101 protein-coding genes, 2 tRNA genes, 3 pseudogenes and 1 other annotated feature (1 of these 107 running past the window's edge) are annotated in these 115343 nt (G+C 68.9%); of the genes and pseudogenes, 61 read left to right on the forward strand and 45 right to left on the reverse strand.

What is annotated here, in order from left to right; all coding sequences use genetic code 11:
- Positions 1–109: 109 nt before the first annotated feature.
- Positions 110–867, reverse strand: a protein-coding gene (locus HNR00_RS11265) for an IS5 family transposase (RefSeq protein WP_183569522.1) whose coding sequence is annotated in 2 segments (ribosomal slippage) — positions 110–537 and positions 537–867 — 759 coding nt in all. Because the reading frame shifts where the segments join, the coding sequence is not laid out codon by codon here.
- 127 nt (positions 868–994) lie between these two features.
- A complete protein-coding gene (locus tag HNR00_RS11270; protein ID WP_183569266.1) occupies positions 995–1933 on the reverse strand; it encodes a helix-turn-helix domain-containing protein in 939 nt (312 codons plus the stop codon).
- 532 nt (positions 1934–2465) lie between these two features.
- Here HNR00_RS11270 and HNR00_RS25930 point away from each other — a divergent pair.
- The 4 genes and pseudogenes from HNR00_RS25930 to HNR00_RS11290 all read left to right on the forward strand — a co-directional run.
- Positions 2466–3035, forward strand: a complete 570-nt coding sequence (locus HNR00_RS25930; RefSeq protein ID WP_183569268.1) for a helix-turn-helix transcriptional regulator — start codon at positions 2466–2468, stop codon at positions 3033–3035.
- Between the two features lie 329 nt (positions 3036–3364).
- Positions 3365–11563: an FG-GAP-like repeat-containing protein gene (locus HNR00_RS11280; protein ID WP_183569271.1), complete on the forward strand. Its 8199-nt coding sequence runs from the start codon at positions 3365–3367 to the stop codon at positions 11561–11563.
- 307 nt (positions 11564–11870) lie between these two features.
- Positions 11871–13157 carry an MFS transporter gene (locus HNR00_RS11285; RefSeq protein ID WP_183569273.1) on the forward strand — a complete coding sequence of 429 codons (1287 nt, stop codon included), beginning with the start codon at positions 11871–11873 and terminating at the stop codon, positions 13155–13157.
- Positions 13158–13207: 50 nt separating this feature from the next.
- A pseudogene (locus HNR00_RS11290) lies at positions 13208–13595 on the forward strand (transposase); the annotation flags it as partial.
- Positions 13512–13603, forward strand: a sequence feature (AL1L pseudoknot). (Overlaps the previous pseudogene by 84 nt.)
- A 38-nt stretch (positions 13604–13641) precedes the next feature.
- On the opposite strand, the gene HNR00_RS11295 reads toward HNR00_RS11290, so the two are convergent.
- The 6 genes from HNR00_RS11295 to HNR00_RS11320 form a co-directional block, all read right to left on the reverse strand.
- Positions 13642–14631, reverse strand: coding sequence for a DUF808 domain-containing protein (locus HNR00_RS11295; protein ID WP_183569275.1), 990 nt, complete (start codon positions 14629–14631; stop codon positions 13642–13644).
- A 276-nt stretch (positions 14632–14907) separates the two neighbouring features.
- A complete protein-coding gene (locus HNR00_RS11300; RefSeq protein WP_183569277.1) occupies positions 14908–16674 on the reverse strand; it encodes a monovalent cation:proton antiporter-2 (CPA2) family protein in 1767 nt (588 codons plus the stop codon).
- A gap of 98 nt (positions 16675–16772) precedes the next feature.
- Positions 16773–17711: a pirin family protein gene (locus HNR00_RS11305; protein ID WP_183569279.1), complete on the reverse strand. Its 939-nt coding sequence runs from the start codon at positions 17709–17711 to the stop codon at positions 16773–16775.
- A gap of 35 nt (positions 17712–17746) precedes the next feature.
- A complete protein-coding gene (locus HNR00_RS11310; RefSeq protein WP_183569281.1) occupies positions 17747–18577 on the reverse strand; it encodes an alpha/beta fold hydrolase in 831 nt (276 codons plus the stop codon).
- Between the two features lie 124 nt (positions 18578–18701).
- Positions 18702–19244: a gamma carbonic anhydrase family protein gene (locus HNR00_RS11315; RefSeq protein WP_183569283.1), complete on the reverse strand. Its 543-nt coding sequence runs from the start codon at positions 19242–19244 to the stop codon at positions 18702–18704.
- Positions 19245–19305: 61 nt separating this feature from the next.
- Positions 19306–19548, reverse strand: a complete 243-nt coding sequence (locus HNR00_RS11320) for a DUF6894 family protein (RefSeq protein ID WP_183569285.1) — start codon at positions 19546–19548, stop codon at positions 19306–19308.
- Between the two features lie 225 nt (positions 19549–19773).
- Between HNR00_RS11320 and HNR00_RS11325 the strand changes: the two genes are divergently transcribed.
- Positions 19774–20565, forward strand: coding sequence for a TSUP family transporter (locus HNR00_RS11325; RefSeq protein ID WP_183569287.1), 792 nt, complete (start codon positions 19774–19776; stop codon positions 20563–20565).
- 86 nt (positions 20566–20651) lie between these two features.
- On the opposite strand, the gene HNR00_RS11330 is transcribed toward HNR00_RS11325, so the two are convergent.
- Positions 20652–20912: a hypothetical protein gene (locus HNR00_RS11330; protein ID WP_183569289.1), complete on the reverse strand. Its 261-nt coding sequence runs from the start codon at positions 20910–20912 to the stop codon at positions 20652–20654.
- Positions 20913–21335: 423 nt separating this feature from the next.
- Here HNR00_RS11330 and HNR00_RS25510 point away from each other — a divergent pair.
- Both HNR00_RS25510 and HNR00_RS11335 read left to right on the forward strand, forming a co-directional pair.
- Positions 21336–21455 (forward strand): annotated as a pseudogene (locus tag HNR00_RS25510) (HNH endonuclease); the annotation flags it as partial.
- Between the two features lie 174 nt (positions 21456–21629).
- On the forward strand, positions 21630–22139 hold the full coding sequence (locus tag HNR00_RS11335; RefSeq protein ID WP_183569291.1) for a ferritin-like domain-containing protein: 510 nt from the start codon (positions 21630–21632) through the stop codon (positions 22137–22139).
- 693 nt (positions 22140–22832) lie between these two features.
- Here the strand turns inward: HNR00_RS11335 and HNR00_RS11340 are convergent.
- A complete protein-coding gene (locus HNR00_RS11340; protein ID WP_183569293.1) occupies positions 22833–23102 on the reverse strand; it encodes a hypothetical protein in 270 nt (89 codons plus the stop codon).
- Positions 23103–23502: 400 nt separating this feature from the next.
- Here HNR00_RS11340 and HNR00_RS26050 point away from each other — a divergent pair, with 400 nt between their 5' ends.
- The 3 genes from HNR00_RS26050 (at position 23503) to HNR00_RS11350 (ending at position 27532) form a co-directional block, all read left to right on the forward strand.
- The gene (locus HNR00_RS26050; RefSeq protein ID WP_376770376.1) at positions 23503–23583 is read left to right on the forward strand and encodes a BrnA antitoxin family protein; all 81 of its coding nucleotides are present in this window, start codon (positions 23503–23505) and stop codon (positions 23581–23583) included.
- Between the two features lie 434 nt (positions 23584–24017).
- Positions 24018–24269: a hypothetical protein gene (locus tag HNR00_RS11345; protein WP_183569295.1), complete on the forward strand. Its 252-nt coding sequence runs from the start codon at positions 24018–24020 to the stop codon at positions 24267–24269.
- 323 nt (positions 24270–24592) lie between these two features.
- On the forward strand, positions 24593–27532 hold the full coding sequence (locus tag HNR00_RS11350) for a beta strand repeat-containing protein (protein WP_183569297.1): 2940 nt from the start codon (positions 24593–24595) through the stop codon (positions 27530–27532).
- 33 nt (positions 27533–27565) lie between these two features.
- On the opposite strand, the pseudogene HNR00_RS11355 reads toward HNR00_RS11350, so the two are convergent.
- Positions 27566–28048 (reverse strand): annotated as a pseudogene (locus HNR00_RS11355) (DUF4113 domain-containing protein); the annotation flags it as partial.
- Positions 28049–28060: 12 nt separating this feature from the next.
- A complete protein-coding gene (locus HNR00_RS11365) occupies positions 28061–28972 on the reverse strand; it encodes a helix-turn-helix domain-containing protein (RefSeq protein WP_183569299.1) in 912 nt (303 codons plus the stop codon).
- A gap of 446 nt (positions 28973–29418) precedes the next feature.
- Here HNR00_RS11365 and HNR00_RS11370 point away from each other — a divergent pair, with 446 nt between their 5' ends.
- Both HNR00_RS11370 and HNR00_RS11375 read left to right on the forward strand, forming a co-directional pair.
- Complete coding sequence (locus HNR00_RS11370) at positions 29419–31050, forward strand: Hint domain-containing protein (RefSeq protein WP_183569301.1); 1632 nt, start codon at positions 29419–29421, stop codon at positions 31048–31050.
- A gap of 149 nt (positions 31051–31199) precedes the next feature.
- Positions 31200–32432, forward strand: a complete 1233-nt coding sequence (locus tag HNR00_RS11375) for a site-specific integrase (RefSeq protein ID WP_246390549.1) — start codon at positions 31200–31202, stop codon at positions 32430–32432.
- 64 nt (positions 32433–32496) lie between these two features.
- Here HNR00_RS11375 and HNR00_RS11380 read toward each other — a convergent pair.
- Positions 32497–32572 (reverse strand) — tRNA-Asn (locus HNR00_RS11380).
- A 238-nt stretch (positions 32573–32810) separates the two neighbouring features.
- On the opposite strand from HNR00_RS11380, the gene HNR00_RS11385 reads away from it, so the two are divergent.
- From HNR00_RS11385 to HNR00_RS11445, 13 genes are all read left to right on the forward strand, one after another.
- Positions 32811–32884, forward strand: a tRNA-Cys gene (locus tag HNR00_RS11385).
- Between the two features lie 140 nt (positions 32885–33024).
- Positions 33025–33675 carry a protein-L-isoaspartate O-methyltransferase family protein gene (locus HNR00_RS11390; RefSeq protein ID WP_183569304.1) on the forward strand — a complete coding sequence of 217 codons (651 nt, stop codon included), beginning with the start codon at positions 33025–33027 and terminating at the stop codon, positions 33673–33675.
- Positions 33676–34244: 569 nt separating this feature from the next.
- Entirely contained in the window at positions 34245–35642 is a 1398-nt protein-coding gene (locus HNR00_RS11395; protein ID WP_183569306.1) for a TolC family outer membrane protein, read from the forward strand.
- 127 nt (positions 35643–35769) lie between these two features.
- Positions 35770–36375, forward strand: a complete 606-nt coding sequence (locus HNR00_RS11400; RefSeq protein ID WP_246390550.1) for a PopZ family protein — start codon at positions 35770–35772, stop codon at positions 36373–36375.
- A 316-nt stretch (positions 36376–36691) separates the two neighbouring features.
- Positions 36692–39412 carry a valine--tRNA ligase gene (locus HNR00_RS11405; protein WP_183569308.1) on the forward strand — a complete coding sequence of 907 codons (2721 nt, stop codon included), beginning with the start codon at positions 36692–36694 and terminating at the stop codon, positions 39410–39412.
- Complete coding sequence (locus HNR00_RS11410; RefSeq protein ID WP_183569310.1) at positions 39409–40128, forward strand: DUF2459 domain-containing protein; 720 nt, start codon at positions 39409–39411, stop codon at positions 40126–40128. The genes HNR00_RS11405 and HNR00_RS11410 overlap by 4 nt, the downstream gene beginning before the upstream one ends.
- Positions 40129–40252: 124 nt before the next feature.
- The gene (locus tag HNR00_RS11415) at positions 40253–41776 is read left to right on the forward strand and encodes a Do family serine endopeptidase (protein WP_183569312.1); all 1524 of its coding nucleotides are present in this window, start codon (positions 40253–40255) and stop codon (positions 41774–41776) included.
- Between the two features lie 235 nt (positions 41777–42011).
- Positions 42012–42446: a hypothetical protein gene (locus tag HNR00_RS11420; protein ID WP_376770377.1), complete on the forward strand. Its 435-nt coding sequence runs from the start codon at positions 42012–42014 to the stop codon at positions 42444–42446.
- A gap of 79 nt (positions 42447–42525) precedes the next feature.
- Positions 42526–43605, forward strand: coding sequence for a tartrate dehydrogenase (locus HNR00_RS11425; protein WP_183569316.1), 1080 nt, complete (start codon positions 42526–42528; stop codon positions 43603–43605).
- Positions 43606–43614: 9 nt separating this feature from the next.
- Entirely contained in the window at positions 43615–44439 is an 825-nt protein-coding gene (locus HNR00_RS11430) for a 3-oxoadipate:acetyl-CoA acetyltransferase (protein WP_183569318.1), read from the forward strand.
- Positions 44440–44754: 315 nt separating this feature from the next.
- Positions 44755–45681 carry a DUF1236 domain-containing protein gene (locus HNR00_RS11435; protein ID WP_183569320.1) on the forward strand — a complete coding sequence of 309 codons (927 nt, stop codon included), beginning with the start codon at positions 44755–44757 and terminating at the stop codon, positions 45679–45681.
- A gap of 128 nt (positions 45682–45809) precedes the next feature.
- Positions 45810–46040, forward strand: a complete 231-nt coding sequence (locus tag HNR00_RS11440) for a hypothetical protein (protein ID WP_183569322.1) — start codon at positions 45810–45812, stop codon at positions 46038–46040.
- 260 nt (positions 46041–46300) lie between these two features.
- Positions 46301–46507, forward strand: a complete 207-nt coding sequence (locus HNR00_RS11445; RefSeq protein ID WP_246390551.1) for a hypothetical protein — start codon at positions 46301–46303, stop codon at positions 46505–46507.
- Positions 46508–46969: 462 nt separating this feature from the next.
- Here HNR00_RS11445 and HNR00_RS11450 read toward each other — a convergent pair whose 3' ends face one another.
- Both HNR00_RS11450 and HNR00_RS11455 read right to left on the reverse strand, forming a co-directional pair.
- Positions 46970–47209: an alpha/beta hydrolase gene (locus HNR00_RS11450; protein WP_183569324.1), complete on the reverse strand. Its 240-nt coding sequence runs from the start codon at positions 47207–47209 to the stop codon at positions 46970–46972.
- 401 nt (positions 47210–47610) lie between these two features.
- Positions 47611–48252 (reverse strand): response regulator, encoded by a 642-nt coding sequence (locus HNR00_RS11455; protein WP_183569326.1) that lies wholly within the window; start codon positions 48250–48252, stop codon positions 47611–47613.
- Between the two features lie 416 nt (positions 48253–48668).
- On the opposite strand from HNR00_RS11455, the gene HNR00_RS11460 reads away from it, so the two are divergent.
- From HNR00_RS11460 to HNR00_RS11495, 8 genes are all read left to right on the forward strand, one after another.
- Positions 48669–50597: a methanol/ethanol family PQQ-dependent dehydrogenase gene (locus tag HNR00_RS11460; RefSeq protein ID WP_281383308.1), complete on the forward strand. Its 1929-nt coding sequence runs from the start codon at positions 48669–48671 to the stop codon at positions 50595–50597.
- Positions 50598–50708: 111 nt separating this feature from the next.
- Complete coding sequence (locus HNR00_RS11465) at positions 50709–51398, forward strand: pentapeptide repeat-containing protein (protein WP_183569328.1); 690 nt, start codon at positions 50709–50711, stop codon at positions 51396–51398.
- An 11-nt stretch (positions 51399–51409) separates the two neighbouring features.
- On the forward strand, positions 51410–51817 hold the full coding sequence (locus HNR00_RS11470; protein WP_183569330.1) for a hypothetical protein: 408 nt from the start codon (positions 51410–51412) through the stop codon (positions 51815–51817).
- Between the two features lie 43 nt (positions 51818–51860).
- Positions 51861–52310: a cytochrome c-550 PedF gene (gene pedF, locus HNR00_RS11475; protein ID WP_183569332.1), complete on the forward strand. Its 450-nt coding sequence runs from the start codon at positions 51861–51863 to the stop codon at positions 52308–52310.
- Between the two features lie 8 nt (positions 52311–52318).
- Positions 52319–52633 (forward strand): hypothetical protein, encoded by a 315-nt coding sequence (locus tag HNR00_RS11480; protein ID WP_183569335.1) that lies wholly within the window; start codon positions 52319–52321, stop codon positions 52631–52633.
- Positions 52630–53193, forward strand: coding sequence for a rhodanese-like domain-containing protein (locus HNR00_RS11485; protein WP_183569337.1), 564 nt, complete (start codon positions 52630–52632; stop codon positions 53191–53193). Before HNR00_RS11480 ends, HNR00_RS11485 begins: the two co-directional genes overlap by 4 nt.
- Before the next feature lie 15 nt (positions 53194–53208).
- Positions 53209–54021: a quinoprotein dehydrogenase-associated SoxYZ-like carrier gene (locus HNR00_RS11490; protein ID WP_183569339.1), complete on the forward strand. Its 813-nt coding sequence runs from the start codon at positions 53209–53211 to the stop codon at positions 54019–54021.
- Positions 54022–54023: 2 nt separating this feature from the next.
- Entirely contained in the window at positions 54024–54986 is a 963-nt protein-coding gene (locus HNR00_RS11495; protein WP_183569341.1) for a quinoprotein relay system zinc metallohydrolase 1, read from the forward strand.
- A gap of 173 nt (positions 54987–55159) precedes the next feature.
- Here the strand turns inward: HNR00_RS11495 and HNR00_RS11500 are convergent, their stop codons facing one another.
- The 6 genes from HNR00_RS11500 to HNR00_RS11525 all read right to left on the reverse strand — a co-directional run bounded on the left by HNR00_RS11500 (position 55160) and on the right by HNR00_RS11525 (position 62529).
- A complete protein-coding gene (locus HNR00_RS11500) occupies positions 55160–56218 on the reverse strand; it encodes a PQQ-dependent catabolism-associated beta-propeller protein (protein ID WP_312886039.1) in 1059 nt (352 codons plus the stop codon).
- A gap of 44 nt (positions 56219–56262) precedes the next feature.
- Positions 56263–57417, reverse strand: coding sequence for a lanthanide ABC transporter ABC transporter substrate-binding protein PedA1 (gene pedA1 / locus HNR00_RS11505; RefSeq protein ID WP_312886040.1), 1155 nt, complete (start codon positions 57415–57417; stop codon positions 56263–56265).
- A 254-nt stretch (positions 57418–57671) separates the two neighbouring features.
- Positions 57672–58325 (reverse strand): c-type cytochrome, encoded by a 654-nt coding sequence (locus HNR00_RS25515; RefSeq protein ID WP_246390552.1) that lies wholly within the window; start codon positions 58323–58325, stop codon positions 57672–57674.
- Between the two features lie 34 nt (positions 58326–58359).
- Positions 58360–58677: a hypothetical protein gene (locus HNR00_RS11515; RefSeq protein ID WP_183569346.1), complete on the reverse strand. Its 318-nt coding sequence runs from the start codon at positions 58675–58677 to the stop codon at positions 58360–58362.
- Positions 58678–58703: 26 nt separating this feature from the next.
- Positions 58704–60434, reverse strand: a complete 1731-nt coding sequence (locus HNR00_RS11520) for a quinoprotein dehydrogenase-associated putative ABC transporter substrate-binding protein (protein WP_183569348.1) — start codon at positions 60432–60434, stop codon at positions 58704–58706.
- Positions 60435–60651: 217 nt separating this feature from the next.
- Positions 60652–62529 (reverse strand): PQQ-dependent dehydrogenase, methanol/ethanol family, encoded by a 1878-nt coding sequence (locus HNR00_RS11525; RefSeq protein ID WP_183569350.1) that lies wholly within the window; start codon positions 62527–62529, stop codon positions 60652–60654.
- 347 nt (positions 62530–62876) lie between these two features.
- Between HNR00_RS11525 and HNR00_RS11530 the strand changes: the two genes are divergently transcribed.
- Genes HNR00_RS11530 through HNR00_RS11540 form a run of 3 tightly spaced genes read left to right on the forward strand, consistent with a single transcriptional unit; the run spans position 62877 to position 65205 of the window.
- Positions 62877–63086, forward strand: coding sequence for a hypothetical protein (locus HNR00_RS11530; protein ID WP_183569352.1), 210 nt, complete (start codon positions 62877–62879; stop codon positions 63084–63086).
- Between the two features lie 47 nt (positions 63087–63133).
- Entirely contained in the window at positions 63134–64531 is a 1398-nt protein-coding gene (locus tag HNR00_RS11535) for an ATP-binding protein (RefSeq protein ID WP_183569354.1), read from the forward strand.
- The gene (locus HNR00_RS11540; RefSeq protein WP_183569356.1) at positions 64528–65205 is read left to right on the forward strand and encodes a response regulator transcription factor; all 678 of its coding nucleotides are present in this window, start codon (positions 64528–64530) and stop codon (positions 65203–65205) included. Before HNR00_RS11535 ends, HNR00_RS11540 begins: the two co-directional genes overlap by 4 nt.
- 339 nt (positions 65206–65544) lie before the next feature.
- Here the strand turns inward: HNR00_RS11540 and HNR00_RS11545 are convergent, their stop codons facing one another.
- Together HNR00_RS11545 and HNR00_RS11550 are read right to left on the reverse strand one after the other, a co-directional pair.
- Positions 65545–66195, reverse strand: a complete 651-nt coding sequence (locus HNR00_RS11545) for a TerC family protein (RefSeq protein WP_183569358.1) — start codon at positions 66193–66195, stop codon at positions 65545–65547.
- A gap of 171 nt (positions 66196–66366) precedes the next feature.
- Positions 66367–67752 (reverse strand): SLC13 family permease, encoded by a 1386-nt coding sequence (locus tag HNR00_RS11550; protein ID WP_183569360.1) that lies wholly within the window; start codon positions 67750–67752, stop codon positions 66367–66369.
- Between the two features lie 259 nt (positions 67753–68011).
- On the opposite strand from HNR00_RS11550, the gene HNR00_RS11555 reads away from it, so the two are divergent.
- The gene (locus HNR00_RS11555; RefSeq protein WP_183569362.1) at positions 68012–68665 is read left to right on the forward strand and encodes a GntR family transcriptional regulator; all 654 of its coding nucleotides are present in this window, start codon (positions 68012–68014) and stop codon (positions 68663–68665) included.
- A 406-nt stretch (positions 68666–69071) separates the two neighbouring features.
- Here HNR00_RS11555 and HNR00_RS11560 read toward each other — a convergent pair whose 3' ends face one another.
- From HNR00_RS11560 to HNR00_RS11575, 4 genes are all read right to left on the reverse strand, one after another.
- Positions 69072–70808, reverse strand: a complete 1737-nt coding sequence (locus HNR00_RS11560) for a TRAP transporter large permease (protein ID WP_183569364.1) — start codon at positions 70806–70808, stop codon at positions 69072–69074.
- The gene (locus tag HNR00_RS11565; protein WP_183569366.1) at positions 70805–71473 is read right to left on the reverse strand and encodes a TRAP transporter small permease subunit; all 669 of its coding nucleotides are present in this window, start codon (positions 71471–71473) and stop codon (positions 70805–70807) included. Before HNR00_RS11565 ends, HNR00_RS11560 begins: the two co-directional genes overlap by 4 nt.
- Before the next feature lie 391 nt (positions 71474–71864).
- Positions 71865–73001: a TRAP transporter substrate-binding protein gene (locus tag HNR00_RS11570; RefSeq protein ID WP_376770374.1), complete on the reverse strand. Its 1137-nt coding sequence runs from the start codon at positions 72999–73001 to the stop codon at positions 71865–71867.
- 49 nt (positions 73002–73050) lie between these two features.
- Positions 73051–73380 (reverse strand): hypothetical protein, encoded by a 330-nt coding sequence (locus HNR00_RS11575; protein WP_183569370.1) that lies wholly within the window; start codon positions 73378–73380, stop codon positions 73051–73053.
- A gap of 302 nt (positions 73381–73682) precedes the next feature.
- Here HNR00_RS11575 and HNR00_RS11580 point away from each other — a divergent pair, with 302 nt between their 5' ends.
- From HNR00_RS11580 to HNR00_RS11605, 6 genes are all read left to right on the forward strand, one after another.
- Complete coding sequence (locus HNR00_RS11580; protein WP_246390553.1) at positions 73683–74681, forward strand: alpha/beta hydrolase family protein; 999 nt, start codon at positions 73683–73685, stop codon at positions 74679–74681.
- 136 nt (positions 74682–74817) lie between these two features.
- Entirely contained in the window at positions 74818–75951 is a 1134-nt protein-coding gene (locus HNR00_RS11585) for a metallophosphoesterase (protein ID WP_183569373.1), read from the forward strand.
- 128 nt (positions 75952–76079) lie between these two features.
- Positions 76080–76298: a hypothetical protein gene (locus tag HNR00_RS11590; RefSeq protein ID WP_183569375.1), complete on the forward strand. Its 219-nt coding sequence runs from the start codon at positions 76080–76082 to the stop codon at positions 76296–76298.
- A 177-nt stretch (positions 76299–76475) separates the two neighbouring features.
- Positions 76476–77513, forward strand: a complete 1038-nt coding sequence (locus HNR00_RS11595) for a glycosyltransferase family 4 protein (protein WP_183569377.1) — start codon at positions 76476–76478, stop codon at positions 77511–77513.
- Positions 77514–77540: 27 nt separating this feature from the next.
- Positions 77541–78212: a class I SAM-dependent methyltransferase gene (locus HNR00_RS11600; protein WP_183569379.1), complete on the forward strand. Its 672-nt coding sequence runs from the start codon at positions 77541–77543 to the stop codon at positions 78210–78212.
- Between the two features lie 91 nt (positions 78213–78303).
- The gene (locus HNR00_RS11605) at positions 78304–78939 is read left to right on the forward strand and encodes a hypothetical protein (RefSeq protein WP_183569381.1); all 636 of its coding nucleotides are present in this window, start codon (positions 78304–78306) and stop codon (positions 78937–78939) included.
- 139 nt (positions 78940–79078) lie between these two features.
- On the opposite strand, the gene HNR00_RS11610 is transcribed toward HNR00_RS11605, so the two are convergent.
- Positions 79079–80791 (reverse strand): aminotransferase class III-fold pyridoxal phosphate-dependent enzyme, encoded by a 1713-nt coding sequence (locus HNR00_RS11610; RefSeq protein ID WP_183569383.1) that lies wholly within the window; start codon positions 80789–80791, stop codon positions 79079–79081.
- 35 nt (positions 80792–80826) lie between these two features.
- Here HNR00_RS11610 and asd point away from each other — a divergent pair, with 35 nt between their 5' ends.
- The 4 genes from asd to ruvX all read left to right on the forward strand — a co-directional run bounded on the left by asd (position 80827) and on the right by ruvX (position 86804).
- Positions 80827–81699 carry an archaetidylserine decarboxylase gene (gene asd, locus HNR00_RS11615; RefSeq protein ID WP_183569536.1) on the forward strand — a complete coding sequence of 291 codons (873 nt, stop codon included), beginning with the start codon at positions 80827–80829 and terminating at the stop codon, positions 81697–81699.
- 542 nt (positions 81700–82241) lie between these two features.
- Entirely contained in the window at positions 82242–85319 is a 3078-nt protein-coding gene (gene putA / locus HNR00_RS11620; protein ID WP_183569385.1) for a bifunctional proline dehydrogenase/L-glutamate gamma-semialdehyde dehydrogenase PutA, read from the forward strand.
- Positions 85320–85734: 415 nt separating this feature from the next.
- Complete coding sequence (locus tag HNR00_RS11625) at positions 85735–86310, forward strand: SMI1/KNR4 family protein (protein WP_183569386.1); 576 nt, start codon at positions 85735–85737, stop codon at positions 86308–86310.
- Complete coding sequence (gene ruvX, locus HNR00_RS11630) at positions 86307–86804, forward strand: Holliday junction resolvase RuvX (RefSeq protein ID WP_183569387.1); 498 nt, start codon at positions 86307–86309, stop codon at positions 86802–86804. The genes HNR00_RS11625 and ruvX overlap by 4 nt, the downstream gene beginning before the upstream one ends.
- Here ruvX and HNR00_RS11635 read toward each other — a convergent pair.
- The 4 genes from HNR00_RS11635 to gatC form a co-directional block, all read right to left on the reverse strand.
- Complete coding sequence (locus tag HNR00_RS11635; protein ID WP_183569388.1) at positions 86801–87751, reverse strand: class I SAM-dependent methyltransferase; 951 nt, start codon at positions 87749–87751, stop codon at positions 86801–86803. The two genes, ruvX and HNR00_RS11635, sit on opposite strands and share 4 nt — an antisense overlap.
- A 246-nt stretch (positions 87752–87997) precedes the next feature.
- Positions 87998–88312, reverse strand: coding sequence for a hypothetical protein (locus HNR00_RS11640; protein ID WP_183569389.1), 315 nt, complete (start codon positions 88310–88312; stop codon positions 87998–88000).
- A 7-nt stretch (positions 88313–88319) separates the two neighbouring features.
- On the reverse strand, positions 88320–89801 hold the full coding sequence (gene gatA / locus HNR00_RS11645) for an Asp-tRNA(Asn)/Glu-tRNA(Gln) amidotransferase subunit GatA (RefSeq protein WP_183569390.1): 1482 nt from the start codon (positions 89799–89801) through the stop codon (positions 88320–88322).
- 85 nt (positions 89802–89886) lie between these two features.
- On the reverse strand, positions 89887–90174 hold the full coding sequence (gene gatC, locus HNR00_RS11650) for an Asp-tRNA(Asn)/Glu-tRNA(Gln) amidotransferase subunit GatC (protein ID WP_091945450.1): 288 nt from the start codon (positions 90172–90174) through the stop codon (positions 89887–89889).
- Between the two features lie 420 nt (positions 90175–90594).
- Between gatC and HNR00_RS11655 the strand changes: the two genes are divergently transcribed.
- The 7 genes from HNR00_RS11655 (at position 90595) to HNR00_RS11685 (ending at position 97428) form a co-directional block, all read left to right on the forward strand.
- Complete coding sequence (locus HNR00_RS11655) at positions 90595–91905, forward strand: dihydroorotase (RefSeq protein WP_183569391.1); 1311 nt, start codon at positions 90595–90597, stop codon at positions 91903–91905.
- Entirely contained in the window at positions 91902–92510 is a 609-nt protein-coding gene (gene plsY, locus HNR00_RS11660; RefSeq protein WP_183569392.1) for a glycerol-3-phosphate 1-O-acyltransferase PlsY, read from the forward strand. Before HNR00_RS11655 ends, plsY begins: the two co-directional genes overlap by 4 nt.
- Before the next feature lie 31 nt (positions 92511–92541).
- Positions 92542–93741 (forward strand): DNA-processing protein DprA, encoded by a 1200-nt coding sequence (gene dprA, locus HNR00_RS11665; protein ID WP_183569394.1) that lies wholly within the window; start codon positions 92542–92544, stop codon positions 93739–93741.
- A gap of 299 nt (positions 93742–94040) precedes the next feature.
- Complete coding sequence (locus tag HNR00_RS11670; protein WP_376770378.1) at positions 94041–94886, forward strand: SGNH/GDSL hydrolase family protein; 846 nt, start codon at positions 94041–94043, stop codon at positions 94884–94886.
- Complete coding sequence (locus HNR00_RS11675; RefSeq protein WP_183569396.1) at positions 94883–96016, forward strand: hypothetical protein; 1134 nt, start codon at positions 94883–94885, stop codon at positions 96014–96016. Before HNR00_RS11670 ends, HNR00_RS11675 begins: the two co-directional genes overlap by 4 nt.
- A gap of 80 nt (positions 96017–96096) precedes the next feature.
- Positions 96097–96786: a DJ-1/PfpI family protein gene (locus HNR00_RS11680; RefSeq protein ID WP_183569398.1), complete on the forward strand. Its 690-nt coding sequence runs from the start codon at positions 96097–96099 to the stop codon at positions 96784–96786.
- A 129-nt stretch (positions 96787–96915) separates the two neighbouring features.
- On the forward strand, positions 96916–97428 hold the full coding sequence (locus HNR00_RS11685; RefSeq protein ID WP_183569400.1) for a hypothetical protein: 513 nt from the start codon (positions 96916–96918) through the stop codon (positions 97426–97428).
- Between the two features lie 4 nt (positions 97429–97432).
- Here HNR00_RS11685 and HNR00_RS11690 read toward each other — a convergent pair whose 3' ends face one another.
- From HNR00_RS11690 to HNR00_RS11745, 12 genes are all read right to left on the reverse strand, one after another.
- The gene (locus HNR00_RS11690) at positions 97433–98071 is read right to left on the reverse strand and encodes a riboflavin synthase (RefSeq protein ID WP_183569402.1); all 639 of its coding nucleotides are present in this window, start codon (positions 98069–98071) and stop codon (positions 97433–97435) included.
- 1 nt (position 98072) lies between these two features.
- Positions 98073–99149, reverse strand: a complete 1077-nt coding sequence (gene ribD / locus HNR00_RS11695; RefSeq protein WP_183569540.1) for a bifunctional diaminohydroxyphosphoribosylaminopyrimidine deaminase/5-amino-6-(5-phosphoribosylamino)uracil reductase RibD — start codon at positions 99147–99149, stop codon at positions 98073–98075.
- Between the two features lie 44 nt (positions 99150–99193).
- Positions 99194–99739, reverse strand: coding sequence for a transcriptional regulator NrdR (nrdR, locus tag HNR00_RS11700; RefSeq protein WP_183569404.1), 546 nt, complete (start codon positions 99737–99739; stop codon positions 99194–99196).
- Positions 99740–99887: 148 nt separating this feature from the next.
- Positions 99888–101192: a serine hydroxymethyltransferase gene (gene glyA / locus HNR00_RS11705; protein ID WP_183569406.1), complete on the reverse strand. Its 1305-nt coding sequence runs from the start codon at positions 101190–101192 to the stop codon at positions 99888–99890.
- Between the two features lie 247 nt (positions 101193–101439).
- Positions 101440–101925, reverse strand: a complete 486-nt coding sequence (locus HNR00_RS11710; RefSeq protein ID WP_183569542.1) for a F0F1 ATP synthase subunit B family protein — start codon at positions 101923–101925, stop codon at positions 101440–101442.
- 97 nt (positions 101926–102022) lie between these two features.
- On the reverse strand, positions 102023–102622 hold the full coding sequence (locus HNR00_RS11715; protein ID WP_183569407.1) for a F0F1 ATP synthase subunit B: 600 nt from the start codon (positions 102620–102622) through the stop codon (positions 102023–102025).
- 97 nt (positions 102623–102719) lie between these two features.
- Positions 102720–102947, reverse strand: coding sequence for a F0F1 ATP synthase subunit C (locus HNR00_RS11720; protein WP_007566773.1), 228 nt, complete (start codon positions 102945–102947; stop codon positions 102720–102722).
- Between the two features lie 58 nt (positions 102948–103005).
- Positions 103006–103791, reverse strand: a complete 786-nt coding sequence (locus HNR00_RS11725) for a F0F1 ATP synthase subunit A (protein WP_183569408.1) — start codon at positions 103789–103791, stop codon at positions 103006–103008.
- Between the two features lie 110 nt (positions 103792–103901).
- Entirely contained in the window at positions 103902–104276 is a 375-nt protein-coding gene (locus tag HNR00_RS11730) for an AtpZ/AtpI family protein (RefSeq protein ID WP_183569409.1), read from the reverse strand.
- Between the two features lie 165 nt (positions 104277–104441).
- Positions 104442–105095 (reverse strand): DsbA family protein, encoded by a 654-nt coding sequence (locus HNR00_RS11735; protein WP_183569410.1) that lies wholly within the window; start codon positions 105093–105095, stop codon positions 104442–104444.
- A gap of 156 nt (positions 105096–105251) precedes the next feature.
- Entirely contained in the window at positions 105252–105746 is a 495-nt protein-coding gene (locus tag HNR00_RS11740; protein ID WP_183569411.1) for a DUF721 domain-containing protein, read from the reverse strand.
- Between the two features lie 69 nt (positions 105747–105815).
- Positions 105816–106169, reverse strand: coding sequence for a DUF1428 domain-containing protein (locus tag HNR00_RS11745; RefSeq protein WP_183569413.1), 354 nt, complete (start codon positions 106167–106169; stop codon positions 105816–105818).
- A gap of 138 nt (positions 106170–106307) precedes the next feature.
- On the opposite strand from HNR00_RS11745, the gene mutY reads away from it, so the two are divergent.
- Positions 106308–107513, forward strand: a complete 1206-nt coding sequence (gene mutY, locus HNR00_RS11750; protein WP_183569415.1) for an A/G-specific adenine glycosylase — start codon at positions 106308–106310, stop codon at positions 107511–107513.
- A gap of 469 nt (positions 107514–107982) precedes the next feature.
- On the opposite strand, the gene HNR00_RS11755 is transcribed toward mutY, so the two are convergent.
- Positions 107983–109176: a site-specific DNA-methyltransferase gene (locus HNR00_RS11755; protein WP_281383309.1), complete on the reverse strand. Its 1194-nt coding sequence runs from the start codon at positions 109174–109176 to the stop codon at positions 107983–107985.
- Positions 109177–109605: 429 nt separating this feature from the next.
- Between HNR00_RS11755 and HNR00_RS11760 the strand changes: the two genes are divergently transcribed.
- From HNR00_RS11760 to HNR00_RS11785, 6 genes are all read left to right on the forward strand, one after another.
- A complete protein-coding gene (locus HNR00_RS11760) occupies positions 109606–109953 on the forward strand; it encodes a septal ring lytic transglycosylase RlpA family protein (protein ID WP_183569417.1) in 348 nt (115 codons plus the stop codon).
- Between the two features lie 159 nt (positions 109954–110112).
- A complete protein-coding gene (locus HNR00_RS11765) occupies positions 110113–110430 on the forward strand; it encodes a polyhydroxyalkanoic acid system family protein (protein WP_183569419.1) in 318 nt (105 codons plus the stop codon).
- Positions 110431–110505: 75 nt separating this feature from the next.
- The gene (locus HNR00_RS11770; protein ID WP_183569421.1) at positions 110506–110724 is read left to right on the forward strand and encodes a hypothetical protein; all 219 of its coding nucleotides are present in this window, start codon (positions 110506–110508) and stop codon (positions 110722–110724) included.
- A gap of 54 nt (positions 110725–110778) precedes the next feature.
- Entirely contained in the window at positions 110779–112584 is a 1806-nt protein-coding gene (locus tag HNR00_RS11775) for an ABC-F family ATP-binding cassette domain-containing protein (protein ID WP_183569423.1), read from the forward strand.
- A gap of 387 nt (positions 112585–112971) precedes the next feature.
- Entirely contained in the window at positions 112972–114633 is a 1662-nt protein-coding gene (locus tag HNR00_RS11780; RefSeq protein ID WP_183569425.1) for a porin, read from the forward strand.
- A gap of 238 nt (positions 114634–114871) precedes the next feature.
- Positions 114872–115343: the 5' end (the start) of an OmpA family protein gene (locus HNR00_RS11785; RefSeq protein ID WP_183569427.1), read on the forward strand. The gene runs 1475 nt beyond the window's last position; 472 of the gene's 1947 nt are visible here — the first part of the coding sequence; it begins with the start codon at positions 114872–114874; its stop codon lies off the right edge, out of view.

Genomic DNA, 115343 nt, shown 5'->3' on the forward strand with positions numbered 1-115343 from the left:
TGGAACACCTCAGCCGGCCACCACCGCGGCGATGCCCGCACTGTGAGGCCGCCCTCGACCAGCCACCTTGAAAGCGATCTGCCAAAGTAGTGCTAGGGTCGAGACTCAATCAGCACCAGAAAGCAACGATAGCCGCTATGGCGAGGGCCGAGGCGAAGTTGCGGGCGCGCTTATCGTAGCGGGTGGCGATCCTGCGGAAGTCCTTCAGTCGGCAGAAGGTCGCTTCGACCCGCCAGCGCTCGCGGTTGCGCTTCTTGTCGAGCCTGATCTTGCGTTTGCGGGCGCGGGTGCCGGGGATGATCGGCGTGGTGTTGCGCTCGCGCAGGTCGTTTCGCAGCCAGTTGGCGTCGTAGCCCTTGTCGGCGATCAGGCGGCGGATGCGGCCGGGCGCCTCGGCCAGCACGTCGGGGGCGGTCTTCACGTCGCTGGCATTGCCGGGCGTCAGAAGGAGGACCGCGGGGCGGCCCACGACGTCGACGAGCGCGTGGATCTTGGTGGTCTGACCGCCGCGCGAGGGACCGATCGCTTGCGCCTTGGCCCCCCTTTTCCGCCCTGGGCCGAGCGGTGCGCCCTGACGTAGGTGGCGTCGATGGCGCTGGCCTCGCCGTTCCAGCCGGCCTTGGCGAGTGCCGCCAGCATCGCCTTCCAGAAGCCGCGCCGGGACCAGCGATTGAAGCGATTGTAGATCGTCGTGGGCGGACCGTACTCCGATGGGCAATCGCACCAGCGGCACCCCGTCTTCACGACGTGGACGATGCCGGAAATGACCTGGCGATCATCGTTGCGTTCGGGGCCCGGCTGGTTCTTGGGCATGAACGGTTCGATCACCGCCCATTGCTCGTCCGACAGCCAGAACATGTCCGCCAGGGGGCGCCTCCCTGTCTCACAGCGCGCTATTGAAACCGCATTACGCCGACAGATCAATATGTTCATAGGGTTCTAACCCTAGCGAATTGCAATACACCGTGGATAGACCAAATAGCTTGTCAGAACATCAGCGACGGTCCTCGCGGCATTCGCGCGGGGAGCTGCCGAACCGGCGGCGGAAGGCGCGGGAGAATGAAGCGTAGTCGCGAAATCCGGCCGCAAAGGCGATCTCTTCGATCGGTCCCGCGGAGGCCAATTGGGCACGGACGCGATCGAGGCGGGCGTCGCGGATGGCGGCTCGGACACCGCCGCGCTCCGCAAAGGCGGCGTAGAGCCGGGTGCGCGAGACGCCGAGGCCGCGCACCATTGCATCCACGTCAAGATCGGGGCTGCACAGGTGCCGGGCGATCAGGCCATCGGCGAGGTCGCGAATCGCCCCCAGGCTCAGGGGCCCGTCCGCCGCCGCGTCGGCGGATCGTTGGTGATCGACCAGTCCGGCGAGCAGATGGAGCAGGCCGTCCAGCCCCGTCTCGCGCTCCTTTGGGGACAGGGTCGGCACGGCCTGCACGTAGCCGGCGAGGTAGCCGGTGAACAGGCCGACCAGCGGCGCGTCTCGGTTCAGAAGGAGCCCGCTGAGTTCCGTGGCTCGTCCGATGCGGGCCTCGAAGAGGGCGCGATCGATATAGAGCCGTGTCTCCCGGTAACTCCGGTTCGTCGCGACCGAGAAGGGCCGGCCCATATCGGTGATCACGAGATCGCCGGCCGTCATCGCGATGTCGCGGCCATTCTGACCGTGCGTCCCGTCGCCTTGGATCAGCGTGGACAGCGCGATGTAATCGGCACCGCTATCGGCGATGTGCCGCCGCTGCCGTTCGACGGAAAAGGGCGTGCTGCGCGTGTCGAACGCAATGCTTCGCGCCCCCGGGACCACGCATCGTTCGCACGAGAAGTCTTCGCGACGGGTGCGCAGGCTCAGTTGAGTATGAGGCAGGATCGTATCCTGCCAATACGCGAAACGCTCCGCCGGCGGGATCGCGGCCGTGCTCTGGACGATGGCGCGGCTCATGGCCCCTCGAAACGGCGGCAGGCGGTCGAGCAGGGCATTTCGATCCATGTTCGCCAGGGCCGATCTCCGAGACGCGCCAGTGTTCCCGTCACCGGCACGCGGTTCGAAGCCGCGAGGCTTTTTCCAGTGCAAGCGGCCGTTATCTGGCCTGAGCGCCGGGAACCGCAAGTCGGGCACGCGCGAGCGAAGGGTACAATCCGCCGCACTGCTGAAAACGTGATCGCCGATCGGCACCGGGATGCCGGGCAATGTTGCTCGGGACGCCCGGTCATGGACTTGCCCGGTCAAATCCCGCTGATGCCGAGAGGGCGAGGACAAAGGCCGGTCCTTTGCCGAAGAGGAGCGATCTCGAAGCGCGATGCGGCGGATGATGGCCGATGAATGCGGGTCTGTCCCTGCGTATTCCGACCCGACCGGTCGTCCGAATACGCTCGGCGCGGCCGGACGCGTCCGGCCGACGCCACCGTCCCATCCGACCGATCGAGCACGCCCCATCGCAACCGGCAGCCGTGACGGGTCGGGGGAAACGTTGGTGCAGTGGGCCGCATGGCTGGAGACGCTCGGCCGGATCGGGCACGGGGTCGTGATCCTCGACGAGCGGCGCAGCCCCCAGGCGATGAACGCGCGGGGCCGCGCCGTGCTCGCGGAGGCATTGGGCTGGCCGGAATCGGATCTGGCGGCCGAGCGCGGTGTCGGCGAGGCCGTCGCGGCGCTGCTGGCGCGGGGCCGGCGGCGCCCCGGTCACGGGGCCGGCGACTGGCTGGTGATCGAGCGGGGCGGGCGCCGGCCGCTCCTGGTCCACGCGATCGGGCTGCCGCGGGCCGGGCCAGAGCGCAGCGACACCGCGCTGATCCTGATCGACCCGGAGACGCCGCTGCTGGTGCAGGTCTCGGCGATGGAGCGGGTCTTCGGGCTCTCGCCGGCCGAGGCGCAACTCGCGGCGTTGCTGGCCGGCGGGATCAGCACCGCCGAGGTCGCGGCGACACTGGATAAAAGTCTCGCGACCGTGCGCAAGCAATTGGCCTCGATTTTCCAGAAGACCGGGACGCGCGGTCAGGTCGAACTCGTCGTGCTCGTCCTGCAATTGTCGATCCTGCCTTGAGCCCTCGGCCGCGGTGCATGTCCGCGGTTCTCCGCGTAGTTCGCCAGCATAACCGGCCGGCCTTAAGCGACGGACAGCGTTTTGACTCCCATAGCGCTGCCTAAAACTCGCCACGATTAACCAAATACGGTTAAAAACAAGTAAAAGTTACCGCGAATTATCCATCCGGATGATGCGCGGGCCGAGCCGGCCTCTTAGGCAACGCTCAAGGGATCCGCCACGACGGGCCGAACGCCGGCTCGCACGCAGTGCGCGGAACGCGATCCACGAAAAACAACACCGACGCTCCGCGCCGTTCGCGGGCGATCGTCCGCATCCTGAGGGAATTCATGTCGCAGCCGGTCAACACCGCCACCGCCATCACCGCGGTCGCGAGCCGGGCGGGCACGCTGAAGGTGGGCGACACCGTCACCTTCACCGTCACCACGCAGAGCGCCCCGACCGTCACCGGCACGCCGAAGCTGACGCTGAGCAACGGCGGCGCCGCCGCCTATTCCGGCACGGACGCCAACGGCAAGCTCGTCTTCACCTACACGATCGCGGCCGGACAGGACGCCACGAACCTCACCGTCACCGGGCTCGACCTCAACGGCGGGTCGCTCGACAAGGCCGGCACGCTGGGCTTCGCCGCGCCGACGAGCGTGGGGGCCGGCGCCTATTCCCTGAGCGTGGCCGCAGCCGACATCGACCGGGACGGCGACATCGACCTGCTCGTCGCCAATGCCGGCAACAACAACGTCGCGGTGCGCCTGAACGACGGGACCGGCAACTTCGGCGCCAGCACCTTCGTAGGCGTGGGCAGCGACCCGCAGAACGTGATGGTCGCCGACATCAACCGCGACGGCTTTCTCGACCTCCTGACGGCCAACAAGGGCAGCAACACCGTTTCGGTGCGCTTCGGCGACGGCCAGGGTAACTTTGCCGGCAGCACGGAGGTCAGCGTCGGTCCCGGTGCCGGCATCACGCTCGGCGTGACCACGGCGGACGTGGACCGCGACGGCGATCTCGACATTCTCGCCGTCCGCTCCAATCCGAACGCCCAGAGCGACCGATCCGTCTCGGTGCGCCTGAACAACGGCCAGGGCGGCTTCAGCGGCTACACCGAGGTCCTCGTCGGCGTTAATCCGCGCAGCGTGACCACGGCGGATGTGAACGGCGACGGCATCCTCGACATCCTCACGGCCAACCAGGGCGCCAGCAACGTCTCCGTGGCGCTGGGCGACGGTCAGGGCGGTTTCAGCAGCACGACCAACTACGGCATGGGCAGCCAGCCCTACAGCGTCGCGGCGGCGGACCTGAACGGCGACGGCCAGATCGACCTGATCACCGCGAACAACAACGGCAACGTCTCGGTGCGCTTGGCCACCTTCGGCGGCCAGTTCACCGCCCTCACCCAGGTCCGCGTCGGCTCCGGTTCGCTGAGCCTGACCGTCGCTGACGTGAACGGCGACGGCATCCTCGACATTCTGGCCGCCAACTACCACGACAACACCGTCTCGGTGCGGCTGGGCGACGGCAAGGGCGGCTTCAGCGGTTCCACCAACCTCGCCGTCGGCACCCACCCGCTCGACGTGAAGGCGGCGGACGTGAACGGCGACGGCCGGCTCGACATCATCGCCGCCAACGCCGACAGCGGCACCGTCTCGGTGATTCTCAACACCTCGATCGTCCCGGTCTCGTTCGACGGAGCCAGCGTCTCCCGCACGACCTCCGGGGCCGCCACGGGCTTCGCCATCGACGCCACCGCGCCGGCCCTGACCGGCACGCAGACGGCGCTGACCGGCACCGAGGACACCGCCACTTCCCTCACCACGGCGCAGTTGCTCGACGGCTGGACCGACACCGCCGGCCTCACGGTGACGGGCGTCTCCGTCACCCACGGCACGATCGTCGCGGATTATACGGGCGGCTACCGGATCACGCCGGACGCGGACTACAACGGCCCGCTCGTCGTCAGCTACACGGTGAGCGACGGCACCAACCCGGTCGCCGCCACCCGGACCGTCGCCCTCGCCGCCGTCAACGACGCGCCGTCCTTCAACGGCCCCGGCACCGGCAAGGTGCTCACTCCGGTCGGCGCCGGCACCTCGCTCGACCGGGGCTACAGCGTCTTCGTGCAGGCGGACGGCAAGATCGTCGTCGCGGGGCAAGGCATCGGTGCCGACAACACCTCAGACTTCGCGGTGGTGCGCTACAACAGGGACGGCAGCCTCGACACCACGTTCGGCACCGGCGGCAAGATCCTCACTCCGGTCGGCCCAAATCAGTCTTCCGACATCGGCCGCAGCGTCTTCGTGCAGGCGGACGGCAAGATCGTCGTCGCGGGGCAAGGCACCGGTCCCGACGCCAGCAACGACTTCGCGGTGGTGCGCTATGACAGGGACGGCAACCTCGACGCCACGTTCGGAACCGGCGGCAAGATCCTCACCCCGGTCGGCACGAGCAGCGACATCGGCCGCAGCGTCTTCGTGCAGGCCGACGGCAAGATCGTCGTCGCGGGCAACAGCAACGCTGCCACCGGCATCAGCGACTTCGCGGTGGTGCGCTACAACAGTAACGGCAGCTTCGACACCAGCTTCAACGGCACCGGCAAAGTACGGACCGCGTTCACCGGGAACCCCGATACCGCCTATAGCGTCACGGTACAGGCGGACGGAAAGATCGTCGTTGCGGGCAGCACCGGCAACAGAGACTTCGCGGTGTTGCGTTACAACACCGACGGCACACTCGACACCGGCTTCGGCGCTGACAAGACAGGCCAGATCACCGTCAGCGATCCATATTTCGATATCGGCCAGAGCGTCCTCATTCAGGCGGACGGTAAGATCGTCGTTGCCGGTCAAAGCTATACTACACTTGGCAACTATGTGGTGCGCTACAACACCGACGGCACCCTGGATGCTGGCTTCGGCGCAGGTGGTAAGCTGCCTTCTTTCGTAGGAGGTCTTCCGTATAGCGCTGCGCTTCAACAGGATGGAAAGATCGTCGTCGCGGGTTCTTCAAACACCAGCGGCTCCGATTTCACCGTGACGCGATACGACGTGAACGGCAGCCTCGACACGACGTTCGGCACCGGCGGCAAGGTCGTCACCCCGGTCGGCCCCGGCACGTCGAGCGACATCGGCTACAGCGTCACGGTGCAGGCGGACGGCAAGATCGTCGTCGCAGGCTCCAGCAGCAACGTCGGCAACGGCACCAACATCGACTTCGCGGTGGTGCGCTACAACAGCGATGGCAGCCTCGACACCACATTCAACCCGCAGGGTTCGCTCGGCGGCACGGTCGCGTTCACCGAGGACGGCGCGGCGGTGCGGCTCGACACCGACGTCGCGCTCTCCGACATCGACCTCGACGGGCTGAACGGCGGGCTGGGCGACTATGCCGGCGCGACGCTGACGCTCGCCCGCCAGGGCGGGGCCAACGCGCAGGACGCCTTCGGCTTCGCGCCCACCGGCTTCACCGTCTCCGGCAACAGCCTGCTCGACGCGGCCGGCCACGCCTTCGCCACCTTCACCACCACCGGCGGCACGCTCGTCGTCACCTTCATCGGCGCGAACGTCGCGACCTCGGCGCTCGCCGATGCGGTCGCCCGCGCGGTCGCCTACGCCAACACCTCCGACACCCCGCCCGCCTCGGTCGCGCTCGCCTGGACCTTCTCGGACGGCGGCGCGGACGCCAAGACGACCACCGGCCTCACCACCGTCGCCATCACGGCGGTCAACGACGCGCCGACCCTGACCGGGACCCAGGCCGTGCTCGCGGCGGGCACGGAGGACGCCGCCTTCACGGTGAGCGCGGCCGAGCTGCTCCAGGGCTTCACCGATCCCGAGGGCACGGCGCTCGTGATCAGCGGCGTCGCCGTCGATCACGGCACGATCACCGGCGACAGCGTGAGCGGCTACACGATCACGCCCACGGCCGACACCAACGGCCCGCTCGTCATCAGCTACCGCGTCGGCGACGGCACGCTGTCCACCGCCGCCAGCCTGACCAAGACGCTCGCCGCCGCGAACGACGCGCCGCGTCTCACCGGCACGCAGGCGACGCTCGCCGCCGGCACGGAGGACACCGCCTTCACGGTGACGACGGCCCAATTGCTTCAGGGCTTTACCGATCCCGACGGCACGACGCCGGTCGTCACGAACCTCACGGTCGATCACGGCAGCATCGCCGAGGACGGCGCGGGCGGCTACACGATCACGCCCGCGGACAACTACAACGGCCCGATCACGATCAGCTACCGGGTCGGCGACGGCACGGTCTCGCTCCCGGCGAGCTTGAGCACCACGCTGGCCGCCGAGAACGACGCGCCGGTGCTGGTGCAGCCCGCCTCGGTCACGATCGCCGAGAACGCGGCGCCCGGCACGGTGATCGCCACCTTGGCGGCGACCGACGTGGACGACGCGACCGCGGCCCTGCGCTACGCCATCACCGACGGCAACGCGGACGGATTGTTCGCGATCGACGCGGTCACCGGCGCGGTCACGCTCGCCGCGGGCAAGCATCTCGACCACGAGGCCGCGACCAGCCACACGCTCACGATCGTCGCGACCGACCCGGAGGGCCTGCGCAGCTTCACCAAGGGCAACGCCCTGACGATCACCGTCGCGGACGTGAACGAGGCCACCGCCATCACGGCGACGGCGAGCCGCGCCGGGACGCTGACGGCGGGCGACACCGTCACCTTCACGCTGACCACCGAGTCGCCCGTGGGCGCCGCGGGCACGCCGAAACTGATCCTGAGCAACGGCTCCAGCGCGGGCTTCACCGGACTCGACGCCGCCGGCAAGGCCACGTTCACCTACACGGTCGAGGCCGGGCAGGACACGACGGACCTCACCATCACCGGGCTCAGTCTCGACGGCGGGTCGCTGAACAAGGGCGGAACGTTCGGCTTCGCAGCGGCGCAGGACGTGACCATCGCCGGTTATCCGTTCAGCGTGACCACGGCGGATTTGGATCGCGACGGCACGCTCGACCTCCTGACCGCCACGTCCGACGGCACCGTGTCGGTTCGCCTGGGCAACGGGAACGGCACCTTCGGCGACGCGACGCGCTTCTCCATCGGCAACGAAACGTACAGGATGACGGTCGCCGACGTGAACGGCGACGGCAACCTCGACATCCTCGCCGCCAGCACGGTCAAAAGCGGAACCGTCTCGGTGCGCCTCGGAGACGGTCAAGGAGGTTTCGGCGCCGAGACCGGGTTCTCCGTCGGCGGCTTTCCGCAAGACCTGGTGACGGCGGACGTGAACGGCGACGGCCGGCTCGACGTCCTCACGGCCAATGCCCGCGATGGCACCGTCTCGGTGCGCCTGGGCGGGGGCGACGGTACCTTCTCCGGCACGACCGACGTTCGCGTCGGCCAGCAGCCGCAGAGCGTGGCGGTCGCGGACGTGGACGGCGACCGCAAGCTCGACATCCTCACCGCCAACTACGACAGCGGCACCGTCTCGGTGCGGCTGGGCAACGGAGACGGCACCTTCGGCGGCACGACCGACGTCCCCGTCGGCAGCTTTCCGCAAGACGTGACGGTCGCCGATGTGAACGGTGACGGTGCGCTCGACATCCTGAGCGCCAATTACGGCGGCCGAAGCGTCTCCCTGCGGTTGGGCGACGGCACCGGCAGCTTCAGCGGCACCACCAATATCACGTTCAATAGTTCCGTGACCGGTGTGACGACAGCCGACGTGAATGGCGACGGCAAGCTCGACCTCATCGCCACCCTGCCTTTCGGCAAGACCATCGCGGTGCGGTTGGGCGACGGCAACGGCGGCTTCGGCGGCACCACCGACCTTCTCGTCGGCGACTCTCCGGGCCGCGTGACCACGGCGGATGTGAACGGCGACGGCCGGCTCGACCTCTTGGTCGCGAATGCGTTCAGCGGCACCGTCTCGGTGCTTCTCAATACATCGACCCAGGGATTGTCCTTCGATCCGGACAGCGTCTCCGGCGCGACGTCCGGTGCCGCCATCGGCCGCGCCATCGACACCACCGCACCGGTCCTGACGGGCGCGCAGGCCGCGCTCGCCGCCGGCATCGAGGACACCGCCTATACGGTCACCAAGGCGCAGCTGCTCGAGGGCTGGGCCGATGCGGGCTCCGCCACCCTCACCGTGACGGGCCTGACCGCCTCCGGCGGAACGGTCACGGCCCATGCCGACGGTTCCTACACCATCACGCCGGCTGCCGACGCCAACGGCCCGGTGACGCTGAGCTACCGGGTCGGCGACGGCCTCAACACGGCCGCGGCCAACCGCGCCTTCACGCTCGCCGCCGTGAACGACGCGCCGCTCGCCGCCGACGATGTCCCCGACCTCGCGCAGCGCGGCACGGTCACCGGGAACCTCCTCGCCAACGACAGCCACCCCGACGGCGACGGCTTCGCGCTCAAGGCCATCGCGGTCGGGGACACGACGCAGACCCCGGGTCCCGCCACGGCGATCACCGGCGGCGAAGTGGCGCTGACGGGCCGCTACGGCCATCTCACCCTCGCGGCGGACGGCGGCTACACCTACGCCGCCGACATCGAGGGCCGGATCGCGGTCGGCGCCTCCGCCGAGGACGACTTCACCTATACGGTGGTGGACGCTCAGGGCGATGCCGTCCAGGCCCGGCTCCGCGTGACCGTCTTCGAGACCGGGGAGGGTGACGCCGGCGCCAACACCTTCCTGCTGTCGCGCTCCGGAACCGAAGCGACGGGCCAGGGCGGCAACGATGTCTACCGCATCGACGGCACCGACGTGTCCGTGATCGAGGCGGTCGGAGGCGGCAAGGACACCGTGCTGGCCCGCGTCGACTTCGCGCTCGGCGCCGGTCAGGAGGTCGAGATCCTGCGGGCCGATGCCGGCACGACCGGCCTCGAGCTGACCGGCAACGAACACGCCAACAACCTCTATTCCGGTGCGGGCGACGACCGGCTGATCGGCGGGGCCGGCAACGACCTCTACCTCGTGAACGATGCCGGCGACCGCGTGTTCGAGGCGGCCGGCGAGGGCGCCGACAAGGTGATGGCGAACGTCGGCTACGCGCTGACGGCCGGCCAGGAGATCGAGAAGCTCACCACCGTCTCGGCGGCGGGCACCGAGGCGATCGCTCTCACCGGCAACGGCTTCGTCCAGACGATCCAGGGCAATGCCGGCGCCAACATCCTCGACGGCGGCGGCGGCGCCGACGTCCTCCAGGGCTACGGTGGCGACGACACCTATCTCGTCGACGACCGGGGCGACCTCGTCTTCGAGGCGGTGAACGGCGGCAACGACACGATCCGCACCAGCGTGAGCTACGGTCTCGTGGCCGGCCTGGAGATCGAGACGCTGAAGGCGGCCGACGGCACCGCCGCGATCAAGCTCACCGGCAACGAACTCGCCCAGACGCTGGAGGGCAACGCGGGCGCCAACTTGCTCGACGGCCGTGGCGGCGCCGACACGCTCTACGGACTGGCCGGCAACGACACCTACCTCGTCGACGACGCGGGCGACCTCGTGTTCGAGACGGTCGGCGGGGGCGCCGACAAGGTGATGGCGAGCGTCGGCTACGCGCTGACGGTCGGCCAGGAGATCGAGAAGCTCACCACCGTCTCGGCGGCGGGCACCGAGGCGATCGCTCTCACCGGCAACGGCTTCGTCCAGACGATCCAGGGCAATGCCGGCGCCAACATCCTCGATGGCGGCGGCGGCGCCGACGTCCTCCAGGGCTACGGCGGCGACGACACCTATCTCGTCGACGACCGGGGCGACCTCGTCTTCGAGGCGGTGAACGGCGGCAACGACACGATCCGCACCAGCGTGAGCTACGGTCTCGTCGTCGGCCTGGAGATCGAGACGCTGAAGGCGGCCGACGGCACCGCCGCGATCAAGCTCACCGGCAACGAACTCGCCCAGACGCTGGAGGGCAACGCGGGCGCCAACCTGCTCGACGGTCGCGGCGGCGCCGACACGCTCTACGGACTGGCCGGCAACGACACCTACCTCGTCGACGACGCGGGCGACCTCGTGTTCGAGACGGTCGGCGGGGGCGCCGACAAGGTGATGGCGAGCGTCGGCTACGCGCTGACGGTCGGCCAGGAGATCGAGAAGCTCACCACCGTGTCGGCGGCGGGCACCGAGGCGATCGCTCTCACCGGCAACGGCTTCGTCCAGACGATCCAGGGCAATGCCGCCGCCAACGTCCTCGACGGCAAGGGCGGTGCCGACGTGCTCCAGGGTTTCGGTGGGAGCGACAGCTTCGTCTTCTCGACGACGCTCGGACGCGACAACGTCGATCGCATCGTCGACTTCGCTCGCGGGGTGGACAAGATCGTCCTCTCGGCGGCGATCTTCGACGCCTTGCCAGAGGGCACTTTGTCGGCGGCGGCGTTCAAGGACGTGGCGCAGGGTGCGCTCGATGACACCGATCGCATCGTCTACGACTCGCGCTCGGGCGCCCTTTCCTACGATGCGGACGGCAGCGGCGCGAAGGCGGCGATCCAGTTTGCCGTCATCGATACGAAAGTCGTCCTGACGCATACGGACCTGCTCGTGGCGTGAGGCACCCCGTCGACCGAGGTTTCCGTCAGCGGGTTTCGGTCGACCCGCAAGCCTTGCGAACGGCCGGAACGGCTTCGCGACAACCCGGCGGCGTGCTGCGTACGAATACGACAGGATCGATCAGTCACGATCACGTTTTCGAGCCGGCGCGCTCGCCTTGTAGCGTATAGGACCTCGCGATATCCGAGAATTCGCGGTCACACTTGAGAATTTCATAGGCTCGCGATGCTGACTTGATGTATCGCGGCCTCGGCGCGGCCGGCACCCATCCGACCCCGATCACCACCGAACCGGTCGCGACGGCACGATGACGCCCCTGCAAGACGTCCCACTCGCCTCCCTCGAGCGCGGACGCGATCCCGCGGGATCGTGGCGCACCGCGCTCCTGTTCTCCGCCCTCAACTGTCTCGCGTTCTGCGACCGGATGATGCTGGCGTTCCTCGCGCCGGCGATCAAGACGGCGCTGGGCGTGAGCGATACGATGCTCGGCGCGCTCGTCGGCACCGCCTTCGCGCTCCCCAACGTCCTCGGCCTCGTGCTTTTCGCGTCGATCGGGGCTGCGGCCGACCGCTTATGGGCCGTGCGCCTGAGCTTGGTCGCCGGGACGACGGCGAGCGTCCTGTGCGGTCTGGCCCCATCCGTCGGGGCCTTGCTGGCCGCGCGCATGGCATTGGGCTTCAGTCAGGCACCGCTCACACCGGCGGCGGCGACCCATCTGGCCGGGTTGTTTCCCGCCGACCGGCTCGGCCGGGCGACATCCGTCTTCACCAGTGGCGCCACGCTCGGCCGCAGCATCGCGTTCCTCGGCGGCGGAATCGTGCTCGCCTGGATCGGGCTGCCGTTGCTCGGAACGCAGGATGGCTGGCGCGCGGTCTTCGTCCTCACGCTCCTGCCGAGCGCCATCCTCCTCGCGCTGCTGCTGCGGATGCGCGAACGTCCGACCGCACCGACGACGCAAGGCCGCGAACCGCTCCTGTGGGCCTGGATGTGGTCGCAGCGCCGCGCCCTGGGGACCCACACGCTGTCCGCCGCGATGGCGGCCCTCGTGCTCCAGAGCGTCGCCGCCTGGACGACGACGGTGCTGGTGAACGCCCATCACCTTCCGCTCGCCCAGGCCGGCAGCCTGTACGGCACGATCTTCCTCGTCTGTGCGCCCCTGGGGCACCTCGGCGGCGGCGCCCTGCTCGATATGTTGCACCGCCGCGGCAGCGTGCGGCCTCATCGCATCCTGATCGCGGCCTGCATGTCCGCCGGCTGCCTCGCGGTGATGCTGTTCGGTCTCGCGGCGCGGCTCGATCACGCCATCCTCGGACTGGGCTGCGCGACGTTCCTGCTCAGCGTCGGCGTGCCGGCCTGGCTCACCGGCATCCAGACTTTGGCGCCGCCCAGGTTACGCACCCGAGTGACGTCCCTGTTCATGGCCTGCGTCGTCCTGATCGCCCTCGGTTTTGGGCCGCCTGTCGTCGGTGTCTTGAGCGATCATGGACTCGGCTCGGCCCGGATCGGTGAAGCCCTGACCTGGGTCGTCGGCGCCGCCACGCTCATAAGCCTGTTGGCCCTCGCAGCGCAGCCCAACAAGCGGGTCGCGCCATGATGAACCGCCCTGGGTTTCCCGGAGGCTCCAACTCTCGAGAGGATGGAGCCATGACGAAGCGAAGCACACCCTTTTCGCCTGAGGTCCGCGAGCGCGCGGTCCGGATGGTGTTCGACCACCGGGGCGAGCACGGCTCGCACTATGGGGCGATCCGCTCGATCGCAGCCAAGATCGGTTGTTCGGGCGAGACGCTGCGGAACTCTCGTCCGGCAAGCCGAGCGGTACCAGGGCCAGCGGCCCGGACCAACGACGGACGAGCGCGAGCGGATCACGGCACTGGAGCCTTCGACGAGCTCAGGATGAGGGCGAGAACCGCGAGCTTCGGCTGGCCAACGAGATCCTGCGCAAGGCCAGCGCTTATTTTGCGATGGCGGACTTCGACCGCCGGTGGCGGACATGATCGCCTTCATCGACGATCACCGGAAGGACTACGGGGTCGTCCTTCGACAGGCTCAGGATGAGGGGGCTGGATTGGAAGAACGGATCAGGCCGCCTTCTGACGCAGGCCCGCCACGGCCTGCCACGCCGGCGCGATGATGTAGCTCGTCACCGGGATCAGCAGGGCGCCGACCGCGAGGCCGACGAGGCCGGAGGCGGCGGCGGTCACGAGCCACTCGACGAAGCCGTGGGCCACTGGCACGAGACCCGCCACCGAGGCCGCCGCGTCGTGGATCACGTGGGCCGGCGCCTTCACGCCGTACTCTTCGAGGCCGTGGATCAGGATGCCGCCGCCGACCCAGATCATCGCCGCGGTGCCGACCACGGCGAGAACTTTCAGCAGATACGGCATGCCCTTGACCACGCCCCGGCCGATGCCGCGGCCGAGACCGCCGACGAATGTCTGATTGGTGTTGGCGGCCAGCGCCATGCCGGCATCGTCCGCCTTCACGATCAGGGCGACGGCGCCGTAGACCGCCACGGTGATGCCGATGGCCACCATGGCGAGCACCGCCGTCTTCGTCCAGAAGCTTCCCTCGGGGATCGCGGCGAGCGTGATCGCCATGATCTCGGCCGAGAGGATGAAGTCGGTCTTGATGGCGCTGGCGACGCGGCGGTCCTCCATCGCCTGGTCCGGCCCGGCGCCTGCGACCTCCTCCTCGTGCCCGTGGGCCTTGTGGGGGAACAGCGCCTCGTAGACCTTCTCGGTGCCCTCGTAGCAGAGATAGGCGCCGCCGAGCATGAGCAGCGGCGTGATCGCCCAGGGGGCGAAGGCGCTGAGCGCCAGCGCGCCGGGCAAGAGGAACAGCAGCTTGTTGCGCAGCGAGCCCAGCGCAATCCGGCCGACGATCGGCAGTTCGCGCTCGGCGGCGAAGCCGACGACGTAGCGCGGCGTCACCGCGGCGTCGTCGATCACCACGCCCGCCGCCTTCGATCCCGCCTTGGCCGCCTGTCCGGCGACGTCGTCGAGGGAGGCCGCCGCCATCTTGGCGAGCGCCGCGACGTCGTCCAGCAGCGCGATCAGTCCGATGCTCACGATGGTTCCCTCGGCACAGCTTCGCTGTGAAGACGAACGAGCGGGCGATTTGATCCGAAGAGGATGCGAGGAAGGTCGATCGAGGGGATGTCCCTCTTTCCACCATCGTCATTCCGGAGCGCGAAGCGAACCCGGAATCCACGACTGGCCGCGGCGCTTTGTACAGCCGCGCATCACCGATGGATTGCACGCCTCCGGCGCCCTCCTCCGGGTCCGGGTTCCGCTGCGCGGCCCCGGAACGACGGCGTGTTGTCTTGAGGACGTGCGCCGAGCCCCTCAATGCCCCCCATGCGCGGACTCAGTCGCATTGCCCCGGATCAATTCACGGCCGGCATAGATGCCGCCGACGATCTCCAGTTCGAGGCGCTCGGCGTCGCGGCGGCGCACGTCCTCCATCATCGCGACCGCCGCGTCCGGATCGGCGCCGACGCTGAGGAGCGCCCGCTCGCCGAGCGCGAAGGCCGATTCCACCGTCTCGCGGACCTGATAGGCCACGCCCGCCTGGATCAGGGCGATGGCGTGCGCGCGGTCGCGGGCGCGCGCCAGCACCGGCACCAGCGGGAACTCGGCCTTGGCGATCTCGGCGATGCGGCGGGCCGTCTCCGGCGCGTCGACGCAGATCAGGATCGCGCGGGCATTCTCCGCCCCCGCGGCGCGTAAGATATCGAGCCGGGTACCGTCGCCGTAATAGACCTTGAAGCCAAAACCCTCGGCGAGGCGGATGTTGGCCGGGTCGGTGTCGATGATCGAGACCGAGCAGCCGCGGGAGATCAGCGGCTGGCTGGCGATCTGGCCGAAGCGGCCGAAGCCGACGATGAGCGCGCTGCCGACCAGGTCCTCGGGTGCCTCGACGCCGTCGGTGGAGGCGGTCGCCTTCGGGCCGAAGCGGTCGAGGGCGATCACCATCAGCGGGGTCAGCGCCATGGACAGGATCACCGTCGCGGTGAGGATCGCGTTGGTGACGGCGTCGATGATGCCGGCGCTCGCGGCGGCGGCGTAGAGCACGAAGGCGAACTCGCCGCCCTGCGCCATCAGCACCGCCCGCTCCAGCGCCTCGGCGTGCGCGGCGCGCAGGGCTCGCGCGACGGCATAGATCACGAGGCCCTTCACCGCCATGTAGGCGGCCACGCCGAGCAGGATGAAGGCCCCGTTCGCGCCGATCACCGCGAGATCGACCGACATGCCGACGCCGAGGAAGAACAGGCCGAGCAGGATGCCGCGAAACGGCTCGATGTCGGCCTCGAGCTGATGGCGGAAGCTCGATTCCGAGAGGAGCACCCCGGCGAGGAACGCGCCCATCGCCATGGACAGGCCGCCGAGCTGCATCGCGAGCGCCGAGCCCAGCACGACGAGGAGGGCCGCCGCGGTCATCACCTCGCGGGCCTTCGAGGCGGCGAGCAGCCGGAACAGCGGGTTGAGCAGCCAGCGCCCCGCGGCCACGAGGGCGGCGACGGAGGCCAGCGCGAGGGCGATCGAGACGGCGCGTTCCGTCCCGCTGGTCTCAGGCCCGCCCGGCGCGAGCAGGGCGACGGCGGCGAGCAGCGGCACGATGGCGAGGTCCTCGAGCAGCAGGATCGCGACGATGCGCTGGCCCTTCGGGCTCGCGATGGCGCCGCGCTCCTCGAGGAGTTGCATGACGATGGCGGTCGAGGTCAGGACGAAGCCGGTCCCGGCCACGAAGGCGACGGTCACGGACAAACCCATGGCGACGCCGACCAGCGTCAGCGCCCCGATGCAGGCGGCGACCTGCGTCAGGCCGAGGCCGAAGATGGCCCGGCGCATGCCCCAGAGCCGGGACGGCTCCATCTCCAGCCCGATGACGAACAGGAACATCACCACGCCGAGTTCGGCCACATGAAGGATGGCGTGGGCGTCGGTGAACAGCCCGAGCCCGAACGGGCCGATGACGAGGCCGGCGAGCAGGTAGCCCAGCACCGAGCCGAGCCCGAGCCGCTTGAACAGCGGCACGGCGATGACGCCGGCGGCGAGAAGGGAGACGACCTGGACGAGCTCGCTCGCGGCTCCGGACGCTTCGGCGGCCATGCGGACAAACTTTCGAACGAGGGCGGAACCCGCCGCGGCGCGGGCGCAGACAAGACTTGGACGGGGGCACGCGCGTCGTCCGCGCGCCCCCCTGTCGCTCAAGGGTAGCGCACCGGCGGCGGGTCCTCGGGCAGCGGGATGAACTCGGCGTCGTTCGGCACGGTGTCGAACCGGCCCTGGCGCCAATCCTCCTTGGCCTGGGCGATGCGCTCGGGCCGCGAGGAGACGAAGTTCCACCAGAGGTGGCGCGGCCCGTCCATCGGCTCGCCGCCCAGCACCATGAAGCGCGCGGCCTCGGTCGCCCGCACGCTGATCCGGTCGCCGGGGCGGAAGACGAGGAGCTGGCCCGGCCCGAAGCCGTCGCCCGCGATCTCGATGGCGCCCGAGACCGTGTAGATCGCCCGCTCGTCGTAGGTCGGATCGAGCGGCAGCACGGCCCCGGCGTCGAGCGCCACGTCGGCATAGACCATCGGGCTCGACGTGCGCACGGCCGAGCGCGCCCCGAAGGCCTCGCCCGCGATCAGGCGCACGGTCTTGCCCTCGCCGGTCAGCACCGGCAGCGCGTCCGCCTCGTAATGCTCGAAGGCCGGGGCGGTCTCCTCGTCGCGGGCGCTGAGTGCCACCCAGCTCTGGAGCCCGAACAGCTTGGAGCCGGTCCGCCGCAGGCCGGCGCCGGTGCGCTCCGAATGGGTGATGCCGCGGCCCGCGGTCATCCAGTTCAGCTCGCCGGGGCGGATCGGCAGCTCCGTGCCGAGGCTGTCCCGGTGCATGATCTCGCCCTCGAACAAGTAGGTCACCGTCGAGAGGCCGATATGCGGGTGCGGACGCACGTCCATGCCCTGTCCGAGCAGGAACTCGGACGGCCCCATCTGGTCGAAGAAGACGAAGGGGCCGACCATGCGGCACTGGGTCGAGGGCAGCGCCCGCCGCACGGCGAACGAGCCGAGATCCCGCGAGCGCGGGACGATCAGGGTCTGAATCGCATCGCAGGAGAAGGCATCTCCCGGGATCGGGTCGTCCGCGCCGTGCCAGCTCATGGGGGCCTCCGGAATGTTCGAGCGAGGGGAGGGGCTCAGGCCCGGATGAAGGCGAGGAGGTCGCGGTTGATGATGTCGGCGTGCGTCGTGCACATCCCGTGCGGCAGGCCCTCGTAGGTCTTGAGCGTGCCCTCGCGCAGGAGCGGATGGGCGAGCAGCGCCGAATCGGCGATCGGCACGATCTGGTCGTCGGTGCCGTGCATCACGAGCACCGGCACGGTGATGGCCTTGAGGTCTTCGGTGAAGTCGGTCTCCGAGAAGGCCTTGATGCAGTCGTACTGCGCCTTGGCGCCGCCCATCATGCCCTGGCGCCACCAATTGTCGATCACGCCTTGCGAGACCTGCGCGCCCGGCCGGTTGAAGCCGTAGAACGGGCCGGCGGGGACATCGTAGTAGAACTGGGCGCGGTTGGCGGCGAGCGATGCGCGGAAGCCGTCGAACACCTCGATCGGCAGGCCGCCGGGATTCTTGTCCGACTTCACCATCACCGGCGGCACGGCGCCGATCAGCACCGCCTTGGCGACGCGGCCGGACTCGGCGCGGGCGACGGTGCGGGCGACCTCGCCGCCGCCGGTCGAATGGCCGATATGGACCGCGCCGCTTAGGTCGAGGGCCGCGGCGAGTTCGATCACGTCGGCGGCGTAGGTGTCCATCTCGTTGCCGGCCGCCGTCTGGCTCGACCGGCCATGGCCGCGCCGGTCGTGGGCGATGACGCGAAATCCTTCGCCGAGGAAGAACAACATTTGAGCGTCCCAATCGTCGGCGCTCAGCGGCCAGCCGTGATGGAACACGAGTGCTTGCGCGTCCTTCGGCCCCCAGTCCTTGTAGAAGATCTCGGTACCGTCACGGGTCGTGATCGTCGGCATGATGGCCTCCTGGGGTTCGGAGCGTTCGAAAAAGAACGCTCGCTTGGTATCCCAGGACTATGCCACTTGCCTCAACGCCGGAAAACAGAAACGATCGAAAACCATCGTTTCCGAAAATGAGCGATCATTCCTGCGGCGGGTCGATCCGCTCCAGATCGGTCGCGAAGCGGCGCCCGTTGCCGACGTAGTTCTCCGCCGCGGGCCGGGTCATCGCGGTGTAATCCGGGTCGCCCGACCCGACGAGGCGGGCGGGCACGCCGACGATGAGGCTGCCGTCGGGAAATTCGGCGCCTTCGCGCACGAGGGCGTTGGCGCCCACCACGCAGCCGCGGCCGATCCGGGCGCCGTTGAGCACCGTCGCGCCCATGCCGATCAGCGTGTGCGCCCCGATGGTGCAGCCGTGGACGATGGCGCCGTGGCCGACCGTGACGCCCTCGCCGAGGGTCAGGGGGAAGCCCGGATCGGAGTGCAGCACCGCGTTGTCCTGGATGTTGGTGCCGTCGCCGATCGTGATCGGCTCGTTGTCGCCGCGGATCACCGCGCCGAACCACACGCCGACATCGAGGCCGAGCCGCACCCGGCCGACGACATGCGCTCCGGGCGCAACCCAGAGGCAGGCGGCGTCGGCGATCTGCGGGGCATGTTCGCCCAGGCGGTAGAGAGCCACGGCGCCCCTCCTTCGAAATCCGGAAGCCGTATGCCCCGTCGGACACCGGTCCAACAAGCGTTCACGCACTCTCCACCGCCTCCATATCGAGCGAGAGGTGCGCGCGAAACAGCACCCGGCCCTGCGCGTCGCGGGCAATGGCGAAGAAGTCCTGGCGGTCGGCGGTGGCCGTGACCCCGCGCACGACCCGGGTCATGATCCGGGCCAGCCGCTCGCGCACGGCTTCCGGGTCCGGGAGATCGAAGCCTTCCTCGTCCTTGACGAAGGTCGCGCCGTCATGAAGATCGAAGAAGTAGAGTGGCATGAATCGTCAGGGACGGTCGCAAGGTTGTGGGAATACGTCCCACAATACTCTGAAAAACTTCGTTCCGCCAGTGGCAGCGAGGTCGCAGCATTGCCGCCGCAGGGATGGTGCCGGGGAAGGTGACCGGCTAGGGACGGGCGCCTTCCCGATGGAACCGCCCGACAGGTCCCCGATGCCCGCTCCCGTTCCTCCGGCCCGCCGACGCCCGACGGCGCGGAGCCGCGCATGGTGATCGATGCGGAGACGATCGCCGGCCTGTTCGGGGTCGCGGTGGTGGCCGGCGCGGTCGATGCCATCGCGGGCGGGGGCGGGCTGATGACGCTGCCCGCGCTGCTGCTGGCCGGGCTCGATCCGGTGAGCGCCATTGCCACCAACAAGCTCCAGGGGACCGCCGGCTCGACCTCGGCGACGATCGCTTTCGCCCGGCGCGGCCTGATCCGCTGGAAGGAGGCCGGCCCGGCCGCGCTCGCCGCGGGCGTCGCCTCCGTGGCGGGAGCGCTCTGCGTCAGCCTGTTGCCGCGCCCGGTGCTCGATGCGATGGTGCCGCTGCTGCTCGTCGGCATCGCCCTCTACTTCGCCACCGCCCGGCGGATGAGCAACGAGGACGCCACCGCCCGGATCGGCCCCGGCCTGTTCGCCCTGACGCTCGCCCCCGCGGTCGGCTTCTACGACGGCGTGTTCGGGCCCGGCGCCGGCTCGTTCTACATGATCGGCTTCGTGACCCTGCTCGGCCTCGGCGTCGTGCGGGCGACCGCCCACACCAAGCTGTCGAATGCCGCGAGCAACATCGGCAGCCTCGCCCTGTTCACCCTGCAGGGCGTCGTGGTTTGGCCGGTCGGCCTCGCCATGGCGGCGGGCGCCTTCATCGGCGCGCAGGCCGGCTCGGCGCTGGCCGTGCGTCTCGGCGCCCGGCTGATCCGCCCGCTCCTCGTGGTGATCGCCTGCGCGATGGCCCTGCGGCTGCTGTCGAATCCGGAAAATCCCCTGCGGCAGGCGGTGGCCGGCCTGTTCGGCTGAATCGTCGGTCGCGAACCCCGAGGATCGCCGACCTCCCGGCTTCGGGCCGGAAGCCGCGCAGGGCGAGGCGGCGCGGTCCCCACGCGTCACTCGGACGGTTCGACGTACTCGACGCCCCATTCGCGTCCGTCCTGCCAGACGACGCGGCACGGCGCATCGATGCCGAGTTCGGTGCAGCGGAGGCGGAAGGTGTCGAACCGCTGGGTCGCGGCGGTGAATTCCAGCAGCGCACCCTGCTCGTTGTGGTTCCAGATCAGGCACTCCGTTTCCGCCCGACCGTCGGCCGGCAGGCAATGCCCGATCCTGAAACCGTCGAGACGCCTCAGGCGTCTGCGCTCTACCGTCAAGACACGCCCCCGGTTTGCACTGGATGCGCAGAGGCGCACGGCCGCTCCCGCGACGCAAACAACAATCGCGTGCAGCCGGCGCGAGCGACGCGATCGCCGCGCGACCGCTTGGCGGGACGAGGCGATCACCCCGTCACGCCGCGGCCTATGACGGGCGAGAGCCCGCTACGGCTGCCGACGGCCTGCGATACATCGGGAGGAAACGTCTCACCGCTGTGTCCGGCCCGCAAAACCCGGCGGACCTGACGATGACGAGCGGTTGGAAATGTTGGCTCCCCGAGCAGGACTCGAACCTGCGACAAAGCGATTAACAGTCGGTGTGATGTGGTTGATATTGTTGGGGCGCGTTACCGCGTAGGCGCCGGCTCGCTCGATCGTGTTCGCGCGCACGGTGTCCGACCATCTCGCCTGTCGCGAACCCGCGCGGCTTGGTGCCTGCGATGCCAGATGATCCACGACAGGCCGGAGCACGTTCGGCGGCGGTGGCTGACGGTGTTCCGGCGAAAGGCGCTGGGCGATCTGTTCCGTGGGTCCTACGGCTGAGGAGGCGCGCCGATCGCTTGCTACCATTGCGCTCGCGGGCTGGAGTCGGTGAAGGCTCGACCACCGTGGAACGGGCTGAGTCAGCGCTTCCGTGCCTGACTGCCTGCAACACCGCCAGGGAACTCTCGCTTGGCGTGGGGGGATAGATGGTCGAACATAACCCACATCAGGAGAATGCCGATGGACGCCCAATCCATTTACGTCACCGCTCTCAAGAACACTCATGCTATCGAGATGCAGGCGCTCCAGATCATGGAGCGGCAGGTCGAGCGGTTGGAACACTACCCAGAGATGGAAGCCGCTCTGCGCCGCCATATTGAGGAAACGCACGGCCAGCGCACGCGCTTGGAAGAGGCGCTGCAATCGCTCGGTGACAGCCCCTCGGCGCTCAAGGAAGGCTTTCTCGGCTTCGTCGGCAACATGATGGCGCTCGGCCACACGCCGGCCCAAGACGAGATCCTGAAGAACAGCTACGCTAACCACGCCTTCGAGAACTTCGAGATTGCGGCCTACGAGTCGCTGCTTACCATTGGCGAGGTGGCAGGGCAGTCAGGTCATCTCAGCGCCTTCCAACAGTCGCTGAGCGAGGAGCAGGCGATGGCCCAAACTGTGCGTGAATTAATCAAGCCGACGACGCGCCGCTACCTCGAACTCAGCCTCGCCGGCGCGAAGGCCGACCGCTGATTTCAGGGACGAGGCGTGCGAAAGCACCCCTCGTCCGATTGACGAGCACCCTATGCCTCAGGATCTCGTGGACAGAGGCTGACAAGCGAACGGCCACGAGAGTCAGGACGAAGGTGCGCGTACATCCAGCGTCACCCGAGCCCTGGCATCGTGGCCGCGTCCGGTCGAGCGACTGTGTCGCGATCGGCATGTCCCTGAGATGGGGATGACGTGGTTGCCGGTCAATGAGCAGCCCCGCCGCCCGATCTGCTCACGGGCTGGCGGGGTATGTCGTGTACACACGACGCAGAGCCGATACGCGACGTGGCTCACCGACCAACATGGCGAGGGTGGGTTAGCTCGGCATCAACTGCGCCCCCCTCCGCACGTCCCGTTTCTACCCGGCTGCCCACGCTGCACCCGCCGCCGGGAGCGACGATTCTGAATGCTCGGTGGTTCGCTACGCCGTTGCGATGGGCAACTCATCCACCCGCGTGGTAAGGCCCTGCGCACCGATCAGCGCCCACCCCGAACGCACCAACGGCGGAGCTTGCGTCCCGCCGTTCAAAACTTTGTTCCGATTATTGCTTCGTCAGAGGCCCATGAGCACGTTGACCGAGCCAACCACCGTCATGGCGACGCCGCAGGCGAACACGCCGATCATGCCGTAGGAGAATGCCTTCAACATCAAGCTTTCCACGATCCAGGCGCCGATTAGCAGCGGTAGCCGCCCGAGGTCTGGCCGTACTGCTTGACCGGGAAGTTCTGCTGGTTGGCGTTGCCCTCAGCCGCCGAACTCATCGGGCAGCGATCGTAGAGGGCGCCATCCGAGGCGGTGATCGAGCCCGTGGTCGTCACGTCGTAGGGCAAGTTCGAGGTGTAGCGTCCCTCGGGAGCGCCGTAGTCGAAAGCCAGGGCGGACGAGGCCGGAGCAGCAACGCCAAGAACGACAGCGGCGATGGCGGCGGCAATACGGGTTTTCATGATGTTTTGACAACTCCTTACGCGACGATGCCGGCCGATCCGGCATCGATCTGTTTTGCGTGAGACTGATATAGGTACGGCTCGGCCGGCGTGACGTGCCCCCACACACATAGGAAGCCCGATTAATTCCTCCCCTCATACGCGAACATGGCTCGTTGCGGCGGCGGAAGGCGCTCGAGGTCCAGAGGAGCGTGAGCGCCGGGTCTGCACCTCAAGCCGGCTTGGGCGCCCGATCGCCCTCAACGACCTCCAGGGCCCGCAGGATCGCATTCGCGGTGGCATCGGCATCGATACGCCCCCCGTCGGTGGCGACGAAGAAGGCCACTGCCTTGATGCTGTTCTCGGCGGCGGGCCGACCACGACCTTAAGCACCAGTCCCGCCGACCCGCTCGCGTCTTCGATCAGGGCGACCGGACCCAGTTGGCAATCGCGGATGAACGATGCGCTCCGGCGCGCGGCGTGCGACCTGTCGGCCGCGTGAGGGCTGATCAGCGGCAGCTTTCCTACGGCGCACTTCCGTTTAGGTTGCGGGGATGCGTGCCACCCTCTTCCTCACCGTCCTGCCGCTGTCTGCCCCGGCCGTGGGGCAACCGCTTAGCAAACAGGTGTCCACCGTTGCCGCTACAGCCGAAGAAGGGGTTGAGACCGAACTTCGAAATCTTGTGAATGCGACTGATACCGATCGGCGATGACCATGACTCATCGCCGATGGCCCGCGCGACGGCGCGGCGGCGGTCGTCCGCCGGACGCAGGGAGCAGGACCATCGGTCCTGATCCGTGCAGCTTGGTATGAGACACTTGCTCGTGCCGATAAAGGCACGCGCCGAAAGAGTTCGTCGCTCGTTCGCGCTCGCCATCGGAGGGTTTTCGGCGGTACGCTCTCACCAGGGCCGAACCCTCCCCACCGTCGCTGAAATGATCAAGTCGAAGGCCATCACCGACCAGAATGTCGATGTGGCAGCGGCCTCCTTTCTTGCCGACCCGCAGATCGGCCCCTACGACATCGCGTCCGGCCATCGCGTGAACCTCGCAGCCGCTGTCGCCGGGCATGATTTGGCCCGCCAAGTCGCGGCCAATTCAGAGGCGAGCCCTGGCGTGAAGCGGGCCGCCATGCTGACGGCGATCTCGCTGGCACGAGTCGAGAAGGCGATAGCGCTCCTGCATTAATATAACCTTGGAACATTACAGTATTCACAGTATATTACTTCCATCTTGCGCAATTTCTCGGTCGAGAATTCATAAAAAATATAATCATGGGATAAATGTGCTGTTGGTCTGGACCTTGCAGTCAGCATCCGCTGCGTCGGTGGCGTCACCCCTAGCTGATCGGCTAGTTGACAACGTTTGAAATAGCCTCTTAATCCGCCTACCTTCGCCAAAATTGGCGTTGCTGGTGGTCTTTTCTGAAATCAATTTTGGCGCTCTGAATCCGATGCCAAAATCAGAAATTGTAAGAATATCTCCTCCAGCTAATCCTAAGGGGGACTGCAATGACTAAGATTACAGGGACGAGTAAGTCCGAGACGCTGAGCGGCGGCGCAGGTGATGACTTTATCAACGGCGCCAGCGGAGACGACGTTCTGAACGGCGGCGGCGGCAATGACACGCTGTTCGATAGCGATGAATACGCATCCGACGACGACGCACCGACCGATGCCGACAAACTCTACGGAGGAGCGGGTAACGACGTCCTCACCCACTACCAGGGCTTTTCGTATAGCGGCACAGTGCAGAACACGGACGGCGACCTGCTCGACGGGGGTGCGGGTGACGATCGGCTTCTCTTCTTCGGCGGGCAGAAGGGATGCACTGCCGTCGGCGGTGACGGCATCGACACGCTGATGTTCACCTTGCACGGAACGCTGCCGAACGGGGCGGAGTTCAGCATGCCCACGGATATGGAACTGGTCGGTTCCAACGTCTCCGTCACCCTGTACACGGGTGGCCCCCGGGGCACCAATCCCAGTCTACAAGTATCCGGCACCGGTATCGAGCGGGTCCAGTTCGCCAGTGGCGCAGGCGACGACAAGCTGGTCGGCGGCAATCTCGACGATACATTGGAGTCCTATGGCGGTCGCGACGAAATTCATGGCAACGGCGGAAACGATTATATTACTATTGATCTGATCGAATATGCGGGAAATGCCCCGACCAACGTCATGATCGATGGCGGCGCAAACACCGATACGTTCGATTTCAGCAGTTACATTGCGTCGGATGAGAACTTCGTTCTCGATCTTTCCGCCGGGACGTTCACAGCGAACGGCCGTTCGCTCGGACCCATCACTGGCTTCGAGAGCTTAACGGCTTGGACCCGCGATGGTGACGACAGGCTGACCGGTGGCGCGCTGGCGGATCATCTCCGCGCTGACAACGGCAACAACAAGTTGGTTGGAAATGGCGGCAACGACGTCCTGACATCTGGCGACGGCGTCGACAGTCTCGATGGCGGCGAGGGCAACGATGCCTTGTATGCGGACTTCGGCAAAGACAGCTTGACCGGGGGTGGCGGCAACGACCTGCTCGACGGGGGAGCGGGCAACGACGTAATGAATGGAGGAGCGGGCAACGACACTTATGCTGTCGATTACCTTTACGATTATCGCGTCGATCAGACGAAAGCACCTCGTGATATAATTTACGATACGAGCGGCATCGATAATATCACGACTCAGATGTCGTATCTTGATATGCGGTTTTATAAAGACATAGAAAACGCAACACTTGACGGAATTACATCAGTAAATGTCATCGGCAACGATTTAAATAACATCATTGATGGAAGATATGCTTACTTTGGACTGAAGGCGGACGGAGGATTGGGGAGCGATTCAATCTTAGGTGCGTTGAAAAGTTCCAATACACTGTCAGGAGGGGTCGGCAACGACGTCATCGACGGTGGCATTTATTCCGACACGCTCGACGGCGGGGCCGACAAGGATACCTTGAGCGGTGGAGACGGCAACGACGTCGTGAAAGGCGGCGACGGCGACGACGTGATCCTCGGCGATGCGCAGCAGAACAACGCGGGGGTCGTGTTCGGCTCGGGCAATATCACGAAGGCGAGCGGTCAGGGCGACGCCGCGCACCCGATCAGCCTCGATGGTCGCTTCAGCCTCGTAGCCAATCCCGAGATTGACAATGCCAAATCGCTTCCACACGTCACTGTGTCGGCAAAGCTCAATTACGTTGACTACTACAACAACAGCGATTTTTATACCATTTCGCTCAAGGCAGGCGCCGCGATCGTTGTGGACATCGACACCAATTCAACGGACGAATTCGATGCCACCGTCCTAATTCTTAACGCTGAGGGCGAGCAACTAGCGGACAGCTCTTACGGCAGTGCGCGCGAGAAGAGCACCGGGTCGCCCAACGCAAACGACCCGTTCCTGACATACGTCGCGCCGAGCGACGGCCTCTACACCATCAAGGTCCGGCCAGACTTTTCCGGGGAGGGCGGAAGCGCCTATCGGATGCACGTCTCGCTTGGCCAACTCGGCGGCGATGACACTCTATCGGGCGAAGCCGGCAACGATACCATCTACGGCGGTGAGGGTCAGGATTCGCTTGACGGCGGCGCGGGCACCGACACACTTTCCGGTGGAGCGGGCTCGGACACCTACTACGTCGACAATTCCGGTGATCGCTGCGTTGAGGCAAACGGGGTCGCCGGTACCGACCTCGTCTTTGCCTCCGTGTCCTATTCGCTGGCGGGTTCCGAGCTGGAGAACCTGACGCTGACGGGCACCAAGAGCATCAACGGTACCGGTAACTCCCTTGCCAACGCCATCACAGGAAATAGCGGCGCCAACGTCCTCAACGGCGGCGTCGGCCGCGACGCGATGACGGGGCGCGGCGGCGACGACACCTACATCGTCGACAACCTTGGCGATGGGGTCACTGAGGCGGCGGGCGGCGGGCGCGACACGGTGCTGGCGACGGCGAGCTACGCGCTCGGGGCCGGGCAGGAGATCGAGGCGCTGCAGCTGCTGGCCTCGACCGGCTCGGCGCGGTTCAACCTGTCCGGCAACGCGTTCGGGCAGTCGCTGGTGGGCAACAACGGCGCCAACGTGCTCGACGGCAAGGGCGGCGCCGACCTGCTGACCGGCCGGGGTGGCGCGGACAGCTTCCAATTCTCGACGGCGCTCGGCGCAGGCAACGTCGACCGGATCGTCGACTTCGCGGTCGAGGACACGGTGCGGCTGTCGAAAGACGTCTTTTCCGCGCTCGCGCCCGGGCAATTTGCCGAGAGCGCGTTCAAGAACATCAGCACCGGCGCGGCCGACGCCAACGACCGCATCCTGTACAAGCAGACGACGGGCGAGCTGTTCTACGACGCGGACGGCTCGGGCAGCGGAGCGGCGGTGAAGTTCGCCGTGCTCGACAACAAGGCCGCGCTCACGGCCGCCGACTTTTTCGTCTTTTGATCGTCGGAGGGGGGGCGTTTCTCGGAATGCCCCCTACGCCTGCGCGCCCGGCGGCTCGTCCACCCGCGTCGTGTAGCGCGGCGTCCGCATCTCGAACTTCGTCGCCGAGCCGCGCCGCTGCCGCTCGAGCCCGGCCCGCGGTGGCACCACCGCGCCGCGGCCCCAACGCGCGTTGCAGGCGTCGAGCGCGTCCATCAGGTTTGCCGAACGCTCGCGGTCGAGCTGGCCGATCAGCGCCCGCTGCGAGCCCGCCAGCGGCACGAGGTCGGTCGTGACGATTCCAGCCTTCGAGTAGCGCCACGGCGGGTCACGCTGCTCGCGCCACCTCCGGGCGACCCCGTGCAGCGCCCCGGTCGCCATGTTGAACTCGCTGAACAAGGATAGCGGCACGAGGCAGCGGTGCTCCGGCCCGAGCCAGCGGCGCCAGTGCTGCGAACCGGTGTTGCGCACGTTGGTGACGCCCGGATCGACCCGCTTGCCCTTCAGCGCGAAGGCCGGCGAGGGCATGCCCCACCTCGCGCATCCGCGCTAAGGCACGAGCGTCCGGATCCACTCGGAGAACAGGTCCGTCTCCACGGTACCGACGACGGCGCTGGTGGCCGCGGCGAGGTCGCTCGGGCTCATCCCGTAAGCCTTTCGGAACGAGCGGCTGAAAGCGGCGGCATCCGTGAAGCCGTAACCGTAGGCGATTTCGAACACGCGCCGGGCGCCCCCCGCTTCCGCCAGCGCCGCGCGCGTGGCGTGCAGCCGGCGCGCCCGGATGTACTGTGCGACCCCCCCGACATCGTGAAACAGCCTGTAGAGCGACGAGCGCGACACCCCGATCCGGCGGCAGATCGTGTCGGGCGACAGGTCCGGCGCGGAGAGGTGGCGCTCGATGAAGCGCTTGCAGCGCAGCAGCATCGCCGCCTCGCGGGAGCGGGCGGCCTCTGCGAGCGAGACCCGCGTCGGTGCAAGGCTCGCCGCCAGCATCTGCGCCGTAGCGCGGGCGAGCCCCTCGGCTTGCCCGGGCCCGATCCGGTGAGCGTTGCCGACGAGGCTCATCATGTGGGCGGCGAGCAGCGCTCCGCCTTGCGGCGTCAGGACGGTGCCGTGATACGCCTCCGGCTCCGGCAGCCACGTGCTCACGAGATCGCGCGACAAGCTGACGATCGCGGAATTCCGCTCCTCGGCCGCACTCCGCACGAAGGGCTGGGACAGCACGTTGACGGTGATCGACCCCGCCTGGACATGCGGGTCGCCGCGCTCGGTGCGGGCGTCGAACGGGTCGCTCGTTAGGTGCAGGACGACGTGGTCGAGCCCGTCGGCGCGGATGCGCCGCCGCGAGCGCTGGACGGCCTGGGGCGAGGCCGACATCGTCCGCACCACCATGCGGTCGAGCGAGGTCGAGACCACTCGCCCCGAGAAGTTGTGGTCAGTTGCAGCGATGTCGTGGGTCATCCCAAGAAGCGCACGCCACGCCTCGAATCGATGCTCGGGTGCGACCAAGTCCGTATCGAACGCGAACTGCGGAACCGTGGTCACTGGCGGGAGGCCCGTTCTGGAAAGGTCTTACCCGATCAGTCCCGAAAAGCCCGCTAAGCGTCAAGCGCCGCCGATGACGGCGAAGGCTCGGGCGTGCGGAGCGTTGTTCGATGACAAAGGATGGTGCGCAGGAGGGCGATGATCCCGCCGAACCTGTGCATGGCGCCCCGATCTCTGTGCCGGGCGTCCCAATCTTCGCGTCCGGGCCGCGCGACCCTGGTTCGCTTCCATCGATCGGCTAAGCATCACTGCCCAAGACCGCGCGTAAGGCTGCGCTGCCGGTCGGGTAGGACGGGAGGGGATCGCCGCACCGATTCCCAGACGAAGAACAAGGCTTACGCGAAGACGCGGAGCGCTGGGGGATGGGTATGGCGACGACCGAGACCTTCGCGGGTGGGCAGCAGACCGGCTGGACCGATACGAACGGGAACGCGGCCCCGGTCGATACGACGCCAAACGACGGCTTCTCCGACTTCCTCGGTCGCTTCGTCGGCTCGGGCGGCGTTGAGGCGGTCTCGAAGACCTACACCTTCACCGCTTCGTCGAGCCCGACGACGATCTCATTCGACTTCAACAAGATCGACAGTTGGGACGAGGGCTACTTCGGCGTCAACGATCAATTCAAGGTCTTCCTCAACGGGCAAACGGCGCTGACCTTCGCGCCCAGCGGCTTCAGCGGTGACGACGACGCCCCCGGCGGAAGCAACGGCGCCAGCGGCAACTTCACGGCGGGATCCCTGACCGGGAGTTACACGATTACGTCGAACAGTCCGGACAGCGAACTCGGTTTCGGCCAGCAGACCGGCTACTATCAGCAGGCCTTCTATGATCGCATCTATCGTGTCGAACTGACGCTCGACGCGACACCGGCCACGGTCCGGCTCGGGTTCGGCTCGACGCTCGACGGCAATGTCGACGACGAATCCTACGGCATCGACAACGTCACGACCGACGCCGTGTGCTTCGCCCACAGCAGCGCCATCCGCGTCGTGCGGGAGGGAACCACGCGGGATATGCCGGTCGAGCATCTCCGGGTCGGCGACGAGGCGGTCACGGCGTCGGGTGCGCTCCGCCCGATCCGCTGGATCGGACACCGCACGGTCGCGTGCCGGGGTCGCGCCGACCTCCTGCCCGTGCGCATCGCCGCGCACGCCTTCGGCGAGGGCCGCCCTTCGCGCGACCTCTCCGTCTCGCCCGCCCACGCCATCGCCGTCGACATCCTCGGCGAGGTGCTGATCCCGGCCTGTCGCCTGATCAACGGCACGACGATCACGCAAGTGGACGTAGAGGAGGTCACCTACTGGCACGTCGAACTCGACAGCCACGACATCCTGCTCGCGGAAAACCTGTCCGCCGAGAGCTACCTCGATTGCGGCAACCGCCGCTTCTTCGCCAACGCGGACGCCGTCGACCTCGCCGCGACGCCCGACACCCGGCCGGAGGGCTCGCTGCCGTTCTGCCGTCCGTTCCACGAGGCCGGCGCGCTGGTCGATCTGGCACGCGCGCGATTGCGGGACCGGGCGGAAGAACTCGGCTGGCGCAAGGTCAAGGAGACCTTCGCCGGGCTGCACATCGTCGCCGATGGCTGCGCGATCCGCCCGGACATGGAGGGCCTGACGGCCCGCTTCGTCGTCCCAGCCGACGCCCGTGACGTGCACCTCGTCTCCAGCACCAGCGTCCCGGCGCATGTCCTGGCCGACTCGTCCGACGACCGGGAACTCGGTCTACCGCTCGCTTCCCTGGTCATCGACGATGGCTTGACCGGCGCCCGTGCCATCGCGCTCGACGACGACCGCTTCGGTAAGGGCTTCCACGCCGTGGAGGGTGGCACGCGCTGGACGGACGGCTTGGTGGTACTCCCCACCGACCTATGGGCGGGTTGCAAGGGCTCGTTCTTCCTACGGGTGACGCTGGCGGGTCCGGCCCTACCGCGGTGGATCGCGCCGGGTGAGACGGCCGGTGCGGTCGATCTGGCCGAGCGGCGCCGAGCCTGAGGCGGAAACAAGAAGCCCCGCCGCGGCTGAGCCGGGCGGGGTAGGGTCGTCGTCGAGCCTCTGGAAGGCGATGTCTGGATGCACGAACGGTGCCGGGTGACCGGGGCGCCTTGTGGCGGGCTGGGAGGCAGGGAGACTCAGTCCCGGCGATGCTCCCGGTCAAGGCCTCGAACAGCGTCAGCGTGCCGAGCACGGGGATGAAGAAGCTCGGCGAGTCGGCCGAGAAGCGCCACAACGGGCGCGTCGATCTCTACTGGGTGGCCGACGAGAAGCTCGTCGCGAAGTGGTTCATCCCGAAGACAGTCCGGTTGTTCGGCGACTGGCCTTCCCAGGGGATCGCCTCGCGCTGCGCGATCCTGCAGGCCGAGATGCTGGAGTGGGCGGCAGGCCGTGAGCCGGGACGCAACAGCTTCGCCCTCGGCACCATCGGCTGGATCTGCCGGGCTTTCGAGACCGATGCCGATTCGCCGATCCACGAGCGCCGCCGGGACACCCGCGTCTTTGCCGGCAACTACATCCGACACCTCGTCGAAGCAGCCGGTGACGAGCGCATGGCGGACATCATCGGCCGCGATGTGCGACGCTGGCATCGGACCTGGGCGAATGAAATCGGCGAGCGCGCCGCTTACGCCTACGTCCGGACGCTCCGCCGCGTTGTGAATTGCGGCTGCGAACTACGAGACCGCGATGCCATCGAGTTGGCGGCGGTGCTGTCGAAAACGACTTTCCCGCAGCCGCGCGCCCGCAAGCTCCGGCCGAGCCACGCCATGATCGTAGCGCTCCGGACGGCCCCACACGAGGCGGGGCGGCCGAGCATCGCCCTCGCCGTGACGCTGCAGTTCGAGCTTGGGCTCCGGCAGAAGGACGTGATCGGCGAGTGGGATCGGCCGGACGCCCAGGCACGCGAGCGCATAGGCGGGGCGATCACGGACGGCGCCTGGGTGTGGGATTGGGGCCTCGTCTGGAACCACATCGACGGGACGGTCCTGCGCAAACCCACCTCGAAATCGAACGGTCACGAGATCGCCGAGCACGATCTCAGCCATTATCCCGAGTTGATCGCCGAACTCCCGCCGCGCGGCGTTGGTCCGCTCGTGATCGACGAGCGCTCGGGGCTTCCCTGGAGGCGCTCGCACTTCAGTCGAACCTTCCGGGGAATCGTGCGGGCGTGCGGCTGGCCGGACGGCATCTGGAACATGGACAGCCGAGCGGGAGCCGTGACCGAGGGATTCGAGGCTAGCGCAACGCCTGCTGACGTGATGCGCGCGGCGACGCACACGCAGCTATCCACGACGATGCTCTACAACCGCGGTTCGGTGGTTCAGTCCGGGCGCGTGGCGGAAATTCGCGCGGCGCGGCGCAAGGCGAAACCGAGCCCCTGAAACAGGTCGGGAACGACAGCGGTAACACGCGCAGAGCCGGCATCGGCTAAGTGCTTGAAAGGTTTGGCTCCCCGAGCAGGACTCGAACCTGCGACAAAGCGATTAACAGTCGCTTGCTCTACCAACTGAGCTATCGGGGATCACCCGGCCGCCTCGGCGGCGCTGGCGGGTCATTAGCCTCCGCCGATTGCCGGCGCAAGGGTGCCGGCGACGGTTTTTTGCGACCGGCCAGGGTTGTCCTGCGGCGTGACGCTTCGGTGACCATGACGCCGACAAGGGCGTTGCCGAGGAGGGCGGGCCTCTGCTAAGGACGCCTCGCTCCGGGCCGGCCGCCCCGCCGGAGCTTCGCGCAGAGGCTTCACGTCGAGCCGCGAACGAGGCCTCGTGGCGGAGTGGTTACGCAGAGGACTGCAAATCCTTGCACCCCGGTTCGATTCCGGGCGAGGCCTCCACATCCGGACCTTTGGGCGAACGCTCCGCAGGTTCCGCCAAGCCTGGCAATTGCCTTGCAATTCCCGGGACGATCCACGAAAACCCCTCCCGCTCAGGGCGGCCCGGCGCCGTCCCGGTCCGGCGAGGGAAACACGGCTTCATGCTCGATTATGCGCAGGCGCGACGCCTCATGGTCGATTGTCAGCTTCGGACCTTCGACGTCAACGACAACGCCGTGCTCGACGCGTTCGACGCCGTCCCGCGCGAGCGCTTCGTCCCCGCCGGCCGCGAGCCCTTCGCCTATATCGATCAGGCCCTGACCCTGCCGACGGAGAACGACGGCCCGCGGGTGATGGCCGCGCCGATGCTCCTCGCCCGCATGGTCCAGGCGCTGAAGGTGCGCCCCGGCACCCGCGTGCTCGACGTCGCCGCCGGCTACGGCTACGGCGCCGCGATCCTGAACCGGCTCGGCGCACAGGTCGTGGCGCTGGAATCGGATGCCGCGCTGGCCGATGGCGCCCGTGAGCGCCTCGGCGGCACGGTCGAGGTGGCGCAGGGTGGACTCACCGAGACGGTGGCGGGCGGCCCCTTCGACGCGATCCTGATCGAGGGCCGGGTCGAGACCCGGCCGCAGGCCCTGCTCGACCAGCTCCGCGACGACGGACGCCTGGTCTGCGTGCTCGGCCCCGATCGCGGCGCCAAGGCGACCCTGTTCGTGCGGGCGGGCGACGCCTTCGGCGCGCGCCCGCTCTTCGACGCCAACCTGCCCGCGCTCAAGGCCTTCGCGACCGTGCCCGGCTTCGCCTTCTGAGGCGTCGCGCCGGATATCGCATCCGGGACGAGGCTCCGAACGATTCGTCCGGAAGCGCGACGATGCCGCCCGCTCGGGGGGCCGAACGGCGGAATCCGCGCACCGTATCATACCAGAGGGCGAGGAGTGGAACCCATCGCCCTCTGCCCGCGCGACCGCGCGGCGGCGGGCGTCCGCCGAACGCACCGATCGGAATTAGGCACTCGTTAAGGCTGCCCGGCTAGAACCTCGGGGCAGTCAAGGTGCCTGCGCGCAGGGCCCGGCGGATTTCCGCTCCGCCCCCGATCGCGCCGGCCGCGCCGTCGCCGGGGAGTGTCGCTTTTTTGAGCCACCCCACAGGCAATCCGATCACGCGGACGTGCGTGGCTCTGTCCCTGCAGGATCAAGCTCGGCTATGCTGCGCCCCGAGGCGGGCAGGCTGTCCCGGCGCGTAGGCGCGGGAGAGGTCGTGCCGACGAGCCCCGCGGTTCCGCACCGACGGCGACCCTCTCGCGAGGGGCGCCCCGAGGCTCGGAGCCACGCCGGGCTCGGCGAGACGGCGAATCGAGAAACCGCAAGGGCTGATCGACGTGAGAGAACGGAACCCTGCGGCGCGGTCTGCGCTTCGGCTCGCCGGTGCTGTCGTGACGGCGCTGGCGGTCGTGAGTCCGGCCGGAGCCGAGACCCTCGAGAGCGCGCTGTCGCGCGCCTATCAGGCCAACCCGGCGCTGAACGCCGCGCGGGCCAACCTGCGCGCGACCGACGAGGACGTGAACCGCTTCCAGGCCGGCTACCGCCCGAACGCCGCGATCTCCGCCGATATCGGCGTCCAGCAGTTCCAGGGGCGCACCGCCGGCCAGCAGATCCCGGCACGGCTCGGCACCACGGTTCCGGGCGGCGCCGGACTCACGATCAACCAGAACCTGTTCGACGGCTTTCAGACCGACAACCGGGTCCGCGCCGCCGAATCGACCGTCCTCAGCACGCGCGAGGCGCTGCGCCAGACCGAGATGAACACGCTGTTCAACGCCGCCCAGGCGTACATGAACGTGCTGTCCGACACCGCGACCCTCGAACTCCAGCGCAACAACGTCGAGGTGCTGGAGGAGCAGCTCCGCCAGACCCGCGACCGCTTCAACGTCGGCGAGGTGACCCGCACCGACGTCGCCCAGGCCGAGGCCCGGCTCGCGGGCGCCCGCTCGCAGGTGGCGACGGCGGAAGCGAACCTGCGCGCCTCGATCGGCATCTACCGCCAGATCGTCGGCGTCGAGCCGCGCCAGCTCGCACCCGGCCGTCCGCTCGACCGGTTCGTGCCGGGCAACCTCGATCAGGCCATCCTGATCGGCCTCAAGGAGCACCCGCAGATCCTCGCCTCGCTCCACGCCGTCGACGTGGCCGAGCTGCAGGTGAAGGTGGCCGAGGGCGCGCTCTATCCGCAGGCGCAGGTCACCGGCGCGGTGCAGCAGCGCTACGACCAGCAGTTTCCCGGCGATAACGGCGTCACCGCCTCCATCGTCGGACGCATCAACGTGCCGCTCTACCAGGGCGGCCAGGAATACGCGCTGATCCGGCAGGCCAAGGAGAACGTCGGTCAGGCCCGCCTCGTGGCCGACCGCGACCGCGACACCATCCGCGCCTCGATCGTGCGGACCTGGGGCAACCTGGAGGCCTCCAAGGCGCAGGTGATCGCCTCCCAGGCCCAGGTCCAGGCCAACGAGGTGGCGCTGAACGGCGTGCGCGAGGAGGCCCGCGTCGGCCAGCGCACCACCCTCGACGTGCTGAACGCGCAGCAGGAGCTGCTCAACGCCCGGGTGAACCTGATCCTGGCCCAGCGCAACCGTGTGGTGAACTCCTACGACGTGGTGCAGGCGGTCGGCCGCCTGACCGTGCGCTTCACCTCCCTGCCGGTGACGCCCTACAGCCCGCGCGAGCACTTCGATCAGGTGCGCGATCTTTGGTTCGGCGTGCGGACGCCCGACGGACGCTGACACTCGGCAGGCTCCGGTCGCGGATTCCTGTTGGCGGTCGCAAGACCACGGTTGATGCCCTAAGAGACGATGAAATAGTTAATTAACCATTTCGTCGTCTTGTTGATCGTCACCGAGTATCGTCCAGATGAGCGCAGCGAGTCTCAAGGTTCAGGACAAGGCGCAGGAGCCCTCCATGGAGGAGATCCTCGCCTCGATCCGCCGCATCATCGCCGACGATCAGGCCGCCAAGCCCGACGAGGCGCCCGCCGCGCCGCGACCCGCGCCCGCTCCGTTGCCCGTGTCGCTGGTCGAGGAGGACGACATCCTCGATCTCGCCGAGGTCGCCGAGCCCGTGCGCAAGCCCGAACCGATTCCCTTCGACATGCCGGAGATCGACTTCCGGATGCCGGAGCCCGAGCCGGAGCCCGTCGTCGAGCCCGAGCCGGACTTCGACCCCGAGCCCGTCTTCGCGGCCGCTCCACCGCCGCCGCCCCGGCCCGTCGAGCGGATCCGCGCGGCGGTCGAGGAAGAGGTGGGCGAACGCCTGATGTCCGCCAGCACGGGCGAGAGCGTCGGGCAGAGCTTCCAGTTCCTCGCCCAGACGGTGCTGTCGCAGAACGCCCGCACTCTGGAGGATCTCGTCAAGGAGATGCTGCGGCCGATGCTGAAGGGCTGGCTCGACGAGAACCTGCCGCAGATGGTCGAGCGCCTCGTGCGCGCCGAGATCGAGCGCGTCGCGCGCGGAAAGTAGTCGTCTCCCTTTCCCTCACTGCCGTCGTTCCGGGGCCGCGCAGCGGAACCCGGAATCCACCGGTGATGCGCGGCTATAGACCGGGACAATGCCCAATCGTGGATTGCATGCCTCCGGCGCGCCCCTCCGGGTCCGGGTTCGCCGATCGGCGTCCCGGAATGACCGCCGTTCAGTCGCGGTTGCTTCGAACCGCATCCAAGGCACCGGTCCCTCGACGCGTCCGCTCCGGTCGGCGCAGGCGCGAGGTTGACGGCGGCGGGGCCGCGGGCCGATAGCGGCGGCAGCATTTTCCGCCGTCGAAACGCCCGCCCCGCCCATGATGGACAAGACCTTCGATCCCGCCGCCGTCGAGGCGCGCGTCTCCGCGGCCTGGGAGCAGGCGGACGCCTTTCGCGCCGGCCGCTCCGAGCGCGCGGGCGCCGAGCCCTACTGCATCATGATCCCGCCGCCGAACGTGACGGGCTCGCTGCATATGGGCCACGCGCTGAACAACACGATCCAGGACATCCTGGCCCGGTTCGAGCGGATGCGCGGGCGCGACGTGCTGTGGCAGCCCGGCATGGACCATGCCGGCATCGCCACGCAGATGGTGGTCGAGCGCAAGCTCGCCGAGACGCGGCAGCCCGACCGCCGGACCTTGGGTCGCGAAGAGTTCCTGCGCCGGGTCTGGGCCTGGAAGGAGGAATCCGGCGGCACCATCATCGGCCAGCTCAAGCGGCTCGGGGCCTCCTGCGACTGGTCGCGCGAGCGCTTCACCATGGACGAGGGCCTCTCGCGCGCGGTCCTCAAGACCTTCGTGGACCTCCATGCGAAAGGGCTGATCTACCGCGACAAGCGCCTCGTGAACTGGGACCCGAAGTTCCAGACCGCGATCTCCGATCTTGAAGTCCAGCAGATCGAGACCAAGGGCCATCTCTGGCATTTCGACTACCCGGTCGTGGACGAGGCTGGCGCCGAGACCGGCGAGATCATCACCGTCGCGACCACGCGGCCCGAGACCATGCTCGGCGACACCGCGGTCGCGGTCCACCCGGACGACGAGCGCTACACCGCGCTGGTCGGCAAGCATGTGCGCCTGCCGCTCGTCGGCCGCCTGATCCCGATCGTCGCCGACAGCTATTCCGACCCGGAGAAGGGAACGGGTGCCGTCAAGATCACGCCCGCCCACGACTTCAACGATTTCGAGGTTGGTCGCCGCGCCGGGGTCTCGGCCATCAACATCCTCGACCCCGAGGCGCGCATCCAGATCGCCGGCAACGCCGCCTTCCTCGAAGGCGCCGCGCCGGAGGACGCCGCGATGGCGCTGGACGGCCTGGAGCGAGAGACCGCGCGCAAGCAGGTCGTCGCCCTGATGGAGGAGCGCGGGCGCCTGCGTATGGTCGAGCCCAACACCCACGCGGTGCCGCACGGCGACCGCTCCGGCGTCGTGATCGAGCCCTACCTCACCGACCAGTGGTACGTGAACGTCAAGCCGCTGGCCGAGCGCGCGCTCCAGGCCGTGCGCGACGGGCAGACCCGGTTCGTCCCCGACAACTACGAAAAGACCTTCTTCCAGTGGCTGGAGAACATCGAGCCGTGGTGCATCTCGCGCCAGCTCTGGTGGGGCCACCAGATCCCGGTCTGGTACGACGACGAGGGCAACTGGTTCGTCGCCGGCAGCGAAGCCGAGGCGCTTGCGCAGGCTGAGACCAAGCACGGCCGCCCGGTCGCGCTGACCCGCGACCCCGACGTGCTCGACACGTGGTTCTCCTCGGCGCTCTGGCCGTTCTCGACGCTGGGCTGGCCCGACGCCACGCCCGAACTCGCCCGCTTCTACCCGACCAACACCCTGGTCACGGGCAAGGACATCATCTTCTTCTGGGTCGCCCGGATGATGATGATGGGCCTCCAGCTCACCGACCGCGCGCCGTTCGATACCGTCTACCTGCACACCCTCGTCCGCGACGAGAAGGGTGCCAAGATGTCGAAGTCGAAGGGCAACGTCGTCGATCCGGTCGATCTCATCGACCGCTTCGGCGCCGACGCGCTGCGCTTCACCCTGGCCGCCCTCGCGGCCCCCGGCCGCGACATCAAGCTCGGGCCGCAGCGCGTCGAGAGTTTTCGCAATTTTGCGACGAAGCTCTGGAACGCGGCCCGCTTCGCCGAGCTGAACGGCTGCGCCCTCAAGGCCGACTTCCGCCCCGAGGACGTGAAGGAGACGCTGAACCGCTGGGCGCTCACCGAGGCCGCCAAGGCGGTGACCGAGGTGGCGCAGGGCATCACGGTCTACCGCTTCAACGACGCGGCGGCCGCCGCCTACCGCTTCGTCTGGAACGTTTTTTGTGATTGGTACCTGGAACTGGCCAAGCCCGTGCTTCAGGGCGAGGGCGTCGACCCAGCCGCGCGGGCGGAGACGCAAGCCACCGTGGCCTTCCTGATCGACCAGATCGCCAAGCTCTTGCACCCGTTCATGCCCTTCCTCACCGAGGAGCTGTGGGCGATCAAGGGCGAGGTTTTGCCTGAGACCCGCGGCCTGCTGGCGCTCGAATCCTGGCCCGATCTGTCGGCCTATGCGGATGCCGAGGCCGAGGCCGAGATCGGCTGGCTGGTCGAGCTGATCTCCGAGATCCGCTCGGCCCGCTCCGAGACCAGCGTGCCGGCCGGTGCCCAGGTGCCGTTGGTGATGGTCGCGGCGGATGACACGGTGCGCGCCCGGCTCGACCGCTGGAGCGAGACGCTGGTGCGCCTCGCCCGCCTCTCCGAAATCGGACATGCGGAGTCGGCACCGAAGAACTCGGTGCAACTCCTCGTGCGCGGCAGCGTCGCCGCCCTGCCGCTGGAAGGCATCGTCGATCTCGCGGCGGAAGTCGCCCGCCTCAAGAAGGAAGGCGGCAAGGCGCGCGCCGAGATCGCCAAGCTCGACGGCAAGCTCAACAACGCCGACTTCATCGCCCGCGCGCCGGAAGAGGTGGTGGACGAGCAGCGCGAGCGCCGCGACGCCGAGGCCGCGCGGCTCGCCAAGATCGAGGAAGCGCTCGCCCGCCTCACCGACGCGTGAGGCGGCTCGGCCGCGTCGTCCTCGGGGGGATCGCCGCCCTCGTCCTCCTGCTCGTGGTCGCCACGGCCTGGACGGCGCGGCCCGGCGATCCGGCGCTCTACCCGACGAGCGAGCCCGACGCCGAGACGGTGCTGCTCGTCAGCCACGGCTGGCATTCCGGGATCGTGCTCCGGCGCGAGACCGTGACGGGGGAGGGGGCCGGCGCCGCGCTCCGCAACGTCGCCACCCGTTTCCGCGATTTCTCGGCCCTCGAATTCGGCTGGGGCGAGGCCCGCTTCTACCGCGCGACGCCGACGCTCGCCGCCTTCGACTGGCGCCTCGCGCTCGGCGCGCTCTTCACCCCCGGCGGCAGCGACGGCGTGATCCAGGTGGTCGGCCTGGAGCGCCCGGCGCGCGACTCGTTCCCGAGCGCCGACATCGTTCCGGTCCGCATCTCCCGCGCCGGCCTCGCCCGCCTGCTCGCGCGGCTCGAGGCGAGCCTCAAGCTGACAAAAAATCAGCCGGTCGATCTCGGCCCCGGCCTCTACGGGCCGAGCCTGTTCTACGAGGCGAACGGCCGCTTCTTGTACAGCAACGTCTGCAACCACTGGGCCGCGAGCCTCCTCGACGCGGCCGGCGTGCCGACGAATCCGGTGCTCGACACGCATCCGCTCGGATTGCTTCTGGATCTGCGCTGGCGGGCCGGTGCCGAGCCGCTGGCCCTTCCAGCGGACTGATCCGCCACCTGTCCAAACCGTAACCTCTGCGCCATGCCGGGGTCAGACGGGCTTCCCTAGAAACATCCTCACGGCCCGCCGCCCCGGCGGCCGGCCCCGAGAGTTTCGGAAGAGAGACCGTTCCATGACCCTGACCGTTCGCCGCCGCGCCCTCGCCTCCGTCGCCGCGGCCGCCATCGTGGCCGGGGGTGCTGCCGGCTTCGGCCTCACCCCGCCCACGACCCCGGCCTACGCCCAGGCCCTGCCGCAGACCCCGATCACCGCACCCCAGCACCCGCCGGGCTCGTTCGCCGACGTGGTCGACAAGGTGAAGCCCGGCGTCGTCGCCGTGAAGGTGAAGCTCAACGCCGACGCCAGCGACGACGACGACGACACCCCCGGCAGCGGCAACCTCCAGCAGGTGCCGCCGCAGCTGCGCGAGTTCTTCAAGCGCTTCGGCCAAGGCGGCCAAGGCGGCCAGAACGGCGGACGCGGCATGCCGCAGCAGCGCGGCGAGCGCGGCGCGGTCGGCTCCGGCTTCATCATCTCCGGCGACGGCTACGTGGTCACCAACAACCACGTCGTCGACAAGGCCAAGACCGTGCAGGTGACGCTGGACGACAGCCGCACCCTCGACGCCAAGGTGATCGGCAAGGACCCGAAGACCGACCTCGCGCTCCTGAAGATCACCGAGGGCGGCACCTATCCCTACGTCCAGTTCGGCAAGGGCGCCCCGCGCGTCGGCGACTGGGTGGTCGCCATCGGCAACCCGTTCGGCCTCGGCGGCACGGTGACGGCCGGCATCGTCTCGGCGCGTGGCCGCGACATCGGCGCCGGTCCCTACGACGACTTCCTGCAGATCGACGCGCCGATCAACAAGGGCAATTCAGGCGGCCCGACCTTCAACGTCAACGGCGAGGTCGTGGGCGTGAACACGGCGATCGCCTCGCCGTCCGGCGGCTCGGTCGGCCTCGCCTTCGCGATCCCCGCCGAGACGGTCCAGGCGGTGGTCGATCAGCTCCGCACCGACGGCAAGGTGGTGCGCGGTTATCTCGGCGTGCAGGTCCAGCCGGTGACGAAGGACATCGCCGACGGGCTCGGCCTCGACAAGGCCAAGGGCGCACTGGTCGATCACGCCGAGACCGGCACCCCCGCAGCCAAGGCCGGCCTGAAGTCCGGCGACGTGATCGAGTCTGTCAACGGGACGCCGGTCAACGACGCGAGAGAGCTGTCGCGCAAGATCGCCGGCCTGAAGCCCGGCACGGCGGTGAAGCTCGCCTATCTGCGCAACGGCAAGAACGACGTCGCCACCGTCGAACTCGGGACGCTGCCGACCGACGGCAAGGTCGCGAGCCGCAGCGACGACGATGCGACGAGCGGGCAGCCGCGGCTGGGCCTCAGCCTCGCCCCGGCGGGCGATGTCGGGCTCGGCGGCGACGGCGTGGCGGTGATGGACGTCGATCCCTCCGGCCCGGCCGCGGCCAAGGGCATCGAGACCGGCGACGTGATCCTGGATGTGGCCGGCACCAGCGTCTCGAAGCCCTCCGACGTGCAGGCGCAGATCAAGGCGGCGCAGGCCAACGGCCGCAAGGCGGTGCTGATGCGCGTCAAGAGCGCCAAGGGTCAGACCCGCTTCGTGGCGGTGGCGCTGACCACCAAGGAGGGGTGAGACCCGTCTCAAGGCGGGGCCGGCGACGGCCCCGCCGCTCTTCCGGCATTCCTCATCCCCTTCGAAGCCCGCTCTCCGGAGCGGGCTCATTTTTTTGTCGAAGGGCGAGGCCGACGCGCGCGTGTCGTTCCGCACGCCTCTTGCATAGCCATCGGGAACCCGCGGCACTCCGAAAACTTCGGTTCTCGTCGCGGCCGCCGTGCCGCCCTGCCGAGAGCGAGGACCCGAGATGACGATGCTCCAGCGCACCCTCCTCGGCGGCCTTCTCGCATCCGGCGTGGCGCTCGGTGGCCCGGTCGAGGCGCGGCCCGGCTGGATTTCCGGCACCTGGGTCTACGCCGACCTCTGCACCATGCCCGACGACGGCGCCCAGGCGGGGCGGCGCATCACCCTCAAGCGCTCGCCCAACGGCGACGGCCTGATCTACGAGGGCGCGGGGCTGCGGGCGCCGGTCGTCACCACGGTAACGGTGGACGATTCGACCAAGGACGTCGCCTTCCGGGTCGAGACCGAGGCCGGCCTCGTCAGCTTTCACGGCACCGCCGGGCCCGAGGCCCTGGTCGGCACCCTCGACAGCGCCGCGGGATCGCAAGCCGTGCGCCTGAAGCGCGTCCTGCGCTCGCGCGCCCACGAGGCCTGCCCCGGCGAGACGACAGGCTCGATCAACTGACACCGCTTCCTCTCTCCCGGCATTGACGCCGGGAGCCCGCGGCGCGAGGGAGACCGAACGATCGCGCCGGGAGGACGCTGTGACGGACGGCAAGCGCAGCTACGCAATCGCGGTCATCCCCGGCGACGGCATCGGCAAGGAGGTCGTGCCCGAGGGCGTCCGCGTGCTGGAGCGCGTGGCCCAGCGCCACGGCTTCGAGTTGCGTCAGGACTGGTTCGACTTCGCCTCCTGCGACTATTACGAGGCCCACGGGCGGATGATGCCCGAGGACTGGAAGGCGCGGATCGGCTCCCATGACGCGATCTATTTCGGCGCCGTCGGCATGCCGGACCGGGTGCCCGACCACATCTCGCTCTGGGGCTCGCTGATCCAGTTCCGGCGCGAGTTCGATCAATATGTCAACCTGCGCCCCGTCCGCCTGATGCCGGGGGTGACGAGCCCGCTCGCCGGCCGCGAGCCCGGCGACATCGACTTCTGGGTGGTCCGCGAGAACACCGAGGGCGAGTATTCCAACGCGGGCGGCCGCATGTTCCCCGGCACGGACCGCGAGTTCGCCGTGCAGGAATCGATCTTCACCCGCCACGGCATCGACCGGGTGCTCCGCTTCGCCTTCGAGCTGGCTCAAAGCCGGCCGAAGAGGCACCTCACCTCGGCGACCAAGTCCAACGGCATCTCGATCACGATGCCGTTCTGGGACGAGCGGGTGCGGGCGGCGGCCGAGGGCTATCCGGATGTGCGCTGGGATCAATACCATATCGACATCCTGACCGCGCATTTCGTGCTGAATCCGGATCGGTTCGACGTGGTGGTGGCCTCCAACCTGTTCGGGGACATCCTTTCCGATCTCGGGCCGGCCTGCACCGGCACGATCGGCATCGCGCCGTCCGGCAACATCAACCCGGAGCGCAAGCACCCCTCCGTGTTCGAGCCGGTCCACGGCTCGGCCCCCGACATCGCCGGCCAGGGGCTCGCCAACCCGATCGGCCAGATCTGGTCCGGGGCGATGATGCTGGAGCATCTCGGCGAGCGGGAGGCGGCGGCCGAGATCGTCGCGGCCATTGAGCGGGTGCTTTCGGAGCAATCCCTGCGCACGCGCGATCTCGGCGGCACCGCCGACACGGAAGGTTGCGGCCGGGCCGTCGCAGAGGCGCTGGGGTAGGGGGCGATCATGCGGCCCGTTATTCTCACGGTGGCGATCACCGGCTCGGTCGCCCGCAAGGCCGACAACCCGGCCGTGCCGATCACCCCGGCCGAGCAGATCGAATCGACGCGGGCCGCCTACGAGGCCGGGGCGGCGCTGGCCCACATCCACGTGCGCGAGGACGACGAGACCCCCTCGCACGATCCCGACCGCTTCGCCCGCGTGCAGGAGGGCATCCGCCGCCACTGCCCCGGCATGATCGTGCAATTCTCCACCAGCGGATCGGAGCCGAACGCGGAGCTGCGCGGCGCCTGCCTCGCCCACCGGCCCGACATGGCCTCGCTGACGACCGGCTCGACCAATTTCTCCGGCGGCGTCTACGGGAATCCGGCCGGCCTCTACACCGCGTTGGCCGGGCGGATGCGGGGCAACGGCATTCGGCCGGAGATCGAGATCTTCGATCTCTCCCACATTCACAACGCCCGCCGCCTGATCGATGCCGGCCTCGCCGACGAGCATTGTCACGTCCAGTTCGTGCTGGGCATCGCGGATGCCATGCCGGCCGATCCGCACTGCCTCGACATCCTGCTCGCCGAGACCCGACGCCTCCTGCCGAAGGCCAGTTGGGGCGCCTTCGGCATCGGCCGCTTCCAGCGCGAGGCGGTTGCCTGGGCGCTGGGGCGCGGTGCCGTGGGGATCCGCACGGGGCTGGAGGACAACATCCGCCTCTCCAAGACCGAACTCGCCGACGGCAACGCCGCGCTCGTGCGCCTCGCCGTCGAGACCTGCGCCGCGCACGGCGCCCGCCCGGCAACGCCCGCCGAGGCGCGGGCGATGTTGCACCTCGCCTGAGCGTCGGACACGACGGCCCGCCCTTCGGGCGCGGATCCGGCTTCGCCGTTCGGAACGGAAGCCACCGCGCCCTGTTCCGATCGCCCGCCAACTATTGATCGGTGGTCGACTCAATATCCGCGAGAGATCGGCAAGATGAGTTGCAGCGACCGCCGATGCTGCGGCCGATTGCACCGCGCGCGCCGGCTTATTGCCAAGTTCGTCCGGTCGTCATGGTGAAATCCTGCATGATTCGCGGAACGGTTTGTCCGTACCGGCCGTTGCGAGGCCGGTTTCGGCGCGGTGGAAGCGTCGGGTAGAGGACAGGGACGGACCATGACCAAGTTCTTACGCAGCACGGCCACGGCGGCCATCCTCGTGCTCGGTGCGGCGACCGCCCTTGCCCAGGGTGGCGCCGGTGGCGGTGCGGGGGGCGGAGCCGGCGGCGGCGCGGGCGGAGCCGGAGGTGGCGCGGGCGGAGCCGGAGGTGGCGCGGGCGGTGCGGGCGGCGGCGCCGGGATGGGCGGCGGCGCCGGCGGTGCTGGCGGCGCGATGCGCGGCGGCGAGGCCGGGGGCGCGGGCGGCGCGATGCGCGGCGGTGAGGGCGGTGCGGGCGGAGGCGCCATGCGGAGCGGCGAGCCGGGCGGTGCCGGCGGCGGCGCGATGCGCGGCGGCGAGGGCGGCGAGGGCGGCGCGCGCGGCGGACGCGACGGCGCCGGCCGTCCCGGTGAGCCCGGCAGCCGGGATGCGGCCGGCGACAAGGGCGGACGCGACGGCGCAGAGCGCGGTGGACGCGACGGCAAGGACGCCGCAGGCGAGCGTGGCGGACGCAACGGTGCCGAGCGCGATGGGCGCGACGGCAAGGACGCCGCCGGCGAGCGCGGTGGCCGCGACGGCGCCGAGCGGGGCGAGCGGGGTGGCAAGGACGCCGCCGGCGAGCGCGGCGGTCGCGACGGCGCCGAGCGGGGTGGCCGCGGCGGCAACGCCGCCGAGGCCCGCGGTGCCACGCGCAGCCTGAGCAGCACCCAGCGCACCGAGTTCCGCCAGTCGATCACCCGCACCAACGTCCGGGCGGTCACCAACGTGAACTTCTCGGTCAACGTCGGCACGGCGATCCCGCGCTCGGTCGCGCTGCACCCGCTGCCGCCGGCCATCCTGACGCTGGTGCCGGCCTATCGCGGCTTCCAGTTCATCCTGGTGCAGGACGACATCGTCATCATCGATCCCGACACCTACGAGATCATCGACATCATCCCGGCCTGATCTCGACGAGGGGACGTTTCTGGGCGGCGGGGCGTCGACTCCGCCGCCTTTTCTTTTGCGATCGTGCACGTCAGGTACCCCCCTAAAAGTCGATCTCGCTTTCAGACTGAAGCAACATATGATGCAGTATGGAAGAGCACTTCGCCCTCTTGAGAAGCTTTGCAGCACTCATCGCGGTGCTTGAGGAGCACGCTCGCGCGCTCTCACTTGCGATTGTGGATTTACGGGCCGAGGGCAACGATGCGGCGGCAGACGCCTTGGCGAAGCTTGAGCGCGGGCACCATACCCGCATCCGCCAATTGCAAAGCGAAGTGAATATCCTGATGGGAGACGATGAGGGCCCCAACGGCGACTCTTAACGCGCCGAGCTTCGTGGCTTGGGCGTCACGCTCTTCCCGAACACCCGGTGTTCGAGGGACAGTTCCTCGAAGCGGCGGCGCTGTTGGGCCGGGTCCAGCGATTCGGCTTTCCTCCCAGCGGGTTTGGCCTTCGGCTTCGTCGCTTTCACGGTCATGGCGACGGCCACCGTCGGCGGGAATGTAAACCCTGAGACGCTTGGCATCCAAACCGACCCGTTGGTAGTATTGAGGGGCAACCGAGGGCGACCCTTCAGGGCCGCATGGCCAGTACGATGCCAGAAAAAGACGTGTTCTCAGCGGTCCGCGTCATAGAAGTCGCTCTGATCGACACGGGCAGAACCATCGCTGTCCAGCTTGAGAAGGCCGGCGGTGAGCGCGCGTTGATTCTGATGTCCCTCGCTGTCTGCGACGATTTGCTGAGGCAGCTACAACAGGGGCTGCCCGATCCGGATGCGGACGCCGGGTAGCGCCGCGCTGCCGATTGTCCGGCTGATGGCTGAGCGGCGAAGGTCGAGACAGACAGCAAGAAGCCGCCGGAGCGCACCCCGACGGCCAAAGCCCTTCCAGCGACCGATTGCGTCGCTCGCCGACCGCATCACGCTTGCCTTCGAGCAACCTCCCACGGGCTGCGCAACAAGGCGGCGCGCGCCCGCTCGCACGATCGGCAAGATCGCGGTCAGGGGATCGTCGATGTCCTCGGGCCGACGACGCCGGCCGACATCAAGAGGTGTCTGCCGGGCGTATCGCTCGCGCCGAGAGGCTCAGGCGGCCTGGACACCCGCCTCGATACGCTGCCTTCGAACCTCTCCGTCGTCACCCGATCTCCCGCATAGAGAATCGTCCTGGATCTCGGATCCAGGACGATTCTCTATGCATTTGTGCCGCATCGGCTTTTCCCGAAAGCCGGCATCCACCTTTCGGGCCGATGCTCAAGCTCCCGACGAAACGCCGATATGGATCCGGCTCGTGTCGAGCCCATGCTCCCGTCCGTGCCGATGCAGCCACGCGACCGCCGAGCGCGTCTGCCGCACGATCTCGTCCAGGCTGACAACCGGACCGAGCGGGTAATCGACGACGGCGACCGATATCCCCGTGGAGACCAAGCCCAGTGCGACGAAGGAATTGCCTTCCTTCGGCAGAGCGCGCCAGTAGCCGCCGTGAAACCACACGAAGACAGGCGGTTCTCTCCGGGGCTGAAGCGATCAGGAGCCTGCCGAAACGGTTCGTCGTAGACCGACGTCCTGCAACCGGGGAACTCGGTGCGGATCCGCGCGGCGGCGTCGACGTATTGGGCATATTCCGCGCCGAAACTCTCGTCGCCGGCCCGGACACTATAGACCCGATCCAGCCTCGCCCTGTCGATGCCTCGATAAATTTTCGTCATCGATCGGATTATTGGCACTCGTGACCAAAGGCAGCGTCCAAATATAAGCAGTCATTCGAGACGCTACCAGCAAGCGTCGGGATAAAATTGAAAGACAATTTTAGTTCTATTTCTAGCACGCACAAGTTCTAACTTGGTCGAGAACAGTTGAAACTTTTCATAAAGAAATGCCCAACTTCATGAAATTTACATTCCGACGCGGTCGAAATCCAGTGCCGAGGCGCAGAGCGCCACCTGGGTCCGGTTGCGCACGCCGAGCTTGCGCATGATCTCGGAGACGTGGGCCTTCACCATCGAGTCGCCGATGCCGAGCTCGAACGCGATCTGCTTGTTGAGCTTGCCCCGCTTGATCATCGACAGGACGTTCATCTGCGCGGGCGTCAAGGCGGCGATGCGGGCGGAGGCGTCCGCCGTCTCGCTCGCCTCGGCCTCGAGGGTGTCGGGCAGGTCGGGGACGTAGATCGAGCCCCGCATGATGCTGTCGAGCGCCTCCATGTAGGTCGCCCGCGTCGCCGATTTCGGCACGAAGCCGGCCGCTCCCAGCCGCAGCGCCTCGCGCACGATCCGGCCTTCTTCGAGCCCCGAGCAGACCAGGATCGGGATGCGGGGGAAACGGATGCGCAACGACATCATCCCGTCGAACCCGGAGACCCCCTTCATCGACAGGTCGAGCACGATCACGTCGATGCCGGGCCGCTCGGCCAGCACGGTTTTCGCCGCCTCGATCGACTCCGCCTCCTCGATGCGGGCGTGGGGCAGCCCGAGGCGGATCGTGCTGCGCAGAGCCTCGCGAAACAGCGGATGGTCGTCCACCAGGATGATGTGCATCGCGCCAACTCGTGCGGGGCCCGTCGTCGGCCGCAAGCGGTGCGGACCGGCTCGGCGCCTGGACTTTAAAAGTGATGGTCGAGCCTCAGGACAGGCGTCAAGGGCGCGAATTCAAACAAATTCATTATGATTTTTGATCTCTGCAAGCATTTCCGTTGGGCAACTTCGGCCGGGATGAACTTGCAATCCTAAGAATTCCCTATGAGGCATGGACGAAAGTTAGCGTGCGGCGGGCAATCTTTCCCGTCATACATCCATTCGAGCCCGGTTCCGGGTCGCCAAGCTCTCACGAAGTATTCCGCCCGCCCGCTCGCCGCGGCGGATCATCGGATGCTGTTCTTGAGGCTCCCGCGGGCCGGCTCCCCGTCAGAATCGAAAGACGCGGCGCGGCCCACGCGACCGCCAGGGAGAGACGCATGGCCAGGAAGAACGTAGGGCACGGCCCCCGCACGCTGATGCTCGCCACCGCTTCGTCGCTGATCCTGTCCGGCCTGCTGCTCGCAGGCCCCGCCTCGGCCCAGAAGGCAGAGCCGAAAGCCGAAAAAGCTTCGGCCGCCGCCGCGGTGAGCTGGGAGGACATCCTCAACGACCAGAACACCGACAAGGACGTGCTCATGTACGGCATGGGCATCAAGGCCCAGCGCTATTCGGGGCTCGACAAGATCAACACCAAGAACGTCAGCCTCCTGAAGCCGCGCTGGTCGTTCTCCTTCGGCGACGAGAAGCAGCGCGGCCAGGAAGGCCAGGCGCTGGTGCATGACGGCGTGATCTACATCACCGCCTCCTACTCGCGCATCTTCGCGCTCGACGCCAAGACCGGCAAGAAGCTGTGGTCGTTCTCGGCCCGCCTGCCCGACGACATCCGCCCCTGCTGCGACGTGGTGAGCCGCGGTGCGGCGATCTACAACGGCAAGATCTATTTCGGCGCGCTCGACGCCTCGATGTACGCCCTCGACGCCAAGACCGGTAAGGTGGTCTGGAGCAAGAAGTTCGACGACCACGCCGCCGGCTACGCCTATACGGGCGCGCCGAACATCATCAAGGACAAGAAGACCGGCAAGGTCGTCCTCATCCACGGCAACTCGGGCGACGAGTTCGGCGCGCAGGGCAAGCTCTACGGCCGCGATCCCGAGACCGGCGAGGAGATCTGGATGCGGCCCCTCGTCGAGGGCCATATGGGCCGCCTCAGTGGCAAGGACTCGACCACGACGGGCGACGCCAAGGCGCCGTCCTGGCCCAACGACAAGGACGGCAAGAAGGTCGAGGCGTGGAACCACGGCGGCGGCGCCCCCTGGCAGACCGGCGTCTACGACGAGAAGACCAACACCTTCGTCATCGGCACCGGCAACCCGGCCCCGTGGAACCACCATTACCGCTCCGGCCCCGGCGGCGACTGGAAGCCCTACGACAGCCTCTACACCTCGGGCCAGATCTACATCGACCCGTCGAACGGCGAGCCGGTGGGCTTCTTCCAGCACACCCCGAACGACGCGTGGGATTACTCGGGCAACAACGAGATCATCCTGTTCGACATGGAGAAGGACGGCAAGATCATGCGCCTCGGCGCGCATGCCGACCGCAACGGGTTCTTCTTCCTCACCGACACCGACAAGCTCGCCGCCCGCGACGGCCAGATCAGCAAACAGACGGCGCTCGTCGCCGCCTACCCCTTCGTGCGGGACATCACCTGGGCGACGGGCTGGGACCTGAAGACCGGCCGCCCGATCGAGGTCGAGGGCCAGCGCCCGCCGGCCCCGGAGGAGGGTCAGGCCAAGGGCAAGTCGATCAAGGTGACGCCGAACTTCCTCGGCGGCAAGAACTGGAACCCGATGTCGTACTCGCAAGCGACGGGCCTGTTCTACATCCCGTCGAACGACTGGACCGAGGATTACTGGACCGAGAACGTCACCTACAAGGCGGGTTCGGCCTATCTCGGCCAGGGCTTCCGCATCCAGCGCAAGTTCGACACCCATGTCGGCGCGCTCCGCGCGCTCGACCCGAAGACCGGCAAGATCGTCTGGGAACACCTGGAGCCGATGCCCCTCTGGGCCGGCACCATGACGACCAAGGGCGGGCTCGTCTTCACCGGCACCTCGGACGGCTACGTGAAGGCGTTCGACGCCAAGAACGGCAAGCAGCTCTGGGCGTTCCAGACCGGCTCGGGCGTCGTCTCGGTGCCGAGCACCTGGGAGATGGACGGCAAGCAGTACATCGGCATCTCCTCGGGCTACGGCGGCGCGGTGCCGCTGTGGGGCGGCGACATGGCCGACCAGACCAAGCTCGTCTCTCAGGGCGGCTCGTTCTGGGTGTTCGAGCTGCCGACCGACACCGCCTCGGCGCAGTGACCCGACGCGGGAGGGTTTTTCAGCCCTCCCGCCGCCACGGCCGGGCCGGCGCGTCATCGCGCCGGCCCGATGCGACACACCAAAGCATCCGAAAAAAAAGGAGCTGACCCGATGTCGGCCCGGACGAACGGCGCGTACCGCGCCTTCCTAATCGCCGGCTTGCTCGCGCACGCCCTGCCGGCCGCGGCGCAGACGGTGGTCCACAACCACGACGAGCGGCCCGACCCCTGGGTGGTCGGGACCTGCACCATCGCCCCCGGCGCACAATGCGCGGGCGCGGACCTGCGCCACGCCGACCTGAAGAACGCCGACCTCGGCGGCGCCGACCTCACCGGCGCCAACCTCGCCCGCGCGGATCTCCGCGGGGCGAACCTGCGCGGCGCCGTGCTGGAGCGGGCCAATCTCAGCGGGGCGCAGCTCCAGATCGCCTTCATGCAGGGCGTGAAGGCGCGGGACGCCCGCTTCGTCGGGGCCAATCTCGACCACGCCCGCATCGTCGGCGGCGATTTCAGCGGCGGCGACTTCACGGTGGCCGACCTCGAGATGGTCCAGGCCAAGCGCGCCCAGTTCGTCGGGGCCCGCTTCATCGACACAGACCTGCAGGAGGCCAAGTTCTACGAGGTCAACCTGACCGGCGCGGTGATGGACGGCGCCAAAATCCGCTTCGCGATCTTCCAGGATGCCTGGATGCAGGATTGCAAGGGCTGCCCGGTCCACTGGCAGACCGACAAGCCCGTCTGGGAGGCCTACCCGGCCGCCACCGCCCCGAAGCACGAGGACGAACCGCAGGCGGCCCGGTGAGGGCGCGGCCGATGGCGCTCGCGATGCTCGGCACGATCCTCTCGCCGCCAGCGCTCGCCGCGGGCGAGGCTGAGGCCGGCATGCGCGCGGCCTTCGCCAAGTGCCGCGCCGCCGAGGACAGAAGCGAGCGGCTCGCCTGCTACGACCGGCTCGCCACGCAGTTCGCACCGCCCCGCTTCCAGGGGCGCCTGACCGCGCAGACCGACCCGTTCGAGATCACGGCGCCGACGCTGCTGCGCTACGAGAGCGATGGCCCGATCTTCGTCCTGTACCTCAAGGACGCAGCCGGCGGCATCGTTCAGAACCTGCACATCGGCGGGGGCGGCAGCGCCACCCACCGCATCGACACGCCCGGAACCTACTCGCTGCAGGTCAGCGGCTCGGAGACGTGGCGCATCTGGCTGGATCCGGCCCCGTGAGCCGTCCCAGCCTCCCCTCATCACATCGAGAAGGCACAAGCCGATGATCCGCACGCTTCGGGCCGCCGCCCTCGCTCTGCCCCTGGGCTTTGCCGCCACAACCCTCGTCCACGCCCACGGCGACGGCGCGCCCTCGGCCATCGACACCACCGGCCTGGAGCCGCTTGGCGAGAACGACCGCGACAAGAACCCCTATATTGGCAACGCCAAGGCGATCGAGATCGGGGCGTCGGGCTACAACAAGAACTGCGCCCGCTGCCACGGCATCGACGCGAAGTCCGGCGGCATGGCCCCGGACCTGCGCGAGCTCGACAAGACCGAAGCCTCCGACGTCTACTTCCTCACCCGCGTACGCGGCGGCGCCCAGCGCGACGGCCGCTACCGCATGCCCCCCTTCGCCGACATCCTGAGCCAGGAGGCGATCTGGGCGATCCGCACCTACATCGAGAGCGAGGCCGACAAGGATCCGGCGATCGCGGCCAAGATCAATTGATCTCGCGGATGCTCGTGCATTCGGCCTCGGCGCTCGCGCTGGCAGGGACATGGTTCCTGCCCGCACCAGCGCGCGCCGAGGTCAAGGAATACCAGATCCGGCGCATGCTGATGCTGAAGACGGACTGCACCGTCACCGGCCTCGACACCGCTCGGATCGCCGACGACCCGCGCCTGCGCGACCGCTTCCGCGCGACCTGCGAGAACGTCAGCCACTATCCCGACGGCGTCGAGATCGTCTGCCCCGACACCGAGGACGAGCGCGACTGCACCCTGCTCACGGCCAAGCGGGAGTTCCCTCACTTGCGGCTGCTCGCGCGATGAGGCTCGCGCTCACCGCCGCGCTCAGTCTCGCCCTCGTAGCCGGACAGGCGCGCGCGGCCTCCGACTTCGACAGCGACGAGGCCACCGGCTACCGGGTGCAGAACTACCGCGCCCCGGTGACCCGCCCGGTCGAGGGCGGCGAGCGGATCGATCTGCCCGCCCTCGACCGCCTGCGGGAAGAAGGCGCGGTGCTGATCGACACCATGCCCCAGCGCGGCGGATACGATCCCGCCACCGGCGCGTGGCGCATCGTCGATCGGCGCGAGACCATTCCCGGCGCGACCTGGCTGCCCGAGACCGGCCGCGGCCAGCTCGAACCCCGGCTCGCCGCCTACTTCGCCCGCCACCTCGCCCGCCTGACCGAGGGCGATCGCCGACGCCCGGTCGTGCTCTTCTGTCTGGCCGATTGCTGGATGTCGTGGAACGCGGTCAAGCGCGCCGCCGCGCTCGGCTACGCGCGCCTCTACTGGTTCGCCGACGGCACCGACGGCTGGACGGAGGCCGAGCGCCCCCTGGTCGAGGCCGTGCCGCCCCCGGTCCCGCCCCTCGATGACCGCTGAAGGCGAGGTTCCGCCATGCCCTTCCTGCCCTTCTTCAAACCGTTCGCCGGCCGCCCGCTCGCCCCCGCGGCGGCCCCGTCGAGCGGCAGCCGCGACCCGCTCGATTCGCCGCTCTGGCCGACCATGGCCGAGCGCTATCTCGGCGGGCGCCGCGCCGTGTTCGACGACGCGGTGCAGGTGGTGCTGCCGCCCGTCACCGAGGACCAGACCCAGGTGCCGGTGACCGTCGATGCCCGCGCGCTCGGCCGCGCCGACGAGGTGCTCGTCATCGCCGACCTCAACCCGTTCCCGCTGACCCTGCGGCTGGAGCCGTTGGCGGCCCAACCCTTCGTGGCGTTGCGCATGAAGATCGAGCAGGGCACGCCAATCCGCGCCGCGGTGCGACGGGGCGACATCTGGCATGTCGGCGGGCGCTATCTGGATGCAGCGGGCGGCGGCTGCTCGGTGCCGCCGGTGGTGGAGAAGAAGGTCGATTGGAAGAGCCTCGGCGAGACCCGCGCCCGGGCCTGGAGCGAGGGCGACGGCCTGCGGCTGCGGCTTCGCATGACCCATCCGATGGACACCGGCATGCTCGCCAATATCCCGCTCTTCCTGATCGAGGAACTGAGCGTGAGCGACGCCGCGGGCGCGGTGCTCGCCCGCCTCACCCTGCAGGAGCCGGTCTCCGACAACCCGACCCTGACGCTGCTGCCGGATCGGCCCGAAGCGGGCGAAGCGCTGAAGCTGCGGGCGCGCAACACCAACGGCACGACCTTCACGGCGCGGGTGCCGATCCCGCAGACGACGGGCGCGACTGGATCGGTCGCCGGACAGGAGGGACGGCTGTGAGCGTGGAGACGACACCCCTGACCCGCCGCGCCGGCCTCGCCCTCGGGCTCGCGGCGGCGGCCCTGCCCTGGCTTCCCGCCGAGGCGGCGGCCCTCAGATACGCCCTCGATCCGGTCGAGATCGCCCCCCGCGTCTGGACGATCTACGGCGCGCCCGAGCCGATCACCCGCGGCAACGGCGGGGCGATCGCCAACATCACCGTGCTCGACACCAGCGACGGCGCGGTGCTGATCGATGCCGGGCCCTCGCACCGCTATGGCACGGCGCTCAAGGCGCTGGCCGAGCGCCTGACGGCCAAGCCGGTGGTGCGGGTCTACCTCACCCACATCCACGCCGACCACATGCTCGGTGCCACCGCTTTTGACACCGGCACGGTGAGCGGCGGCCCGGCTTTGCGCGGCGACCTAAAGCGCGCCGGCACCGACCTCACGAACGGCATGTATCGCGTCGCGGGCGACTGGATGCGCGGCACCGGCGTGCCCGAGCCCGGCCGCGTCGCGGAGGCCGGCGTCGAGACCATCGGCGAGCGCCGCTTCCGCATCCTCCCGCTCGCCGGCCACACCCGCGAGGACCTGTGCCTGTTCGAGGAATCGTCCGGCCTGCTCTTCCCCGGCGACCTCGTCTTCCTCGACCGCGCCGCCACCACCCCCGACGCCGATCCCGAGCGCTGGCGCGGCGCGCTGGCGAGCCTCGCCGAGATCGATCACCGCCTGCTGATCCCCGGCCACGGCCCGGTCGAGGCCGGGCGCCGCGGCATCGACCAGACCCGGCGCTGGCTCGACACGGTCGAGGCGCGGATCGGCGACGGCTTTTCCCGCGGCCTCGACGTGACCGAACTGATGGAGGCGCCCCTGCCGGACTGGACCGCCGGGCTCGCGGTGGCGCGCTACGAGTTCGCCCGCTCGGTGATGCACCTGCTGCCGGCCCTGGAACGCCGCGATCTGCCGCTCCTGACGCAGACCTGACCGCGGGGCCTCCGCTCGCGGCTCGAGGAAGGGAGTCGGCATCCCGCCAGCCATGGGCCGACCGCCCCTCTCAGGATCGTACTGCGTATACCTGCCGAGGAACCTCGAGCCCAGGCCATCACTGTACGACGCGACCCTTGCTCGATCCATCGGATGCGATGGTGGAGGGGTGGTCATGGCTTGACGGCGATCCCCCACGGCAGGCGTCCGACCACGGCCGAGCGCTCGACCTTGAGCGAGGCGACATCGATCACCGAGAGGTCGTTGGTTAGCCCGTTCACGGTGTAGACCTTGGCGCCGTCCGGGCTCAGCGCGAGCTGCCAGACGCGCTGGCCGACGAGGAGGTACTTCTGGATCTCGAAAGTCGCGGCGTCGATCACCGCGACGCGGTTGGCCCGGCCGAGCGCCACGAAGGCGGTCCTGCCGTCGGCCGAGAAGGCGATGCCGTTGGGCTGGATCAGCTCGGCCCGCACCGCCGGGATCTCGAAGGCGACCGTCTTCTCGACCTTGTGGGTCTTCGCATCGATGATCGCGAGGGTCCCGCCGATCTCCGAGGTGACCCAGACGCGCTTGCCGTCGCCCGTGAACACCGCCACGCGGGGCCGCGTGTCGACGAGGACGTTGGCGATCACCTTCGCGGTCTTCACCTCGATGAAATGCGCCATGCTGGTCGATTCGGAAACGTTGACGACCACCGACCCGTCCGGGCTGACGCCGACGCCCTCCGGCTCGACCCCGACCGGAATCTCGGCGAGCGGCTTGCCGCTGGCCCGGTCGATGGCGGTCACCATGCTGTCGTTCTCGTTGGCGACGTAGATCGTCGCGCCCGAAGGCAGGATATTGAGCGCCTCCGGGTCGGCCCCCGACGGGATCGAGCGCACGACCTTCAAGCTTTCGGTGTCGATCACGTCGACCCGGTCGCTGTCGCCCGCGCAGACCATCACCTCGCGCCCGTCCGGCGTGATGACGATGCCGCGCGGGCGCCGGCCGACGGGAATCGTCTTGACGACCGAGAGCGTGCCGGCATCGACCACCGTGACGGTGTTGTCGCGCTCGTTCGAGACGAACAGGGTGGCGGCGGTGACGGGCTCCGCGGAGAGAAGTGCGAGGAGGCACGCCGCCCCTATTCGCGCCCTCTTCCTGAGGTGCGGAGCGAAGCGGAGCCTCGAAGGAGGGCTCCAGGGATCGCGAGACTTCTGGAGCCCTCCTTCGAGGCCCGCTGACGCGGGCACCTCAGGATGAGGGGGGTAGATGGGACGGCACGAAAAAAAAAAGCTCACGAGCGGCGTCTCAGGCGGCATTCGGTTTCGGGCTCGTCGTATCCGAGGCTGTCGGTGAGGTATTTCGGGTGCAGGAAGCCGTCCTGCGGCGAGATCGAGACCAGCATGCGCGGGCCCGCGAGCAGGATCGGCTGGCGCAACTGCTGGTCCCAGGGCCGGAAGGTCAGCGCCTCGCCCTTGAAGGCCGCCACCCCGAACTTGTCCGAGAGCAGGAAGTCGCGCATCGCGCCGGGTTCGGTGACGCGGGCGCGGACCACCACCTCGCCGAGGATGCGCGCGCCGAGCCAGCCGCCGTAGTCGCGCTCGGTCATCACGCGCTTGGCCTGAAGCTCGAAGCGGTGCTGCATCTGCGCCGCCGAGTATTCCTCGAAGCCCCGGTGCCACGCGACAGCGGTGAGGCCGGCGGTGCCGACGACGGGGCGGGGCTCTGCGGTGTTGTAGGGCAGGTAGTCGCCGAACGAGCCGTTCTCGTCGGCCACGAACACCACGTCGTGGTCGGCGACGTTGCGGGTCGCCATCGGCATCTGCGTCTGGATCTGCTGATGGCCGGTATCGACCCGGCGCGAGCCCGGATCGTAGTCGTAGGCCCGCTCGGCCACGATCCTGCCGCCGAAGCGGGCGGCGGCGCGCTTCACGCCCGCGGCGTAGGCCCGGTCGGCCGGCGTGGTGCCGGCGAGCAGGAACCAGCGCTTCCAGCGCTTCCAGGCGAGGTACTGGCCGATCGCGTCGGCGCGCATCGCCAGACTCGGCAACAAGTGGAAGACGTTGGCGCGGCACTCCTTTCCGCGCAGGGCGTCGTCGCTGGTGCGCAGGTCCATCAGCAGCGCGCCCTTCGCTTCCGGCAGGTCGGCGAGCGCGAGTTGGTCCTTGGGTTCGAGGTCGGCGAGGATCAGCCGATCGCCGCCGGCGAGGAGATCGCGGCCCTTCGCCACCACGTCCTCGTCCTCGCCGACGATCATTTCGAAAAGCTCGAACCGGATGCCGAGGAAGGTGCCGGTGCGGTTGTTCTCCGAGATCGCCAGCCGCGCGCCCTGCACGCCGCGATCGCTCGCCACCGTCTCGACCAGCGAGATCGGCAGCGGCTCGACGTAGCGCTTGCCGAGATAGACGACGCGGATGACGGTTTCCGCGGGCTGGGCCTGTGCCGGCACCGTGAGAAGACCGAGCGCGATCAGGATCGGCGCGAGGCGAACGCGATGCCGACCCTCCCCCCTCAGCGGGGGAGGGTGCCTGCGGAGCAGGCGGGAGAGGGGAGCGACGGCGCAGAACGAAGCGCCCGGCATCCGCCGCACCGCCTCGTCCGGCAGCGGGGTTTCCCCTCTCCCGACCCCCTTCGGGGGCCACCCTCCCCCGCGGAGGGGGGAGGGCAGGCGCGCGGGTGTCGGGACGTCTTGCAGCCTCCACCTCACGGCTGCGCCCAGGGCTGTCCCTTCGGGTCGTATTTGTAGACCGTGCGAATCCACGAGACGATCTTCCACAGGTCGTCCTGGGTCTTCACAATCTCGCCGTGCGGCGGCATCGGGCCCTTCACGTTCTCGCGGCCGACGCGCTTGGCGCCCGTCGCGACGAGGCCGTCGGTGCCGACGGCGATCAGGCGGAACAGGGTGTCGTCGTCGCTGCCGTAGACCCAGACATCGTTGGTGAGGGGCGGGCACATGCCGCCGCCCCCGCCGCCGCCGTGGCAGCCGTTGCAGCCCGCCGCCATGTACTTCTTGTGGCCGACCTCCGAGACCGACTTGTAGTCCTTGTAGGGGTTCTTGAGGCTGCCCTTGTCGGGGAACTTGGCGACGAGTTCGAGCGGCGTCATCGCAGGGTTGCCCTCGGCCTGGGCGTTCTCGACCTTCACGCCCTCCTGCTTCCTGGCGGCCTCCTCGGTCTGCGAGGGCGCGTCGGCGGGCGGCTTGACCTCGCCGGCTTTCGAGGCGTCCGGCGGCGCCTCGACCGGGGCCGGACCGTGCGGCGCGATCCCTTGCGCCAAGCCCTGGCCCAGACCCAAGCTCAAGCCGATGCCGAGGGCGAGCGCCGGCGGCACGGCGAAGGGGATGAGACGTCTCGACATCGTTGTCCTCCGTTTCTGGTCTTTTTCTTGTGTCCTACTGGGTCGGTGCGTCCGCGTTCTCGCGGGACTTCATCCGCTCCCAGGCCGCGCGCGCCCGCTCGATGTTGGTGTTGGGCGCGTATTTGAAGAAGGTCTGCGAGGCGGCGGCCGTGAAGCAGTAGACCTTGCCGCCCTTGACGACGTTGACCGAGCAATCGGTCCGGATGTGCCGGCCCGCGATGACGCCCATGACGTCCTCGTTGTCGAACTCGCCGCGCAAAGGCGCCTTCGGCACCTGGTACTTCCAGATGTCGCCGTCCGGCCCGTATCTCTGGGCCGCCGCCCCGCTCGGGCAGGCCAGGGCCATGAGCATCGCGAGCCGGAGCGCCCGAGCGATCCTCACTGCCCGGCCGAGGATTGCAGAACCTTGAGCATCCGCACGGCCGCGACGTTGTCGTTGCGCTCGGCGATGGCCGCGGCGGTCTGGCCGAACTTCGACTTCGCGTTCATGTCGGCACCCGACTGGGCGAGCAGGCCGATCAGGGGCGAGTTGTCCCGCGCGGCGGCGATCATCAGCGCGCTGACGCCCTCGTGGTTGACCGCGTTCACCTCGGCCCCTTTGGCGATCAGGGCGCGGCCGATATCGACGGGGCTGTATTTCTGGTTGATGTGATGCGCCCGCTGGCTCGACGGCAGCTTGGTCGCGGTCACCATTAGGGCGGTCAGGCGCTCCTTGCCGCTCGTCGCATTGACGTCGGCGCCCAGCCCGATCAGAGCATGCGCCGCCTCGAACTTGCCCTCGTCGGCGGCGAGCGTCAGGGCGGTGAAGCCCGTCGGCGTGCGGGCCTGCAGGTTCGCCCCGCGGGCCGCCAGCAGGGTGAGGCCGGCGGCGTCATTGCGCAGCACCGATTGCAGCAGCGGCGTCCAGCCGTCGCGGTCGAGTCGGTCGACCTGCGCGCCGCGGTCGAGCAGCAGGGTCATCATCGCGCCGTCGCGGTCGCGGGCGGCGCGGTGGAGGGGCGTGGAGCCCTCGAGCGACAGGGCGTTCGGGTCGGCGCCGCGGTCGAGCAGGACGGCGACACGCCCGGCATCGTGCGCCATCACGGCGTTGCCGAGTTCCTCGGTCAGGTCGGCGCCCTGCGACAGCCACTCGTCGAGGCGCGCCTGCGTCACCTCCTGGCGGCGCTTGCCCTGCGCCGTCTCGCGCGGGCGGTTGTAGACGCCGTGGGCGGGCAGGTCGCCGGCGACGATGCAGTCGCTGCACTGGACCAGCGGCACGCCGAATTCGCGCAGGATCGCCTCGACCTCGGCCTTGTTGTCCTCCAGTGCGTTCTCGATGGCGTATTTGAGCACCGCGTCGGTCTTGCGCATGCCAATGGCGAGGTCGAACTCCATCGGGATGTCGTCGTCCCACAGGTTGACCGGCTGAAGGTCGAGGGCCACCCCGCGCTTGGCCTTGAGGTAGCCCGCGAACGGCCCCCAGACGCCGGCGATGTCGAGCGTGCCGTCGACCACCTGCTGCACCTGCCGCCAGGGCTGCTTGTCGGGCGAGAGGTCGGCGTCGTGGCTGACCACGTGAACGGTGACGTTGGTCGAGATGCCGCGCCGGAACAGAGCCTCGCGCACCGCCGAGAGCTGGTAGGTGCCGATCTTCAATTCCCTGAGCTTCGGATCGTCGAAGCCCGAGAAGGTCAGCTTGTCGGCCGCGCGCGTGGCCAGCACGTAGGTGGTGCGGTAGATTGGGTCCGTCGTCAGCAGCGGGTCGTACTTCGATGGCATGTCCATCAACAGGTCACACTCGTTGTCGTTGAAGGTCTGCCGGGTGATGCCGCGCTCCAGATAAGGACGGTAGAAGTATTCGAGCTTGGCCTTCATCGAGCGAGCGAGCAGCTCGGCGATGCGGTTGGCGTAGCCGTTGCCCTTGTCGTCCGAGAACGGGAGATTGCCCGGATCGGCGCAGACGCGCAGTCGGGCGAATTTCTGGGTGCGGGCGAGCGCCTTGGCCTCGTCGCGCTCAGCCGCCGTGTAGTCGTCGAAGTTCTTTCCGTCGCGGCCGGCCTGCACCGCAGGTGGGAAGAGCGTGAGGGCGAAGAAGGTGACGAGGGCTGCCGAAACGGAGCGAGACGCCATGTCGGTCGACGGTCCTTGAGCCGAACGCTTGAGATGAAGGCGCGGCCGGTCTCGTAGAGCCGGCCGCCAGTTGGAGGAAATCAGGAGAGCCAGTGTTCCCCTCCCCCTTGCGGGGAGGGGGAGGGGTGGGGGTCGGGCAGGCGGCACCGCAGCGCCTCATCCTGTGCCACCCCCCACCTCCAACTCCTCCCCGCAAGGGGGAGGAGAGCAGGGCGCGTCACTCGGCGACGCGGAAGGTGTAGAGCGTGCCGCCCTGCGGGATCTTGTCGAGGCCGGTGACCTTCGCCATCGCGGTGGCGCCGATCGCACCGTACTTGTCGTCCATGTCGAGGCCGGCGGTGACCGGCAGGCCGATCCAGCCGCCGATGCCGGACCACACGGAGACGTACTGCTTGCCCTTGACCTTGTAGGTGATCGGGTTGCCGATGATCCCCGAGGCGAGCTTTCTCGACCACAGCACCTTGCCGTCGTTGCGGTCCACCGCCCGGAAGTCGCCGTTGAGCGAGCCGTAGAAGACGAGGCCGCCATCGGTGTTCAGCGTGCCGGACCAGTTCGGATACGGGTCCGGGATCTCCCAGATCGTCTTGCCGGTGAGCACGTCGAACTTCTTGAGCTTACCGGTCACGCCGGGCTTCTCGGGGTACATGTAGACGTTGGCGAAGACGTAGACCGTGCCCTGCTGGGTGTGGGTCCGCTCCTGCGGCTCGTCCTCCATGCACCAGTTGTTGGTCGGCACGTAGAAGATGTTCGGCTCCTTCGGATCGACGGAGGCCGGCTGCTGGTCCTTGCCGCCCATTGCCGAGGGGCAGGCCTGGGTGTTGGTGCCGATCTTGAAGGGCGAGTGCTCCTTCACCTTGACCGGGCGGCCGGTCTTGAGATCGACCTTCTCGGCCCAGTTCACCGTGACGAACTTGTGGGCGCGCAGCAGCGTGCCGTCGACCCGGTCCATCACGTAGGCGAAGCCGTTCCGGTCGAAGTGGACCAGCGTCTTGCGCTTCTTACCGTCCACGTCCATGTCGACGAGGATGTTCTCGTTGACGCCGTCGTAGTCCCACTGGTCGAACGGCGTCATTTGGTAGGCCCACACGGCCTCGCCGGTGTCGACCTTGCGGGCGAAGATGGTCATCGACCACTTGTTGTCCTGCTCACCCTCGTTGCACTTCTCGTGGGTGTCGAACTTGCAGCGGGTGGTCGGGCTCCAGTTTCCGGGGTTGCCGGTCGAGGCATAGACGATCTTCAGCTCCGGATCGTAGCTGTACCACGCCCATGGGGCTCCGCCGCCGCGCTTCCACTCGTCGTTCGGATACGAGTTGATGCCGAGATCCTTGCCGGCCGTGCCGTAATGCGGGTTGGCCTTGTTGGTCTCAGGCGTCAGGCAGACGTCCTTATCCGAGCCCGTCGAGTGGCAGGTCCAGGCAACCGAGCCGTCCTTGAAGTTGTAAGCGACGAGACGTCCACGCGCGGCGAACTCGTCGCCGCCGAAGGCCGCGATCACCTTGTCCTCGGCGATGATCGGCACCGAGGTCTGGGTCTCGCCCTTCTCGGGGAAGGCGTGCTTGACGACCCACTTCTCCTTGCCGGTCTGGGCGTCGAGGGCGATCACGAAGCCGTCGAGCGTCGGCACGATCACGGTGCCGCCGGAATAGGACAGGCCGCGGTTGACCGTGTCGCAGCAGGCGCGCGGCACCGCCGACTCGTCGCGGTCGGAGGTCTTGACGTAATTCCAGACCTGTTTCGGGTTGTCGGGGTCCGAGAGGTCGAGCGCCTGAACGATGTTCGGCCAACCGGAGATCAGGAACATCATCGGCTTGCCGCCGACATCCTCGATCACGAGGGGCTGGCCCTCGTGGCCGCGCATGGTGCCGCTGGCCTGCGACCAGACCATCTGAAGCTTGTCGATGTTCTTGGTGTTGATGTCCTTGAGCGCCGAGTGGCGCTTCAGACCCTGGTCGCCGCCGGGCGCGCCCCACTGGTTGGGGTCCTTCTCGCGCTTGGTGATCTCGTCGTTCGCCCGAGCGCCCGATACCCCGACGACGGCCGTGCCGAGCACGGCCACGGTCGCGAGGGCGGCGAGCGGGATGCGTATCCCGTTCATCGTGTACCCCTTCGTGCGTTTCCCTCGCTCCGGACCCGAAACACCCGGGGGGCCACCTTCTGCGAGGCGGCCTCCCCGGTAGGTCCATGAGCGGAGCGAGGATGGGCCGCCGGGAGTGCCGATGAACATGGGAAGAATTCCCGATTCCTCGCGAATTTTTATTCTAAGATTTTCATAAAATCTATTGCTCGACTGCCGAAACGTCCCGCAGCCTTTAGACTTTCAAGCAGTCTGTGGTGATGGATTGACGTATTCCGGGAAGTTCAGGCAGTCTTGTTCGGCACAATGCTGCAGCCTTCGGCGTCTCGGCGGCCCGCGCCGAACCACGCCCCGGCGGAGATCCGCCCATGTTCCTCGTCTTCGTCGCCTGCCTGATCGCCGCGCCGACCCGATGCGAGGAGGAGCGTCTGCGCCTGCCCGACGGGGCGAGCACGGTGCAGGCCTGCTGGACCGGCGCCCCGGCCCTGCTGATCGAGTGGGAGAAGGCCCATCCGGACTACAAGGCGTCGATGGACTGGCGCTGCGTGCCCGAGAGCCGCTTGCAGCGGCGCAGCTAACGGCGACGCCCGTGTCCTCGCAGTCCCGACCGAGTCCGTCGTACCGCATGCCCCTGCGGCGGCGCCTCGTCGTCGCGATCACCGGGGTGATGCTCGTCACCCTCGGCATCGGCCTCACGCTCACCTACGCGCATGCCCGGCGCAAGGTCGATGTCGAGATGGCGGCCGCCCTGATGAACGGGCGCAACATCGTCGAGCGGGAGGTCGAGGAACTCGACGCCACGCCCGAGCCCGCCCGCGATCTGCCCGGCCTCGTGCGGGTCTTCGACGGCCACCGCCACATCCGGGCCCGGCTGATCGACGCGGACGGCGCGACGCTCTTCGCCTCGACACCGGACGAGGAGGGGGAGGTGCCCACGCTGCTCCTGCGGGTACTCGGCGGGCCGGTGCGGACCTATCGCCGTGAGGTCGCCCTGTCCTCGAACCGGCGCGGCGCCGTGGTGCTGGAGACGGATGCGCGCAGCGAGGTCGGCGAGGTCTCCGGCGACGCTGCCCTCGACCTGACCGTGCTGCTGATCCTGTTCGTGCTGGTGCTGGCCGCGGTCAACCTGATCCTGGCGCGCGCGCTCGCCCTGTTCGCGCCGCTCGACCGCGCCTTCGAGCGGATCGGCCGGGGCGACTACGCGGTGCGCGTCGCCGAGGCCGGGCCGCCGGAATTCGCCCGCCTCGCGCGCAGTTGCAACGCCATGGCGCGGGAACTGGAGCGAATGGACGGCCAGACCCGCCGCCTCGCCCGGCAGCTCTCGATCGTGCAGGAGGAGGAGCGGGCCGATCTCGCCCGCAACCTGCACGACGAGGTGAGCCCGTTCCTGTTCGCCGTCGAGGTCGATGCCCGCGCGATCCGCGACCTGTCCGAGAGCTCGCCCGCCATCGCGGCGCGGGCAGAGGCGATCGGCGAGGCCGCCGCCCATCTGAAGCGCGAGGTGAAGGGCCTGCTCGGTCGCCTTCGGCCCGAGACGACGCCCGATCTCGGCCTCGCCGAGACGATCGAGGATTTCGCCGCGCGCCTGCGCCTGCGGCATCCGGCCGTGGCGATCGAACTCGATGCCGCCCTGACCCGCGAGCCCGATCCGGCGCTCGCCCAGGCCCTGCATCAAATCGCCCGCGAGGCGATCGGCAACGCCCTCCAGCACGGACGCCCGACCCGGATCGAGATCGCCCTGAGCGAGGCGCCGGACGGCCTGCGCCTGCGGGTCGCCGACGACGGCGGCGGTCCGCCCGCGGCCGGCCGCGCTCCGGCCAAGACGCCAACCAAGACGCCAACCAAGCCGCCAACCAAGCCGCCGGGTTTCGGCATCCTCGGCATGCGTGAGCGCGTCGCCGCCCGCGGCGGGCGCTTCGTCTGGCGCGAGCGCGGCTCTCCCCGCGGAATCGTAGTCGAGGCTGTCCTGCCCGTGTCCCATCCGGTCGAGGTTGCCAGGTCCCCCCGAGAGGTGACAGCATGAACGTCCTCGTCGTCGACGACCACACCGTGATGCGCCAGGGCGTCCAGCGCCTGCTCGCCGCGATCGATCGGGTCAGCGTGATCGAGGCCGGCAATGCCCGCGACGCGATGCTCGCCGCCCGGCGCGAGCGGCCGGACCTCGTCGTGCTCGACATCAACCTGAAGGAGACCTCCGGCCTCGACCTGCTGCGCCGCTTCCGCCTGGAATGGCCGACGCTGCGCGTCGTGGTGTTCAGCATGTATGCCGACGTGGTCTACGCCCGCAGCGCGCTCCGGCTCGGGGCGCTCGGCTTCGTCTCCAAGAGCGCACCGGCCGAGGAGTTGGTCGCCGCCGTCCGCCGCGGGCTGCGGGGCGAGGGCTACGTCGATCAGGAAACCGCGCAGGCTCTCGAACGTGCTCCGGCCGCCGGGGACGAAGGGCGACGCCTGTCCGGACGGGAGGCGGAAGTCCTGCGGCTGCTCGCCGATGGCAAGAGCCTCAGCGGCATCGCCGAGACCCTGGGCGTCGCCTACAAGACGGTGGCCAACCAGTGCACCCGCATCAAGGAGAAGCTCGGCATCGACCGCACCTCGGAACTGATCCGCTTCGCCATCGAGAACCGGGGGTCGGACGTGATGTCGGAGGATTGGCGTGCCAACCCGTCGGGGCAGGATCGCACACCGCCGAGGACGTGATCCCGAACTGCCGGCTCATCTGGATTCAGAGCGCCCGACAGCACGGCACGATGTGGTCGGTGAGGCATGGGTCGGGTTACGGCCCGACCTCTGCTTCCCGACGATCTCTGGACCGAGGTCGCCCCGCTCCTGCCGCCGCCACGTCCGCACCCGAAAGGGAGCCGGCCTCCGATCGAGAACCGTGCCGCGCTCTTTGACTCAGGCCGAGATCAACCCTTGGCCGCCCGAACCGAACGGACGCCGGACAATTCGGGGCGGTTCGATGCGCGGCACAACAAGGATCGAGAGCCCAACCCGATGCGATCCGGCCGGATGGGGCTCCCGTGCCGAACTCGGGCGTCAGGCCTGACCGATGCCGGTGTAGCTGCTGACCAGAGGCCAGACCTCGAGGAAGCCGCGATAGACCATGTCCAGGGCCACATAGAGGATGATGGCGAGGCCGATATAGCCGATCCAGTGGTACTTCTGCAGCAGGCGCGCGATGAAGCTCGCGGCCAAGCCCATCAGGGCGATCGACAGGGCAAGGCCGAAGACGAGGACCGCCGGATGCTCGCGCGCGGCGCCGGCCACGGCCAGCACGTTGTCGAGCGACATCGACACGTCGGCCACGACGATCTGCCATGCCGCCTGCCCGAAGGTCTTGCGCGGGGCGTTGGCGGCGGCCTGGTCCAGGGCCGCTGCGGCCTCGTCCGGGTTCGCATGGCCCGCGCGCAGCTCGTGCCACATCTTCCAGCAGACCCAGAGCAGCAGCAGGCCGCCGGCGAGCAGCAGGCCGACGATGGCGAGCAACTGGGTGACGAGGCCGGCGAAGATGATGCGCAGGACCGTGGCGGCGGCGATGCCGATCAGGATCGCCTTGTTGCGCTGCTCCTTCGGCAGGCCCGCCGCCGCCAAGCCGATCACGACCGCGTTGTCGCCGGCCAGGACCAGATCGATCATGATGACCTGTAGCAGAGCCGATAACGACTCCGCCGTGAAGAATTCACCCATCTAAGACAGCCCCCGATTTGTGACGATCGTGCCTGACGACACTGCAAGCTGCGCCTTGGGACGCGCCCTTACAGGGTCCTATCTTTTTGTAAATACGGCCGGCACGGTGCCGGTGAACAGCGCCGGGGGTGGTGAAACCCCCGGCGCGGAACGGGCCGTGCGATTCGGTCGTCAGGCGATGACGATGAACAGGAGCCACACCACGACAGGCGCGACAACCGTGATGAGGGCGCCGTAGGCCATCAGCTTGCGGAAGAAGACGTCCCGGTCGACGTTCTTGGCCGTGGCGAGCACGATCGCGCCGTTGGTCGAGAACGGGCTGACGTCGACGATGGTGGAGGAGACCGCCATCGCGCCGATGAAGCCCACCGGGTTGACGCCGGTGCCGGCCTGCAGGAAGGGCACCGCGAGCGGGATCAGCGAGCCCAGCACCGCCGTGGAGGAGGCGAAGGCCGAGACCACCGCACCGATGAAGCAGAGCAGAAGGGCCGCGATCATCGGCGAGGCGAGGCCGGCGACCGAGGTGCCGACGAAGGAGATCGTGCCCATCTTCTCCAGCACGAACACGTAGGTGCTCACGCCGGTGATCAGCATGATCTCGGGCCAGCTCACCTGACCGATCGCCCGTTTCTGCAGGTTCGGCGCCATCAGCGACAGGATCAGGCCGATGGTGATCGAGACGAAGCCGATATCCTGGTTGAACACCAGCACCAGCACGGCGAGCGCCACGAGCCCGACCAGCGTCAGCGCCTGATAGACGCGCGAGCCTCCTTGCGTCGGCGCGGGCTCATCCTCGGCCATCGTGTCGTCGATGATCCGGGCGAGCTTCCGCTCCTCGGACAGGGCCTCGGATTCCGAATCGCCGAACGCCTGGGGACCGCGCTGGGCCGTCGCCACGCGCGTCCGCGGCACCGGCTCGTCGCCGGGGCCGCCGGCGAGCGCGGCTCTCGCGCCCATCAGCTTGCGCCCGCCCATCAGGAAGAACAGGATCACCGAGACCGCGAGGTTGACGCCGAGGCTCGCGAAGAAGGTGAACAGCTCGTTGAGCGGCAGGCCCGCCTTCGCCACCACCGTGTTGGTGATGCCGCCGTAGATGCTGATCGGCGAGAAGCCGCCGCCCTGCGCGCCGTGGATGACGAGCAGGCCCATCAGCAGCGGGTTGATGTTGTAGCGGGCGGCAAAGCCCAGCGCGATCGGGGCGATAATCGCCACCGCCGCCGGGCTCACGGCGCCGACCGAGGTAAGCGCCCCGGTGATGCCGAACATGATCCACGGGATCGCGGCGATCCGGCCGCGCACGGCCTTCACGGCGAGCTGGACCAGCCAGTCGATCGTGCCGTTGTTCTGCGCGATGGCGAACAGGTAGGTAATGCCGACGAGCGTCAGGAACAGGCTGCCGGGAAAGCCGGCGATGATGTCCTTGGCCGTCATGCCCGCCGCCAGCGTGCCGACCAGGAAGGCGCCGACGAAGGCCAGCACGCCCATGTTCACCGGCCAGATCGTGGCCACGACGAACATGGCGCCGAGCGCGTAGATCGAAATCAGTTGTGGCGTCATGCCGTCTCCTCCGGGGTCGGCCGCCGTCGTTGCGGGGCCGTTCGAATGGGGCGGCTTGGGTGCCGGCCTCCGCTTGTGTGCTTTGTAGGTTTTTTCGTACTCAGAAACAAGAACCTTGTATACAATAATGACGTTGATGGATTTTCAGCGCGCCGCTACGGTGTCCGGAGCATCGGCCCGAGAGGGGGAACCCGGTTTTCGAAAAAGCCGATGCGGCACGGGAACCCGGCACGATGCGCCGGGTGATGCGGGGGGAGACATGCGCCGCGCCGAAGCGCTGAGGGATCAGCTCGAGCAGGACATCGTGACCGGCTATTTCCGGCCCGGCGACCGCTTGGACGAGCAGAGCCTCGCCACGCGCTTCGGCGTGTCGCGCACGCCGATCCGGGAGGCGCTGATGCAGCTCGCCTCGACCGGGATGGTGGAACTGCTGCCGCGCCGGGGCGCCTTCGTGACCAACCTCTCGATCCGGGAGGTGATCGAGCGCTTCGAGACCATGGCGGCTCTGGAGGGGATGTGCGGGGCGCTCGCCGCCCGCCGGATCACCGACGCGCAGCGCGTCGAACTCGCCACCGCGCACCGGGACTGCCAGGAGGCGACCCGCGCGGGCTGCGCGGACACCTACTACTACGCCAACGAGCGGTTCCACCGGGCGATCTACGAGGCCTGCCACAACCGCTACCTCGCCGAGCAAGCGGGGCAACTCCATACGCTGTTGAAGCCGTTCCGGCGGCTGCAATTGCGGGCGCGGCACCGGGTCTCGCAATCGCTCGACGAGCACGGGGCGATCGTCGAGGCGATCCTGGCCGGCGATCCCGCGCGGGCCGAGCAGGGCCTGCGGGATCACATCCTGATTCAGGGCGAGCGCCTGAACGACTTCATCAGCAGCTTCGGCGCGGCCGAAGTCGCCTGATCGTTACCGGCTTCAGCGCACCGGGACGCCGAACCGCCAGGACAGGGCGTGGCCGAGTTCGGGGCGTGCGGTCTCGCGCGTTCTTGCGAACCGTGCGACCTCGAATCCGAGCCGCCGACGGTGCGCGGAAGCGAGAGCGCCGAGAAGGGACGCGACGACCGAAGCCGGGGACAGGTGCCCGGATTTAGGGGTAGCCCGGCGGTCGGTCTGCGACAGGGAACGGGGTGCCATGATGCGTCTCCGGAGCCGAAGGCTCGGTTGCGTCAGGCGTTTCCTCCATCCGTCACATGGTGCCCGCGTCGCTGCGCTGCAACATGGCCCTCGTCCCGGTATCGCCGGGACAGCCATGCGCCGGGGCGAGGGTGCCGGGCGGACGGGGCGCCCCATCCGCCCGCGTCGAGGGCGATCAGTTGCCGTAGAGGTAGGTCGGCAGCCACAGCACCATGCCGGGCCAGAGATACATGATGACCATGCACAGGATCACGATGCCCATATACGGCATCATGCCTGCGAAGATCTGGTTCAAGGTCACGTGCGGGGGCGAGACGCCCTTGAGGTAGAAGGCCGACATCGCCACCGGCGGCGAGAGGAAGGCCGCCTGCAGGTTCACGAAGACCAGCACGCCCCACAGGATCGGGTCGATGCCGAAATGCTTCAGGAGCGGCATGAAGATCGGCACGAAGATGATGATGATCTCCGTCCATTCCAGCGGCCAGCCGAGGACGAAGATGATCGCCTGGGATAGGATCATGAACTGGAGCGGCGTCAGCCCGAGCGAGAGCACCCATTGCTCGACCAGCGCCTGACCGCCGAGCAGCGCGAACACCGCCGAGAACAGCGCCGAGCCGACGAACAGCCAGCAGATCATTGCGGTGGTCTTGGCGGTGAGGAACACCGCCTCCTTGGTCCGCTTCCAGTTCAGGGTCCGGGCCTGGAGGGCGAGGACGAAGGCGCCGGCCGCCCCCACGGCGGCCGATTCCGTCGCGGTGGTGATGCCGAACAGGATCACGGCCAGCACGAGGAAGGAGAGGATGCCGAGCGGCATCACCGAGGAGGAGAGGAGCTTCAAGACCTCGAACCGCTCCGCGTCCATCCGGCGGTAGTAGCGGGCGAGCACGACGAGGCTGAGCGCCGAGACGACGGCGAAGCTCCAGTAGAAGCCCATGGCCGGGGCGGCATCGACCGCGACCGCCTCCGGCGCCGGCCCGCCGCCGAGCACCTCCAGCCCCTCGGGCGGCGCGTCGTCGCGCTTGGCCGTCTGGTAGATGGTGACGTACCACCAGACGATGCCGAGCACGGCGCTCGTCATCAGGAAGGGCACCAGCGCCGTGCCGAAGTTCTTCAGCGCCTTTCCGCGCGGAATCGCGGCGGCCGCCGTGCCGAGCTTGGCCGGCGCGAAGCTCGCGCGGAACAGCCCGACCAGCATGTTGTTGGAGGCCGCCGCCTGGAGGCGCAGCATCCAGTCCTCCACCGGCACCCTCGTCTGCTCCTCGGGAAGGCGCGGGGCGATCTTCGGCTGCAGCATCGCCCAGCCGATGATGTAGGCGACGTAGAGCAGCGCCAGGAAGAAGCCGGGGAAGATCGCCGCCGCGTAGAGCTTGACCACCGACTGGCCGGCCACGGCCGCGTAGACGATGATCATCACGGAAGGCGGGATCAGGATGCCGAGGGTGCCCCCGGCGGTGATGACGCCGGCCGCCAACCGGGTGTCGTAGCCGGCCTTGAGCATCGGGTTCATGGCGATGACGCCCATGAGCACGACGACCGCGCCGACGAGGCCGCTGGCGATGCCCCAGAAGGTGCAGACGATCAGCGTCGCCACCGCCAGCGAGGCCGGCACCCGCCGGAACGAGAGCTGCACCGCGTAGAACATCTTGTCCACCAGCGCGCCGCGCTCCATCACGTAGCCCATCAGGACGAAGAGCGGGATCGAGATCAGCACGTCGTTGGTCATGGCGCCGTAGGTGCGCTGGACCATGAGGTCGAAGATGCGGTTGTCGATCAACGCCTCGTTCGGATTGTAGAAGGCGTAGAAGCCGAAGAAGATGCCCAGCCCCATCAGCGTGAAGGCGGTGGGGAAGCCCATCATGATCGCGACGACGATCAGTCCGAGCATCAGCAGGCCGAGGCCCGGATCGGTCATGTGGTCTGGTCCCCTGCCATGCCGCGCTGGCGCGCGGATTCCTCGATCGCGTGGGCGCGGGCGATCGCGGCCTCGCGCGCGGACGCATCGACGTGCTCGCTCTGGGCGAGCTGTTCCTCGACGACGTCGATCTCGCTGACGTCGCGCAGGCGGCTCGGCCACGCGCCGGTGCGCAGGCAGACGATGCAGCGCACGATCTCGGCGAAGCCCTGGAGCATGATCAGCGCGCCCGCGACCGGGATCACCGTCTTGAAATGGTAGATCGGCGGCCCGTCCGCCGTGGTGGTGGAGTGCTCCCCGATGCGCCAGGACAGCGCCGCGTAGTCGTAGCCGGCATAGATCAGCGCCATGATGCCGGGGATGAAGAAGACGAAGTAGAGAACGAGGTCGAAGGCGGCCTGCGTCCGCGGGCGCATCGACCCGTAGAGGAAGTCGCCCCGCACATGCGCGTTGTTGGCCAGCGCATAGGCGCCGGCCAGCATGAAGAGTGTGCCGTAGAAGATGTTGCTGGCGTCGTAGATCCACGCCGTCGGCATGTTGAGCCAGTAGCGCTTCACCACTTCGAGGCAGATGAGCACCATCAGCCCGATGATCAGCCAAGCCGCGGCCTTGCCGACCCAGGTCGAGAGGGCATCGACCGCGTGGAGGAAGCGCTGCACGCTCATGCGGAACCCTTGCAGGGGGAGGGGCCGTCCGGCGCGCGGCCGGACGGCGGGTGTCGTGGCGGCGAAGCGGGCCGGATCGCTCCGGGACCACCTCTCCGGTGCTCAAGGGCCGCCTTCACGGCCCTCGTCCCACCCTCGCCCTCATCCTGAGGTGCCGCGAAGCGGCCTCGAAGGAGGGCTCCAGGGATCGCGCGATACGCGGGAGCCCTCCTTCGAGGCTGAGCTGACGCTCAGCACCTCAGGATGAGGGAGTGGAATGGGAGTCGGATCGGTGGCGCCGTCACCGCGCCCCGATCGATCGGGCGGGTCCTCACGAAGCGCCCATCGTCGGCAGCGCATTCCGGCCAGGAGTGCGCCGCCAAGCGTTTCGTGAGGCCTACTCGAAAAAAAATCAGATCTTCTTCGCCGCGGCGTTCTGGCCGAAGTAATGGTCGAAGGCCATGCGCCGGTTGACGATCGTGTCCTGCTCCCAGCGCGCGGTGCGCTCGGCGAAGGCGATCTGCGAGGCGATGATCTCTTTGAACAGCGGGTTGTCCGCGGCCTTCTTCTTGACGACCTCGTCGTAGACGTCGAGCTGTTTCTTGAGAACCGCGTCCGGTGTCTTGTAGAACTTGACGCCCTTGCCCTGCAGCTCCTGATAGGCCTTCGAGTAGCGGTCGATCGCCTTCCACTGCATGTCCTGCGAGGCGGCCTCGGTCGCGTTGGCGATGATCGCCCGCAGGCGCTCGGGGAGCGCATCGTACTTGGTCTTGTTGAACAGGATCTCGAAGGATTCCGCGTTCTGGTGGTAGCTCTGCAGCATGCAGACCTTGGCGACGTCCGAGAAGCCGAGCGCGAGGTCGGAGGCCGCGTTGTTGAACTCGGCCGCGTCGAGCAGGCCGCGATCCATCGAGGAGACGATCTCGCCCGCGGGCAGCGCGTTCACCGCGGCGCCGAGGCCGGTGAGCACGTCGATCGAGATGCCGACGGTGCGGAACTTCAGGCCGTTGAGGTCGTCCGCCTTGGCGATCGGCTTCTTGAACCAGCCGAGCGGCTGCGTCGGCATCGGCCCGTAGGGCATCGAGACGACGTTGGCGCCGATCGAGGCGTAGAGCTTCTCGAGAAGCTCCTTGCCGCCACCGTATTTGTGCCACGCCATCAGCATGTTGGCGTCCATGGCGAAGCCCGGGCCGGAGCCCCACAGGGCGAGCGCGGTCTGCTTGCCGTAATGGTAGACCATCACACCGTGGCCGCCGTCGAGGGTGCCCTTCGAGACGGCGTCGAGCAGGCCGAAGGCGGGCACGACCGCGCCCGCGGGCAGCACCTCGATCTTGAGGTCGCCGCCGGTCATGTCGTTGACCTTCTTGGCGTAGTCGAGCGCGAACTCGTGGAAGATGTCCTTGGCGGGCCACGTGCTCTGCCAGCGCATGCTGACCGGCCCCTGCGCCTTCACGACGGTCGGTGCCGCGACGACGGTCGCGGCCGTCGCGGCCACGCCCAGGAATCGGCGGCGCGTCGCGCGCCGGCCGGTCGGCTCCCGTGAACTCATCCTCATCCTCCCTCACGCGCAGCCTTTGGCGGCCGGCTTGGGAGCGATTCTAAGCCTGAATATCGTATCCTGTCTTCCGTTTTGCGCACGGATCGCGACGCATTCGGCCACCTGTCCCCATGTCGCAGGCCGGTGAACGGCCTGGGCCGCCGGCCCGACGACAGTCGAACGGCACCGAGGGTTCGCCGTCGGAGCGTTCGAATCGGTCGTCGGACGCGTCGAGCGGGCCGAATCCCATCTCCGTGTCGTGGCGCCCGGCTCGATTCTGTCCCCGCCGATCGCCGTGCGCGACGGCTTGATCCCGGATCTTGAGACGACCGACGACGAGGGCGAAGTCGGGATCGTAAAAGCTTCGCGCGATCTGCCATCCCTGCAGCATCCCGTTCCTTCGGGGGGTCCTCGGACTGCGCCGCCCGCCGTCGCTCGAAATCTTTTACGCGTGCGCCAGCGAAGCCGGGAAACCGCGCGCCTGCATCTGCGACCCTGTCCGCGGGCAGGCGCCATCGGCGGGATGGTCTTGAACAGGGCCGCACGCGGTGTGCGCCACCTCACCGCGCCCCGTGACGACGAGGGCCTAACTCGGCCGTGTGCATGGATGTCGCCGACATCTCGTAGAGGCAGGCTCCCTTGAGGGACGAATTCTTCCCGCGCCCCGGAATCAACCGGCGTCGCTTCGGAGCCATGCTCGTCGGCGGTTTCGCGGCCGGCGTGGCGGCCCGTACCATCCGTCCGGCCGCAGCGGCTCCCGAGGACGTCCGCATCGCCGATCTGGACTGGGTCGATGCCCGACGCGACCGCCGCGTGCCGGCGCGCCTGTACTGGCCGTCCGCGGCGGCGCCGGCAGGTTCCGTTCCCCTGATCGTCTTCTCGCACGGCCTCGGTCAATCGCGGACGGGCTACAGCTATCTCGGGCGCCACTGGGCGGCCCGTGGCACCGCAAGCCTCCACGTGCAGCATGTCGGGAGCGATCGCAGCGTCTGGGCCGGCAATCCGTTCGAGGTTCTCGATCGCGTCAACGTGGCGGCGGACGAGCGCGAGGCCCTCGCCCGGGCCGCCGACGTGAGCTTCGCCCTCGACCGCATCCTCGATGCGAACAGCGCCTTCGCGGCCTTCATCGACCGCTCGCGCCTCGTCGCCGCCGGCCATTCCTACGGCGCGAACACGACCTTGATCGTCGGCGGGGCGCGCGTCGTCCGCGACGGCAGGACGCTCGACCGCAGGGACCCGCGCTTCAAGGTCGGCATCGTCGTCTCGGCGCCGCCCTTCTACGGCGAGCGCGACCTGAACGCCGTGCTCGCCGCCGTCACCATGCCGACCTTCCACGTGACCGCAACGGAGGACGTGATCGCGTTGCCGGGCCGGCGCTCACCCGTCCAGGACCGCCTCGACGTCTACGCCGCGGTCGGGACGACCAGGAAGGCGTTGGCCGTCTTCCAGGGCGGATCGCACAGCATCTTCACCGATCGGGCCCTGACGGGCGGGGTGACGCTCAATCCGCAGGTGAAGCAGGCGACCGCGGAAGGTGCGCTGGCCTTCCTCGACCTGGCCTTCCGGGGCGATCCCTCACCCTTGGCATCGTGGAGCGAGACGTGGCGGCCGATCCTCGCCGTGGCGCCCACCGCCTACCCCGTCGGCGAATCCTCGCGGAACCCGTCACGCCGAGACCGTTCCCGCTCTTAGAGCAACGTGCTGGATACGATATCCAGCACGTTGCTCTAAGTTCTTGTGCCGCATCGGCTTTTTCCGAGAGCCGGTTCCCACCTTTCGGGCCGATGCTCCAGCGGTCGCGCCGATACTCGCTCCGCTCGGACGGTCCATGTTCCACCTGATCTTCGGTCTGCCCTGTCTCTACGTCGTCGCCAGGGTGCTGTGGCCCCTGCCGTTGCCGTTCGCGCTGAAGGCCTGCATCGCGGTCCTCCTGCTCGTCGCGTCCCAGTACCATCTGTGGAGCCGCCTCTCGTCCGGCTCGGTGTTCTCACCCGAGTTTCCGCGCGCGCTGATCCTCCTTTTCAACTGGGCCTTCGGCGCCATCGTCCTGCTGGCGGCGATGCAGGTGGCGCTCGATGTCGTGGCGCTGGCCGGCAGGCTCGCGCCCGGAGGCGGCTGGGCGATTCCCGTGGGGTGGCGCTACGCCGAGGCCGCCCTGGCCATGCTTCTCTCGGCGGTCGCGGTGCAGCAGGCCGTGCGGGTGCCCCCGCTCAAGGACGTCACCGTCACGATCGAGAACCTTCCGCCCGCCTTCGACGGCTACACCCTTCTCCAGCTGACCGACCTGCATCTCAGCCGCCTGTTCCCGTCAGATTGGGCGCGCGAGGTCGTGGCACGATCCAACGCCCTCGGCACGGACCTCATCGTGGTCACCGGAGACCTGATCGACGGATCCCTCGCCGCCCGCCGCGCCGACGTCGAACCCCTGCGCGATCTCCGGGCTTCCGACGGGGTCTGGCTGATTCCCGGCAACCACGAATACTTCTTCGAGTACGCCGCATGGATGCACCACTATGCCGGACTGGGCCTCGGCGTGCTCGCGAACCGGCACACGGTCCTGAGACGCGGCGACGAGGCTCTGGTCCTGGCCGGCGTGACCGACCTCTCGGCCGCGCATTCGGGCCAGCCGGCTCACGACCTCGATGCGGCCCTGGCCGGTGCGCCGGTCGGTGCTCCGATCGTCCTCCTCGACCATCAGCCGCGGGATGCGGCGCGGGCGGCGGCGAAGGGCGTGGCCCTGCAACTGTCCGGTCATACGCATGGCGGGATGATCGCGGGGCTCGACCGGCTGGTCGCACGGGCCAACGGCGGCTACGTCTCGGGTGCGTACGCGGTCGGCGGCATGACGCTCTACGTCAACAACGGCACGGCCCTGTGGCCGGGCTTCGCCCTCCGGTTGGGCCCTTGGTCCGAGCTGACGCGCATCACGCTGCGAGCCGGAGTTCGGCCCCGCGCGAACTGACGGAGGCGGATTCTCGACGGCCCTCCGAGGCCTCGCCCGGAGCTCGGCGGAAGCGGGGCCCGCGCGGACCGTTCAGCACGCGCGCCCAGATCACGCCGCCGACGCGCCGGAACGGCACCGACCCGACGATGCAAGGCACGTCCGACCGCCGGCCGGACAAGGTCTTCGTCGCGTATCGGGTGTCCAAGCCCGGCGACCCGGCCACGCCGATCCTGAAGAAGCGCTCCAAGTTCGACAACGACGCGGGCGCGCAGCACCGCCCGCTCCGGCCGGAACACGCCGCCACCGCCCGGCGCGCGTGTCCGTCCTCTTCCGATCGTCGACATGATCACCGCCACGATATTTAGGCATCTAATCAAATTTCTTGATTTCATGGTTCATTTTTGAAGATCACCCACTGTCATCGGAACGTAAAAATCGAAATGTACCGCTGAATGAATGCTTCGGGAGCGGCGGACAGACCGTTGCACTGCGGATGAACCGTAGGCCTGCGTTGTTGGTCGGCTAAAGGGACTGCCAGCGAAATGCGGGTGTTGGTCGCGACGGATGCCTGGGCTCCGCAAGTCAACGGTGTGGTCCGAACCCTGACCTCGCTCGCGCGATCCGCTCCCCAGGTCGGGATGGAGATCGTGTTCCTGTCGCCGGAGGGATTTTCGAGCTTCCCGGTGCCGAGCTATCCCGGCCTGCATCTGGCGATCCCCGACAGCCACGAAATCGCGCGCCGGATCGAGGCGGCGCGGCCGGACGCGATCCACGTGGCGACCGAGGGGCCGATCGGCCACGCGGTGCGGGCCTACTGCCTCCGGCACCGGTTGCCGTTCACCACGAGCTTCACCACGAAGTTCCCGGAATACATCGCGGCGCGCTTCTTCGTGCCGGCGACCTGGAGCTACGGGGTGCTGCGCCGCTTCCACGCCGCCGGCCGGGTGACGATGGCCTCGACCGGCTCGCTGGTGCGCGAGCTGCGCGGGCGCGGCTTCCGGCGGCTGGGCCTGTGGACGCGCGGGGTCGACACCGAGCTGTTCACGCCGGAACGCGCCGCGCCCCTCGACCTGCCGCGGCCGATGTTCCTCAATGTCGGCCGCGTCGCCGTCGAGAAGAACCTCAAGGCCTTCCTCTCCCTCGATCTGCCGGGCTCGAAGGTGGTGATCGGCGCCGGTCCGCAGCTCGACGAGCTGAAGGCCCGCTATCCCGATGCTCACTTCCTCGGCGAGCGCCACGGAGCGGACCTCGCGGCCCATATCGCGGCGGCCGACGTCTTCGTCTTCCCCAGCCGCACCGACACCTACGGCGTCGTCCAGCTCGAAGCTCTGGCCTGCGGCGTGCCGGTCGCGGCCTTCCCGGTCACCGGGCCGCGGGACGTGATCGGGGGCCATGCCGTCGGCGTGCTCGACGAGGATCTCCGGGCCGCCTGCCTCGGTGCCCTCAACGTCTCCCGCGCCGAGTGCCGCGCCTTCGCGCTCGGCCGCTCGTGGGAGGCCAGCGCCCGGCAATTCGCCCGCAACGTGGCGCGGGCGCGCATCCGCAGGCCGATCGGGACCGCCGCCGGGGCGACGGCCTGACATCACTTCCCTCAAGGAGCTTCGTTCATGGCAGGAAACGGCGTGCACCCCACCGTCGACGACATGCGTACGGAAGGGGTCGCCAAGGCCTACGACCGCTGGGCGCCGGTCTACGATCTCGTCTTCGGCAAGGTTTTTGCGCGCGGCCGCTCGGCGGCGATCGACGCGGCCGAGCGGGTCGGCGGGCGCATCCTCGAAGTCGGCGTCGGCACCGGCCTCTCGCTGCCGCAATATTCGCCCCGCAGCCGGCTCGTGGGCGTCGACCTGTCGGCGCCGATGCTGGAGAAGGCCCGCGAGCGGGTCGCCCAATTGGCCTTACGCAACGTCGAGCAGCTCGACGTGATGGATGCCGAGCACCTCGCCTTCGCCGACGCCTCGTTCGACGTGGTGGTGGCGCAATACGTCGTCACCGCGGTGCCGAACCCGGAGGCCGCCCTCGACGAGTTCCTGCGCGTGGCCCGCCCCGGCGGCGAGATCGTCATCACCACCCGCGTCGGCGCCGACAAAGGTGTTCGCGGCGCGATCGAGTCGCTGCTCTCGCCGGTCGTCAACCGGCTGGGCTGGCGCACCGAGTTCTCCTGGCAGCGCTATCAGGCCTGGATCGACCGCACCGCGGGCGTGAGCCTGATCGAGCGCCGGCCGCTGCCGCCGCTCGGGCATTTCTCGCTGGTCCGCCTGCGCAAGTCCGACGCGGCCTGACGGACCCCATTCCCCTGGAACCCGCCGCCGGACCGAACCGGCGGAAGACACCTCAATTCTGCATTCCAACTCCCATCGAGAGGAGACGACCATGGGCGGCTTTTTCGAATCGTTGCGCGTGCAGCGGTGGGACGATCACCGCTACTATCACCACAGCCGGATCAACCAGTCGCTGCATCTCCTGAGCGCGCTGAGCTTCGTGACCGCTTACGTGATCTGCTTCCACGATCCGGCGGTGGCCGCGCTGATCGCGTGGCTCGTCTCGATGACGAGCCGGCAGGCCGGGCATTTCTTCTTCGAGCCCAAGGGCTACGACCACGTCAACCACGCCACCCACGATCACAAGGAAGAGATCAAGGTCGGCTACAACCTTCAGCGCAAGGTCGTGCTGATGGCGGTCTGGGCGCTCTCGCCGCTCCTGTTCTACGTCAGCCCGTCGCTGTTCGGACTGATCGAGCCGCACCAGAGCGCGGGCGAACTCGTCCGGCATGTCGGCTTGCTGTGGTTCGCGATCGGGATCGGCGGCCTCGTCTTCCGGGTGCTCCAGCTCTTCGTCATCCGCGACGTCGAGACCGGGCTGGTCTGGGCGGCCAAGATCGTTACCGACCCATTCCACGACATCAAGCTGTACTACCGGGCGCCGCTCTACCTGATGCAGGGCGAACTGATCGACCGCGGCCTCGCCGACGAGGTCGCCGAGGAAGCCGCGCGCAGCGCCGCGCGCTGACGGGAGCGGGACGCGTCTCTCCTCCCCCTTGTGGGGAGGAGTTGGAGGTGGGGGTGGTGCCGGACAAGGCTCAGCGATTCATCCTGAACCACCCCCACCCCTGACCCCTCCCCAAAAGGGAGAGGGGAACGCGATCCGCTTACTCTGCCGGCACCGGGCTGTTCCCCGCATCGGCCGCCACGCCGCCGCGCCCGCGCAAGCCCCGCCAGCGCACGGCAATCATCTCCCGCAGCACCCCACGGCGGATCGCCTTGTCGGTCGTGGCCGGGCCGGCCCACCAGCCGTCCGCCTCCATGGCGCGCGCGCCCGCGACGAAGCGCTCCGTCACCGCCGCGATGTCCGCGTCGGTGTAGTTCAGGCTGAAGATCAGGCGCCCGGTGCCGACCCAGGACAGGGCCAATCCTTCGAGGCGCAAATAATATTGCAGCAGCCAGTTGTAGCGGGCGGGCCGCGTGTAGAGCACCGTCCAGATCGACGACATGTTGACGACGCGCACCGGCAGCCCCTCCGCCTCCAGCCGCCGGTTCAGCTCGGCCGCGCGGGCGTCCCAGCGGGCGTCGAGATCGGCGTAGAGCGCCCGGACCTCCGGCGTCTCCAGCCGGCGCAGGAAGGCGTTCATCGCCCCCATCACGTAGGGGTGCGCGTTGAAGGTGCCGCGGGCAAAGCAGATGTCGCCCGGCCGGTCCTCGCGAAAGCGCCGCATCAGGGCGTGGCGCCCGCACAGCAGGCCGATGGGCAACCCGCCGCCGAGCGTCTTGCCGTAGGTGACGAGGTCGGCCCGCACTCCGAAATAGTCCTGGGCGCCCCCCGGCGCGAGGCGAAAGCCGACGAACACCTCATCGAAAATCAGCACGATGCCGCTCGCCGTGCAGACCGCGCGCAGGCGCCCGAGCCAATCCGCATAGGCCGCGCGGTCGAAGGCGGCGCGGCGGCCGGAATCGACCAGCGCGCCGTCGGAGGGCGCGCCGCCATTGGGGTGCATCGCCTGAATCGGATTGACCAGCACGCAGGCGATGTCGCGGCGGGTGGCCAGCACCTTGAGGGTCCGCTCGGACATGTCGGCGAGCGTCAGGGTGTCGTTGGCGGGCCGCGGGTTGCCGATGCCGGGCTGCACGTCGCTCCACCAGCCGTGATAGGCGCCGCAGAACCGCACGATGCGCCGCCGGCCGGTCCGGTACTGCGCGAGGCGCACCGCCTGCATCACGGCCTCCGTGCCGGACATGTGGAACGAGACCTCGTCCATCCCGGAGACGGCGCGCAGCCGCCGGACGTTGTCGGCGACCACCGGATGCAGGGCGCCGAGCACCGGCCCGAGCGCCTCGACCGCGCCAGCGCCCTCTTGGATGCAGGCCTTGTAGGCGTCGGTGCCGAGGATGTTGACGCCGTAGGAGCCGGTGAGATCGTAGAGGCGGTTGCCGTCGAGATCCGTCACCTCGACGCCCGACGCGCTCTGCAGGAAGCTGCCGGCCGACAGGTTCTCGCGGACGATCCGGCTGAACTGGAACGGCACGCGGTAGCGCCCGGTGAATTGCAGGTCGGAGATGCCGGCCTTGGCCTCCTCCGTCAGCGCGCGCGTCTTCGCGTAGCGCTCGCGGTAGAGGGCGGAGAGCCGCGCGAAGCCGGCGCGGCGGCGGGCGGCGACCGCCTCCGAGGCGCCGTCGACGCCCGCGAACTCTGCCTCGCCGTACTCGTAGAACGGCAGCTGGGCGGCGAACCTCTTCGCCATCCGGACATGGCCCGTCAGCGAGGGGTGCTTGGCCCGCGACAGGGCGAGGCGCTTGCGGCCCCGCACACCGAGAAGAGCCAGAGCCGCCGCAGCGGCCGCGATCGTGATGGGTCCGAAAGCGTCCATGCGCTCAGCGTGAATCAAGGGGATGTCACGGGATGATGACGCTTCGCTCCACCCTGCTGGGCATCGCCCGCCACGAGGATCTGAACTTCCTCCTGACGAACCGGATTCCGCGCCGTTACGCGACCCGCTTCGTCGGCTGGCTCGCCCAGATCCGGCAGCCGCTGGTGCGCGACGTCTCGATGTGGGCGTGGCGGCTCTTCTCCGATCTCGACCTGTCGGACGCGCGCAAGACCCGCTTCGACAGCCTGCACGACTGCTTCATCCGCGAGTTGAAGCCCGGCGCCCGGCCGGTCGATCCGGATGCGGGCGTGATGGTCAGCCCCTGCGACGCCATCGTCGGCGCCTTCGGCCCGATCGAGGGCACCCGCCTGTTCCAGGTGAAGGGCTTCCCCTACCGCCTGGAGGACCTGCTCGGCAGTGCCGAGGCGGCCGAGCGCTACCGCGACGGCGTCTTCGTCACGCTGCGGCTGACGGCCAGCATGTACCACCGCTTCCACGCGCCCCATGACGGCCGCGTGGAGGCCGTCACCTACCTCTCCGGCGACACGTGGAACGTGAACCCGATCGCCCTCAAGCGCATCGAGAACCTGTTCTGCCGCAACGAGCGCGCGGCGATCCGCCTGCGGCTCGACGCCACCGGCGAGGCGGTGACGCTGGTGGCGGTGGCGGCGATCCTCGTGGCGAGCGTGCGCCTGCGCTTTCTCGACATCGGCCTCGACCTCCGCCGGGACGGCCCGCGCACGATCCCCTGTGACGCGAGGCTCGCCAAGGGCGACGAGATGGGCTGGTTCCAGCACGGCTCGACGATCGTGATGCTGGCGCCCGCCGGCACCACGCCCTGCGCCGACCTCGCCGAGGGACGAACCATCCAGGTCGGCCAGCGGCTTCTGGCGCTGCCGCGGCGGTGATCGTTGGGGTCGTTCCGTGAAAGGAGAGGGTCTCCCGACCGTCACCCGGACGTTCGCCGGCCAGCATGTCGTCGCCGCCGTTGCCCTGCAGATCGTCGCGTCCGGCGCCGCCGAGCACCACCTCCCCGGTCGCGTCGCCCTTCACCACCGCGTCGACGGGCTCCCGGTTGATCGAGAAATTTTCCATGATGTCCGCGGCTTCGTGCGCTGAGATACTCGGACGAGTTCTCCTCCGCATCGGGCCCATGACGGTTGAAGGATCGGGGAACGCGGGTGGGTCGGTGGCGGTCTCTCCTTTCTCGGGTGGGGGAGCTTGCCGTCACGGTCAGTCCGGTGTCCGGCGAGACCCTTGCCGACCCCGCGCACTACCGCGGTCGTGCGCCCGAATCCGAAAAGTTGGACAACGCTCGGCGCAGGGCCTCGGGTAAAATCTGTGTGGGCCGTCGCCGTTGCAGGGAGGGGACATGCCGGCTCGGTGCGTCGGCGTGTATCCTGCCTGTCGCTCGCCGGTTGCTTCCCCCGCCCGTGAAAAGGCTCCGCCGATGGATCCCGCGTCCGCCCCGCGCTTCCAGGCCGCCTACGCCCCGGACGACGGCGCACTCGCCGAGGCGCTGCTGCGCGAGGCGGTGCTGCCGACGGAGGCCGAGGCCGGCGTCGATGCGCTCGCCGCCGACCTGATCGCGGCGATCCGCAGCGAGGCCGGGCACGGCGCCGTCGAGACGCTGCTGCAGGAATACGCGCTGACCACCCGCGAGGGGCTGGCGCTGATGAGCCTCGCCGAGGCGCTCCTGCGCGTGCCCGATGCCGCGACCGCTGACCGGCTCATCGCGGACAAGCTGCGCGAGGGCGATTTCGCCCATCACGCGGTCCGCAGCGAGGCCGGGCTCGCCCACGCCGCGGCGTGGGCGCTGGGGCTCGGCGCCCGCCTCGTCTCCGCCGGAGACACGCCGGAGGCGACGCTGGCCGGCATGGTCGGGCGCCTCGGCCGTCCGGCGGTGCGGGCGGCGGCGCACCGGGCGATGCGGATCATGGGCGGCCAGTTCGTGCTGGCCGAGGACATCGGTGCGGCGCTCCGCCGGGCGAGGGCCGGGCCGGCGGGCTTGCGCTACTCGTTCGACATGCTGGGGGAGGGCGCCCGAACGGCTTCCGCCGCCGAGGCCTATCGCCTGTCCTACGCCCAGGCGATCGAGCGGATCGGCCGCGAGGCGGGGGACGCCGCGCTGCCCGCGCGTCCGGGCATCTCCGTGAAACTCTCGGCGCTCCATCCGCGCTACGCGCCGACGCAAGCGCCGCGGGTGATGGCCGAACTGGTGCCGGTGGTGCTGGAGCTGGCCCGCGCGGCGCGGGCCCACGACCTCAACTTCACGGTGGATGCCGAGGAGGCCGAGCGGCTCGAACTCTCGCTCGACGTGTTCGCCGCCCTGCTCGCCGACCCGTCGCTCGCCGGCTGGGACGGGTTCGGGCTGGCGGTCCAGGCCTATTCCAAGCGCTGCCTGCCCGTGATCGACCATGTCGCGGCCTTGGCCACGCATCACGACCGGCGGCTGATGGTGCGCCTCGTCAAGGGCGCGTACTGGGACGGCGAGGTGAAGGCGGCCCAGGTGCAGGGGCTGCCCGACTTCCCCGTCTTCACCCGCAAGGCGATGACGGACCTGAGCTACGTCGCCGCCGCCCGGCGATTGCTGGCGCACCGGCCGCGTCTCTTCCCGCAATTCGCCACCCACAACGCGCTGACGGTGGCGAGCGTGCTGGCGCTCGCTGGCGACGAGGCCGGATTCGAGTTCCAGCGCCTCCACGGCATGGGCGAGGCGCTGTATGCGCGGCTGGCCGAGCGCAGGCCCGGCCTCGGCTGCCGCGTCTACGCACCGGTCGGCGGGCATCGCGAATTGCTGGCCTATCTCGTGCGCCGCTTGCTGGAGAACGGCGCCAACGCCTCCTTCGTCGCCCGCGCCGCCGATCCCGCGGTGCCGGTCGCGCGCCTGCTCGCGCGCCCGCAGGCGCTGATCGAGACGCCGGCGCTGGCGCGCCATCCGAAGATCGCGCGGCCGCGCGACCTGTTCGGGTCGGAGCGGCGCAACAGCGAGGGCCTCGCCTTCGGCGACCGGGCGGCGGTCGAGGCCTTGTGCGCCGGCATCGCCCGCGTGACGGGGCCGTTCGCCGCGAAGCCGATCATCGACGGCCGGGAGCGGGAAGGCCGGACGCGGCCGGTGCTCGGCCCCATCGACGGCGCGAGCCTCGGCACCGTGACGGAGGCCGATGCCGCGACGGCGGCGCGCGCGATGGACGCTGCCGCCCGCGGCGTTTCGGATTGGGCCGCCGCGCCCGCCGAGACCCGCGCCGCCTGCCTGGAGCGCACGGCGGATGCGTTCGCGGCGAACCGCGACACGCTCCTGCACCTGCTCCGGACGGAAGCCGGGAAGACCCTCGACGACGCGCTGGCCGAATGGCGCGAGGCGATCGATTTCCTGCGCTACTACGCGGCGGAAGGCCGAAAGCTGTTTGCCGCGCCCCTCGCCCTGCCGGGGCCGGCCGGCGAGGCGAACACGCTCCGGCTGCACGGGCGCGGCGTCTTCGCGGCGATCTCGCCCTGGAATTTTCCGCTCGCCATCTTCACCGGGCAAATTGCCGCCGCCCTGATGGCCGGCAACGCCGTCGTCGCCAAGCCGGCGCCGCAGACGCCGCTCGTCGCCGACCTCGCCTTGCGCCTGCTGCACGGGGCCGGCATCTCGGTGGGGGCGCTGCACCTCGTCCCCGGCGGACCCGAGGCCGGGGCGGCGCTGATCGGGCATCCGGCGCTGGCGGGCGTCGTCTTCACCGGCTCGACCGCGACGGCGCGGGCGATCAACCGGGCGCTCGCGGCCCGCGACGGCGCGATCCTGCCGCTGATCGCCGAGACCGGCGGCATCAATGCGATGATCGTCGATGCCACCGCGCTCCCCGAGCAGGTCGCCGACGACGTCGTCACCTCCGCCTTCCGCTCCGCCGGCCAGCGCTGCTCGGCGCTCCGCCTGCTCCTCGTGCAGGAGGACGTGGCGGAGGGGATGATCGCCACGATCGTCGGCGCCGCCCGCGAGTTGCGCGTCGGCGACCCGCGTGAGCTGGCCACCGATCTCGGCCCCGTCATCGACGCCGAGGCCAAGGCCCGGCTCGATGCCCACATCGCCAGGATGGGCCGAGAGGCCCGCACGCATCTCGCAGAGACGGCGCCGCCGGGCCTCTACGTGGCGCCGCACGTCTTCGAACTCGAAAGGATCACCGATCTGTGCGAGGAGGTGTTCGGGCCCATACTGCACGTCGTCCGCTACCGATCGGACGAGTTGGATCGTGTCGTCGAAAAGATCCGCGCCGGAGGCTACGGGCTGACGCTCGGCATCCATTCGCGGATCGAGAGCACGTGGACGCGCATCGCGGCGGCGCTGCCGCACGGCAACTCTTACGTAAACCGCAACATGATCGGCGCGGTGGTGGGCAGCCAGCCGTTCGGCGGCTCCGGCCTGTCGGGCACCGGCCCGAAGGCCGGTGGCCCGCATTACCTCGTCCGCTTCGCCACCGAGCGGACGCTCACGGTCAACACCGCGGCGGCGGGCGGGAGCGTCGGGCTCATCACGCTCGACGGGTGAGCGAGGCTGCTCGCTCGACGGTGCCCGATCTGGAACCAATCCGCCGCCGCAGGCGACAACTCCTCAAGTCATCAGGTGATGATGTGGCCGCGCGTCACGGTCTGATCGACGACGATGCCGGGCGGCCGATAGCGGCCGGCATTGGCCACGCCCACGACCATGACCTCGCATGCCAGGATCAGCATCAGCATATGACGACGGGCCAACCGGCGGCGAGGGGCGGCGTGCGGAGTCTCCGGCATCGGGGGGCGGGTCAAGGCGCGGCTCCGGGTTGGTTAACGAGTCCTTAACACCTTTGGCCGCCCGGCGCTCCCTCCCTCCGCACTCGACCGCGCAGGATGGTTAACGGCGGCGGTGGACAAGTCGCCCGCCCGCGGCCTAAGCCGGCCTCCCGCGAGCGCCGGAGGCTTTTGCGATGTGGGACGGCATCTTCCCGGGTCTGCGGCCCGGCCTCAGGTCGAGCGAGGCCGATCTCGCCCGTGCCGAATCCGAACTCGGATTCGCCCTGCCGGGCAGCTACCGCAGCTTCGCCCGCGAATGCGGCGCCGGGCGGATCGGCGGGCATGTCCGCCTGTTCACTCCCGTGCCGGTGGAGGCCGGGGACCTCGTCGCCCGCGCCCACCTGATCGCCCACGGCATCGCCGTGGCCCTCGACGGCCTGCGGAGCACCAGTGACGAGCCCCACCGCTTCACCATGGAGGGCGACGCCGACGCGGAGCTGATGGACCGGGCCTGCTTCTTCGGCGAGACCGCGCGGGGCGACTTCCTGTTCTTCGACGTGACTCCGGGTTTTCCGGAGTACGACATCTGGGTGCTCAACGCCGATCTGGAGAACGTCCATTTCGGCGGCGCCGACCTGCCGGCCCTGGTGCGCGGGCTCCAGGGCCTGGAGGTGCTGCACATCCTCGGCGAGGGCGCCGGCCCGCTGCCCGCGACCTTCGAGGGCGACGACGCCAGAACCCTCGAAGCCCTGGGGACGGCGGACGCGTGAACCGGGACGAGATCGCCGCCTTCGCCGAGGCGTCCTCGGCGCATCCCCGCCTCATGGGGCTCGATCTCGGCACCAAGACCATCGGGCTCGCGCTCTCCGATGTCGGGCGCCGGATCGGCTCGCCGCTGGAGACGATCCGCCGGGTCAAGTTCACGCCGGACGCGCAGCGCCTCGCCGCGCTCTGCGTCCGATACGATGTCGGCGGGCTGGTGATCGGCCTGCCGCTCAACATGGACGGCACGGAAGGGCCCCGCGCCCAGTCGAGCCGGAGCTTCGCCCGCAACCTGAAGCCGATCCTGCCGCTGCCGATTCTGTTCTTCGACGAGCGGCTCTCCACCGCCGCCGTCACCCGCACGCTCTTGGAGGCCGACGCCTCGCGGGCGCGACGGGGCGAACTCGTGGACAAGCTCGCCGCCGCCTACATCCTCCAGGCCTGCCTCGACGTGATGGGTGGGCTGGCCCCGGGCGCCGGGTTCGACGACGAGGACGATTAGCCCGCGGGCTTCTCCGCCACCAGCAGAAGCGAGGCACCCTCGTCGCGGGTCTTCGGCACGGGCTTGATCTTCCACATCACCCAGCCGGCGAGGAAGCCGAACAGCGCGGAGGCGTGCCAGGCCCAGGAGTGCCGGTAGTGCCGGTCGCGGCACTTCACCGGGGAGCAGCGCTCCATCCAGTAGACCAGCCCGTCGACATCGGCCCAGGGCGCGGTCTCGACCCGCGCGTTCACCAGCCCGACCCTGCCGGCGATCGCCAGCAGCGCGTCCTTGGTCCACCATGTCAGGTGGTGGGGCACGGCGTTGATCAGGTAGTTCGGGATGCGCGTATGCGCCGCCGGCACGTGCGGCACGCCGATGATCACCGTTCCGCCCGGCCTGACGGCGCGCACCATGTCAGTCAGCATGCCGACCGGATCCTCGACATGCTCCAGCACCTGGAAGGCGCTCGCCACGTCGTAGCCGCCCTCGTTCGACGTCAGATGGTCCGTCAGGGTCTCGATCCGGGCCCAGTCGGAACCGGGCTCGCCGGAGAAGTGCGGGTCGAGCCCGGTATAGCGGGCGTGGCGCACCTCGTGGCGGAAGGCGCCGAAGCCGCAGCCGACATCGAGCACCCGCGCCCCCTCGGCCACGTGCCGGGCGGCGAGGCGGAATTCGGCCCGCGGATGGCCCTCGCGGGGATAGTGGCGGATGTTCAGCCGGGCATAGAGGCTGGTGTAGAAGCCGGCATCGCCCTGCAGCATCGGATCGAAGAAGTAGAGCCCGGTGGGCGATTCCCACAGCCCGAACCGGCGCGTGCCCTTGAAGCTCGGGCGCACGTCGACCTTGAGGGTGTAGCGCCAGAGATCGATCAGAAAGCGGGCGCTGACCCATTGCACGAGGCGGGTCGCGGGCTCGCCGGTGACCGGGCAGGGCGGATGCGGCGTCGGAGGGGTCGGGGAGGCCATGGCGCCCGTTTCTGCGGCGGAAGCGGGCGCGGCACAAGCCGGGACGGCGACGATGACCCGATCGGTGATCCCTCGAAACGCGACCCGTCAGTCCGGGGCGCCGAAGGCGAACCCGGACCCGGAGGGGCGCGCCGGAGGCGTGCAATCCACGACCGGCCTCGACACCTCGTAAGCTCGCGCATCACGGGTGGATTCCGGGTTCCGCTGCGCGGCCCCGGAATGACGGCGGGAGGATTTATAACACGCTCAGCGGGCGTCCCGCTTCAGCACCCGCCGCGCGCCGTAGCCGGCCGACGCCCACAGGAAGGCCGAGACCGTGCGGACGGGGAAGAAGGTCGGCATGTCGGCGGCGACCGGGGCCGGCCAGGGCAGGCCGACCTTGGTCACGAGCCAGGCGAACAGCACCGAGATCGCCAGCGCGGCAATCGCCGCGATGAACACCTTGCCGAACTGGTCGGCCTTCCAGCCGAGGATGAATGCGATCGCGATCAGCACCGGGTCGAAGCCGGCGAGAATCCAGACCGAGACGGGATAGACCGGAACGACGGGGGGACCGTTCATGCCCGGATCAAGCCCACCAAGCCTGGGGAAGCTTCATCCGCCCGGCCGCATCCTCGATGGTCTGGGCCGCTGCGAACAAAGTCTCCTCGTCGAACGGCCGGCCGATGAGCTGGAGGCCGAGCGGCAACCCTTGCGCGTCGAGCCCCGCGGGCACGGCGATGCCCGGCAGCCCCGCCATGTTCACCGTCACGGTGAACACGTCGTTGAGGTACATCTGGACCGGATCGGCGCTGGCCATCTCGCCGAGCCCGAAGGCGGCCGACGGGGTGGCGGGGGTGAGGATCGCATCGACGCCTTCGGCGTAGGCCTGCTCGAAGTCGCGCTTGATCAGCGTGCGGATCTTTTGGGCCCGCACGTAGTAGGCGTCGTAATAGCCCGCCGAGAGCACGTAGGTGCCGATCATGATGCGGCGCTTCACCTCGCGGCCGAAGCCCGCCGCGCGGGTGTTCTCGTACATCCCGGCGATGTCCTTGCCCGGCACCCGCAGGCCGTAGCGGACGCCGTCGTAGCGGGCGAGGTTCGAGGAGGCCTCGGCCGGGGCGACGATGTAGTAGGCCGGCAGCGCGTATTGCGTGTGCGGCAGCGAGATTTCCTTGATCGTCGCGCCGGCCGCCCGGAGCCATTCCGCGCCCTGGTCCCACAGCCGCAGGATTTCCTCCGGCATGCCCTCGACCCGGTATTCCTTCGGGATGCCGATGGTGAGCCCCTTCACGCCGCGGCGCACCGCGGCCTCGAAATTCGGCACCGGCAGATCGACCGAGGTGGTGTCACGCGGGTCGTGCCCGGCCATGGAGCCGAGCAGGATCGCGCAATCCTGCACCGTGCGGGCGATCGGGCCGGCCTGATCGAGGGAGGACGCGTAGGCGATGATGCCCCAGCGCGAGCAGCGCCCGTAGGTCGGCTTGATGCCGACCGTGCCGGTGAAGGCGGCGGGCTGGCGGATCGAGCCGCCGGTGTCGGTGGCGGTGGCGCCCAGGCACAGATGCGCCGCGACCGCCGCCGCCGAGCCGCCGGACGATCCGCCGGGCACCAGCGGCGTCTCCGACCCCTGGCGACGCCAGGGCGAGATCGTGTTGCCGTAGGCGCTGGTCTCGTTCGACGAGCCCATGGCGAACTCGTCGAGGTTGAGTTTGCCCAGCATCACCGCGCCGTCGCGCCAGAGCTGGGTCGAGACGTTCGATTCGTAATGCGGCTCGAACCCTTCGAGGATCTTGGAGCCCGCGGTGGTGTGGACGCCTTGGGTCGCGAACAGGTCCTTGATGCCGAGCGGCAGCCCTTCGAGCGGCCGGGCCTCCCCCTTGGCGATCTTTTCGTCCGACACCTCGGCCATCTTCAGCGCGCGGTCCGGCGTCGCCACGATGTAGGCGTTGAGCGCACCCGCCTTCTCGATGGCGTCGAGATGCGCCTGCGCGATCTCGCGGGCGGAGAAATCTTTTTGCTTCAGCCCGTCGCGGGCCTCGGCCAGGGTGAGTTCGTTGAGTGCCGTCATGAACGTTCCAGATCGCGGTGCCGTTTCGCGCAAGGCGCGGTGTCTCGCCGGAGCCGAAGGTGTCGCTCCAGAAAGTCCCAAAAAACTACTCGACGACCTTGGGAACGAGGAAATAATTGTCTTCGGTGTCGGGGGCGTTGGCGACGATGTCGCTCGCCCGGCCGCCGTCGTTGACGACGTCCTCGCGCTTCTTCATGCGCATCGGCGTCACCGAGGTCATCGGCTCGACGCCGGTGACATCGACCGCGCCGAGTTGCTCGACGAAGGCCAGGATGGCATTGAGCTCGCCCTGGAGCGGGCCGACCTCCTCGTCCGTGACCGCGATGCGCGCCAGATGCGCGATGCGCCGTACCGTCTTCTCGTCGACCGACATGCCGCCCGTGAAACGTTCGAAGAAAGCCCGGCGGAAGGCCCGCCCGGCATCGGCCGGGCTATAGCACCGGGTTTCGCGGGCCGGCAACGGCGCGACTCTGGACTAAGGGCGGAAGGGCGCGGGATGCGTCGCCGTTGCCCTCGACGCCCGTCGTTCCGGGGCGCCGAAGGCGAACCCGGAATCTACCCATGATGCGGGGCGACAAGAGGCGTTGCGGCCAGTCGTGGATTCCGGGTTCCGCTGCGCGGCCCCGGAATGCCTGCAGAGAACCGACATGGAAGAAGCCAGTCGATCGGCATTCAAGTCCTTGTGGCCGCCACCGAGCCTCTGGTTCTAGCCGCGACACTGGTTTACCGACGGGCCAAGCGCCCGGCGTGAGGCCCGGCGGGACGAACGAACGGAAATCGTCGAACTCGGCCGATGACAGTCGCTCCGCTCCTCCTCTCGAACGCCCATCTCCTCGACCCGGCCACCGGCCGCGAGGGCCCCGGCGCCGTGCTGGTGCGCGACGGCCGCATCGCCGACATCGCCTGGGGCGCCGCCCCCGGCGCGCCGGAGGGCTCACAACGAATCGCGTGCGGCGGGCACGTGTTGGCGCCGGGGCTGATCGACATGCGCGCCTTCGTCGGCGAGCCCGGCGCGGAGCACCGCGAGACCCTGGCCTCGGCGAGCGCCGCCGCCGCGGCGGGCGGCGTCACCACGCTGGTCTGCATGCCGGACACCAATCCGGTGATCGACGGACCGCCCATCGTCGACTTCGTGCTGCGCCGCGCCCGCGACACGGCCTGCGTCAACGTCCTTCCGGCCGCCGCCATCACCAAGGGCTTGGCGGGGCGCGAGATGACCGAGTTCGGCCTCTTGCAGGAGGCCGGGGCGGTGGCCTTCACCGACGGCCTCAAGGCGGTGACGAACGCCCAGGTGATGCGCCGGGCGCTCACCTACGCCCGCGATTTCGGCGCGCTCCTCATGCAGCATGTCGAAGAGCCGAACCTCGCTTCCGAGGGCGTGATGAACGAGGGCGAGATGGCCTCCCGCCTCGGGCTGATGGGCGTGCCGCGCGAGGCCGAGACGATCATGCTGGAGCGCGACATTCGCCTCGCGCGCCTCACCGGCGGGCGCTACCACGCGGCGATGATCAGTTGCGCCGATTCCGTCGAGATCGTGCGGCGGGCCAAGGAGGCGGGCCTACCCGTGACCTGCGGCGTCTCGGTCAACAACCTCGTGCTGAACGAGGGCGACATCGGCCACTACCGCACCTTCTGCAAGCTCTCGCCCCCCTTGCGCCGCGAGGACGACCGGCAGGCGGTGATCGCCGCGCTCAACGAGGGCGTGATCGACGTCATCGTCTCCGACCACAACCCGCAGGACGTCGAGACCAAGCGCCTGCCCTTCGCCGAGGCCGCCGACGGCGCGCTCGGCATCGAGACCCTGCTCGGCGCGAGCCTGCGCCTGCTCCACACCGGCGACGTCGATCTGAAGCGGCTGCTGACCGCGCTCTCGGCCAACCCGGCCAACCTGCTCGGTCGCGAGGCCGGACGCTTGGCGCCGGGCGCGCCCGCCGACCTCGTGCTGATCGACCCCGACCTGCCTTACGTGCTGGACAAGCGGCAACTGAAGTCGCGCTCCAAGAACTCGCCCTTCGACGAGGCGCGGCTCCAGGGTGCGGCGGTGCTGACGCTGGTCGGCGGCCGAGTCGTCCACCGCTCCGAGCTGTTTGCGGTGGCCGCATGAGCCCGCTCCTCGACGCCGGCTGGCCGCTGCTGCTCGGCGCCCTCGTGTTCGGCTACGCGTTAGGCTCGATTCCCTTCGGGCTGATCTTCACCAAGGTGGCCGGCCTCGGCGACGTTCGCGCGATCGGATCGGGCAATATCGGGGCGACCAACGTGCTCCGCACCGGCCGGAAAGGTCTTGCCGCCGCGACGCTGCTCGGCGATGCCCTGAAGGGCACCGCCGCCGTGCTGATCGCCGGCCTTTGGGGGGAGGAGCCGGCTCTGGCCGCCGGGCTCGGGGCATTCCTCGGCCATCTCTTCCCGGTCTGGCTCGGCTTCAAGGGCGGCAAGGGGGTCGCGACCTTCATCGGCATCCTCATTGCGCTCAGCCCGCCGACGCTTCTGGCCTTCGCGGCGATCTGGCTCGGCCTCGCCTTCGCGCTGAAATACTCCTCGCTCGCCGCGCTCGCGGCCTCGGCGGCCACGCCGCTGGTGCTGTGGGCGCTGGGACACGGTCCCGTTGCGGCGCTCTTCCTCGTGCTTGGCCTGCTGCTATGGTGGAAGCACGCCCCCAACATCCGCCGGCTCGCCGCCGGCACCGAGGGGCGGATCGGGCAGAAGGGCTGACGCCGACTCCCCGACGAACGGGGGTTTTTCGATGCAGCTCACCGACGCGCAGCGCCTCGACTGGCTGCGCCTGATCCGCACCGAGCGCGTCGGCCCGCGCACCTTCCGCGGCCTGATCAACCGCTTCGGCAGCGCGGCGGCGGCGCTGGACGCCCTGCCGGACCTGACCAAGCGCACCGGCAAGCCCATCGTCCCGGCCGCCAAGGCACAGATCGAGCGGGAGATGACGGCGGCCGCCCGCCTCGGCGTCCGCTACCTCGCCATGGGCGAGGCGGAATACCCGAAAAGCCTGCACGCCACCGACACGGCGCCGCCGCTCATCGCCCTGCGTGGTGCGGCGAGCGCGATCCTCAAGCCCTCCGTCGCCATCGTCGGCTCGCGCAACGCCTCCACCGCCGGCCTCGCCTTCACCGAGCGGCTCGCGACCGGCCTCGCGGAAGCCGGGCTCGTCGTCGTCTCGGGGCTCGCCCGCGGCATCGACGCCCGCGCCCACCGCGCCTCCCTCAAGGGCGGCACCGTGGCGGTGATCGCGGGCGGACACGACAAGATCTATCCCGACAGCCACCGGGGCCTCGTCGACGAGATCCTGGAGGCGGGCGGGGCGATCGTGGCCGAGATGCCGATGGGCTGGGTGCCGCGCGGGCGCGACTTTCCCCGGCGCAACCGCATCATCTCGGGGCTCTCCCTCGGCACCGTCGTGGTCGAGGCGGCCCGCCGCTCCGGCTCGCTCATCACCGCCCGCTTCGCCCTGGAGCAGGGGAGGGAGGTTTTTGCCGTGCCGGGCTCGCCGCTCGACCCGCGCGCGGAGGGCACCAACGACCTGATCCGCCAGGGCGCGACCCTGGTGGCCGAGGTGGAGCACGTGCTCGCCGTCATCGAGCCGCTGATCTCGGGCGACACGGGCACCGCCGGGGGCGTCGCCGACCGGCCGGAGGCGGAGGAACCCGATTACTGGGACGAGATCGACCTCGACGGCACCGGCCCGCGCCCCGTGGTGGCGGCCCTGCGCGAGGAGCCGGCGCCGTTCCGCGCCGCGCCCGAATTGGACACGGGGGAGGCCGGCGCGCGCCTGCTCGCGGCGCTGAGCCCGACCCCCGTCGGCACCGACGCGCTCGCCCGCGCCACCGGCCTGCCGGTGCGGGTGGTGCATTCTCTGCTGCTGGAACTCGAACTCGACGGCCGGATCGAGCGGCACGGCAGCGGCACGGTTTCGCTGCTGTCGCGGGCGTGAGGGACGGGGCCGGACGCTTCCCAGAAGCGCCCATTTTCCGCACAATTCACATTGAATGCCGTTAACCTTTGCATAATTTATTTCAGTTGCCCGAATCTGCGGCATTTCCTTAAATCGCCGTCGGAGCACGGGGATCGGTAGCCCACAAGGCCCGCCGCGATCCGTCCCTCTCACCAGAACCGGGCGAACCCGCCCCGGATCGGTCTGCCGCAGGCGCGGACCGGCCTCCGCATTCCTTTGCCTGTCGGCCATCGGGGATCGACCCGGAGGCCGTGGGGCTGCAGGACGACGCCAACGTGATGCGGATGTTTTTCGGGAACCGGGCTCGTCCCGCTGCGGGCCGGCGGCTCACCCGGGCCTTGGCTCTCGGGCTCGCCCTCAGCCTGTCCTCAACCGCAGTGCTGGCCTATGCCGACCTCGTGTCGGATCGGATCGATCTCGGCCTGTTCGACGCCGAGCCCGCGCCGGTGCCGGGCAGCCTGCCGCGGGTCGCCCAGCGCATCGCCACGGGCGAACCGTTGCGGATCGTCGCCTTCGGCTCGTCCTCGACGGAGGGCATCGGCGCCAGCACCCGCGCCGCCTCCTACCCGGCCCGGCTGGAGGCGCTGCTGCGCCGCGCCCTGCCGCAGCTCGCCGGCGACATCCTGGTCGAGAACCGCGGCATCGGCGGCGAGGCCGTGGACGAGATGCTGGCGCGCCTCGACCGCGACGTGATCAAACCGGCGCCCGATCTCGTCATCTGGCAGACCGGCAGCAACGATCCCCTGCGCGGCATCTCGCTCGCGCATTTCCGCAAGGCCACCCAGGCCGCGGTCGCCCGCATCCGCGAGGCCGACATCGACGTGGTGCTGATGGAGCCGCAATGGTGCCCGGCGCTCGACGCCACGCCCGGCGCCGATCGCTTCCGCGACGCCGTGCGCGACATCGGCGCCGAACTCGGCGTACCGGTGATCCGCCGTTCGGACCTGATGCGCGGCTGGATCGCCCAGAGTCGGCTCACCCGATCCGAGCTGTTCGCCAAGGACGGCCTGCACATGGCCGACGGCGGCTACGCCCTGCTCGCCGAGGCCGCCGCGGCGGAAGTGGTGCGCGGCGCCGATGCGGTGCCGGACGACGCGGAACAGGGCCCGACGGTGGCGGAGTGAGGCAGGCCGCGGGCCGGCTTCTCCTCGCGCTGCTGTCGATCCTCGCCGCGGAGCCCGCCGCCGCCCTCGATACGCGCCTCCTGCCGGAACGCCCGAATTACGCTCGCAGCCGTGGCTGCACCGACGCCGCCGTGGCCCTGCCGGTGCGGCGGGGCACGCACCCGCTGGACGGACGCATCAGCCCCGATCCGGCGCTCTCGCCGATGAGCCAGGGCGACAGCGCGATCTGCTTCGCCTACGCCACCGCCGACATGATCTCGCAACGGGTCGGCGTCACGGTCTCGGCGCTGGATGTCGCCACCCGCTACTACCTCGCCGACCCCGCCGGCCTGCTTCGGAGCCGCGACCGGGCCCTGCGAAGATACCTCTCGGCGCATCCCGATCTTGCGGAAGAGATCGCCGAGAGCCGCAACGACACGGAAGCCTCCAAGGAGCGCAATCCCTTACGAAAGCCGTTCTTCGACAAGCTGGAGGACGGACAGGAGGAGGCCGCGGCCCTTCTCTACAATCTCGGCGGCCTGTGCCCGGACCGCGACCTGCCCTCGTTCGACGGCTACGGCCAGCACGTCCGCACGTTCGCGCGCTTACGCTGGCGCAGCCGGCTCGCCCCAAAGATGAGCTGGCGCAGCCTCGGCGGCACGGTGGACCGGCTGCGCGACCCCGCCACCGACGCCTTCAACGCCGGCTGGATCGCCCATGTCGAGCGGCTCTGCCGCAGAAAACCCCTGCCGGTGCCGCTGCTGCCGGTCTCGGATGGAATCGCCGACAACCAGCTCGACTTCATGGAGCGTGCCAGGAACGGCGATCCGGACCTGACCGCCGGTAGCGATCGGCTGATGGCGATGATCGACTATGCGCTGGACCACGGCCGCCTGCCGGTGGTCGGCTACTCCTGGTACGTGCTGGAGGAGCGCGACCCGAAGGACCCGGATCTGGCCGCCGACCATTCGAGCCCGATCCTCGCCCGGCGGACAGCGGGCGGGCGCTGCCAGTACCATCTGCAGGACAATACCGGCGAGTACTGCGCCCGGATGCGGCCGGGCATCCGCGAGCGGTGCGAACTCGGCCGGGTCTGGCTCGACGAGGCGGAGCTGCGCGCCTCGCTCTACAGCGTGATCTATCTGCGATAGAGCATCGGCCCGAAAGGTGGCCGCCGGCTTTCGGAAGAAGCCGATGCGCCGGAATCGGCAAAGAGGCGAGGGGAGGGACCGTGGCACTCGAGATCGGCCTGCTCGTCTTCCCGAAGATTCAGCAGCTCGACCTGACCGGGCCCTACGAGGTGTTCGCCTCGCTGCCCGAGGCTCGCGTCCATCTGGTCGCGAAGAGCCTCGCGCCGGTCACCAGCGCCACCGGCCTTGTCCTGACCCCGACGACGACGTTTTCGGCGTGCCCCACCCTCGACGTGCTCTGCGTGCCGGGCGGCGCGGGGGTGAACGCCCTGATGGAGGATGCCGAGACGCTCGACTTCGTCCGGCGTCAGGCTTCGGGCGCCCGCTACCTCACCTCGGTCTGCACCGGTGCCCTGGTGCTCGGCGCCGCCGGCCTGCTCAAGGGGCGGCGCGCCACGACGCATTGGGCCGCGCACGACCTGCTCGCGGCGTTCGGCGCGGTGCCGGTGGAGGAACGCGTCGTGCGGGACGGCAACCTCGTCACCGGCGGCGGCGTGACCGCGGGCATCGACTTCGCCCTGACGCTCGCCGCCGAACTCACCGACGCCGCCACCGCCAAGGCGATCCAGCTCCAGCACGAATACGCCCCGGCCCCGCCCTTCGACGCGGGCCGGCCGGAGACCGCGAGCCCCGCCGTGACGGCCGCCGCACGGGCGCGGCTCGCCGCGAGCCGGGCGGAGCGCGAGGCGATCGTGGCGCGGATCACCACGCATCGCCCGCCGTCGGACTGACCTCCGAGCCGGTCGCGGCAAATTTATGGGGACTATTCCCGTCCCCGCTGACGGGCGGATTGGCAGAGACCGAGCGGACGGGAAGGATGACCCGACGCCGGCGCGCGTCCGTCCGGGGGGGACACGACCATGAAGACCACACGCCTCGCAAGCGCCGCGCTTGCCCTGCTTCTGCTCGCCGGGGGCACGGCGCTGGCCAAGCGCGTCACCGTGGTGCCGGGGGACCAGCCGGTCACCGTCGACATTCCCGGCTCGTGGAAGGTCTCGGAGATCAAGCGCGGCGTCCAGGCCAAGACCGCCGACGACGAGGTCTACATCTGGTTCGAGAGCTACCGCCCGGCACAGCTCCAGACGCTGATCGGCGAGCACAACGCCTATTTCAAGGAGCAGGGCGTCACGATCACCGGCGAGGCCAAGGCCAAGCAGGTCGAGTTCCCGACCTACATGCTCAAGATCAGCGAGTACCCGGCGATCTACGAGAAGAAGCCGACGGTGCTGCGCTACATCTCGGTCGTCCCGAAATCCGGCGACCTGCGCCACCTGCTCGTCAGCTACTGGGCCTCGCCCGAGGGCGACAAGGAATACGACGGCGAGACCAACAAGATCATCAACAGCCTCGCGGCCTCGTACGACGCGCGATAAGCGCTCAGCCCTGCATCAACCCGCGCGCCTCGGCGAGGCGGGCGGCGTAGCGGGCGATCAGGTCGACTTCGAGGTTGACCCGGTCGCCGGCCCGGCGGTCCTCCCAGGTCGTCACCGAGAGGCTGTGCGGGATCAGCAGGACCGAGAAGTCGGTGCCGTCCACCGTGTTGACGGTGAGCGAGGTGCCGTCGAGGCAGACCGAGCCCTTCTCGGCGATGAAGCCGGAAAGCGCGGCCGGCGCCCGCAGGGTGAAGCGCTCGCTGGCGCCCCACGGGTTGTCCTCGCCGGTCACCGTCTCGCGGGCGAGGATCTCGGCGACGCCGTCGACATGCCCGGTGACGAGGTGGCCGCCCATCTCGTCGCCGAGCCTGAGCGAGCGCTCGAGGTTGACCCGCGTGCCCGCGCGCCACGCGCCGACGGTGGTGCGCGCCAGCGTCTCGGCGGCGGCATCGACCGCGAAGCGGCAGCCCGTGCCGTGCGGCTCGATCGCGACCGCGGTGAGGCAGGGGCCGGAGCAGGCGATCGAGGCGCCGAGTGCGATGGAGGCGGGATCGTAGGCGCTTTCGATGACGATGCGGACGAGCCGCTCGCCGCCCTCGATCGAGACGACGCGGCCGACATCGGTGACGAGCCCGGTGAACATCTCAAACCCTCTCGTAGGTGATCGCCTCGTCCTGGCCGAGGTGCTGGGCCTCAACCTCGCGGAGCGTGCCGTCGGACAGGCGGCGGGCGAGGTTTTGCCCGATCGCCGGCAGGCCGCCCGCGCCGCCGAGTTCGACCGGGCCGGTGATGAGCGTGCAGGCATCGACGAGATCGTGCGCGGCCAATGCGTCCGCAAGCGCCGGGCCGCCCTCGCTGCAGATGCGGGTCAGGCCACGCTCGGCGAGCGCGATCATCGCGGCACGGAGGTCGATGCGGCCGGACGCGTCGGTGGCGACCGGCAGCAACTCGACGCCGAAGGAGGTCAGCATTCGCCGAGCATGGGCCGGGGTGTGACTCCCGGTAACCACGAGGGTCGGAATGTCGCGCGCGCCCCGCACCAGATGGGTCGAGGGCGTGAGCCGCAGGGTGGAGTCGAGGACGATCCGAAGCGGCGAGCGGTCGGAGAGGCCGGGCAGGCGCACGGTGAGCGAGGGGTCGTCGGCCCGCGCGGTGCCGATGCCGACCATGATCGCGTCGGCATGCGCCCGCCAGAGATGCACGACGCCGTCGGCGACCGGGCCGGTGATCTTCAGTCGCTCGCCCCCCGAGGGCGCGGCGAACCCGTCGCGGGTGCGGGCGAGCTTGAGGTGCAGGCTCGGGCGCCCCTGCGTCACGCGGGCGACGTGGCCGCGATGGTCGCGCCTTGCCTCTTCGCGCAACAACCCGGTCTCGACCGTGAGGCCGGCCTCACGCAGCAATGCGTGGCCCCGTCCCGCGACGCGGGGGTCGGGGTCCTCCATCGCGGTGACGACGCGCCTGACGCCGGAGGCAATCGTGGCGTCGGTGCAGGGCGGAGTGCGGCCGTGATGCGAGCAGGGTTCCAGGGTGACGTAGAGCGTGGCGCCGCGCGCAGCCGCGCCGGCCATGGCGAGCGCCAAAGGCTCGGCATGGGGGCGCCCGCCAGTTGTGGTCGCGGCCTGCCCGACGATGCGGCCGTCGGCGACCACCACGGCGCCGACGCTCGGGTTCGGCCATGTCCGCCCGAGGTTGCGCCGCCCGAGCGCCAGGGCGAGGCGCATGGCGCGATGGTCGAGGGCGTCCCACCTGCTCACGGCGTCCCTCGTCAGCTTCGCGACCGCGCGGGGCGGCGGCGCGGCGGGGCAGGGGGCTCGCTGTCCACAGATGGCGGCTCGGGCGCCGGTTCGCCGTCCTCGGCGAGCCGTCCGCCAAGCGTGCCGAGCAGATCCTGAAAATCCTGGGCCTCGCGAAAATTCTTGTAGACGGAGGCGAAGCGGACATAGGCCACGTCGTCGAGACCTTTGAGCCCCTCCATCACCGCCTCGCCGATGGCCTCGCTGGTGACCTCGCCGTCGCCGGTGCTCTCCAGGCGGCGGACCACGCCGGAGACGAGGCGCTCGATCCGCTCGGGCTCGACCGGGCGCTTGCGGAGCGCCACGTCGATCGAGCGCTGGAGCTTGTCACGGTCGAACGGCATGCGCTTGCCGGAGCGCTTGAGCACGGTCAGCTCGCGCAGCTGCACCCGCTCGAAGGTGGTGAAGCGCCCACCGCAATCCGGGCAGACGCGGCGACGACGGATCGCCGCGGAATCCTCGCTCGGCCGCGAATCCTTCACCTGCGTGTCGGGACCCCCGCAGAACGGACACCGCATCGCGCGCTTCGATACCCTTGCTCAGCCCGGTCGGGCCGGGACGCGCCTCTGTGCCCCAGCCGGCGCCGGATTGCCAGAAGCGACCCGAAACGGCAGCGGCCGCGGATCGTGAGATCCGCGGCCGCGCCGAACTCCTGTGAGGGAGCGATTACTGGTAGATCGGGAAACGGTCGGTCAGGGCGTGGACCTTCTTCTTGGCCTCCGCCTCGACCGCCGCGTCGCCGCCCTCGCCCTTGGCGGCGAGGCCGTCGAGCACCTCGACGATCAGCGAGCCGACCTGCTTGAACTCGGCGACGCCGAAGCCGCGGGTGGTGCTGGCCGGCGTGCCCAGGCGGATGCCCGAGGTGACCGTCGGCTTCTGCGGGTCGAACGGCACGCCGTTCTTGTTGCAGGTGATGTCGGCCCGCGACAGCGCGGCTTCCGCCGCCTTGCCGGTCAGGCCCTTCTTCTGCAGGTCGACCAGCATCAGGTGGTTGTCGGTGCCGCCCGAGGTGATGTCGTAGCCGCCCGACATGATGGTGTCGGCCAGCGCCTTGGCGTTGTCGATGACCTGCTTGGCGTAGATCTTGAACTCGGGCTTCAGCGCCTCGCCGAAGGCCACCGCCTTGCCGGCGATGACGTGCATCAGCGGACCGCCCTGAAGACCGGGGAAGATCGCCGAGTTGAATTTCTTCGCCAGGGCCTCGTCGTTCGTCAGGATCATGCCGCCGCGGGGACCGCGCAGGGTCTTGTGCGTGGTGGTGGTGGCGACATGCGCGTGCGGGAACGGCGACGGGTGCAGGCCCGCGGCGACGAGGCCGGCGAAGTGGGCCATGTCGACGAAGAAGTAGGCACCGACCGAATCGGCGATCTCACGGAACTTGGCGAAGTCCCACTGGCGCGGGTAGCCCGAGCCGCCGGCGATGATCACCTTCGGCTTGTGCTCGGCGGCGAGCGCGGCGACCTGCTCCATGTCGATGCGCTGATCGTCGCGGCGCACGGTGTAGGAGACCGGCTTGAACCACTTGCCCGACACGTTCGGCGGGGCGCCGTGGGTCAGGTGGCCGCCGGCCGCGAGATCGAGGCCCAAAAAGGTGTCGCCCGGCTGCATCAGGGCCATGAAGACGCCCTGGTTGGCCTGCGAGCCGGAATTCGGCTGCACGTTGGCGAAGCCGCAATTGAACAGGCGCTTGGCGCGGTCGATCGCCAGCTCCTCGGCGATGTCCACGAACTGGCAGCCGCCATAATAGCGCCGGCCCGGATAGCCCTCGGCGTACTTGTTGGTCAGCACCGAGCCCTGCGCCTCGAGCACGGCCCGCGAGACGATGTTCTCGGAGGCGATCAGCTCGATCTCGTGCTGCTGGCGCCCGAGCTCCTGCGAGATGGCCTTGGCGATCTCGGGGTCGGTCTGGGCAAGGCCGGAGGAAAAGAAGGTATCGAGGGCAGTGGTGTCGGTCGCGGTACCGGCGCTCATGTGAGGAGCCTCTTCTGATGTTTCCCGATTAAACCCGCCCGTTTGTCGTGAGCCTGCACGGGGGTGTTTTTCAGGAGCCATTTCTACACGGCGGAGCATGACAGGCCAAGCGCAGCTGATTTTGCGCTCGCCGTCAAAAATTTTCACGGGAGCGTCATCCGACGCAGAACTGCAAAGCTTTCCGCACATAGCAAAACGCCCGGCACAGGGCCGGGCGTTCGCGGAAACGGATCGTTGTTTGGAAGGATCAGGCCGAGAGGCGCGTCTTTACGTCGCCGAGGCTGGAGCGGAGCAGATCCTGGGCGGCCTCGCCCTGGAGGCGCTCCTTCAGGATCGTCTCGGAGACCTTCACCGCGGCGTCGGCGGCGGCGGCGCGGACCTGGGCGGTGGCCTGGACCTCGGCCTGGGCGATCTTCGACTCGGCGGCCTTGGTGCGGCGGGCGACGAAGTCGGCGAGCCGCGTCTGGCCCTCGGCGGCGAGGCGCTCGGCTTCCTGACGGGCGGAGGCGACGATGGCCTCGGCGTCCTTCTCGGCCTGGGCGCGGCGGCGCTTGTAGTCGTCGAGGACGGAAGCGGCCTCCTCGCGCAGGCGGCGGGCCTCGTCGAGCTCGTGGCGAACGCGCTTGGCGCGGCTGTCGAGGCCGCCGGTCATCATCGTGAAGCCGCCGACCTTCCAGACGATGGCCATGAAGACCACGAAGGCGACGGCGACCCAGAACTCGGCGGTCATCAACATGTCGGTCTCAAGCCCTTCGTCGGCATCCGCGGCATTTCTTGGCGCGGGTCTCTGTTCGGTCGGGACGGCCGGCGGGTCTCGCCGACCGGCGGGATCAGTGGACCGCGGGGGTCGCGTCGAGGGCGCGGTTCAGGGTGCTCTGGTCGGGCGCCTTGCCGGTCAGCCGCTCGACGATGGCCGAGGCGGTCTCGCCGGCGATGGAGCGGACGTTGCCCATGGCCTCCGCCGTGCGGCTACGGATCGTCGCCTCGGAGGCGGCGAGCTTCTGGTTCAGCTCGGCTTCCAGCGTCTTGCGCTTGGCGTCGGCTTCCGCCGAGAGGGCGTTGCGGGTCTCCTGGGCAATGCCCTGGGCCTTGGCCTGCGCGTCGCGCAGGGACTTCTCGTAGGCTTCGCCGGCCGCATCAGCCTCGGCCTTCATCCGCTGAGCCTCGTCGAGGTCGGCGGAGAGGCGCTGCGAGCGGTCGTGGAGGATCGACTCGATGCGCGGCAGCGCGATCTTCGACATCAGGTAGTAGAGCAGGCCGAAGGCCAGGGCGAGCCAGATCAGCTGCGCCAGGAAGGTGTGGGTCTCGAAGGGCGGGAACGCCGCACTGTGGCCGCCGGCGGGATGCTCGGTATGGGCCGCGGTGTTCGGACCGGCCGTCTTGACGTCCGAATTCGGAGGAGGGGTCGTCAGGGAATTTTTCTCGGCCATGGCCTCGTCCGGATCGGAAAGCTCGTGCCCTCGGGAAAGCCGGGGCGGACTCTGGTCTGAGAGGGGCGGCGCCTGACCGGCGCCGCCCGCAGGCCGATCAGACGGCGAAGAGCAGCAGCAGCGCGATCAGCAGCGAGAAGATGCCGAGCGCTTCCGTGAGGGCGAAGCCGAGGAGCAGCGTGGCGCGCTGGCCGTCGGCGGCGGACGGGTTGCGCAGGGCGCCGGCGAGGAACTGACCGAACAGGTTGCCGAGGCCGATGCCCGCGCCCGCCATGCCGAGGCAGGCGAGACCGGCACCGATGTACTTGGCAGCGACGGGATCCATAACAAACTCCTGAGTGGCTCGAACTTGGTTCGTTGCGGTGGGTGGAGGTCGACCGGGACTAGTGGCCGGGGTGAAGGGCGTCGTTCAGGTAGATCGCCGTCAGCGTCGCGAAGACGTAGGCCTGCAGCGCAGCCACCAGGAACTCCAGGGCGGTGAGGGCGATCGTCAGGATCAGCGGCAGCGGGGACAGCAGACCCCAGGCGCCGGCCGACAGGAGACCGACCACGAAGAAGGCGAAGATCTTCATCGCGATGTGCCCGGCGAGCACGTTGGCGAAGAGACGGACCGAGAGGCTGATCGGCCGCGAGATGAACGAGATGATCTCGATCGGCACGAGGATCGCCAGAAGGGGCTTGGGCACGCCCGACGGCACGAACAGGCCGAAGAAGTGGGTGCCGTGCTTCATCACGCCGTAGCCGATGACGACGCCGATCACGAGGGCGGCCAGCCCGAAGGTGACGATGAGGTGGCTGGTCACCGCGAAGGCGTAGGGGATCATGCCGAACAGGTTGAGCACCAGCACGAACATGAACAGCGAGAACACCAGCGGCATGAACTTCTTGCCCTGGTCGCCGGTCGCCTGGTGGAGCGTGTCGGCGATGAACTCGTAGAAGATTTCGGCCAGCGACTGCATCCGGCCCGGCACCACCGAGCGGCCCGCGGTCGCCGTGATGGTCAGGAGCGCGATCACGCCCACGGCGGCGAACATGTACAGCGCCGACTGGGTGAAGGCGATCTGCTGGTTGCCGATGTGCCCGAACGGCAGGAGCGACTGCAACTCGAACTGATGAATCGGGTCCGGTCGCAGCGCACCCGCCTGCGCCGGGTCGATGTTGCCCGCCATCCTGCTTCCGTCCCCTGCCTGTTGGCCGCGCCCGAAACGCCCCGAAGCGCCTCGCGAGGCGTTCGTGCTTTCCGTGTCGCGCGGTGCCCTTACACGATGTGCCCCGAGTCTCAAGACCCCTGGCGGTGATCTTTCCCCGGTTTCGGCCCGAACCCGCTCAACCGCATGACGTTGTAGATGCCGGTGAGGAAGCCGAGCACCAGAAACACCATCAGACCCCACGGCTTGGTGCCGAGAAGGTGGTCGCACAGGTAGCCGAGGATACCGCCGGCGATCACGCCCGCGACGAACTCCGTCGAGAGCCGCATGGCCTGGCCGAGCGGGGAGGGCCCGCCGGACATGCCGCTGCGCGCAGCATCGTCGGAAGCGGCTTTCGGCCGCCTGCCTTCGAGCTGCGTCTCGAGACGTCTAAGCCTCGCGGAGAGATCGTCGTCGCCGGGAGGCCCTTCCGGCCCACGCCCGTTGGCGGAGGGATTGCCGCTCACGGGCGACCCCACACGTCGTCGGGAGCGGAGGGAAACGGCCTGCCCCCTCGGCGCGGCGCACCATAGTTTCGCCATCCTGGCGAGTCAAGGCGCGCAGCGCCGAGCTTAAGCCGTTGAAGTTGCATCACAATCCGCGCCCTTCCACGGCCCGTTCCGGGGACGGTCTCACGCGCCCAGGATCGGCTTGATGATCTTCTCGATCTCCTCGATCGACAGCGCGCCGCTGTACTTGGTGCCGTTGATGAAGAAGGTCGGGGTCGATTCGACCTTGAAGGTCTCCAGGCCGCGGGTTTTGACCGCGTTGATGGCGCCGTAGGTCTTCTGGTCCTTGAGGCAGGCCTCGAACTTCTCCTTCGAGAAGCCCGCCTGCCGCACGATCTGCTCCAGCGCGTCGACCGGCGATTGCGGCTTGCGCACGAAGGCCCAGTTCTGCTGCTGGTCGAACAGCAGGTCGGAGATGGGATAATACTTCTCGTTGCCGTCGCAGCGCGACAGCATGAAGGCTGCGGTCGAGAGCGGATCGAGCGGGAACTCGCGGAGCGTGAAGCGCACCTTGCCGGTGTCGATGTAGCGCTCCTTCAGGACCGGATAGGTCTCCTTGTGGAAGTGGGCGCAGTGCGAGCAGGTCAGCGAGGCGTACTCGATGATCGTCACCTTGGCGTCCGCCGGCCCGAGCCAGACGTCGCCGAGCGGGCCGGGCTGAAGCAGGGCCGCCGTGTCGGCGGACTGCGCGAGCGCATCGGTGATGAGCCGGGGCATCAGGAGGGCCGCGCCGAGGGCGAGGCCGGTGGTCTTGAGGGCGTCGCGCCGGGTGATCATGGCAGGGACGGGCTCCGTTGAGGCCGCGAAGGGGCCAGAGGCGTCGAGGTATAGGCGGATCGGGCTCGCGCGGACCGCGCACACGTCGCCGCACGAGTTTGCCGCCCCTTATCACGGGAGGCCGCGCGAGGCAGCCCTATCGACCGGGATTGCCTATCAGCGCGGGTTGCCCGCCACCACGGCGATGCCGAGCCGGTCGAGGGCGTCGCGAAGCGGATCGTCCTCGATGCGCGAGACCGCGAGCGCCACCTCGCCGCGCCGGGCCGGATCGAGCGGCGGGGCGGCTTTGCGCCGGGGCGCCCGGTGCAGCCGGTCCTGGCGCAGCACCAGCTTGCCGATGCAGGCCCAGCCGTAATGCGCGTTGACGCGCTGGATCACCACCGGGGCGAGATGCTGGAGTTCGAGGGCGAAGGCGCCCTCGACCCGCACCACCAGGGTGCCCGGCTCGGGCCGCCCCTCGGCGTCGCGCCGGGCGCGGCGGGGCCATTCGAGCTTCACCGGCTGGCAGGCGTCCGCCAGCCGCGCCCCGACGATGCCGGGCCACACGGAAAGTATGTCGGCCGAGGCGAAGCCCTGCGCCGCGAAGGCCGGGCCGACGCAGGCACCGATCAGGTCGGCAAGGGGTTTTGCCGAAGGTTTGGGGCGCGCCATCGGCTGTCCGGGAGGGAAGGGCGTCGCACTATAGCCGAAGCCCGCCCCGCCGGGAGTCGCGCCGAAACCTCACACCTCCACGATCGCCGTGAAGCCGCCGAAGATCATGCGCTTCCCGTCGAAGGGCATGGTCTCCATCGTGCAGGTGATGCGCGGGTCCTCCATCACCTTGGCGTTCGTCACGTCGCGGGCCTCGCGGGAGGCGTGGACGATCCACGAGAACACCACGACCTCGTCCTCCTTGGCCTGCACGGCGCGGGGAAAGGAGGTCAGTTCGCCGTAGGGCACGTCGTCGCCCACCGCCTCGACCACGGCGAGCGCACCGTGCTCCTTCCAGACCGCGGCCGCGTTGGCGGCGACGATTCGATAGGCTTCGAGATTGGCCTTCGGCACGGCGAGCACGAAGCCATCGACGTAGGACATGGTGGTGTCTCCCTTGTGGTTGCCGTCCGAGGACGCGGTCGCGCGGCCGATCCCGACACGTCGTCGCGGATTTTTGTCGACCGGTAGGACCGCGGCGCCGCTTTTGCCGCCCGCCCGGCCCCGCTATGGACTGGGACCATGCCCGCCGCCTCGGCCGCCGACCTCCTGACATGGTACGACCGGCACCGCCGCGCTTTGCCCTGGCGCGCGCTCCCCGGCGTGCGGCCGGATCCCTACCGGGTCTGGCTCTCCGAGGTGATGCTGCAACAGACAACCGTCACGGCGGTCAAACCCTACTTCGAGAAATTCCTGACGCTGTTTCCGACCGTGCAGGCCCTTGCGGCCGCACCGGAAGAGGCGGTGATGTCGGCCTGGGCCGGGCTCGGCTATTATTCCCGCGCGCGCAACCTCCACGCCTGCGCCAAGGCGGTCGCCGCCGCCGGGCGCTTCCCCGATACGGAAGAGGGATTACGAAAACTTCCCGGCATCGGCGCCTACACGGCGGGCGCCATCGCGGCCATCGCCTTCGACCGGCCCGCGGCGGCGGTGGACGGCAATGTCGAGCGGGTGATGACGCGCCTGCACGCGATCGAGACGCCGCTCCCCGCCGCCCGAGCGCAGATCCGCCTGCTGACGCAGGGCATGGTCCCGCACGACCGGCCCGGCGACTTCGCGCAGGCCGTGATGGACCTCGGCGCGACGCTCTGCACCCCGAAGCGCCCCGCCTGTGCGCTGTGCCCGTGGATGCGCCCCTGCCGCGCCCGTTCCGAGGGCTTGCAGGACACCTTCCCGCGCAAGGTGAAGAAGGAGAAGGGGACGCTGCGCAAGGGCGCGGCCTTCGTCGCGCTCCGCGCCGGCGACGAGGCGGTTCTCCTGCGCACCCGCCCCTCGGAAGGCCTGCTCGGCGCGATGGCCGAGCCGCCCGGAAGCCCGTGGTTGCCCGATTACGATCCGGCCAAGGGCCTGCTCGACGCGCCCCTCGACGCCCGCTGGAAGCGCCTGCCCGGCGTGGTGAAGCACGGCTTCACCCATTTCCCGCTGGAGCTAACGGTGTTCTTCGCCCGCGTCGCCGCCGGGACAGTGGCCCCGGACGGCATGCGCTTCACCCCGCGGGAAAAGCTCGACGAGGAGCCGCTTCCCGGCGCGATGAAGAAGGTGCTAGCCCACGCACTCGCCGGCCCGGTGCCGGTCGCCGCCGTAGCGCCGCCGCCCGTGCGGGAGCCCGATCTGGCCACCCCGCCGGAGCCCGAGCCGGTCAAGCGGCGCGGACCGATTCCGAAGCCGCCCTCTTTAAGGCCTTCGGATTTGGGACGTGTGGTCAAGAAGGCGCCGAAGCCGCGCTGAGTTTCGGCACGGACAGGTACACGGCGAAGTCCAAGTTTCGAAGCCAGCACACAATAGGACCCAACCTTAAATCGCAAACGATCAGCGGTCGTCTATAAGTACCAAAATAAATTCAATCATTTGTCAAAATGAATATTATTAGGGCTTCGTATGCAGTCCCAAGCACGATCAGTGCGATGATTGTCTTAATCATGGCGGTGTATTTTACAAATACGAATGGCAAAAGAATCAGTATCAATACTGCCTGTGGGAAAAATACAATCAGCAAGCTTGATATTGACGATAAACTTCCATTAAAACTGAACAAATAAGCAAGAGCGCAACAAATTACAAAATATGTTAATATAAAATATAATGCTATCGGATTGCGCGGGATACTTAGCCTCATAGAGCCCTACCGGAACTATGGATCACCTCGTATAACATGGACTTCGAAATTGTCCCGGATTTTTTGAATCCGGGACTTTTTTCAGCTCTCCGCACGAGCCCGCATCTGACTACGAAACTCGTCGATGCAGACGAGCTTGCCCCCGCGCTCCGCGTGCCAGAAGGTCCAGCCGTTGCAGGCGGGGAGGCCCTGGACCAGGGCCCCGACCTTGTGGATCGAGCCCATTGCCGGGCCGATGCCGAGCTGTCCGTCCGGGCGCACGGTCGCCTTGAAGCGGCGGCGCTCGTCGGTCAGCGTCTCGCCGGGGCGCACCAGCCCCGCCTCGACCACGCTGAGGAACGGCACCCGCGGCTCGGCGCGCTTGGGCGTCGCCAGAGCGAGCGAGGCGGAGGACAAGGTCTCGACCGCGTCGATCCGGGCCTGCGCCGCCGCGGCGTAGGTCTTGTCACGTTCGCAGCCGATGAAGTGGCGGCCGAGACGCTTGGCGACCGCGCCGGTCGTGCCGGAGCCGAAGAACGGATCGAGCACCACGTCGCCGGGATTGGTCGCGGCCATGAGCGTGCGGGCGACGAGCGCCTCCGGCTTCTGGGTCGGGTGGACCTTGCGGCCCGCGCCGTCCTTCAGCCGTTCCTCGCCGGTGCAGAGCGGCAGGAACCAGTCGGAGCGCATCTGAAGGTCTTCGTTGCCGGCCTTCAGGGCGTCGTAGTGGAAGGTGTACTTCGCCTGCGGCGAGCGCGAGGCCCAGATCAGGGTCTCGTGGGCGTTGGTGAAGCGTTTACCCCGAAAGTTCGGCATCGGGTTGGCCTTGCGCCACACGATGTCGTTCAGGATCCAGTAACCGAGATCCTGCAACGCGCTCCCGACCCGGAAGATGTTGTGGTACGACCCGATCACCCACAGGGTCGCGTTCGGCTTCATCGCCCGGCGCGCAGCCTTCAGCCAGGCACGGGTGAAGTCGTCGTAGGCTTCGAAACTGGAGAACTTGTCCCAGTCGTCGTCGACCGCATCGACCACGCTGTGGTCGGGGCGCGTGAGACCGGCTTCTCCGAGCTGGAGATTGTAGGGCGGGTCGGCGAAGACGCAGTCGACGCTTTCCGCTGGCAGGCGCTCCATGGCGGCGATGCAGTCGCCGATGAGGATTTCGTCGAGGGGAAGTCTGGGGAGACGCTGGACGGAGGGTGCGAGACCCATCCGCGGCGCCGACGCGATCCGCCCGGTATGCGAGACCTGTTTCCGGGCGGTGGCGCCGGCAACCGCGGTACGCGGGGAAGCCATGGCAAACACCGGTTACGCGACTGACCACCGGACCATGGCGCGGTCACGGTAAAGGCCCGGTTTGCCGTTTCGCGAAGCATGCGTCTCACTATGGGTCGGCAGATTTTGCCGAGCTTGGCCATGCAGCGGATGCGGGGCTGATCTGCCGCCGGCCGCCGCTCGGGCAAGCTTCCGCACAGGCTTCGCGAGCGGCATGGAACCCGCGCCCGAATTCTTCCGCGACAAGAATTGACGATTTGGGGGGCGCGAGCACCCATGCATCGGCAAATAATCAATTCTTCCGGATCGGCATTGCCCGGAAAGCCCCCGGCTGTAGTCGCATCCAGGGCATTTTTGCGATGCAACATCGCTGTCTTATTTTGGCCGGGTTCGGGCTCATTTTCCGCGGCGTTCGCAACAAATCGCAACAACAAGGGAATGCGATCCACGATGAAGGCCACCAGCTGGACCGTCGCCGCCTGCCTCGCCACCGTCATCGGCACCGCCGCCGCGCTGCCCGCCCAGGCCCAGGGGGGCAAGGCATCCTGGTACGGGAGCGGGCACCGCACGGCGAACGGCGAGCGGTTCAATCCCAACGGACTCACCGCCGCCCATCGCAGCCTGCCCTTCGGCACCCGCGTCCGCGTGACCAACCGGGCCAACGGCCGCTCGGTCGTGGTGCGCATCAACGACCGCGGCCCGTTCGTCGGCGGACGGGTGATCGATCTGGCGCGCGGCTCGGCCCGGGCGCTCGGCATCGGCGGCGTCAGCTACGTGTCCCTCTCCGTGATGCGCTGAGCGGACGTTTCAGAGCTTCGGGACCGGACGATCGCTCCGCGAACGGAGCCCCTCGGCAATCCCGCTTTGCGTCGTGAGACACGGACGGCGTTGCCGAGGGAACGGCCCCTTCCCATAATCCGGCGAGTCCTGCGTCCGGACTGACGAGGAGAGGTCGAGATGGCGAAGCCGATGGTGGTCGAGATTCCGCACGAACTCGGCCGCGAGGAAGCCCGCCGCCGCATCGCGGAGGGCACCGCCAAGGCGCGTGACGCGCTGGGCCGGAGCGGCATCGCCATCAACACCCTCGACTGGACCGGCGACCGCCTCGACTATTCCGTCACGGCGCTGGCCCAGACGGTGACCGGCCAGATCGATGTCGGCCCCGACAGCGTGCGGGTCGAGGTGCGCCTGCCCCTGCTGCTCTCGGTCTTCGCCGCCAAGATCCAGAAGATCGTCGGCCGCGAGGGCAACAACCTGCTCATCACCAAGAAGTAGCGGAACCCGGGCCGGGCGCGGCTGTTGGCCTCGTTCGCGGCCCCTGCCGGCCGCCCGAGCCGAGGCGCGCCACCGATGTCGAATCCCGGACCGATCCCGGAAGCCCCGCAGCCGACGACGCCCGATCCCGCGCCCCCGGTCGAGCCGCCGCAGGTGCCCGAGCCCGGTCCGGGACCGGAGATTCCCGGCGGCACCCCCGCCGAGGCGCCGGGCGGCACGCCGACCGAGATTCCGGTCGAGGCCCCCGGTATCCCCGAGTCGACGCCGACCGGCCCGGCCAATCCGGTCGCCTGACGGCTTCTCCGAATCGGGTTTGTTCCGGGCTGCGGCTGCTGCCATAAGCCCGGCATGGCCGCCCCACCCCTTCTGACCCTGCAAGACGTCGCGCTCACCTTCGGCGGCACGCCGCTGATCGAGCGGGCGGAACTGACCATCGCGCCCGGCGAGCGCGCCTGCCTCGTCGGCCGCAACGGCTCGGGCAAGTCGACCCTGATGCGCATCGCCGCTGGGTTCGCCGAGCCGGACAGGGGCGAGCGCTTCCTCCAGCCCGGCACGACGGTCCGCTACCTCGCGCAGGAGCCGGACTTTTCCGGATTCAGTTCGATCCTCGACTTCGTGCAGGCCGGCCTCGCGCCGGGCGACGACGCCTATCGCGGCCGCTACCTGCTGGAGAGCCTCGGCCTCACCGGCGAGGAGGAGCCGTCCCGGCTCTCGGGCGGCGAGGCGCGCCGCGCCGCTCTGGCCCAGGCGCTGGCGCCCGAACCCGACATCCTGCTGCTGGACGAGCCCACCAACCATCTCGACCTGCCCGCGATCGAGTGGCTGGAGACCGAGCTGAAGCGCTCGCGCTCGGCGCTCGTCCTCATCAGCCACGACCGGCGCTTCCTCACCGCGCTCTCGCGGGCGACGATCTGGCTCGACCGCGGCGTCACCCGCCGGATCGAGCAGGGGTTCGGCAGCTTCGAGGCGTGGCGCGACGCCTTCTTCGAGGAGGAGGAGCGCGACAAGCACAAGCTCGACCGCAAGATCGTCGCGGAGGAGGACTGGCTGCGCTACGGCGTCACCGCCCGGCGCAAGCGCAACGTCCGCCGCCTGTCCGACCTGCACGACCTGAGGAGGAAGAGCCGCGAGCATCGCCGCCCCGTGGGGCAGGCGGTGATGACCGCCACCGAGGGCGAATCCTCCGGCACGCTCATCGCCGAGGCCCGGCGGGTGTCGAAATCCTACGGCGACCGGAGAATCGTCGACGACCTGTCGCTCCGCGTCGTGCGCGGCGACCGGCTCGGCATCGTCGGCCCGAACGGAACCGGCAAGACCACGCTGATCAACCTGCTCACCGGCGCGCTCGCGCCCGATTCCGGAGAGATCCGCCTCGGCACCGGCCTCAACATGGTCCATCTCGACCAGCGCCGGGCCTCGCTCGATCCGAACGCCACCGTGGCCGAGGTGCTGACGGGTGGGCGCGGCGACACCGTCGATGTCGGCGGACGAAGCCGCCACGTCGTCGGCTACCTCAAGGACTTCCTGTTCGCCCCCGAGCAGGCCCGCACGCCGGTGAGCGTGCTCTCGGGCGGCGAGCGCAACCGCCTGCTGATCGCCCGGACGCTGGCCCAGGCCTCGAACCTCCTCGTCCTCGACGAGCCGACCAACGACCTCGACCTCGAGACCCTCGACCTTCTGCAGGAGATGCTCGGCGACTTTGCCGGCACCCTGATCCTGGTGAGCCACGACCGCGACTTCCTCGACCGGGTCGCGGGCAACGTGCTGGTGAGCGAGGGCGAGGGCCGCTGGGTCGAGTATGCCGGCGGCTACACGGACATGCTGGCCCAGCGCGGGCGCGGCGTGGAGGCGCGGGAGTCCAAGGAGAAGCCGCGCGAGCGGGCGCCCCGCACCGATTCGCCGAGGGACGCCGCGAAGGACTCGAAGACGAAACTCGGCTTCAAGGAGCAGCACGAGTTGAAGACGCTGCCGAAACGGATCGCCGAACTGGAGGCCGGCATCGCCAAGCTGCGCGAGGTCCTGTCCGATTCCGGGCTCTACGGCCGCGATCCGGAGCGCTTTAGCAAGGCCACCGGCCTCCTGGAAAAGGCCGAGATCGAACTGGCGAGCGCCGAGGACCGCTGGCTGACCCTGGAGATGCAGCGCGAGTCGTGAGGGCCTGACGGATTCGGGTCCGAGACGCCCGGTGATGCGCGTCGGCAACGGCGGCGGGCACGATTAGACAGCAAAGTTCTTTTGTAATTACCGGCCTCTGGGGAAAAGCCGGCCGGGCGGACGGCCAATACGTTGCGGGACTGCAACAGCCCCCCAAGAAGCCGGCCTCCGAAGCTTTTGCAGGGGCCGACTCTGTTGCCCGTACGGCCGCGCTCGCCCATGGTGCCCCGGCGAACGGGAGAACCCCGACGCAGGTTTGGTCGATGTCCCGGCGGGGAGCGCCAAACACCAAGGGAAATAAGGACGAGACGGGCGTGGTTCGCCGGAAGGCGGGCGCCCCAGAAGAAGTCCGATCCCGTGGGTCTCGAAACTTCTGGAGGTTTCACAATGAAGCTCGTCAAGAGCCTTCTCCTGGGTACGGCGGCGGGGCTGACCGTCGTGGGCGGGGCTCAGGCCGCCGACCTGCCGGTGAAGAAGGCGGTTCCGATCGAGTACGTCCGCGTCTGCACCGCCTACGGTGCCGGCTTCTTCTACATCCCGGGCACCGACACCTGCCTGCGCATCTCGGGCCGCGCTCGCGCCGAATACGGCTACATCGGCTCCGACAGCCGCAACGTTCCGGGCGGCGGTGACCTCTCGGGCTTCACCGGCCTCGCGCGCTTCAACGTCGACGCCCGCACCCAGACCGGCTACGGCACGCTGCGCGCCTTCCTGCGCCTCGACGCCGCCAGTCGCACCGGCCACACCAAATTCGCCTCCGGCACCAACCTGCGTATCGGCTACGCCTATTCCGGCACCGGCCAGGACCAGTTCGGCCGCGTCCAGAACTTCATGAACGTCGACAAGGCGTTCGTGCAGTTCGCCGGCCTGACCGCCGGTCGCGCCTCCTCGTTCTTCGACTTCTACGCCGCCGACTACGAGATCATCGGCTCGTCGCTGGGCTCCAACCTCGCCTCCACGAACCTGCTCGCCTGGACGCAGAAGTTCGCCGGCGGCTGGTCGGCCACGATCTCGATGGAAGACCCGAACTACCGCAAGAATCCGCTCTTCTCCGATGCCGTCGGCTCCACCGGCCTCGTCCCGGGCCAGAGCGGCGTGAACAACTTCTTCACGACGGCCCCGACCCCGATCATCCTGGCCACCAACGCTGCGGGCAACGCCACGGCCGTGACCTTCGTGGACGCCGTGCAGCGTTCGCGCATGCCCGACTTCGTCGGCTCGCTGCGCTACGACGCGCCGTGGGGTTCGGCTCAGCTCTCGGCCGCCGTCAAGGACATCAACATCGGCGGCGGCATCGCCGGCTCGGCCTTCACCAACCTGACGCCCGCCCCCGGCGCTGTTACCACCCCGCTCGGCAACCCCGCCGTCGCCGCCCTTCTCGCGGCCCGCGGCATCTCCCCCGGCGCCCAGACCGAGTACGGCTGGGCGGTTCAGGCCGGCGCAAAGTTCAACCTGCCCTGGATTGCTCCCGGCGACGGCCTCTACCTCCAGGGTGCCTACGGCGAGGGTGCCAACAACTACACCGGCATCAACCGCTTCACCGCCGGCTACCTGAGCAACGCCGCGACCTACGCCGGCAATCCGTTCAACCAGTACCTGTCGGACGCGATCGTCAACCCGCTCACCGGCAAGATCGAACTGTCCAACAGCTTCACGGCGGTGGCCTCGTTCCTCCACTACTGGTCGCCGGAGTGGCGCTCGGCCCTCTACGCCAGCTACGGCGAGATCTGGTTCTCGCAGGGCGCGCGTCAGGCCATCAGCCAGACGACCGGCATCATCGGTGCGGGCCAGGGCCTGTCCCCGCCGTCCTACCTGACGAACCTCGCCGGCTACAACCTCAGCGCCGCGCTCCGCGACACCTATCAGGTCGTCACCGGCGCGAGCCTGATCTGGTCGCCGGTCAAGGATCTCGATATCGGCGTGGAAGGCCAGTACATCAAGACGGGCGTCAAGAGCGGCCGCGTCAACGACTCCAGCCGCGGCACGCCGTTCACGGTGTCCTCGGAGGACGTCTACCAGGCTCGCTTCCGCGTCCAGCGCGACTTCTAAGCAGACCCTGCGATCAGGCTCCCCCGCTCACGGGCGGGGGAGCCCTCAGCAAAAACCTCCGAGCCCCGGCCTCACGGCCGGGTTTTTTGCGTCTAGAGCCTTCATCGGAACCCGTGAGGGCCGCGGCCTTCAAGTCGCCCCGAACCCGCGTATCCTTGAGCGCCTGCGTCTCATCCGGCGTCCGGCGCACGGACGCGGCGGCACGCGAGGTCGGCCCGCTTTGTCCCTGTCCTCTCCGATGTCCTTCATTCGCACCCGGCTCGGCTGGCTCGCCGGGCTGCCGGCCCTCGCACTCATCGGCGTGGCGAGCGCCTATCTCGCCGTCCCGAGCATCGAGGATGAGATCGCCCGCGCCGCCGCCGAGGTGGCGCGCAGGACCGGGGAGGGCCAGCCCGAACCGTGGCTGCGGGTCAGGGTCGAGGGGCGCGACCTCGTCGCCGCGGGCGAGGCCCCGCAGTCGCCCGACCGCGAGGCCGCCCTCGGGCGACTCGCCGGGATCGAGGGCACGCGCCGGCTGATCGACCGCACCGGCCTGATCGAGGAGGCCTCCCCCTTCGTCTGGACCGTGGAACGGCCTGCCGCCGACCGGCTGGAGGCCGCGGGCAGCCGCCCGGCCGAGATCGGCGCCTTCGAACTGGTCCAGCGGCTCAAGCCGGTCCTGCCGCGCACGGCGACCCTCGACGACAGGACGCGAGCCGCCCGCGGTGCCC

The organism is Methylorubrum rhodinum, from assembly GCF_014199935.1.
GTDB lineage: Bacteria > Pseudomonadota > Alphaproteobacteria > Rhizobiales > Beijerinckiaceae > Methylobacterium > Methylobacterium rhodinum.

What these genes read in the sequence shown, in the direction of transcription:
- HNR00_RS11540 (WP_183569356.1), top strand. Translation starts at nt 64,528, where the DNA reads ATGAACGTCCTCGTCGTCGACGACCACACCGTGATGCGCCAGGGCGTC.
- HNR00_RS11640 (WP_183569389.1), bottom strand. Translation starts at nt 88,312, where the DNA reads ATGAACGGTCCCCCCGTCGTTCCGGTCTATCCCGTCTCGGTCTGGATT.
- HNR00_RS11550 (WP_183569360.1), bottom strand. Translation starts at nt 67,752, where the DNA reads ATGACGCCACAACTGATTTCGATCTACGCGCTCGGCGCCATGTTCGTC.
- HNR00_RS11335 (WP_183569291.1), top strand. Translation starts at nt 21,630, where the DNA reads ATGCCGATGGACGCCCAATCCATTTACGTCACCGCTCTCAAGAACACT.
- HNR00_RS11740 (WP_183569411.1), bottom strand. Translation starts at nt 105,746, where the DNA reads ATGGCGCGCCCCAAACCTTCGGCAAAACCCCTTGCCGACCTGATCGGT.
- HNR00_RS11655 (WP_183569391.1), top strand. Translation starts at nt 90,595, where the DNA reads ATGACAGTCGCTCCGCTCCTCCTCTCGAACGCCCATCTCCTCGACCCG.
- gatA (WP_183569390.1), bottom strand. Translation starts at nt 89,801, where the DNA reads ATGACGGCACTCAACGAACTCACCCTGGCCGAGGCCCGCGACGGGCTG.
- HNR00_RS11755 (WP_281383309.1), bottom strand. Translation starts at nt 109,176, where the DNA reads ATGGCTTCCCCGCGTACCGCGGTTGCCGGCGCCACCGCCCGGAAACAG.
- HNR00_RS11610 (WP_183569383.1), bottom strand. Translation starts at nt 80,791, where the DNA reads ATGGACGCTTTCGGACCCATCACGATCGCGGCCGCTGCGGCGGCTCTG.
- HNR00_RS11520 (WP_183569348.1), bottom strand. Translation starts at nt 60,434, where the DNA reads ATGGCGTCTCGCTCCGTTTCGGCAGCCCTCGTCACCTTCTTCGCCCTC.
- HNR00_RS11285 (WP_183569273.1), top strand. Translation starts at nt 11,871, where the DNA reads ATGACGCCCCTGCAAGACGTCCCACTCGCCTCCCTCGAGCGCGGACGC.
- HNR00_RS11625 (WP_183569386.1), top strand. Translation starts at nt 85,735, where the DNA reads ATGTGGGACGGCATCTTCCCGGGTCTGCGGCCCGGCCTCAGGTCGAGC.
- nrdR (WP_183569404.1), bottom strand. Translation starts at nt 99,739, where the DNA reads ATGCGGTGTCCGTTCTGCGGGGGTCCCGACACGCAGGTGAAGGATTCG.
- HNR00_RS11685 (WP_183569400.1), top strand. Translation starts at nt 96,916, where the DNA reads ATGAAGACCACACGCCTCGCAAGCGCCGCGCTTGCCCTGCTTCTGCTC.
- HNR00_RS11345 (WP_183569295.1), top strand. Translation starts at nt 24,018, where the DNA reads ATGATCAAGTCGAAGGCCATCACCGACCAGAATGTCGATGTGGCAGCG.
- HNR00_RS11445 (WP_246390551.1), top strand. Translation starts at nt 46,301, where the DNA reads ATGGCCAGTACGATGCCAGAAAAAGACGTGTTCTCAGCGGTCCGCGTC.
- HNR00_RS11420 (WP_376770377.1), top strand. Translation starts at nt 42,012, where the DNA reads ATGCTCCAGCGCACCCTCCTCGGCGGCCTTCTCGCATCCGGCGTGGCG.
- HNR00_RS11350 (WP_183569297.1), top strand. Translation starts at nt 24,593, where the DNA reads ATGACTAAGATTACAGGGACGAGTAAGTCCGAGACGCTGAGCGGCGGC.
- HNR00_RS11310 (WP_183569281.1), bottom strand. Translation starts at nt 18,577, where the DNA reads ATGCCGACGATCACGACCCGTGACGGTACCGAGATCTTCTACAAGGAC.
- HNR00_RS11530 (WP_183569352.1), top strand. Translation starts at nt 62,877, where the DNA reads ATGTTCCTCGTCTTCGTCGCCTGCCTGATCGCCGCGCCGACCCGATGC.
- HNR00_RS11760 (WP_183569417.1), top strand. Translation starts at nt 109,606, where the DNA reads ATGAAGGCCACCAGCTGGACCGTCGCCGCCTGCCTCGCCACCGTCATC.
- HNR00_RS11470 (WP_183569330.1), top strand. Translation starts at nt 51,410, where the DNA reads ATGGCGCTCGCGATGCTCGGCACGATCCTCTCGCCGCCAGCGCTCGCC.
- HNR00_RS11585 (WP_183569373.1), top strand. Translation starts at nt 74,818, where the DNA reads ATGTTCCACCTGATCTTCGGTCTGCCCTGTCTCTACGTCGTCGCCAGG.
- HNR00_RS11440 (WP_183569322.1), top strand. Translation starts at nt 45,810, where the DNA reads ATGGAAGAGCACTTCGCCCTCTTGAGAAGCTTTGCAGCACTCATCGCG.
- HNR00_RS11605 (WP_183569381.1), top strand. Translation starts at nt 78,304, where the DNA reads ATGGGCGGCTTTTTCGAATCGTTGCGCGTGCAGCGGTGGGACGATCAC.
- HNR00_RS11365 (WP_183569299.1), bottom strand. Translation starts at nt 28,972, where the DNA reads ATGACCCACGACATCGCTGCAACTGACCACAACTTCTCGGGGCGAGTG.
- HNR00_RS11465 (WP_183569328.1), top strand. Translation starts at nt 50,709, where the DNA reads ATGTCGGCCCGGACGAACGGCGCGTACCGCGCCTTCCTAATCGCCGGC.
- HNR00_RS11720 (WP_007566773.1), bottom strand. Translation starts at nt 102,947, where the DNA reads ATGGATCCCGTCGCTGCCAAGTACATCGGTGCCGGTCTCGCCTGCCTC.
- HNR00_RS11300 (WP_183569277.1), bottom strand. Translation starts at nt 16,674, where the DNA reads ATGGCCGCCGAAGCGTCCGGAGCCGCGAGCGAGCTCGTCCAGGTCGTC.
- plsY (WP_183569392.1), top strand. Translation starts at nt 91,902, where the DNA reads ATGAGCCCGCTCCTCGACGCCGGCTGGCCGCTGCTGCTCGGCGCCCTC.
- HNR00_RS11690 (WP_183569402.1), bottom strand. Translation starts at nt 98,071, where the DNA reads ATGTTCACCGGGCTCGTCACCGATGTCGGCCGCGTCGTCTCGATCGAG.
- HNR00_RS11775 (WP_183569423.1), top strand. Translation starts at nt 110,779, where the DNA reads ATGGCCGCCCCACCCCTTCTGACCCTGCAAGACGTCGCGCTCACCTTC.
- HNR00_RS25515 (WP_246390552.1), bottom strand. Translation starts at nt 58,325, where the DNA reads ATGTCGAGACGTCTCATCCCCTTCGCCGTGCCGCCGGCGCTCGCCCTC.
- HNR00_RS11405 (WP_183569308.1), top strand. Translation starts at nt 36,692, where the DNA reads ATGATGGACAAGACCTTCGATCCCGCCGCCGTCGAGGCGCGCGTCTCC.
- HNR00_RS11545 (WP_183569358.1), bottom strand. Translation starts at nt 66,195, where the DNA reads ATGGGTGAATTCTTCACGGCGGAGTCGTTATCGGCTCTGCTACAGGTC.
- gatC (WP_091945450.1), bottom strand. Translation starts at nt 90,174, where the DNA reads ATGTCGGTCGACGAGAAGACGGTACGGCGCATCGCGCATCTGGCGCGC.
- dprA (WP_183569394.1), top strand. Translation starts at nt 92,542, where the DNA reads ATGCAGCTCACCGACGCGCAGCGCCTCGACTGGCTGCGCCTGATCCGC.
- glyA (WP_183569406.1), bottom strand. Translation starts at nt 101,192, where the DNA reads ATGAGCGCCGGTACCGCGACCGACACCACTGCCCTCGATACCTTCTTT.
- HNR00_RS11485 (WP_183569337.1), top strand. Translation starts at nt 52,630, where the DNA reads ATGAGGCTCGCGCTCACCGCCGCGCTCAGTCTCGCCCTCGTAGCCGGA.
- HNR00_RS11575 (WP_183569370.1), bottom strand. Translation starts at nt 73,380, where the DNA reads ATGCTGCAGGGATGGCAGATCGCGCGAAGCTTTTACGATCCCGACTTC.
- HNR00_RS11725 (WP_183569408.1), bottom strand. Translation starts at nt 103,791, where the DNA reads ATGGCGGGCAACATCGACCCGGCGCAGGCGGGTGCGCTGCGACCGGAC.
- HNR00_RS11390 (WP_183569304.1), top strand. Translation starts at nt 33,025, where the DNA reads ATGCTCGATTATGCGCAGGCGCGACGCCTCATGGTCGATTGTCAGCTT.
- HNR00_RS11570 (WP_376770374.1), bottom strand. Translation starts at nt 73,001, where the DNA reads ATGAGTTCACGGGAGCCGACCGGCCGGCGCGCGACGCGCCGCCGATTC.
- HNR00_RS11305 (WP_183569279.1), bottom strand. Translation starts at nt 17,711, where the DNA reads ATGAGCTGGCACGGCGCGGACGACCCGATCCCGGGAGATGCCTTCTCC.
- HNR00_RS11590 (WP_183569375.1), top strand. Translation starts at nt 76,080, where the DNA reads ATGCAAGGCACGTCCGACCGCCGGCCGGACAAGGTCTTCGTCGCGTAT.
- HNR00_RS11770 (WP_183569421.1), top strand. Translation starts at nt 110,506, where the DNA reads ATGTCGAATCCCGGACCGATCCCGGAAGCCCCGCAGCCGACGACGCCC.
- HNR00_RS11670 (WP_376770378.1), top strand. Translation starts at nt 94,041, where the DNA reads ATGCGGATGTTTTTCGGGAACCGGGCTCGTCCCGCTGCGGGCCGGCGG.
- HNR00_RS11580 (WP_246390553.1), top strand. Translation starts at nt 73,683, where the DNA reads ATGCTCGTCGGCGGTTTCGCGGCCGGCGTGGCGGCCCGTACCATCCGT.
- HNR00_RS11460 (WP_281383308.1), top strand. Translation starts at nt 48,669, where the DNA reads ATGGCCAGGAAGAACGTAGGGCACGGCCCCCGCACGCTGATGCTCGCC.
- HNR00_RS11595 (WP_183569377.1), top strand. Translation starts at nt 76,476, where the DNA reads ATGCGGGTGTTGGTCGCGACGGATGCCTGGGCTCCGCAAGTCAACGGT.
- HNR00_RS11555 (WP_183569362.1), top strand. Translation starts at nt 68,012, where the DNA reads ATGCGCCGCGCCGAAGCGCTGAGGGATCAGCTCGAGCAGGACATCGTG.
- HNR00_RS11400 (WP_246390550.1), top strand. Translation starts at nt 35,770, where the DNA reads ATGAGCGCAGCGAGTCTCAAGGTTCAGGACAAGGCGCAGGAGCCCTCC.
- HNR00_RS11480 (WP_183569335.1), top strand. Translation starts at nt 52,319, where the DNA reads ATGCTCGTGCATTCGGCCTCGGCGCTCGCGCTGGCAGGGACATGGTTC.
- HNR00_RS11565 (WP_183569366.1), bottom strand. Translation starts at nt 71,473, where the DNA reads ATGAGCGTGCAGCGCTTCCTCCACGCGGTCGATGCCCTCTCGACCTGG.
- HNR00_RS11430 (WP_183569318.1), top strand. Translation starts at nt 43,615, where the DNA reads ATGCGGCCCGTTATTCTCACGGTGGCGATCACCGGCTCGGTCGCCCGC.
- mutY (WP_183569415.1), top strand. Translation starts at nt 106,308, where the DNA reads ATGCCCGCCGCCTCGGCCGCCGACCTCCTGACATGGTACGACCGGCAC.
- HNR00_RS11415 (WP_183569312.1), top strand. Translation starts at nt 40,253, where the DNA reads ATGACCCTGACCGTTCGCCGCCGCGCCCTCGCCTCCGTCGCCGCGGCC.
- HNR00_RS11280 (WP_183569271.1), top strand. Translation starts at nt 3,365, where the DNA reads ATGTCGCAGCCGGTCAACACCGCCACCGCCATCACCGCGGTCGCGAGC.
- ribD (WP_183569540.1), bottom strand. Translation starts at nt 99,149, where the DNA reads ATGCGCCTCGCCCTGGCGCTCGGGCGGCGCAACCTCGGGCGGACATGG.
- HNR00_RS11455 (WP_183569326.1), bottom strand. Translation starts at nt 48,252, where the DNA reads ATGCACATCATCCTGGTGGACGACCATCCGCTGTTTCGCGAGGCTCTG.
- HNR00_RS11715 (WP_183569407.1), bottom strand. Translation starts at nt 102,622, where the DNA reads ATGGCCGAGAAAAATTCCCTGACGACCCCTCCTCCGAATTCGGACGTC.
- HNR00_RS11745 (WP_183569413.1), bottom strand. Translation starts at nt 106,169, where the DNA reads ATGTCCTACGTCGATGGCTTCGTGCTCGCCGTGCCGAAGGCCAATCTC.
- HNR00_RS11490 (WP_183569339.1), top strand. Translation starts at nt 53,209, where the DNA reads ATGCCCTTCCTGCCCTTCTTCAAACCGTTCGCCGGCCGCCCGCTCGCC.
- HNR00_RS11515 (WP_183569346.1), bottom strand. Translation starts at nt 58,677, where the DNA reads ATGCTCATGGCCCTGGCCTGCCCGAGCGGGGCGGCGGCCCAGAGATAC.
- HNR00_RS11635 (WP_183569388.1), bottom strand. Translation starts at nt 87,751, where the DNA reads ATGGCCTCCCCGACCCCTCCGACGCCGCATCCGCCCTGCCCGGTCACC.
- HNR00_RS11435 (WP_183569320.1), top strand. Translation starts at nt 44,755, where the DNA reads ATGACCAAGTTCTTACGCAGCACGGCCACGGCGGCCATCCTCGTGCTC.
- HNR00_RS11600 (WP_183569379.1), top strand. Translation starts at nt 77,541, where the DNA reads ATGGCAGGAAACGGCGTGCACCCCACCGTCGACGACATGCGTACGGAA.
- HNR00_RS11765 (WP_183569419.1), top strand. Translation starts at nt 110,113, where the DNA reads ATGGCGAAGCCGATGGTGGTCGAGATTCCGCACGAACTCGGCCGCGAG.
- asd (WP_183569536.1), top strand. Translation starts at nt 80,827, where the DNA reads ATGACGCTTCGCTCCACCCTGCTGGGCATCGCCCGCCACGAGGATCTG.
- HNR00_RS11270 (WP_183569266.1), bottom strand. Translation starts at nt 1,933, where the DNA reads ATGAGCCGCGCCATCGTCCAGAGCACGGCCGCGATCCCGCCGGCGGAG.
- HNR00_RS11525 (WP_183569350.1), bottom strand. Translation starts at nt 62,529, where the DNA reads ATGAACGGGATACGCATCCCGCTCGCCGCCCTCGCGACCGTGGCCGTG.
- putA (WP_183569385.1), top strand. Translation starts at nt 82,242, where the DNA reads ATGGATCCCGCGTCCGCCCCGCGCTTCCAGGCCGCCTACGCCCCGGAC.
- pedF (WP_183569332.1), top strand. Translation starts at nt 51,861, where the DNA reads ATGATCCGCACGCTTCGGGCCGCCGCCCTCGCTCTGCCCCTGGGCTTT.
- HNR00_RS11375 (WP_246390549.1), top strand. Translation starts at nt 31,200, where the DNA reads ATGCTCCCGGTCAAGGCCTCGAACAGCGTCAGCGTGCCGAGCACGGGG.
- HNR00_RS11370 (WP_183569301.1), top strand. Translation starts at nt 29,419, where the DNA reads ATGGGTATGGCGACGACCGAGACCTTCGCGGGTGGGCAGCAGACCGGC.
- HNR00_RS11325 (WP_183569287.1), top strand. Translation starts at nt 19,774, where the DNA reads ATGGTGATCGATGCGGAGACGATCGCCGGCCTGTTCGGGGTCGCGGTG.
- HNR00_RS11735 (WP_183569410.1), bottom strand. Translation starts at nt 105,095, where the DNA reads ATGATCACCCGGCGCGACGCCCTCAAGACCACCGGCCTCGCCCTCGGC.
- HNR00_RS11560 (WP_183569364.1), bottom strand. Translation starts at nt 70,808, where the DNA reads ATGACCGATCCGGGCCTCGGCCTGCTGATGCTCGGACTGATCGTCGTC.
- HNR00_RS11320 (WP_183569285.1), bottom strand. Translation starts at nt 19,548, where the DNA reads ATGCCACTCTACTTCTTCGATCTTCATGACGGCGCGACCTTCGTCAAG.
- HNR00_RS11535 (WP_183569354.1), top strand. Translation starts at nt 63,134, where the DNA reads ATGCCCCTGCGGCGGCGCCTCGTCGTCGCGATCACCGGGGTGATGCTC.
- HNR00_RS11340 (WP_183569293.1), bottom strand. Translation starts at nt 23,102, where the DNA reads ATGAAAACCCGTATTGCCGCCGCCATCGCCGCTGTCGTTCTTGGCGTT.
- HNR00_RS11780 (WP_183569425.1), top strand. Translation starts at nt 112,972, where the DNA reads ATGAAGCTCGTCAAGAGCCTTCTCCTGGGTACGGCGGCGGGGCTGACC.